Annotated in this window: 110 protein-coding genes (2 of these 110 cut by a window edge); 32 read left to right on the top strand and 78 right to left on the bottom strand. The window is 63.7% G+C overall.

Annotated features, from left to right (window positions below; genetic code table 11):
* Together ACGYLC_RS11210 and ACGYLC_RS11205 are read left to right on the top strand one after the other, a co-directional pair.
* Positions 1-603 carry the 3' portion of a protein-L-isoaspartate(D-aspartate) O-methyltransferase gene (locus tag ACGYLC_RS11210; protein WP_394403434.1) on the top strand. The gene continues 54 nt to the left of window position 1, outside the view, so 603 of the gene's 657 nt are visible here — the last part of the coding sequence; the start codon falls outside the window, past its left edge; its stop codon occupies positions 601-603.
* Between the two features lie 61 nt (positions 604-664).
* A complete protein-coding gene (locus ACGYLC_RS11205) occupies positions 665-1,906 on the top strand; it encodes a peptidoglycan DD-metalloendopeptidase family protein (RefSeq protein ID WP_394423008.1) in 1,242 nt (413 codons plus the stop codon).
* 57 nt (positions 1,907-1,963) lie between these two features.
* On the opposite strand, the gene ACGYLC_RS11200 is transcribed toward ACGYLC_RS11205, so the two are convergent.
* From ACGYLC_RS11200 to ACGYLC_RS11185, 4 genes are read right to left on the bottom strand one after another with little or no spacing between them, the layout of a single operon-like run.
* Positions 1,964-2,812 carry an ATP-binding protein gene (locus ACGYLC_RS11200; RefSeq protein WP_394403432.1) on the bottom strand — a complete coding sequence of 283 codons (849 nt, stop codon included), beginning with the start codon at positions 2,810-2,812 and terminating at the stop codon, positions 1,964-1,966.
* Complete coding sequence (gene tatC / locus ACGYLC_RS11195) at positions 2,809-3,666, bottom strand: twin-arginine translocase subunit TatC (RefSeq protein WP_067267932.1); 858 nt, start codon at positions 3,664-3,666, stop codon at positions 2,809-2,811. Before tatC ends, ACGYLC_RS11200 begins: the two co-directional genes overlap by 4 nt.
* Before the next feature lie 5 nt (positions 3,667-3,671).
* Positions 3,672-4,238, bottom strand: a complete 567-nt coding sequence (gene tatB, locus ACGYLC_RS11190) for a Sec-independent protein translocase protein TatB (RefSeq protein WP_394423007.1) — start codon at positions 4,236-4,238, stop codon at positions 3,672-3,674.
* Between the two features lie 4 nt (positions 4,239-4,242).
* Entirely contained in the window at positions 4,243-4,509 is a 267-nt protein-coding gene (locus tag ACGYLC_RS11185; RefSeq protein WP_067268177.1) for a twin-arginine translocase TatA/TatE family subunit, read from the bottom strand.
* A gap of 192 nt (positions 4,510-4,701) precedes the next feature.
* On the opposite strand from ACGYLC_RS11185, the gene ACGYLC_RS11180 reads away from it, so the two are divergent.
* Entirely contained in the window at positions 4,702-5,364 is a 663-nt protein-coding gene (locus ACGYLC_RS11180) for a helix-turn-helix transcriptional regulator (RefSeq protein ID WP_394423006.1), read from the top strand.
* A gap of 21 nt (positions 5,365-5,385) precedes the next feature.
* On the opposite strand, the gene ACGYLC_RS11175 is transcribed toward ACGYLC_RS11180, so the two are convergent.
* From ACGYLC_RS11175 to ACGYLC_RS11155, 5 genes are all read right to left on the bottom strand, one after another.
* On the bottom strand, positions 5,386-5,742 hold the full coding sequence (locus ACGYLC_RS11175; protein ID WP_394423005.1) for a Lin0512 family protein: 357 nt from the start codon (positions 5,740-5,742) through the stop codon (positions 5,386-5,388).
* Positions 5,735-6,085 (bottom strand): Lin0512 family protein, encoded by a 351-nt coding sequence (locus tag ACGYLC_RS11170; RefSeq protein ID WP_394423004.1) that lies wholly within the window; start codon positions 6,083-6,085, stop codon positions 5,735-5,737. Before ACGYLC_RS11170 ends, ACGYLC_RS11175 begins: the two co-directional genes overlap by 8 nt.
* Positions 6,082-7,170, bottom strand: a complete 1,089-nt coding sequence (locus ACGYLC_RS11165; protein ID WP_394423003.1) for an ABC transporter ATP-binding protein — start codon at positions 7,168-7,170, stop codon at positions 6,082-6,084. Before ACGYLC_RS11165 ends, ACGYLC_RS11170 begins: the two co-directional genes overlap by 4 nt.
* A 42-nt stretch (positions 7,171-7,212) precedes the next feature.
* Complete coding sequence (locus tag ACGYLC_RS11160; RefSeq protein ID WP_394423002.1) at positions 7,213-8,571, bottom strand: sodium:proline symporter; 1,359 nt, start codon at positions 8,569-8,571, stop codon at positions 7,213-7,215.
* A 143-nt stretch (positions 8,572-8,714) separates the two neighbouring features.
* Positions 8,715-9,494, bottom strand: coding sequence for an SDR family oxidoreductase (locus ACGYLC_RS11155; RefSeq protein ID WP_394423001.1), 780 nt, complete (start codon positions 9,492-9,494; stop codon positions 8,715-8,717).
* A gap of 136 nt (positions 9,495-9,630) precedes the next feature.
* On the opposite strand from ACGYLC_RS11155, the gene ACGYLC_RS11150 reads away from it, so the two are divergent.
* Positions 9,631-10,644, top strand: a complete 1,014-nt coding sequence (locus ACGYLC_RS11150; protein ID WP_394423000.1) for a Hint domain-containing protein — start codon at positions 9,631-9,633, stop codon at positions 10,642-10,644.
* Here the strand turns inward: ACGYLC_RS11150 and ACGYLC_RS11145 are convergent.
* On the bottom strand, positions 10,641-11,024 hold the full coding sequence (locus ACGYLC_RS11145; protein WP_394399767.1) for a SnoaL-like domain-containing protein: 384 nt from the start codon (positions 11,022-11,024) through the stop codon (positions 10,641-10,643). The two genes, ACGYLC_RS11150 and ACGYLC_RS11145, sit on opposite strands and share 4 nt — an antisense overlap.
* A gap of 103 nt (positions 11,025-11,127) precedes the next feature.
* On the opposite strand from ACGYLC_RS11145, the gene ACGYLC_RS11140 reads away from it, so the two are divergent.
* The 4 genes from ACGYLC_RS11140 to ACGYLC_RS11125 all read left to right on the top strand — a co-directional run bounded on the left by ACGYLC_RS11140 (position 11,128) and on the right by ACGYLC_RS11125 (position 16,183).
* On the top strand, positions 11,128-12,747 hold the full coding sequence (locus tag ACGYLC_RS11140; RefSeq protein WP_394423028.1) for a peptide chain release factor 3: 1,620 nt from the start codon (positions 11,128-11,130) through the stop codon (positions 12,745-12,747).
* A 79-nt stretch (positions 12,748-12,826) separates the two neighbouring features.
* Complete coding sequence (locus ACGYLC_RS11135; RefSeq protein WP_394422999.1) at positions 12,827-13,762, top strand: glycosyltransferase family 2 protein; 936 nt, start codon at positions 12,827-12,829, stop codon at positions 13,760-13,762.
* A 149-nt stretch (positions 13,763-13,911) separates the two neighbouring features.
* Complete coding sequence (locus ACGYLC_RS11130) at positions 13,912-15,420, top strand: DEAD/DEAH box helicase (protein WP_394422998.1); 1,509 nt, start codon at positions 13,912-13,914, stop codon at positions 15,418-15,420.
* A gap of 100 nt (positions 15,421-15,520) precedes the next feature.
* Positions 15,521-16,183: a hypothetical protein gene (locus ACGYLC_RS11125; RefSeq protein ID WP_394399773.1), complete on the top strand. Its 663-nt coding sequence runs from the start codon at positions 15,521-15,523 to the stop codon at positions 16,181-16,183.
* Here the strand turns inward: ACGYLC_RS11125 and ACGYLC_RS11120 are convergent.
* The 34 genes from ACGYLC_RS11120 to ACGYLC_RS10955 all read right to left on the bottom strand — a co-directional run bounded on the left by ACGYLC_RS11120 (position 16,167) and on the right by ACGYLC_RS10955 (position 48,365).
* On the bottom strand, positions 16,167-17,834 hold the full coding sequence (locus tag ACGYLC_RS11120) for a ribonuclease J (RefSeq protein ID WP_394399775.1): 1,668 nt from the start codon (positions 17,832-17,834) through the stop codon (positions 16,167-16,169). The two genes, ACGYLC_RS11125 and ACGYLC_RS11120, sit on opposite strands and share 17 nt — an antisense overlap.
* Position 17,835: 1 nt before the next feature.
* Entirely contained in the window at positions 17,836-18,612 is a 777-nt protein-coding gene (locus ACGYLC_RS11115; protein ID WP_394422997.1) for a type III pantothenate kinase, read from the bottom strand.
* Positions 18,613-18,633: 21 nt separating this feature from the next.
* Positions 18,634-19,365, bottom strand: coding sequence for a biotin--[acetyl-CoA-carboxylase] ligase (locus ACGYLC_RS11110; RefSeq protein ID WP_394422996.1), 732 nt, complete (start codon positions 19,363-19,365; stop codon positions 18,634-18,636).
* 32 nt (positions 19,366-19,397) lie between these two features.
* Positions 19,398-20,843, bottom strand: a complete 1,446-nt coding sequence (gene nuoN / locus ACGYLC_RS11105) for an NADH-quinone oxidoreductase subunit NuoN (protein ID WP_394422995.1) — start codon at positions 20,841-20,843, stop codon at positions 19,398-19,400.
* A 14-nt stretch (positions 20,844-20,857) separates the two neighbouring features.
* On the bottom strand, positions 20,858-22,420 hold the full coding sequence (locus ACGYLC_RS11100; protein WP_394399784.1) for an NADH-quinone oxidoreductase subunit M: 1,563 nt from the start codon (positions 22,418-22,420) through the stop codon (positions 20,858-20,860).
* Positions 22,420-24,552, bottom strand: a complete 2,133-nt coding sequence (gene nuoL, locus ACGYLC_RS11095) for an NADH-quinone oxidoreductase subunit L (RefSeq protein WP_394422994.1) — start codon at positions 24,550-24,552, stop codon at positions 22,420-22,422. Before nuoL ends, ACGYLC_RS11100 begins: the two co-directional genes overlap by 1 nt.
* Before the next feature lie 4 nt (positions 24,553-24,556).
* Positions 24,557-24,862 (bottom strand): NADH-quinone oxidoreductase subunit NuoK, encoded by a 306-nt coding sequence (gene nuoK / locus ACGYLC_RS11090; protein ID WP_007119508.1) that lies wholly within the window; start codon positions 24,860-24,862, stop codon positions 24,557-24,559.
* Between the two features lie 261 nt (positions 24,863-25,123).
* Positions 25,124-25,726: an NADH-quinone oxidoreductase subunit J gene (locus ACGYLC_RS11085; RefSeq protein WP_394422993.1), complete on the bottom strand. Its 603-nt coding sequence runs from the start codon at positions 25,724-25,726 to the stop codon at positions 25,124-25,126.
* Positions 25,723-26,139 carry a carboxymuconolactone decarboxylase family protein gene (locus ACGYLC_RS11080; RefSeq protein ID WP_394422992.1) on the bottom strand — a complete coding sequence of 139 codons (417 nt, stop codon included), beginning with the start codon at positions 26,137-26,139 and terminating at the stop codon, positions 25,723-25,725. The genes ACGYLC_RS11085 and ACGYLC_RS11080 overlap by 4 nt, the downstream gene beginning before the upstream one ends.
* Positions 26,136-26,630: an NADH-quinone oxidoreductase subunit NuoI gene (nuoI, locus tag ACGYLC_RS11075; RefSeq protein WP_067263454.1), complete on the bottom strand. Its 495-nt coding sequence runs from the start codon at positions 26,628-26,630 to the stop codon at positions 26,136-26,138. Before nuoI ends, ACGYLC_RS11080 begins: the two co-directional genes overlap by 4 nt.
* A gap of 1 nt (position 26,631) precedes the next feature.
* The gene (gene nuoH, locus ACGYLC_RS11070) at positions 26,632-27,672 is read right to left on the bottom strand and encodes an NADH-quinone oxidoreductase subunit NuoH (RefSeq protein ID WP_394399791.1); all 1,041 of its coding nucleotides are present in this window, start codon (positions 27,670-27,672) and stop codon (positions 26,632-26,634) included.
* A gap of 6 nt (positions 27,673-27,678) precedes the next feature.
* Entirely contained in the window at positions 27,679-28,053 is a 375-nt protein-coding gene (locus ACGYLC_RS11065) for a hypothetical protein (protein WP_067263450.1), read from the bottom strand.
* Between the two features lie 5 nt (positions 28,054-28,058).
* A complete protein-coding gene (nuoG, locus tag ACGYLC_RS11060) occupies positions 28,059-30,074 on the bottom strand; it encodes an NADH-quinone oxidoreductase subunit NuoG (protein WP_394422991.1) in 2,016 nt (671 codons plus the stop codon).
* Between the two features lie 4 nt (positions 30,075-30,078).
* Positions 30,079-30,489: a DUF5333 domain-containing protein gene (locus ACGYLC_RS11055; RefSeq protein ID WP_394422990.1), complete on the bottom strand. Its 411-nt coding sequence runs from the start codon at positions 30,487-30,489 to the stop codon at positions 30,079-30,081.
* Positions 30,490-30,609: 120 nt separating this feature from the next.
* Positions 30,610-30,936, bottom strand: a complete 327-nt coding sequence (locus tag ACGYLC_RS11050) for a hypothetical protein (protein WP_394399795.1) — start codon at positions 30,934-30,936, stop codon at positions 30,610-30,612.
* 139 nt (positions 30,937-31,075) lie between these two features.
* Positions 31,076-32,371 carry an NADH-quinone oxidoreductase subunit NuoF gene (gene nuoF / locus ACGYLC_RS11045; RefSeq protein WP_394422989.1) on the bottom strand — a complete coding sequence of 432 codons (1,296 nt, stop codon included), beginning with the start codon at positions 32,369-32,371 and terminating at the stop codon, positions 31,076-31,078.
* 5 nt (positions 32,372-32,376) lie between these two features.
* The gene (locus tag ACGYLC_RS11040) at positions 32,377-32,610 is read right to left on the bottom strand and encodes a DUF5337 domain-containing protein (protein WP_067263425.1); all 234 of its coding nucleotides are present in this window, start codon (positions 32,608-32,610) and stop codon (positions 32,377-32,379) included.
* A gap of 18 nt (positions 32,611-32,628) precedes the next feature.
* Positions 32,629-33,501 (bottom strand): hypothetical protein, encoded by an 873-nt coding sequence (locus ACGYLC_RS11035; protein WP_394422988.1) that lies wholly within the window; start codon positions 33,499-33,501, stop codon positions 32,629-32,631.
* A 92-nt stretch (positions 33,502-33,593) separates the two neighbouring features.
* Positions 33,594-34,745 carry an NADH-quinone oxidoreductase subunit E gene (locus ACGYLC_RS11030; RefSeq protein WP_394422987.1) on the bottom strand — a complete coding sequence of 384 codons (1,152 nt, stop codon included), beginning with the start codon at positions 34,743-34,745 and terminating at the stop codon, positions 33,594-33,596.
* 79 nt (positions 34,746-34,824) lie between these two features.
* The gene (locus ACGYLC_RS11025) at positions 34,825-36,069 is read right to left on the bottom strand and encodes an NADH-quinone oxidoreductase subunit D (protein WP_394399804.1); all 1,245 of its coding nucleotides are present in this window, start codon (positions 36,067-36,069) and stop codon (positions 34,825-34,827) included.
* Entirely contained in the window at positions 36,069-36,242 is a 174-nt protein-coding gene (locus ACGYLC_RS11020) for a hypothetical protein (protein WP_167360195.1), read from the bottom strand. Before ACGYLC_RS11020 ends, ACGYLC_RS11025 begins: the two co-directional genes overlap by 1 nt.
* Positions 36,242-36,871 (bottom strand): NADH-quinone oxidoreductase subunit C, encoded by a 630-nt coding sequence (locus ACGYLC_RS11015; RefSeq protein WP_394399806.1) that lies wholly within the window; start codon positions 36,869-36,871, stop codon positions 36,242-36,244. Before ACGYLC_RS11015 ends, ACGYLC_RS11020 begins: the two co-directional genes overlap by 1 nt.
* Before the next feature lie 101 nt (positions 36,872-36,972).
* On the bottom strand, positions 36,973-37,587 hold the full coding sequence (locus ACGYLC_RS11010; protein ID WP_231886322.1) for an NADH-quinone oxidoreductase subunit B family protein: 615 nt from the start codon (positions 37,585-37,587) through the stop codon (positions 36,973-36,975).
* Entirely contained in the window at positions 37,578-37,943 is a 366-nt protein-coding gene (locus ACGYLC_RS11005) for an NADH-quinone oxidoreductase subunit A (RefSeq protein WP_394399808.1), read from the bottom strand. Before ACGYLC_RS11005 ends, ACGYLC_RS11010 begins: the two co-directional genes overlap by 10 nt.
* 162 nt (positions 37,944-38,105) lie before the next feature.
* Positions 38,106-38,888 (bottom strand): crotonase/enoyl-CoA hydratase family protein, encoded by a 783-nt coding sequence (locus ACGYLC_RS11000; protein WP_394422986.1) that lies wholly within the window; start codon positions 38,886-38,888, stop codon positions 38,106-38,108.
* Between the two features lies 1 nt (position 38,889).
* On the bottom strand, positions 38,890-39,744 hold the full coding sequence (locus tag ACGYLC_RS10995) for a hydroxymethylglutaryl-CoA lyase (RefSeq protein WP_394422985.1): 855 nt from the start codon (positions 39,742-39,744) through the stop codon (positions 38,890-38,892).
* Positions 39,745-39,775: 31 nt separating this feature from the next.
* Complete coding sequence (locus ACGYLC_RS10990) at positions 39,776-40,444, bottom strand: glutathione S-transferase family protein (protein WP_394422984.1); 669 nt, start codon at positions 40,442-40,444, stop codon at positions 39,776-39,778.
* Positions 40,441-42,381: an acetyl/propionyl/methylcrotonyl-CoA carboxylase subunit alpha gene (locus ACGYLC_RS10985; protein ID WP_394422983.1), complete on the bottom strand. Its 1,941-nt coding sequence runs from the start codon at positions 42,379-42,381 to the stop codon at positions 40,441-40,443. Before ACGYLC_RS10985 ends, ACGYLC_RS10990 begins: the two co-directional genes overlap by 4 nt.
* A gap of 77 nt (positions 42,382-42,458) precedes the next feature.
* The gene (locus tag ACGYLC_RS10980; RefSeq protein ID WP_394422982.1) at positions 42,459-44,063 is read right to left on the bottom strand and encodes a carboxyl transferase domain-containing protein; all 1,605 of its coding nucleotides are present in this window, start codon (positions 44,061-44,063) and stop codon (positions 42,459-42,461) included.
* Complete coding sequence (locus ACGYLC_RS10975; RefSeq protein WP_394422981.1) at positions 44,060-45,565, bottom strand: AMP-binding protein; 1,506 nt, start codon at positions 45,563-45,565, stop codon at positions 44,060-44,062. Before ACGYLC_RS10975 ends, ACGYLC_RS10980 begins: the two co-directional genes overlap by 4 nt.
* A 1-nt stretch (position 45,566) precedes the next feature.
* Positions 45,567-46,283: a flavodoxin family protein gene (locus ACGYLC_RS10970; RefSeq protein ID WP_394422980.1), complete on the bottom strand. Its 717-nt coding sequence runs from the start codon at positions 46,281-46,283 to the stop codon at positions 45,567-45,569.
* On the bottom strand, positions 46,276-46,677 hold the full coding sequence (locus tag ACGYLC_RS10965) for a DUF1622 domain-containing protein (protein ID WP_394422979.1): 402 nt from the start codon (positions 46,675-46,677) through the stop codon (positions 46,276-46,278). Before ACGYLC_RS10965 ends, ACGYLC_RS10970 begins: the two co-directional genes overlap by 8 nt.
* Before the next feature lie 42 nt (positions 46,678-46,719).
* A complete protein-coding gene (locus ACGYLC_RS10960) occupies positions 46,720-47,205 on the bottom strand; it encodes a lysozyme inhibitor LprI family protein (RefSeq protein ID WP_394422978.1) in 486 nt (161 codons plus the stop codon).
* Positions 47,205-48,365: an isovaleryl-CoA dehydrogenase gene (locus ACGYLC_RS10955; protein ID WP_394422977.1), complete on the bottom strand. Its 1,161-nt coding sequence runs from the start codon at positions 48,363-48,365 to the stop codon at positions 47,205-47,207. The genes ACGYLC_RS10960 and ACGYLC_RS10955 overlap by 1 nt, the downstream gene beginning before the upstream one ends.
* A 147-nt stretch (positions 48,366-48,512) precedes the next feature.
* Here ACGYLC_RS10955 and ACGYLC_RS10950 point away from each other — a divergent pair, with 147 nt between their 5' ends.
* Positions 48,513-48,989 carry a pyridoxamine 5'-phosphate oxidase family protein gene (locus ACGYLC_RS10950; RefSeq protein ID WP_394422976.1) on the top strand — a complete coding sequence of 159 codons (477 nt, stop codon included), beginning with the start codon at positions 48,513-48,515 and terminating at the stop codon, positions 48,987-48,989.
* A gap of 2 nt (positions 48,990-48,991) precedes the next feature.
* Here ACGYLC_RS10950 and ACGYLC_RS10945 read toward each other — a convergent pair whose 3' ends face one another.
* Positions 48,992-50,185: a DegT/DnrJ/EryC1/StrS family aminotransferase gene (locus tag ACGYLC_RS10945; protein WP_394422975.1), complete on the bottom strand. Its 1,194-nt coding sequence runs from the start codon at positions 50,183-50,185 to the stop codon at positions 48,992-48,994.
* Positions 50,185-50,859 carry an HAD-IIIA family hydrolase gene (locus ACGYLC_RS10940; protein WP_394422974.1) on the bottom strand — a complete coding sequence of 225 codons (675 nt, stop codon included), beginning with the start codon at positions 50,857-50,859 and terminating at the stop codon, positions 50,185-50,187. The genes ACGYLC_RS10945 and ACGYLC_RS10940 overlap by 1 nt, the downstream gene beginning before the upstream one ends.
* Positions 50,860-50,997: 138 nt before the next feature.
* On the opposite strand from ACGYLC_RS10940, the gene glmU reads away from it, so the two are divergent.
* The 3 genes from glmU to ACGYLC_RS10925 are packed head-to-tail and all read left to right on the top strand — an operon-like array spanning position 50,998 to position 54,868.
* Positions 50,998-52,350, top strand: coding sequence for a bifunctional UDP-N-acetylglucosamine diphosphorylase/glucosamine-1-phosphate N-acetyltransferase GlmU (glmU, locus tag ACGYLC_RS10935; RefSeq protein WP_394422973.1), 1,353 nt, complete (start codon positions 50,998-51,000; stop codon positions 52,348-52,350).
* Between the two features lie 2 nt (positions 52,351-52,352).
* Positions 52,353-54,173: a glutamine--fructose-6-phosphate transaminase (isomerizing) gene (gene glmS, locus ACGYLC_RS10930; protein ID WP_394422972.1), complete on the top strand. Its 1,821-nt coding sequence runs from the start codon at positions 52,353-52,355 to the stop codon at positions 54,171-54,173.
* On the top strand, positions 54,170-54,868 hold the full coding sequence (locus ACGYLC_RS10925; protein ID WP_394422971.1) for a DNA alkylation repair protein: 699 nt from the start codon (positions 54,170-54,172) through the stop codon (positions 54,866-54,868). The genes glmS and ACGYLC_RS10925 overlap by 4 nt, the downstream gene beginning before the upstream one ends.
* A gap of 3 nt (positions 54,869-54,871) precedes the next feature.
* Here ACGYLC_RS10925 and ACGYLC_RS10920 read toward each other — a convergent pair whose 3' ends face one another.
* Positions 54,872-55,399: a hypothetical protein gene (locus tag ACGYLC_RS10920; protein WP_394422970.1), complete on the bottom strand. Its 528-nt coding sequence runs from the start codon at positions 55,397-55,399 to the stop codon at positions 54,872-54,874.
* Positions 55,400-55,484: 85 nt separating this feature from the next.
* Between ACGYLC_RS10920 and moaA the strand changes: the two genes are divergently transcribed.
* From moaA to ACGYLC_RS10905, 3 genes are read left to right on the top strand one after another with little or no spacing between them, the layout of a single operon-like run.
* The gene (moaA, locus tag ACGYLC_RS10915) at positions 55,485-56,492 is read left to right on the top strand and encodes a GTP 3',8-cyclase MoaA (RefSeq protein ID WP_394422969.1); all 1,008 of its coding nucleotides are present in this window, start codon (positions 55,485-55,487) and stop codon (positions 56,490-56,492) included.
* 4 nt (positions 56,493-56,496) lie between these two features.
* Entirely contained in the window at positions 56,497-57,789 is a 1,293-nt protein-coding gene (locus ACGYLC_RS10910; protein WP_394422968.1) for a 3-deoxy-D-manno-octulosonic acid transferase, read from the top strand.
* Complete coding sequence (locus ACGYLC_RS10905) at positions 57,782-58,825, top strand: glycosyltransferase family 4 protein (protein WP_394422967.1); 1,044 nt, start codon at positions 57,782-57,784, stop codon at positions 58,823-58,825. The genes ACGYLC_RS10910 and ACGYLC_RS10905 overlap by 8 nt, the downstream gene beginning before the upstream one ends.
* Before the next feature lie 59 nt (positions 58,826-58,884).
* Here ACGYLC_RS10905 and ACGYLC_RS10900 read toward each other — a convergent pair whose 3' ends face one another.
* The 5 genes from ACGYLC_RS10900 to ACGYLC_RS10880 form a co-directional block, all read right to left on the bottom strand.
* Entirely contained in the window at positions 58,885-60,048 is a 1,164-nt protein-coding gene (locus ACGYLC_RS10900) for a M20 aminoacylase family protein (protein WP_394422966.1), read from the bottom strand.
* A 67-nt stretch (positions 60,049-60,115) separates the two neighbouring features.
* Positions 60,116-61,282, bottom strand: coding sequence for a M20 aminoacylase family protein (locus ACGYLC_RS10895; protein ID WP_394422965.1), 1,167 nt, complete (start codon positions 61,280-61,282; stop codon positions 60,116-60,118).
* A gap of 23 nt (positions 61,283-61,305) precedes the next feature.
* A complete protein-coding gene (locus ACGYLC_RS10890; protein ID WP_394422964.1) occupies positions 61,306-62,652 on the bottom strand; it encodes an NAD(P)/FAD-dependent oxidoreductase in 1,347 nt (448 codons plus the stop codon).
* 95 nt (positions 62,653-62,747) lie between these two features.
* Complete coding sequence (gene argE, locus ACGYLC_RS10885) at positions 62,748-63,911, bottom strand: acetylornithine deacetylase (RefSeq protein WP_394422963.1); 1,164 nt, start codon at positions 63,909-63,911, stop codon at positions 62,748-62,750.
* A gap of 10 nt (positions 63,912-63,921) precedes the next feature.
* Positions 63,922-65,754, bottom strand: coding sequence for a dipeptide ABC transporter ATP-binding protein (locus tag ACGYLC_RS10880; protein WP_394422962.1), 1,833 nt, complete (start codon positions 65,752-65,754; stop codon positions 63,922-63,924).
* Positions 65,755-66,066: 312 nt separating this feature from the next.
* Between ACGYLC_RS10880 and ACGYLC_RS10875 the strand changes: the two genes are divergently transcribed.
* The 4 genes from ACGYLC_RS10875 (at position 66,067) to ACGYLC_RS10860 (ending at position 71,217) form a co-directional block, all read left to right on the top strand.
* Positions 66,067-67,788: a peptide ABC transporter substrate-binding protein gene (locus ACGYLC_RS10875; RefSeq protein ID WP_394422961.1), complete on the top strand. Its 1,722-nt coding sequence runs from the start codon at positions 66,067-66,069 to the stop codon at positions 67,786-67,788.
* Positions 67,789-67,907: 119 nt separating this feature from the next.
* Positions 67,908-68,945: an ABC transporter permease gene (locus ACGYLC_RS10870; RefSeq protein ID WP_271687693.1), complete on the top strand. Its 1,038-nt coding sequence runs from the start codon at positions 67,908-67,910 to the stop codon at positions 68,943-68,945.
* Positions 68,938-69,936, top strand: coding sequence for an ABC transporter permease (locus ACGYLC_RS10865; RefSeq protein WP_394399863.1), 999 nt, complete (start codon positions 68,938-68,940; stop codon positions 69,934-69,936). The genes ACGYLC_RS10870 and ACGYLC_RS10865 overlap by 8 nt, the downstream gene beginning before the upstream one ends.
* Positions 69,937-70,143: 207 nt before the next feature.
* Positions 70,144-71,217, top strand: a complete 1,074-nt coding sequence (locus ACGYLC_RS10860) for a YeeE/YedE family protein (RefSeq protein ID WP_394422960.1) — start codon at positions 70,144-70,146, stop codon at positions 71,215-71,217.
* On the opposite strand, the gene ACGYLC_RS10855 is transcribed toward ACGYLC_RS10860, so the two are convergent.
* The 5 genes from ACGYLC_RS10855 to ACGYLC_RS10835 all read right to left on the bottom strand — a co-directional run bounded on the left by ACGYLC_RS10855 (position 71,153) and on the right by ACGYLC_RS10835 (position 76,791).
* The gene (locus tag ACGYLC_RS10855) at positions 71,153-72,421 is read right to left on the bottom strand and encodes a DUF3422 family protein (protein WP_394422959.1); all 1,269 of its coding nucleotides are present in this window, start codon (positions 72,419-72,421) and stop codon (positions 71,153-71,155) included. The genes ACGYLC_RS10860 and ACGYLC_RS10855 overlap by 65 nt on opposite strands.
* Positions 72,422-72,634: 213 nt before the next feature.
* Entirely contained in the window at positions 72,635-74,068 is a 1,434-nt protein-coding gene (locus tag ACGYLC_RS10850; protein WP_394422958.1) for an NAD(P)(+) transhydrogenase (Re/Si-specific) subunit beta, read from the bottom strand.
* Between the two features lie 13 nt (positions 74,069-74,081).
* Positions 74,082-75,656 carry a Re/Si-specific NAD(P)(+) transhydrogenase subunit alpha gene (locus ACGYLC_RS10845; protein WP_394422957.1) on the bottom strand — a complete coding sequence of 525 codons (1,575 nt, stop codon included), beginning with the start codon at positions 75,654-75,656 and terminating at the stop codon, positions 74,082-74,084.
* Between the two features lie 245 nt (positions 75,657-75,901).
* Entirely contained in the window at positions 75,902-76,618 is a 717-nt protein-coding gene (locus tag ACGYLC_RS10840; RefSeq protein WP_394422956.1) for a hypothetical protein, read from the bottom strand.
* Between the two features lie 35 nt (positions 76,619-76,653).
* On the bottom strand, positions 76,654-76,791 hold the full coding sequence (locus tag ACGYLC_RS10835; RefSeq protein WP_394399875.1) for a hypothetical protein: 138 nt from the start codon (positions 76,789-76,791) through the stop codon (positions 76,654-76,656).
* A gap of 62 nt (positions 76,792-76,853) precedes the next feature.
* On the opposite strand from ACGYLC_RS10835, the gene ACGYLC_RS10830 reads away from it, so the two are divergent.
* Both ACGYLC_RS10830 and ACGYLC_RS10825 read left to right on the top strand, forming a co-directional pair.
* Entirely contained in the window at positions 76,854-77,606 is a 753-nt protein-coding gene (locus tag ACGYLC_RS10830; protein ID WP_394422955.1) for an SDR family NAD(P)-dependent oxidoreductase, read from the top strand.
* Positions 77,607-77,650: 44 nt separating this feature from the next.
* Positions 77,651-78,223, top strand: coding sequence for an REP-associated tyrosine transposase (locus ACGYLC_RS10825; protein ID WP_394422954.1), 573 nt, complete (start codon positions 77,651-77,653; stop codon positions 78,221-78,223).
* A 144-nt stretch (positions 78,224-78,367) separates the two neighbouring features.
* Here the strand turns inward: ACGYLC_RS10825 and ACGYLC_RS10820 are convergent, their stop codons facing one another.
* From ACGYLC_RS10820 to ACGYLC_RS10810, 3 genes are all read right to left on the bottom strand, one after another.
* Positions 78,368-79,150, bottom strand: coding sequence for a gamma-glutamyl-gamma-aminobutyrate hydrolase family protein (locus ACGYLC_RS10820; protein WP_168612018.1), 783 nt, complete (start codon positions 79,148-79,150; stop codon positions 78,368-78,370).
* Between the two features lie 52 nt (positions 79,151-79,202).
* Positions 79,203-81,371 (bottom strand): malate synthase G, encoded by a 2,169-nt coding sequence (locus ACGYLC_RS10815; protein WP_394422953.1) that lies wholly within the window; start codon positions 81,369-81,371, stop codon positions 79,203-79,205.
* A 90-nt stretch (positions 81,372-81,461) separates the two neighbouring features.
* The gene (locus tag ACGYLC_RS10810) at positions 81,462-81,686 is read right to left on the bottom strand and encodes a hypothetical protein (RefSeq protein ID WP_394399883.1); all 225 of its coding nucleotides are present in this window, start codon (positions 81,684-81,686) and stop codon (positions 81,462-81,464) included.
* Positions 81,687-81,789: 103 nt separating this feature from the next.
* On the opposite strand from ACGYLC_RS10810, the gene pepN reads away from it, so the two are divergent.
* Together pepN and ACGYLC_RS10800 are read left to right on the top strand one after the other, a co-directional pair.
* On the top strand, positions 81,790-84,348 hold the full coding sequence (gene pepN / locus ACGYLC_RS10805) for an aminopeptidase N (protein WP_394422952.1): 2,559 nt from the start codon (positions 81,790-81,792) through the stop codon (positions 84,346-84,348).
* 22 nt (positions 84,349-84,370) lie between these two features.
* A complete protein-coding gene (locus ACGYLC_RS10800) occupies positions 84,371-84,802 on the top strand; it encodes a hypothetical protein (protein ID WP_394422951.1) in 432 nt (143 codons plus the stop codon).
* 1 nt (position 84,803) lies between these two features.
* Here ACGYLC_RS10800 and ACGYLC_RS10795 read toward each other — a convergent pair whose 3' ends face one another.
* Positions 84,804-85,544, bottom strand: coding sequence for a transglycosylase SLT domain-containing protein (locus ACGYLC_RS10795; RefSeq protein WP_394422950.1), 741 nt, complete (start codon positions 85,542-85,544; stop codon positions 84,804-84,806).
* Between the two features lie 252 nt (positions 85,545-85,796).
* Here ACGYLC_RS10795 and ACGYLC_RS10790 point away from each other — a divergent pair, with 252 nt between their 5' ends.
* The 4 genes from ACGYLC_RS10790 to ACGYLC_RS10775 all read left to right on the top strand — a co-directional run bounded on the left by ACGYLC_RS10790 (position 85,797) and on the right by ACGYLC_RS10775 (position 89,673).
* On the top strand, positions 85,797-87,071 hold the full coding sequence (locus tag ACGYLC_RS10790; RefSeq protein WP_394422949.1) for a hypothetical protein: 1,275 nt from the start codon (positions 85,797-85,799) through the stop codon (positions 87,069-87,071).
* Between the two features lie 71 nt (positions 87,072-87,142).
* Positions 87,143-88,657 carry an Asp-tRNA(Asn)/Glu-tRNA(Gln) amidotransferase subunit GatB gene (gene gatB / locus ACGYLC_RS10785; RefSeq protein WP_394422948.1) on the top strand — a complete coding sequence of 505 codons (1,515 nt, stop codon included), beginning with the start codon at positions 87,143-87,145 and terminating at the stop codon, positions 88,655-88,657.
* Positions 88,654-89,139 carry a thioesterase family protein gene (locus ACGYLC_RS10780; RefSeq protein ID WP_394422947.1) on the top strand — a complete coding sequence of 162 codons (486 nt, stop codon included), beginning with the start codon at positions 88,654-88,656 and terminating at the stop codon, positions 89,137-89,139. The genes gatB and ACGYLC_RS10780 overlap by 4 nt, the downstream gene beginning before the upstream one ends.
* 45 nt (positions 89,140-89,184) lie before the next feature.
* The gene (locus tag ACGYLC_RS10775; RefSeq protein ID WP_394422946.1) at positions 89,185-89,673 is read left to right on the top strand and encodes a DUF4177 domain-containing protein; all 489 of its coding nucleotides are present in this window, start codon (positions 89,185-89,187) and stop codon (positions 89,671-89,673) included.
* A gap of 9 nt (positions 89,674-89,682) precedes the next feature.
* On the opposite strand, the gene ACGYLC_RS10770 is transcribed toward ACGYLC_RS10775, so the two are convergent.
* On the bottom strand, positions 89,683-89,940 hold the full coding sequence (locus tag ACGYLC_RS10770) for a BolA family transcriptional regulator (RefSeq protein ID WP_067263286.1): 258 nt from the start codon (positions 89,938-89,940) through the stop codon (positions 89,683-89,685).
* A gap of 77 nt (positions 89,941-90,017) precedes the next feature.
* On the opposite strand from ACGYLC_RS10770, the gene ACGYLC_RS10765 reads away from it, so the two are divergent.
* Together ACGYLC_RS10765 and cobS are read left to right on the top strand one after the other, a co-directional pair.
* Positions 90,018-90,644, top strand: a complete 627-nt coding sequence (locus ACGYLC_RS10765; RefSeq protein ID WP_168612010.1) for a J domain-containing protein — start codon at positions 90,018-90,020, stop codon at positions 90,642-90,644.
* Between the two features lie 131 nt (positions 90,645-90,775).
* Complete coding sequence (gene cobS, locus ACGYLC_RS10760) at positions 90,776-91,762, top strand: cobaltochelatase subunit CobS (protein WP_394422945.1); 987 nt, start codon at positions 90,776-90,778, stop codon at positions 91,760-91,762.
* 76 nt (positions 91,763-91,838) lie between these two features.
* Here cobS and ACGYLC_RS10755 read toward each other — a convergent pair whose 3' ends face one another.
* Positions 91,839-92,684, bottom strand: coding sequence for a PRC-barrel domain-containing protein (locus ACGYLC_RS10755; protein WP_394422944.1), 846 nt, complete (start codon positions 92,682-92,684; stop codon positions 91,839-91,841).
* 208 nt (positions 92,685-92,892) lie between these two features.
* Between ACGYLC_RS10755 and cobT the strand changes: the two genes are divergently transcribed.
* The 3 genes from cobT to ACGYLC_RS10740 are packed head-to-tail and all read left to right on the top strand — an operon-like array spanning position 92,893 to position 96,975.
* Entirely contained in the window at positions 92,893-94,767 is a 1,875-nt protein-coding gene (gene cobT, locus ACGYLC_RS10750) for a cobaltochelatase subunit CobT (protein WP_394422943.1), read from the top strand.
* Between the two features lie 42 nt (positions 94,768-94,809).
* Complete coding sequence (locus ACGYLC_RS10745; protein ID WP_394422942.1) at positions 94,810-96,600, top strand: aminopeptidase P family protein; 1,791 nt, start codon at positions 94,810-94,812, stop codon at positions 96,598-96,600.
* Between the two features lie 30 nt (positions 96,601-96,630).
* A complete protein-coding gene (locus ACGYLC_RS10740) occupies positions 96,631-96,975 on the top strand; it encodes a DUF427 domain-containing protein (protein WP_394422941.1) in 345 nt (114 codons plus the stop codon).
* A 7-nt stretch (positions 96,976-96,982) separates the two neighbouring features.
* On the opposite strand, the gene ACGYLC_RS10735 is transcribed toward ACGYLC_RS10740, so the two are convergent.
* The 15 genes from ACGYLC_RS10735 to ACGYLC_RS10665 all read right to left on the bottom strand — a co-directional run.
* Positions 96,983-98,668 carry a chloride channel protein gene (locus tag ACGYLC_RS10735; RefSeq protein WP_067263270.1) on the bottom strand — a complete coding sequence of 562 codons (1,686 nt, stop codon included), beginning with the start codon at positions 98,666-98,668 and terminating at the stop codon, positions 96,983-96,985.
* Between the two features lie 62 nt (positions 98,669-98,730).
* Positions 98,731-100,401 carry a DNA repair protein RecN gene (gene recN, locus ACGYLC_RS10730; RefSeq protein WP_394422940.1) on the bottom strand — a complete coding sequence of 557 codons (1,671 nt, stop codon included), beginning with the start codon at positions 100,399-100,401 and terminating at the stop codon, positions 98,731-98,733.
* A gap of 32 nt (positions 100,402-100,433) precedes the next feature.
* Positions 100,434-101,300: an outer membrane protein assembly factor BamD gene (locus ACGYLC_RS10725; protein WP_394422939.1), complete on the bottom strand. Its 867-nt coding sequence runs from the start codon at positions 101,298-101,300 to the stop codon at positions 100,434-100,436.
* Positions 101,301-101,541: 241 nt separating this feature from the next.
* On the bottom strand, positions 101,542-102,465 hold the full coding sequence (lpxC, locus tag ACGYLC_RS10720; RefSeq protein WP_394422938.1) for a UDP-3-O-acyl-N-acetylglucosamine deacetylase: 924 nt from the start codon (positions 102,463-102,465) through the stop codon (positions 101,542-101,544).
* 207 nt (positions 102,466-102,672) lie between these two features.
* Complete coding sequence (ftsZ, locus tag ACGYLC_RS10715; protein ID WP_394422937.1) at positions 102,673-104,283, bottom strand: cell division protein FtsZ; 1,611 nt, start codon at positions 104,281-104,283, stop codon at positions 102,673-102,675.
* Between the two features lie 174 nt (positions 104,284-104,457).
* Positions 104,458-105,792, bottom strand: coding sequence for a cell division protein FtsA (ftsA, locus tag ACGYLC_RS10710; protein WP_067263257.1), 1,335 nt, complete (start codon positions 105,790-105,792; stop codon positions 104,458-104,460).
* Positions 105,793-105,822: 30 nt separating this feature from the next.
* Positions 105,823-106,704: a cell division protein FtsQ/DivIB gene (locus ACGYLC_RS10705; protein ID WP_394399917.1), complete on the bottom strand. Its 882-nt coding sequence runs from the start codon at positions 106,702-106,704 to the stop codon at positions 105,823-105,825.
* Positions 106,692-107,573 carry a D-alanine--D-alanine ligase gene (locus ACGYLC_RS10700; protein WP_394423027.1) on the bottom strand — a complete coding sequence of 294 codons (882 nt, stop codon included), beginning with the start codon at positions 107,571-107,573 and terminating at the stop codon, positions 106,692-106,694. The genes ACGYLC_RS10705 and ACGYLC_RS10700 overlap by 13 nt, the downstream gene beginning before the upstream one ends.
* 127 nt (positions 107,574-107,700) lie before the next feature.
* Entirely contained in the window at positions 107,701-108,648 is a 948-nt protein-coding gene (gene murB, locus ACGYLC_RS10695; RefSeq protein WP_394399919.1) for a UDP-N-acetylmuramate dehydrogenase, read from the bottom strand.
* A 39-nt stretch (positions 108,649-108,687) separates the two neighbouring features.
* On the bottom strand, positions 108,688-108,987 hold the full coding sequence (locus ACGYLC_RS10690; protein ID WP_394422936.1) for a hypothetical protein: 300 nt from the start codon (positions 108,985-108,987) through the stop codon (positions 108,688-108,690).
* Positions 108,984-109,250: a DUF2484 family protein gene (locus ACGYLC_RS10685; protein ID WP_394422935.1), complete on the bottom strand. Its 267-nt coding sequence runs from the start codon at positions 109,248-109,250 to the stop codon at positions 108,984-108,986. Before ACGYLC_RS10685 ends, ACGYLC_RS10690 begins: the two co-directional genes overlap by 4 nt.
* Positions 109,247-109,498 carry a DUF2484 family protein gene (locus ACGYLC_RS10680; RefSeq protein WP_394422934.1) on the bottom strand — a complete coding sequence of 84 codons (252 nt, stop codon included), beginning with the start codon at positions 109,496-109,498 and terminating at the stop codon, positions 109,247-109,249. Before ACGYLC_RS10680 ends, ACGYLC_RS10685 begins: the two co-directional genes overlap by 4 nt.
* Positions 109,495-110,913, bottom strand: a complete 1,419-nt coding sequence (gene murC / locus ACGYLC_RS10675) for a UDP-N-acetylmuramate--L-alanine ligase (RefSeq protein WP_394422933.1) — start codon at positions 110,911-110,913, stop codon at positions 109,495-109,497. The genes ACGYLC_RS10680 and murC overlap by 4 nt, the downstream gene beginning before the upstream one ends.
* Positions 110,910-112,034 carry a UDP-N-acetylglucosamine--N-acetylmuramyl-(pentapeptide) pyrophosphoryl-undecaprenol N-acetylglucosamine transferase gene (locus ACGYLC_RS10670; RefSeq protein ID WP_394422932.1) on the bottom strand — a complete coding sequence of 375 codons (1,125 nt, stop codon included), beginning with the start codon at positions 112,032-112,034 and terminating at the stop codon, positions 110,910-110,912. The genes murC and ACGYLC_RS10670 overlap by 4 nt, the downstream gene beginning before the upstream one ends.
* Positions 112,034-112,504, bottom strand: partial view of a putative peptidoglycan glycosyltransferase FtsW gene (locus tag ACGYLC_RS10665; protein ID WP_394399931.1) — the final stretch only. The gene runs 696 nt beyond the window's last position; the window shows 471 of its 1,167 coding nt (coding positions 697-1,167); its start codon lies beyond the right edge, outside the window — the gene reads right to left on this strand; its stop codon occupies positions 112,034-112,036. The genes ACGYLC_RS10670 and ACGYLC_RS10665 overlap by 1 nt, the downstream gene beginning before the upstream one ends.

Raw genomic sequence — 112,504 nt, 5'->3', positions numbered from 1 at the left:
CTGCGCTCGAAGGGCGTGACCGATGCGCGCGTGCTGACAGCGATGGAAGCGATCGACCGCGGCCCCTTCATCCGCGGCCTCTTTGCCAGCCGCGCCTATGAGGACATGCCCCTGCCCATCGCCTGCGGCCAGACCATCAGCCAGCCTTCTGTGGTGGGATTGATGAGCCAAGCCTTGCAGGTGTCCTCGCGCGATAAGGTGCTCGAAATCGGCACCGGATCGGGCTATCAGGCGGCGATCCTCAGCAAGCTCGCCCGGCGGGTCTATACGATCGACCGGCACCGCCGTCTGGTGCAAGAGGCGCGCGGCGTCTTCGAGGCGATGGACCTGAGCAACATTACCGCGATCACCGCCGATGGCAGCTTTGGCCTTGCCGAACAGGCGCCCTTTGACCGGATCATCGTGACCGCCGCCGCCGAAGACCCCCCCGGCCCCCTGCTTGCGCAGCTAAAGGAGGGCGGCATCATGGTACTGCCCGTTGGCCAATCCGACACGGTGCAACACCTCATCCGCGTGCGAAAGACCGCTGATGGGCTGGAATACGACGAATTGCGGGCCGTGCGCTTTGTCCCCCTGCTGGAAGGCTTGGGCAAGGACGGCTAATAGGTTACAGAGACACGGACAACGCCCCATACCGTCTGGGGGCGAAGATGAGGACTTGCAGATGCGCCAAACACGCTTGCGCCGCCCCATGCGGCTGACCCTAATGGCCGGGACCAGTGCGATACTGCTGGCAGGTTGCGAAAATCAGCCCCTGGATTACGATATGCGCAGCACCTTTGGCGATGGGTTCTCCACCGCCGAAGCCGCGCGCGGGCCTTTGGCGGACCGGCCCAAACCCGACGCCCGGGGCGTGATCTCCTATCCCAATTATCAAGTCGTCGTTGCCCGCCGGGGCGATACGCTGAAAGACGTGGCCGCTCGCGTGGGCGCCGACAGCGGCGAATTGGCCCGCTACAACGGGATCGAACAGGGCGTCCCGCTCCGCCAGGGCGAGATCATCGCCCTGCCCCGCCGTGTCTCTGAGCCTGCGCCGGGCACCAATGGCGCCGTGGACATCACCACCCTTGCCGGCGGCGCCATCGACCGCGCCCCCGCGACCCCCAGCGTGCAAACCCAGAGCCTGCCGCCCGCGGGCACCACAAGCACCCCCGCGCCACAGCCCGCAGCCCCGCAGGCGAAAGAGCCCGTGCGCCACCGGGTCGAGCGGGGGGAGACGGCCTATACCGTGGCGCGTCTTTACAACGTGCCGGTCAAAGCACTGGCCGAATGGAACGGCCTCGGCCCCGATTTCGCGATCCGCGAGGGGCAATTCCTGCTGATCCCGGTCGAGAAACAAGCGCCGCCGCGTCAGGCGACAAATACCGCCTCAAGCGCCGCCGCCTCGCGCCCCGTGCAGCCGGTCACCAGCGCGCCCGGCGCGGGCACCCCCACGCCGACGCCACCCTCTGCCGCCAAACCGCTGCCGCAGGATGAGACCGCACAGCCCCTGCCGCCCAAGGTCGAGCCGAAAGAGCCTGTGGCCGATGTGGGCAAGCCCACCGCCCCGGCAAAGGCCACCAAGATGACACCCCCGGTCCAAGGCTCCATCATCCGGGCCTATTCCAAGGGCAAGAACGAGGGGATCAACATCAAGGGCAGCCCCGGCGGGCCCGTGAAAGCCGCCGACGCGGGCACCGTCGCCGCGATCACCAAAAGTGCGGAGGGCATCCCGATCGTCGTGGTGCGCCATGCCAACAACCTGCTTACGGTCTATGCGAATGTCGACGGCGTGAACGTCGCCAAGGGCGACAGTGTCAGCCGGGGCCAGCAGATCGCCAAACTACGCGGCGGGTCGGAATCGCATGTGCATTTCGAAGTGCGCAAAGGCTTTGAGAGCGTCGATCCGACGCCCTATATTCAGTAACCAAACGACAAAGGGCCCGCAGAAATTGCGGGCCCTTTCACTCACACCGTCCGGCGCTCAACCGCCCGAAACGGGAACGCCTTTCCGGCCAGCCAGATCCACGAAATACTGCCATGCCACCCGGCCCGACCGCGCGCCGCGTGTGGCCTGCCACTCAACGGCTTCGGCGCGCAATGTGTCGTCGTCGATCTCTACGCCGAAGGCATCGCAATAGCCGCGGATCATCGCCAGATATTGGTCCTGATCGCAGGGGTGGAACCCCAGCCACAGCCCGAAGCGGTCAGAGAGAGAGACCTTTTCCTCGACCGCTTCCGAAGGGTTGATTGCACTGCCGCGCTCGTTCTCGATCATGTCACGCGGCATCAGGTGGCGGCGGTTCGATGTGGCATAGAGCACGACATTCTCGGGCCGCCCTTCGATGCCCCCATCCAACACGGCCTTCAGCGATTTGTAATGCGCGTCGTCATGGCCAAAGCTGAGGTCGTCGCAAAACAGGATGAAGCGCTGCGAAGCGCCACGCAGGAGGGACAAAAGCCGCCCGACCGAAGGCAGGTCTTCGCGCTGCAGTTCAACGATGCGCAACGCTTCATGTGATGCTTGAACATCCGCGTGTATCGCTTTGACAAGGCTGGATTTCCCCATGCCCCGCGCCCCCCAGAGCAGCGCGTTGTTCGCCGGCAGCCCCGCCGCGAATTGGCGGGTGTTGGCCAACAGCGTATCCCGCGCCCGATCCACGCCCACCAGAAGCGGCAGGTCGATCCGGGCGACCTGCGGCACCGGCACCAGACGGTCGGGGTCGGTGTGCCAGACGAAGGCCGTGGCCGCATCGAAGTCCGGGGCGGCGAGCGGCGCGGGAGACATACGTTCCAGCGCCGCCGCGATACGGTCCATCGGATCATTGATCACAGCAGGTCTTCCTCGTCTTCGTCGTCAAAGTAGCCCTCTTCGCGCAGCTTTTCGTTGCGCTTCGTCTCGACCCGGCGCACGAGGAAAATCGAGATTTCGTAGAGGCCATAGACCACCACGAAAAGGATCACCTGCGTGATCACATCCGGCGGGGTGACCAGCGCGGCCAGCACAAGGATCGCCACCACGGCGTATTTGCGCACATTGGCCAGCCCTTCGGAACTCACCAGCCCCGCCTTGCCCATCAGCGTCAGCAAAACCGGCAATTGGAAACACAGGCCAAAGGCCACGATGAATTTGATCGTGAGCGAGAGATACTCCTGCGCCGAGCCTTGGAAGGCGATGGCGGCGATGCCGTTTTCGCCATCCGGCCCACCGACCAACGTGCCGGCCTGCTGGAAGCCAAGGAAGAAGTCGAAGGCCAGCGGCGTGACGACATAAAAGGCAAAAGCCGCGCCAAGGAAGAACATCACCGGCGAGGAGATCAGAAAGGGCAGAAACGCCCCCTTCTCGTTCTTGTAAAGCCCCGGCGCCACGAAGCGCCACAGCTGGTAGCTGATGAAGGGAAAGCCCAGCACCAGACCGCCCAGAAGCGAGATCGAGATCGCGACGAAGAAACCCTCCTGCAGCTTGATCAGAATCAGCCCGCAATCCTCTTGGCCCCGTTCGGCCATGGCCGAGCAAAGCGGTTCGGTCAGGAAGTTAAAGATCGGGTTCCAGACGGTAAAGCAGATCACCATCCCGATGATGAAGGCGATGACCGAATGGATGAGCCGCGTGCGCAGCTCGGCCAGATGCTCGATCAACGGGGCGGAACTGTCGTCGATCTCGTCATAATCGTCGGTGGCGCTCATTCAACTCACTCTTTCTTGGCGGCAGCTTTGGGTGCCGTTGAGGTCTTGGCGGCGGCATCGTCCGATGCCGCTTGGGCCTGACCTGCGTCTTTTTCGATCACAGGCCGGGCCGGTGCTTCCTTGGCCGGGGCGGCATCCGAAAGCTTTGCCTCTGCCGCTTCGGCAGCGGCAATGGCTTCCGCCGCTTCGCGTTGCTTGCGCTCGGCGGCGGCCCGCGCGGTGCTGGCTTGGATCTTCTTCACATCCTCCGCCTTTTGGGCAGCCAGTTTGCCGGTCTCGCTCTCGGGGTCGAAATTGGTCAGGGACCGGGTCGCGTCCTTGACCTCATCCATGGCGCTGCCCAGAGGGTTGCTGGCCGTTTTCAGCGATTTGTTCAGAGACGACGACATCTCGCGCATGCCGCTTTCATCGGCGGCATCGTTCATCGCTTGGCTGAATTCACGCGCCATGCCTTTGGCCTTGCCCACGAATTGCCCGACACGCCGAAACAGCACGGGCAAGTCCTTGGGGCCGACCACGATCAGGGCCACCACGCCGATGACTAAAAGTTCCGTCCAACCCAGATCGAACATTGGGTTACACCCGGTCCTTGTCGGCCTTCAGGTCGGTCTTGGGATGGGTGCCCTGATCGGCATGTTCGGGCAGGTCAGCATGGTGCACGTCCTCGACATGTTTGATCTCGTCGCGCTTGTTCTCTTCTTCGCCTTCGCTGATGCCTTTCTTGAAGCTGGTGATGCCCTTGCCGACTTCGCCCATGAGCGAGGAAATCTTGCCACGGCCAAAAAGCACCAGGACGACAACCGCGATCAGCAGCAGGCCCGGCAATCCGATATTGTTCAACATGTCTGTTCTCCCATCATGTTTGGCGCGGTCTGGTCGCGCCGGTCTGCACCGTGATAGCGGGCGGCGCCGGGACCATGAAGGGGCAATGCAACGGATGGGCGGTGCGGCGGGCGAAGGACTGCCGATTTTCGGGCGTGCAATTCGCCTTATGACATGTTTTTGTCAGGAGCGTCAGGAGCGTCAGGAGGCGTGATGGTATCAACGAAGACCGAAGATCGGCTTGTCCGGCTGATCGACAGGCTGCGGGATGGGCAGCTGCACCGGGCCGAGGATTTGGCCCTGCAATTCGGCGTCTCCCCCCGGACGATCTACCGCGATATGGGCAAGCTCGGCGCGGCGGGCCTGTCCATCATCGGCACCCGGGGCGAAGGCTATCGGATCACGCCGGCGATCACCCTGCCCCCGCTGACCCTGACGGCGGCGGAGTTGGAGGCGCTGAACCTCGGTCTTGCCGTGGCGGCGGAGGTGGGTGACCCCGCCCTACAAGCCGCGGCAGAGACATTGGCCGCCAAGTTCGACGCGGTGCTGCCGACCGAGACCATTGCCGAGGGTGCCGCATGGGCGCAGGCGCTGAGGTCGCAGGGCAAGGCCACGCGGGTTTTCACACATCTCCCTGTGCTGCGCGCGGCGGTGCAGGCCCGCCAAAAGCTGCGGATTGCAGTGATCGGCGACGCGCCGCAGGTGATACGTCCGTTGGAGGTGCGCAACTGGGGGCGGTTCTGGCTGCTGACGGCCTGGAGCGAGGGGGCGGCGGGTTTCGTGACCCTACCGCTCGACCAGATCGAAAGCGCTGAGCCGCTACCGGAGTTGTTCGTGGACGAGCCGGGCAGAACGCTCGCGGACCATCGCCCCTAGCCCCAGATCAGGGCCGCCCCCTTAGCCCTTCAATTGCCAGCCGGTTTGCGGAGGCAGAAACGCCTCGACACTGGCCTGCGCGATCACGATGGTATCCTGCCCCGTGGCCACGTTCAGCCCGCCCTTCACCGCGCGAACCTCGGCGCGGCCGCGAGGAAGTTTGGCCACCAGCGCGTCGACATCCACCTTCTCAGGCTCCTGAACCGCGACGGTAACCTGCACGCGCATCTGATCCGGCGTCACCTCCAGCGCGCCGAACAGCGGCAGGGAAGAATGGCGCAGGGCATCCTCGATCGCGCGGGCGGCGGCCTTGGTATAGTCCATCCCGTGCAGATCGTTGCCCATGCCCATTTCGATGATGATCCGCTGCTCAGCCATCGGCACGCTCCATGTCGAAGCCCACGGAAAGCGCCACATTGGCTATGACGGTTGGGTTCCCTTCGCCTTCGGGGCGCGGCACATCAAGGCCGCCGTGATGCAGCGTCACCGTCACCTCACCATAGGGAAAGACCGCGCGCAGCGCTTCGGCATCCACCAGATCGGGACGCTGCACGCCCACGTCGAGGGTGATGCGCATGGCCGACCTGTCGAAACCGAAAAGCTCGGCCAGATTGATCGAATTGTGCCACAGCGCATCCTGCACCGCGCGTTTCGCGGCCTGCGTATAATCACCGCGCCGCAGGGAGGAGCCCATGCCGAATTCCACCAACAGCGGCTTCATGAGGTCACCGGAAAGACAAAGCAACGGTCGCGGCGCACGGTCAGCCACATGACGGCACCGGGCTGCGGCAAAAAGACATTGGGCACCGTGGCCTTGAGCCGCGATCCGTCCTCTTCCAACACGAATTCCACCAGGCTTTCGTTGCCCATGAAGCGCGCGCGTTCCACCAGCGCGCGGGCCGGGGTACCATCGGTCGCCGTGGGGCGCGGCCCTTGTCCGGCGCGGTCAAAGTCGATCCGCAGGTGCTGCGGGCGGAAAACGATATTCACGCGGGTGCCATCCGGCAGACCGGGGGCAAGGAACTCACCGAAGACCGTTTCGGCCAGTGCACCGTTCACAGTGGCATTCAACACATTCGCATCACTGAAGAACGCGACCGAGGCGCGGTCGACGGGCCGGGTGTAGACATTGTAGGGCGCGCCCTGCTGCACGATCTTGCCGTCGCGCATCAGTGCGATCTCATCGGCCATGCGCATCGCTTCGTCCGGCTCATGGGTAACCAGCAAAACGGCGGTGTCTTCCTCTTTCAGGATGCTCAGCGTCTCATCCCGGATGCCATCGCGCAGGCGGTTGTCGAGGCCGGAAAACGGCTCGTCCATCAGCATGATGCGCGGCTGCGGCGCCAGCGCGCGGGCCAGCGCCACGCGCTGCTGCTCTCCGCCTGAGAGCTGGTGCGGGTAGCCGTCGATGTAGCGCAGCAGGTCCACCCGTTCGAGCAGTTCCTCGATCCGGGCGCGCTTCTGCTCGCGCGTGCCTTTCTTGAGGCCAAAGCCCACGTTGTCGGCCACGCTCAAATGTGGGAACAGAGCGAAATCTTGGAACATCAGCCCGATCTCGCGCCGCTCGGGTGGGACGCGGAACATGGTGTCGCAGATCAGTTTGCCATCGACATGGATCGTGCCGCTGTCTTGCATCTCAACCCCCGCGATCATGCGCAGCGTGGTGGATTTGCCGCAGCCCGAAGGGCCAAGCAAGCAAGTCACCTGCCCCGGCAAGATCTGCAAAGATACGTCATCGACCACCTGCCGCCCGCCATAGGCGCGGCGCAGGTTCTTGATTTCCAGTCGGGGGGTGGGGTCACTCATGAAGGCTGCGGTATCCGATCAAATCGCTCGGAAACCCAGCTATCAGCCCCGCCGCGCCCCCGCAAGCACCGCCGCAAACCCGACCAGCAACACAAGGACGCAGATCACCAGCAATTGCTCGTATTTATGCCCCTCGGGCAGCAGCATTGCGACCCATCCCCAGCCCCGCGCGAAATAGGCCGTAGCCCCCAGCATCGCGGCGGCAAAGGCGGCAAGGTAGCTCCAGACCGGGACCGCGCGCCCCGCCACCAGCCCGATGAGCAGCACGGGGGTAAGGAACATCGACGCGGTGCCGCTGACCGCGACGGCATCAAAAAGCGTGGCGTTTCCCCAAAGCGTCAGCAGCGCGCCAAGCGCCATGAACCCCGCCATCACCAGCCGCCCGCCCGCGAGGCTGCGCGGGGCGATGCGCCATTCCTCAACCATCAACCGCGCGGCAGAGGCGAGCGCCGAGTCGAGTGTCGAGAGCGCCGAGACCAGCAGCGACAGCATCAGCGCCACAAATATCCAGCCCGGGAACATTTGCGCCCATGTGCCGATCAACTCGCCCTCATAGGCCGCGCCGGTCAGGCTGGCTTGGATGCCGAAGAAGCCGAAGCCGATGATGCAGAGGGTCGAAATCCAGAAGGCATGGAGAAAGGATGCTCGGGTTGTCGCCTCATCCGCCAGAAAACCGCGGTCCATCATCACCGGGTCATGCGCCGGATAGGAAAAGACCTGCAACAGCGCCACGACCAAAAGCACCCAGCCGTTATACGGCCCCGAGGTGCCCGGCGCGCTCAGCACCGCGCCAAGCTCAAACCCCGGGCTGAGCAGCAGCGCCCCAAGTGCGAGACCGAAGACGACGAGAAAGACCAGCATCTGCACCACATCCGTGCGCAGCGCGGCGGAGAGCCCGCCCCATGCCGAATAGCCAAAGCCGAGGGCGGCGACGATCAGCACCGCCAGCGTGCCCGACCCGGGCCAGACGGCCTCGAAGATCAGCGCCACGACCAACAGATTGGCAAAGACCTCGGACAGCAGCCGCAGCCCGATCACGAGGTTATAGGCCGCCGTGCCCGCGCCCCCGAAACGGCCCGCCAGCCAGTCCTGCACCGACCGCGCGCCGCCGCGCCGCAGGTGGCCGACGATGAAACCGCCCGTCAGGAACGACCCGTAATAGGCCGCATAGGCCAGCGTGCCCGCGATGCCGTAGAAATAGCCCAAGATCGCCGCGTTCATCAGGCTGCGGGCGAAGATCCACGTGGTGACTTGGCTCAGCACCAGCACCCAAAGTCCCGGCGCGCAGCCTGCCGCATTGGCCCCGCCAAAGAAGCCTTCGACCGTCGCGCGGCGCGGTGCCACCAAGAGGCTGGCAAGGATCACGGCAGCGAAAAGAAGGACAAGAACAGTGGTTTGCATGGGCAGCGGACCTTTTGCGAGAAGCTGATCCACAAGGGTTAGCCGCCGCTTGCAATCCGGGCCAGCACTGAAACCGCTGCTGTCAGGAATGTGATCCGCCGCGACGGGTCATGGCCGGGACGCGCGCCCCGGCCATGGAGGGTTTACATGGTCAGATTGGTGCCGCCGCCATCCAGCAACAGGTTCTGCCCCACGATGAAGCCCGCGTGCTGCGAACAAAGGAAGGCACAGGTCGCGCCGAACTCGTCACGCGTGCCATAACGCCCCGCAGGGATGCCCGCCTGCCGCTCGGCGCGGGCCTCGTCCAGCGTGATGCCCTTTTGCTTGACCACATTGGCGTCGAGCGAATCTGCCCGGTCGGTCGCATGGATGCCCGGAAGAAGGTTGTTGATCGTGACCCCCTTGCCCGCCACCTGCCGCGCGGTGCCCGCGACATAGCCGGTAAGCCCGGTGCGGGCGGAGTTGCTCAGCCCCAGAACGGGGATCGGCGCGCGCACCGACTGGCTGGTGATGTTGACGACCCGGCCCCAGCCGCGCTCCATCATGGCGGGCACCAGCGCTTTGATCAGCGCGATGGGGGCCAGCATATTGGCGTCGAGCGCCTTGATGAAATCCTCGCGGTCCCAATCCTGCCACATGCCGGGAGGCGGGCCGCCCGCGTTGTTGACCAGAATGTCACAGCCCTCGGCCGCCTTGATGACCAGCGCCTGCCCCTCTTCCGCGGCCACATCCGCCGCCACGGTGGTGACTTCGACACCGTGTTCCTGACGGATGCGCTCGGCAGACGCCTCAAGCGCCTCTGCGCCACGGGCGTTCATCACAAGGTTCACCCCTGCCGCCGCCAGCGCCTCGGCGCAGCCAAGGCCCAGCCCCTTGGACGAGGCACAGACCAGCGCCTTCTTCCCTTTGATTCCCAAATCCATTTCGATTCCTCCTATGCATTTGCATATGCCTACCACGCCGCGCCGCCAATGCCAGCAAATCACCCGAGCCTTGACCCATCGAGGCCATAATTCTAGCTTAGCTCACTGGCGAAAGCCCCTGAACCAAAGGCCCGTCATGTCCCGCAGCCGCACCGCCCCCGCACAGAACATCGCCGTCTACCGCGCCGGGCAATTCCGCGCGAGCGATGGGGCCAATATGGGCGATGCGCTGTCCTTTGCCGCCGAATTGGTCCTCGATGATGTCTATGAGTTGGACCGCGCGGCAGAGCCGCAGCGCCTGTCGCTGCTAACCCTGCCCGGCGATCAATTCCGCCTCGCCGAAGAGACCGGCGTGGGCCGCCCCGGGGGTGATCTGCATCTCGACAGCCTGCTCACGCTGATGTCACCCGACGGGCAGACCCAAGAGGCGCTGTTGCTGGTGGAGGTCGATCCGCACGGCCACGCGGCAGACGTTTACCTGCTCCCGCTGGGCCCGCTGACACCGCAGACCGGCTACCGGATCGTGGGCATCGACACCCAGACCGCGCGGCAAAAGTTCGGCCAACTCGCCTGCGTCTCTTTCACGCGCGGCACCCATATCTCGCTCAGCACCGGAGAGCTACGGCCCATCGAAGACCTGCGCGTCGGGGACCGTATCCTGACCCGTGACGACGGGATGCAAACCCTGCGCTGGATCGGGCAAAGCACCCTGCGCGCGGTGGGCGAGTTTGCCCCGATCCGCATCCGCGCAGGCACGCTCAACAACGAACACGACCTGATCGTCAGCCCCGATCACCGGCTTTTCATCTATCAACGCAGTGACGAGATGGGAGCGGGCCGGTCCGAACTGCTGGTCAAAGCGCGGCATCTGGTCAATGGCGACAGCGTCACGGTGCAGGACGGCGGCTTTGTCGATTACTTTCAACTGCTCTTTGACGGACATCAGATCATCTACGCCGAGGGCATCGCCGCCGAATCCATGCTGGTCGACAGCCGCACCCGATCGGTCCTGCCGCCAGAGATGGCCGAAGCCTTGGGCGAGGTGATCCCCGGCCATTCCGATCTGCCCCACGCCGGGCTCGATCTGGCAGAGGCACTGCTTGACCGCCCCGACGCGGCGGCGCTGCTGCGCAAAGCCTCAACCCGTTAAGGCGCCTCGACGGCGTAGTGAAACTCCTCCCGGACGATCTTGCCGTCTTTGACGTGGTAAACGCCGATCTCTTCCATCTGGAACCGCTCACCGCTTTGCTTATCGGTGGCATCGACCTTGAACATCGCGCTGAACTGACTGTTGCCAAAGTAGAACGGGCCGATCACCTCGGTGCTATGTTCCTCCATCGCGTTTTCCCACCAGTCATGTTTACCGTGGATCGCCTTGACGCCCTGGGTCTCTCGCCCTTGCCCGCCCATATCTGCAGCCTCGACCGAGACGGCATCGTCGGCATAGAGCCGATCAAGGTTCGCACGCACTGCAGCATTCCCCGCACGGCAGCCCGCCACCAATTCGCGGGCGATCTCTTTCAGTTCCATCGCATTCCCTCCATGTACCCCTTATGTTCTCACCCTATGCCAGCCTGCGATTCGCATCAATGGCCAGATTGCGCCCGGTCGCGGCGCGTCCTATATGGGTCGGATGTTGGACACGCCGCAAAACCGCCCCGCCCTGCCGCCCGAGATCGCGCGCCGTCGCACCTTTGCGATCATCAGCCACCCTGACGCGGGCAAAACCACGCTGACTGAAAAGTTCCTGCTGTTCGGCGGGGCCATTCAGATGGCCGGCCAGGTGCGCGCCAAGGGCGAGGCCCGGCGCACGCGCTCGGACTTCATGGCGATGGAAAAGGACCGGGGCATTTCCGTCTCGGCCTCGGCCATGTCCTTTGATTTTCATAGCGGTGACACTAACTACCGGTTCAACCTTGTCGACACGCCCGGCCACTCTGACTTTTCCGAAGACACCTACCGCACCCTGACGGCGGTGGATGCCGCCGTGATGGTGATCGACGGCGCGAAAGGCGTGGAAAGCCAGACGCAGAAACTTTTCGAAGTCTGCCGGATGCGCGACCTGCCGATCCTGACCTTCTGTAACAAGATGGACCGGGAAAGCCGCGATACCTTTGAAATCATTGACGAGATTCAGGAGAACCTCGCCATCGACGTGACACCCGCAAGCTGGCCCATCGGCGTGGGCCGCGATTTCGTGGGCTGCTACGACATGCTGCGCGACCGGCTGGAACTGATGGACCGCGCCGACCGGAACCGCGTCGCCGACAGCATCAAGATTGAAGGGTTGGACGACCCCAAACTTGCCGCACATGTCCCCGCCGCGCTGCTGGAGAAACTGCGCGAAGACCTTGAAATGGCGCGCGAACTGCTGCCGCCGCTGGACCTCAAGGCGATGCACGAAGGCACGCTGACGCCGATCTGGTTCGGCTCGGCGATCAACTCCTTCGGGGTGCGCGAATTGATGGAAGGCATCGCCAAATACGGGCCTGAGCCGCAAATCCAAGCCGCCACCCCGCGCCAAATCCTGCCCGAAGAGAACAAGGTCGCGGGCTTTGTCTTTAAGGTGCAGGCCAATATGGACCCCAAGCACCGCGACCGTGTGGCCTTTGTCCGCCTCGCTTCGGGGCATTTCGAGCGCGGCATGAAAATGACCCATGTGCGCACGAAAAAGCCGATGACCGTCTCCAACCCGGTGATGTTCCTCGCCTCCGACCGCGAGTTGGCCGAGGAGGCTTGGGCCGGTGACATCATCGGCATTCCCAACCACGGACAGCTGCGCATCGGCGACACGCTGACCCAAGGCGAAGCGCTCCGCGTAAGCGGCATCCCCTCCTTCGCGCCCGAATTGCTGCAATCGGTCCGCGCGGGCGATCCGCTGAAGGCGAAACACCTTGAAAAAGCGCTGATGCAATTTGCCGAAGAAGGTGCTGCAAAAGTGTTCAAACCCTCGATCGGGTCAGGGTTTGTCGTGGGCGTTGTCGGCCAGTTGCAATTCGAAGTGCTCGCCAGCCGGATCGAGTTGGAATACGGCCTGCCGGTTCGGTTTGAGCCGTCTCAGTTCACCTCGGCCCGCTGGGTGAACGGCACAAAGCAAGCCGTTGATAAGTTTACCGAAAGCAACAAACAGCACATCGCGCATGATCATGATGGCGACATCGTTTACCTGACCCGCCTGCAATGGGACATCGACCGGGTCGAGCGCGATTACCCGGATGTGAAGCTGACCGCGACCAAGGAAATGATGGTGTAAAACGGCCCGCGCCCCCGGGGCCGGAAAGCCTTGATTTCGTGGCCAATCATGGCATTCTAACCCCAACTGGGGAGACGCAATGACAACGCCGACGAAATGGGGGCTGGTTGCCACGATCTTGGCCCCCGCAGAGGAGATACGACGCTTTGCCGCCTACCATCTGGAGGCGGGCGCGCATCGCCTCTACCTATACCTCGATGCTGAAAACCCAGAGGCTTTCGAAAGCCTGAAGGCCCATCCGAAAATCCGTGTCACCACCTGCGATGAGGCTTATTGGCAAAAGCTCTGCGGTAAACGTCCGCAAAAGCACCAAGTCCGTCAAAGCCAGAACGCGACCCGCGCCTATAACCGGGCGGATGATGTGGATTGGCTGATCCATATGGATGTGGACGAATTCCTCGTCTCTGAGCGCCCCGTGGAAGAGGTGCTTGCCACCCTGCCCCCGACGCAGAAAATCGCCCGTATCCGCCCGATGGAGGCTTTGGCGGGAGAGACCACTGCCTTCAAAGCCTTCATTCCGAACGGCCCCGAGCGCGCCCGGATCGTCTCGGCGCTTTATCCGACCTATGGCGACTACGTCAAAGGTGGCTTTCTGAGCCATCTGGCCGGGAAAGTTTTCGTTCGCACCGGGATGGCAGAAGTGCGTCTTCAAATCCACAACGCCTTTCAGAAAGAGACGTTGATCGACGGGCCAGAGCAGCAGCCCGGCATCGATCTGGCGCATCTTCACGCGAAAAGCTGGCCGGAGTGGCTCGCCGCCTATCGCTACCGGCTTGAAAAAGGCTCTTACCGCGCCGATCTGGCCCCGAACCGTCCCCGCGACCGTGGCGGATTGTCGATGCATGAACTCTTTTCCATGATCGAATCCGAAGGGGGTGAGCCGGGATTGCGCGCCTTTTTCGATGAGGTCTGCGCCGATACGCCCGAGCTGCGCGCAGCGTTGAACTCCCATGGTCTGCTGCGCCTCGCCGAACTCGGCCTTGATGCAAAGGTGTCGCGCCACCTCCCCAGATAAGCGCCTGAGAGGGCAAGTGTTTGACGGCTGGGCCGCAACTTGCTATGCGCTTTCGCAACATGCCGCGGCAAATGCCGCCCCTTGGGCCATTCGGGCCGGCTTGTATTGCTGCCGCGGGCCAAGTCAGTGTCCGCTCAACTCGGACGCACATGACAAAATTTACCGATCTGAACCTGAATGCCAAGGTCCTCAAAGCTATTGAAGAGGCAGGCTACGAATCGCCCACACCTATTCAGGCGGGCGCCATTCCCCCCGCTCTCGAAGGCCGTGACGTCTTGGGCATCGCCCAGACCGGCACCGGCAAGACAGCCAGCTTCACGCTGCCGATGCTGTCACTTCTCGCCCGTGGCCGGGCACGCGCGCGGATGCCGCGGAGCCTTGTGCTCTGCCCCACGCGGGAGCTGGCCGCGCAGGTGGCTGAGAACTTTGACACCTATTCCAAGCATCTGAAGCTGACCAAGGCGCTGCTCATCGGCGGCGTGTCCTTCAAAGAACAGGACAAGCTGATCGACAAGGGTGTCGACGTGCTGATCGCCACGCCGGGCCGTCTTTTGGACCATTTCGAGCGTGGCAAGCTGATCCTGTCGGACGTCAAGGTCATGGTCGTGGACGAGGCCGACCGGATGCTCGACATGGGCTTCATTCCGGACATCGAGCGGATCTTCGGCCTCACGCCTTTCACCCGGCAGACGCTCTTCTTCTCGGCCACCATGGCGCCCGAGATCGAGCGGATCACCAACACCTTTCTCAGCAACCCCGAGCGGATCGAAGTGGCACGTCAGGCGACCACGAGCGAGAATATCGAACAGGGCGTCGTCATGTTCAAAGGCTCGCGCAAGGACCGCGAGGCGAGCGAGAAGCGCAAGCTGCTGCGCCTGCTGATCGACGCCGAAGGCGAGAAATGCACCAATGCGATCATCTTCTGCAACCGCAAGATGGACGTGGATATCGTGGCAAAATCGCTGAAGAAATACGGCTATGACGCGGCCCCGATCCATGGCGATCTGGACCAAAGCCAGCGGACCAAAACGCTGGAAGGGTTCCGCGCTGGCGAGTTGCGTTTCCTCGTGGCATCGGACGTGGCCGCGCGCGGCCTCGATGTGCCGAGCGTGAGCCATGTCTTCAACTTCGATGTGCCCAGCCATGCCGAAGACTACGTTCACCGCATTGGCCGCACCGGCCGCGCGGGCCGCGATGGCAAGGCGATCATGATCTGCCAGCCGCGCGACGAGAAGAACTTCGAAGATGTCGAGCGTCTGGTGCAAAAGGAAATTCCGCGCATCGAAAACCCGCTTGGGCAAGCGAAACCCGCCGAGGAGGCATCCGACATCCCGGCCAAGTCCGATGACAAGCCCAAGCGGACCCGCTCGCGCAGCCGCAAGGCCGACAAACCTGCCGAGGCACCCGTCGAGGACAAGCAACCGCAGGCCGAAAAGGCCGAGGCCAAGGCTGACGCCAAAACCGACGACAAAGCGCAGCCCGAAAAGGCAGAGGCCTTGCAGGACGAGCGCAAATCGGGCCGCGGCAACAAGGACGAGAAGAAATCGCGCGGCGGACGGGGCCGGGGCGACAAACGCGGCGGTAACGACAACCGCGTGGTCGGACTGGGCGATCACACGCCCGACTTCATCGGTCTGAGCTTTCGCGAACGCATCTAATCCCCGCCACCGCGGGCATGAATACGCCGCCGATCCCTGCCGGGATTGGCGGCTTTTTCGTCTGTGCTATGTGAAGGGAAACCCACCAGATAGGACCATCATGCTGCGCCCCGCCCTCTTCGCCCTCGCCCTTACCCTGACCGCCCTTACCGCCGCCCCCGCCAGCGCCGAACGCTGCCGGGCCGAGGTCAATGGCGCCGAAGTTGTGGTGGAGGCGGAAAATTTCGCCAATTTCGCCGAAGAGGTCGGCACCCGCGAGCGGCTCATGAATTGGCCGGCGCGGAAGTGGAGCAAGCTTTGGGGCACGCCGCCCGCCTGCGATAGCGGGGTGCTGTTCGACTACCTCGCCACCACCGTGCCGCTGGATCAGATCGACGGCTATTGCCTGACCGCCACCCCCGAAGACGGGCATTTCCTGATCCCCGGCGCGCGGAACTATCGCGGCTATTGCAAGAAGACCTTCTGCGAGCGGGTGAACACCACCAAGGAAGAGACCGTCGAGATCAGTAAGAACATCGCACGCTCCGCTGTGGACACGCTGAGCCAGCCAGACAACCTCCGCGCCGTGGCGCATAAATCGGGGGCGTTCATTTTGACGGGAGGGGCATCTGCCCTCAGCGCCAATCTGGCGACAACAGGCAGCACGCTGGCCACTGCACTGTCGACCCCCGCCGCCCTTGCGGCCACGGGGGTGAGCGTGGTCGCGGTGGGCGGCGCGGTCTATATGTGCAGCGGTGACGCGGAGGTCAGCTCAGACGGCTGACCACCACGGTGACTTCGGGCTTCTTGCCGATTTCGTCATAGGACGACTGGCGCGCGACCTTTTTCAGACCGTCATTCAGCTTGTCGTCATCCCGCAGGGTGGCGGCTTTCTGACGGTTCAGCCATTGGCTGAGGTCTTGTTCCAGCACGTCCACGAGCGGCGCGTTGGAGCGGCCCGTTTCCGGCAGGCCCATCAGATCGACCCAAGGCTCGCCCAAAGGCTCGTCATCGGTATCTAGGATCAGCGTCACAGTGGCATGGCCGTTCAGCGCCATGCGGATACGGTCGCGGATCACACCATCGAGCGCGCCGACCTGAACCGAACCGTCCAGATACATGCGGCCTGTGTCGACATGCTCAACCACCTTGGGCTGGTTGCCCGACAGGTCCACCATCATGCCGTTCACCGCCAGAACGCCGGTGATGCCCTTGGCATCGGCGATCTTGACGTGTTCGCGCAGGTGGCGGTGCTCCCCGTGCATGGGGATCAGAACCTGCGGTTTCACGATGGCATGGAGCGTTTCCAGATCGGGGCGGTTGGCATGGCCCGACACATGGTAGAGGCCCGAGGAGTCGTCGACAACATCGACGCCCTTTTCCGAGAACTGGTTGATGATCGAGATCACGCCACGCTCATTGCCTGGAATGGTTTTCGACGAAAAGAGGAAGAGATCGCCCTCTTTCAACTCGATCCCCTGATACTTGCCCCGCGCCAGTTGCGCAGAGGCCGCGCGGCGCTCCCCTTGACTGCCGGTGACCAGCAACATCAGGTTCTCGCGCGGGATCGCGCGGGCGTTTTCGGGCGAGATGACGGGCGGGAAATCTTTCATCACACCGGTCTGGATCGAGGCTTCGACCATCCGGTTCATCGCACGGCCCAAGAGTACGATCGACCGCCCTGCCCGCGCACCGGCTTCGGCCAGCGTTTTGACCCGCGCCACGTTGGAGGCAAAGGTGGTGGCGACGACCATGCCCTCGGCGCTGCTGACGAGCTTCTCGATCTCCGGGCCTACAGTGGCTTCGGAGCGACCGGGATGGGCCGAGAAGACATTGGTGCTGTCGCAGATCAGCGCCTTGACGCCATCTTTGCAAACATCGGCCCAAAGCGCGTCGTCAAAGGCTTCGCCGACGCCCGGCGTCCGGTCGATCTTGAAGTCGCCGGAGTGGATCGTGCGCCCTTCGGGCGTGTCGATCACCATGGCCGAGGATTCGGGGATCGAATGCGAGATCGGCAGGAAGCCCACTTTGAACGGACCTGCGGTGATCTGCTCGGGCCATGCGCTGACGGTGGTGACCGCATCCTCGGGGTGGCCGTGTTCGGACATCTTCCGGCGGGCGATATTGGCGGTAAAGGCGCGCGCATAGATCGGCGCCTTCAGCACCTCATAGGAATGCGCGATGGCGCCGATGTGGTCTTCGTGGGCATGGGTGATAAAGATCGCCTCGATCTGGTCGCGGCGCTCTTTCAGCCAAGTGATGTCGGGCAGGATCAGGTCGACGCCCGGGGTGCTGTCCATGTCCGGGAAGGCGACACCGATGTCGACGACGATCAGCCGTTCTTTCCCGGGCTTGCCGTAGCCATAGACATAGGCGTTCATGCCAATTTCACCCGCCCCACCGAGGGGCAGATAGATAAATCGTTCGCTGCTCATATTATTCAGCTTTGTCCTTATTATAATCGTGGATCATGGTCAGCCCGTGCATCGTGAGTTCATCTTGATAATCATCGAACAGGTCGACTGCCTGCTGAAACAGCGGTGCCAGACCCCCCGTGGCGATAACCCGCATGGGTCTTGCACGTTCCGCCCTTATCCGCTCACATATCTCACGAACCAGCCCGACATAACCCCAAAAGACACCGGACTGCATACAGGCCACCGTATTGGTGCCGATCACCGACTGCGGTTTCGAGATATCGACATGCGGCAGGGCGGCGGCGGCATTGTGCAGCGCCTCTAGGCTGAGGTTCACCCCCGGCGCGATCACGCCGCCGATATAAGCCCCATCTTCGGCCACCACGTCAAAGGTCGTGGCCGTGCCGAAATCCACCACGATCAGATCACCGCCATAGAGGTCAAAGCCTGCCACGGTGTTCACCAACCGGTCCGGACCAACCTGCGTTCCTTCGTCGACCCGCACGTCGATCGGCAGCGCGCAGCCCGGTTTCCCGACAACAAAGGGCCGCGTGTTAAAGTAGCGGTCCGCGAGAACGCGCAGGTTGAACACCACCCGCGGCACCGTCGAGCTGATGATCATATCGGTGATGTCGGCGTCGATATTCTGAAGCCGCATCAAGGTGTTGAGCCAAACGTAATATTGGTCGGCGGTGCGTTTCCATTCGGTTGACGTGCGCCATGTGGCGATGAACGCATCCTTGTCCCAGATAGAGAACACGGTGTTGGTGTTGCCACAGTCGATTGCCAGAAGCATGGTGCCTCCCCTCCCCCGATTTTAGAAAAACACGTCCGCCGCGGTGATGGGCACCGCGCCGTCGCGGGTGCGCAGGATCAGATTGCCCGCGCTGTCTACATCTTCAAAAACGCCGGTCATCTCATCGCGCATGGTGCGCGCGGTGATGACCTCTCCGAGCCGCGCGGCATGGGCCAGCCACGCGCTGCGGATCGTGCTGAACCCATAGGTCGTGAACTGCTCTTCCAGACCGGCGTATTCCCGCGCAAGCATGTCAAGGAACTCTTCCGCGCTCACGTTCGCCCCCGCTTCGCGCAGGGTCACCGCAGGCAACGCGCGGGGCTCAAGGCTGCTTGCCTCCGGCCCATGGGCAAGGTTCACGCCGATGCCGATCGCCAGATGCTCACCTACGCTCTCCAACAAGATGCCAGCGACCTTGCCGCCGCGCAGCAAAACGTCATTCGGCCACTTGAGGGCAAAAGCATCCTCTCGCCCCGTCACTGCGACGAACGCGCGGTAGAGCGCAAGCGAGGCAACGAAGGAACGCAGCGCGGCAACGCCCGGAGGCTCTTTGCGCGGCATCATCAGGGTGGCTGCGAAATTGCCGCGAGGTGTGGCCCAGCTCCGGCCCCGACGTCCGCGCGCCGCCGTCTGCTCCAGCGCCAAGATCCAAGTCGGCGCGGTCAGCTCTTGCTGTAACCGCGCCGCCTCTGAGAGGGTGGAATCGAGCGTGTCATAGACGCGCCGGCCATAGCCTTCCGGCCAAGGGGTCATGCGCGGGACTGGCCGATCTCGTGCCGCACCGCTCAGTTCACCAGCGATGCCGCTGCCGATGCAGCCACGCCCTCGACCCCGAACATATTGGCGATACCGACGATCATGATCACGGCAGAGGCCATCAGCACCACGGTCAGCACGCCACCGTTCTGATGGTCGAGCGTGTCCGAACGCTCTTCACCAAAGTACATGTAAAAGACGATGCGCAGGTAGTAATAGGCACCGATCACGCTGGCGATCACGCCCGCGATGGCCAGCCATGTCATATTGGCGTCATAGGCCGCGCGCAGCACATAGAACTTGCCGAAGAAGCCCAGCATCGGCGGCACGCCCGCAAGGCTGAACAGCAGCACCAGCATCGCCAGAGCGCGGCCTGGGTTGGTCTTGGCATACATGTTGAGCAGGGTGATATCGGTCACCGGCGCGCCGTCTTTCTGCATCAGCAGGATAAAGGCGAAGGTGCCGAGGTTCATGGTCACATAGATCGCCATATAGACCAGCATCGCCTGCACGCCAAAAGCGGTGCCTGCGGCCAGACCCATCAGTGCATAGCCAATATGCGCGATGGAGGAGAAGGCCATCAGACGTTTGATATTCGTCTGACCGATCGCCGCGACCGAGCCAAAGAACATCGACAGGACCGAAAGCAGCGCGACGATCTGGCTCCAATCGCTGACGATCTGACCAAAGGCGTCATGCATCACGCGGGCAAAGAGACCCATCGCCGCGACCTTGGGTGCCGTGGCAAAGAAGGCCGCGATCGGCGTGGGCGCGCCTTCGTAAACGTCCGGTGTCCACATGTGGAAGGGCACGGCGGAAACCTTGAAGGCAAGGCCCGAGATCAGGAAGACCAGACCAAAGAGCAGGCCAAGCGAAGTGCCGCCCGTCTGAGCCGTGGTGATGATGCCCGCAAACAGCGTGGTCCCGGCGTAGCCGTAGACCAGCGATGCGCCATAGAGCAGCAGGCCCGAGCTGAGCGCGCCAAGCACGAAATACTTCAAGCCCGCTTCCGTGGATTTGACCGAGTCGCGGCGTAGGGAGGCGACGACGTAAAGCGCCAGAGACTGCAGTTCCAACCCCATGTAAAGCGCCATCAGGTCGCCCGCGCTGACCATCATCATCATGCCGACAACAGCCAAGGCCACAAGCATCGGATACTCGAACCGCAGCAATCCGCGCAGTTTCATATAGTTCTCCGACATGACCAAGACGGCAGCAGCCGAAAGCAGGATCGTCACCTTGGCAAAACGCGCGAAAGTGTCGTCGATAAACATGCCGTGGAAGGCGATATTGGTGGTGCCGTCCCCGGACATGGCCACCCAACCGGCCAGCAGCACCATCACCACCGCGGTCACCCAGACGAGCACCCCGGCGGCCTTGTCTTTCGACGTATAGACCGCGCCCAGAAGGCCAAGCAGGGCAAAGCCAGCAAGGACGATCTCAGGCAGAATGATGTTCAGATCAGCGGATATCATGCGCCAAGTCCTTCTTAATGCGAGGCATCGGCGGTCTGCACAGCGGTATCAGCCGCCTCCAGCGCCATGTCGTAATTTTCAATCAGGGCAGCCACGGAGGGCCCGATCATGTCCAGCACCAGCGCCGGATAGACGCCGAGGATCAGGGTCATCGCCACCAGCGGGGCAATGATCCATTTCTCACGCGGGGTCATGTCGGTGATCGCCTTGAGGCTTTCCTTGATCAGATCGCCCATCACCACGCGGCGGTAGAGCCACAGCGCATAGGCGGCGGAGAAGATCACCCCGGTCGTCGCCACTGCCGCAACCCAAGTGTTCACTTGGAAGGTCGCCATCAGCGTCAGGAATTCCCCCACGAAGCCCGATGTGCCCGGCAGGCCCACGTTGGCCATGGTAAAGAACATGAAGACCAGCGCATAGGCGGGCATCCGATTCACCAGACCGCCATAGGCGTCGATCTCACGGGTGTGCATCCGGTCATAGATCACGCCGACGCTGAGAAAGAGCGCGCCGGAGATGAAACCGTGGCTGATCATCTGGAAGATCGCCCCATCGACACCCTGCTGGTTGGCGGCAAAGATGCCCATGGTCACGAAACCCATATGCGCGACCGAGGAATAGGCGATCAGCTTTTTCATGTCCTGCTGCACCAGCGCCACCAGTGAGGTATAGACGATGGCGATGGCCGACATCCACAGGATCAGCGGCGTCATGACCTCGGCCCCCACTGGGAACATCGGCAAAGAGAAACGCAGGAAGCCGTAGCCGCCCATCTTCAGCAGGATCGCCGCCAGCACCACGGAGCCTGCTGTCGGCGCCTGAACGTGGGCATCGGGCAGCCAGGTGTGCACCGGCCACATCGGCATCTTGACCGCGAAGCTTGCGAAGAAGGCGAGGAACATCAGCGTCTGCATGCCGCCGACGATCTGGATGCCCAGAAGCTCGAAGCTTTCGGAGCCGAAGTTATGCGTGAGCAGGCTGATCTCACAGCCGCCGATGCAGGTGGTGCCCGCTTCGGTAAACATCGCCACCATGGCCACGAGCATCAGCACCGAGCCGAGGAAGGTGTAGAGGAAGAATTTGAAGCTCGCGTAGATACGCTCTTTCCCGCCCCAGATACCGATGATCAGGAACATCGGGATCAGGCCGGCCTCAAAGAAGAGGTAGAAGAGCACCAGATCCAGCGCCATGAAGACGCCCAGCATCAAGGTCTCCAAGAGCAGGAAGGCGATCATATACTCTTTGACGCGATGCTCCACGTTCCAGCTGGCCGCGATGACCAGCGGCATCATGAAGGTCGTGAGCATCACGAAAAGGATCGAGATGCCGTCGACGCCGAGGCGATACTTCAGGCCCAAAAGCCAGTCGGCCTCATCCACGAATTGGAAATCGGTGTTCGACGGGTCGAAGTCGAACAGCACGAAAAGCGAGATCAGGAAGGTGACCGTCGTGGTGATGAAGGCCAGCCATTTCGCATTGCGCCCGGCGGCGGCATCATCGCCCCGCAGGAAGACCGCAAGTATCAGCGCTGCGAATGCCGGGATGAATGTGATGATTGAAAGCAGATGCGTATCCATCAGTTCGCTCCTCCGCTCATCGTCATCCATGTCACCAGAACGGCGATGCCGATTACCATGGCGAAGGCATAGGTGAAGATATAGCCCGTCTGCGCCTTACCCGCGAGGCGGGTGAAGAAGGGGATGATCCCCATGGCGACGCCATTGAGCGTGCCGTCGATCACAGTGCCATCGCCGCGTTTCCACAGGAACCGGCCGATCGTTTTGGCAGGACGCACGAAAATCACGTCGTAAACCTCATCAAAGTACCATTTGTTTTTCAGGAACAGGTAAAGCGGGCGTTGGTTTGCCGCCAGCCGTCCCGGGACGGTCGGGCTCCAGATATAGAACCACAGCGCCATGATCAGACCGGCCAGCATCGCGATGAAGGGCGAGACCTTAACCCATTTCGGCGCGGCATGGGCATCTTCCAGCACATGGTTGTCGGGTGCGAAGTAAAGCGCCCCCTCGCCCGGCGCACCGCCGAAGGCTTCGTGATGCGCGCCCGCGTCTTGATGGCCTTCGACCAGCGCATCGGCGCCATGGTCGCCATCGACCGGCCCGGTCGCACCGTGATCCTCCTCGGCCCCTTCGACATGCGCGTCGCCGCCTTCGGCCATTTCCGCCATCGGGATGCCGTAGAACTTGCCAACTTGATCCACGTGACCAAAGAAGCTGCCGTACCAGATCATCCCGGCACAGACCGAACCGAGCGCCAGAACGCCAAGCGGGATCAGCATGACCATCGGGCTTTCATGCGCATGTTCATGCGTGTGCTTGTTGCCACGCGGCGCGCCAAAGAAGGTCAGGAAGATCAGGCGCCAGCTGTAGAAGCTCGTCATCGCGGCGGCGATCACAAGAAGCCAGAAGCCATACATCGACCCACCGCCCCAAGCGCTCTCGATAATCGCGTCCTTCGACAGGAACCCTGCGAAACCGATATGCGTGAGCGGAATGCCGACGCCGGTGATCGCCAGCGTGCCGATCATCATAGCCCAGAAGGTATAGGGGATCTTTTTGCGCAGACCGCCGTAGTTGGTCATGTCCTGCTCATGGTGCATCGCATGGATGACCGAGCCCGCGCCCAAGAAGAGCATCGCCTTGAAGAAGGCGTGCGTGAAGAGGTGGAACATCGCCGCCGAATACATGCCCACGCCTGCGGCCACGAACATATAGCCAAGCTGCGACATGGTCGAATAGGCGATGACGCGTTTGATATCGGTCTGCACGAGGCCGATGGTCGCCGCGACAAAGGCGGTGGTGGCGCCGATCACGGTCACGAAAGCCATCGCCTCGGGCGCGAATTCCATCACGGGCGACATGCGGCAGACAAGAAAGACACCCGCGGTCACCATGGTCGCGGCGTGGATCAGCGCCGACACGGGCGTCGGACCTTCCATAGCGTCGGGCAGCCATGTGTGCAGGAAGAGCTGTGCCGATTTACCCATCGCGCCGAGGAACAGCAGGAAGGCGATCAGGTTCGCCGCGTTCCAGTCGTTCCACAGGAAGGTAACGGACTGTTCGGCCAGATCGGGTGCGGCGGCAAAGATATCGTCAAAGCGGATCGAGTCCGTCAGCATGTAAAGGCCAAAGATGCCAAGCAGGAACGCAAAGTCCCCCACCCGGTTGACCACAAAGGCTTTCATCGCCGCGGCATTGGCCGACGGCTTGCGGAAGTAGAAGCCGATCAGCAGGTAGGAGGCCACGCCCACGCCCTCCCAGCCAAAGAACATCTGCACGAGGTTATCGGCGGTCACCAGCATCAACATCGCGAAGGTGAAGAAAGACAGATAAGCGAAGAACCGAGGCCGATAGCTTTCGTTATCGCGGAAGTTCTCGTCATGGGCCATGTAGCCGAAGGAATAAAGGTGCACGAGGCTCGACACCGTGGTGATGACGATCAACATGATCGCGGTCAGACGGTCGAGACGGATCGCCCAGTCGGTGCTCAGCGTGCCGCTTTCGATAAAGCGCAAAATCTGGATTTGCTCGGCCGGGCCGTCCAGCGTCAGGAAGACCACCCAAGACAGGAAGGCGGCAAGGAACAGCAGCCCGGTGGCGACCCACTGGGCGGCCTTCTCACCGATGATCTTCCAGCCGAAACCGCAGAGGATGGCACCCACCAGCGGGGCGAATAGGATCGTGGTTTCCATTGCCTCAGCCCTTCATCACGTTGACATCTTCCACCGCGATCGAGCCACGGTTGCGGAAGAAACAGACAAGAATGGCGAGGCCGATGGCAGCCTCAGCCGCGGCGACGGTGAGCACGAAAAGGGTAAAGACCTGCCCCGTCAGGTCACCAAGGAAGCTGGAAAAGGCGACGAGGTTGATGTTCACCGCGAGCAGCATCAATTCGATGCTCATCAGCAGAATGATCACGTTCTTGCGGTTCAGGAATAGCCCGAAGATGCCGATGACAAACAGCGTCGCCGCCACTGTCAGGTAATGCTCAAGTCCGATCATGTCGTCCCTTACGTTCCCGCCCCTTGATGGGCTTTGGTCGCGCCCCATTTGATGGGGCTTTTAGTATCACTTTGCCCCGGCTGCCACCGGGATTGCCGAAGCTTTAGCCGATAAAGCTGTAGCCGCCGAAAAATACGACGATCAACACCACGACCAGTACCACGATTGTTGTTCTCGACATTTCGACGTCCCTTTTCTCTCTTGGTTTGGCCGTTTTCTTTCAAAGAAAACGGCCCCGGAATTTTTGAAAAATTCCGTTTGTTAAAGGCCCTGCCCCGACTTCACGTCGCGCAGCTCCATCGCCTTGGCCGGGTCGCGCATCATCTGGGCCACCACGTCTTGGCGCTTCACATCCTTACGGTGACGCAGTGTCAGCACGATCGCCCCGATCATCGCCACCAGCAGGATCAGACCCGCCAATTGGAACAGCAGGAAGTAACGATCATAGAGCAGCAGGCCGAGAGCTTCGGTGTTGAACCGCGCGGGATCAATCGCATTGGCCCGCAGGCTTTCCGCCGCCGAACTCTGCTCCCATGCGCCAAAAGCCATGACGAATTGCATCAAGATCACCAACCCGATCAGCAGGGCCAGCGGCATGTAGCGCGCCATCTCGGCCTTGAGTTCGGCGAAGTCCACGTCGAGCATCATGACGACGAAGAGGAAAAGCACCGCCACCGCGCCGACATAGACGATGACCAGCAGCATCGCCACGAACTCCGCGCCAAGCAGAACGAAGAGCCCCGCCGCCGAGAGGAAGGACAGGATCAGCCAGAGCACCGAATGCACCGGGTTGCGGCTGATCACCGTGAACAGCCCGCCGGTGATGACGCTGATCGCGAAGAGGTAAAATGAAAAGACCGTCATGCGCCGTCTTCCTTCTTGGTATCTTTGTCTTCGTCGAGAACCGATTGCGCCAGCTCCAAGGCCCGGGTCATGGCGGGAAGCCCGGCAAAGACCGACATCTGGCTGATCGTCTCGACGATATGTTGTTTCGTGGCCCCCGCCTCGCGCGCGTGGCGCACGGTTTGACGAAGGGCCATGTCATTCTGCGCGCCCTGCATGGTCAGCCCGGCAAGGGTCAAAAGCAGCCGCGTTCGCGCGTCCAGCCCGCCCTTGTTGACCGTGTCGCCGAACCAGAAATCCATCATTTCCTTCGGCATGGTGCCCATCATCGCCTCGAACCCTTTTGGCGAAAAAGCATCCATCGCTGGAAAGGCTTTCGCCATTTCCTGCGCCTGCTTCATCATCGCGTCAAAAGGGTTCTTGGGGTCGCTCATCTGTAAGGCGCGTCCATTTCGAGGTTGCGGGCAATCTCGGCTTCCCAACGTTCGCCGTTGTCCAAAAGCTTGGCCTTGTCGTAGTAAAGCTCTTCGCGGGTCTCGGTCGAGAATTCGAAGTTCGGCCCTTCGACAATCGCATCAACCGGACAGGCTTCCTGACAGAAACCGCAGTAGATGCATTTCGTCATGTCGATGTCATAGCGCGTGGTGCGGCGGCTGCCGTCTTCGCGCGCTTCGGCGTCGATGGTGATCGCCTGCGCGGGGCAGATCGCTTCGCAGAGCTTACAGGCAATGCAGCGTTCCTCCCCATTGGGATACCGGCGCAGCGCGTGTTCGCCACGGAAACGGGGGCTGAGCGGCCCCTTCTCATGCGGGTAGTTCAGCGTGGTTTTTGGCGCAAAGAAATAGCGCATCCCCAGCATGAACGCCTTGGCGTAATCCGCCAGCAGGAAATATTTCGCGGCGCGGGTGTAATCAGTCGCAGCCATATCAGCCCCCTACGGTCCAGCGGGCGTAGATGCCCCAGAACCAATCGAATTTTGCAGCGAATGCCACGAAGACCACCCAGAAGAGCGAGAAGGGAAGGAAGACTTTCCACCCCAGCCGCATCAGCTGGTCATAGCGGTAGCGCGGCGTGATTGCCTTCACCATGGCGAACATGAAGAAGACCATCAGCATCTTGATGAACATCCAGAAGAAGCCATCGGGCAGGAACGGCACCGGCGACAGCCAGCCACCGAAGAACATCAGCGACACCAGCGCGCACATCAGCACCACGGCCACCAGCTCGCCAATCATGAAGAGCAGGAAGGGCGTCGAGGAATATTCCACCTGATACCCTGCGACGAGTTCCGATTCCGCTTCCGGCAGGTCGAAGGGCGGGCGGTTGGTCTCCGCCAGCGCCGAGATGAAGAACAGGACCAGCATCGGGAAATGCGGCAGGAAGTACCAGTTCAGCAGCCCCCAGTCGCCGTCTTGCGCCGCCACGATGGACGAGAAGTTCATCGACCCGGTCGAGAGGATCACGCCGATGATGATCAGACCGATCGAGACCTCGTAAGAGATCATCTGCGCGGCGGAGCGCAAAGAGCCCAGAAACGGGTATTTCGAGTTCGAGGCCCAGCCCCCCATGATCACGCCGTATACCTCAAGCGAGGAGACGGCGAAGACATAGAGGATCGCCACGTTGATGTCCGACAGGATCCACCCCTCGTTAAACGGGATCACCGCCCAAGCGATCATCGCCATGACGAAGGAAATCATCGGCGCGAGGAAGAAGACCCCCTTGTCAGCACCCGCCGGGACCACCACTTCCTTAACGATATATTTGAGGAAGTCGGCAAAGCTTTGCAGCAGGCCGAAAACGCCCACGACGTTGGGGCCGCGGCGCATCATCACGGCGGCCCAGATCTTGCGGTCGGCATACATGAGGAAGGCCAGCGCCAGCAGCAGCGGCACGACCAGCAGCAACACCTGCCCGACCGTCAGCAGGCCGATGCCCAGATAGGTGTTGTAAAAGAAATCAGCCATAAGTCCTCACACCGTCGGAATGCCGCGTTCCGCGCATTGAAACGCGGTCACTTCGGCATCAATTGTCTTCAAGCCTTTGGGCAGGCTCGGCGAGATTGTGTAAACAGCATCTGCCCGCCATATGCCACCCTCTTCGCTCACATTTGTCCGCACATGACGCGCAAAACCGTAGCCCCGGATCAGCGTGTATTGCGCGGCGGCGCATTCGGCGTAGTCCGACACGTCCTGCGCCGAAAGCGCCTTGGTCATCGCCACGTTGAATTGCACCAAATCACCGTCCAAAAGCTGGGTTTCGACCCCCTTGTAATCGGGGATAAAGTCCTCGGCCACCGGCACCTGCGGTTCGCAGGCGGCCAGTAGCATCAAGGGGGCCAGCGCCATTGTTCTCACTCCGCCGCCATCGGCTCGGCCCGGCGCGCGGCGGCCAGTGCCGACAGTTCCGCCATCAACTGGCTGGCCCGCGCGATCGGGTTGGAGAGATAGAAGTCACGCACCGCAGGCGCGAAAGACGCATCGCCTAGCTTGCCCGCAGGCAGCGCGTTCCATTCGTTTTCCGGCACCTCATCGACATTCGCCAGATGGGGCACGGCCTCGGTCAGCTTGCGGCGCAGCGCGGCGATGGAATCATAGCTCAGTTGTGCGCCCATCTCAGCCGAAAGCGCCCGAAGAATCGCCCAGTTTTCTTTCGCCTGCCCCGGCGCGAAACCGGCGCGCAATGCAAGCTGGGGACGGCCCTCGGTGTTGACGAACAGCCCCGGCTCCTCGGTATAGGCCGCGCCCGGCAGGATGATGTCGGCGCGGTGCGCACCGCGGTCGCCGTGGCTGCCTTGGTAGATCACGAAGGGGCCTTGGCCGATCTCGATCTCATCGGCGCCGAGGTTGTAGATCACCTCGGCCGCGTTCACGTCATCCATGCCGTTTTCGGCCACGGCACCGATGTCCATCGCACCCACGCGCGAGGCGGCGGTGTGCAGAACCATGAGCTTGCTCTTGGTCTTCTCGGCCAGTTCCATCGCCTTGGCCAGCACCGCCGAACCATCAGCCTCGCGCAGCGCGCCTTGGCCCACAACGATCACCGAAGGCTGCTCCAGCACTTCGTCGAAGTCGCTGTTCATCAGTTTGTCGAGCGTGGCGCGGTCATTGCCCAGATGGTGATGCGGATAGGTCAGGTCAGCCGCTTCGCCGATCAGCCCGATCTCGGCGCCATTGGTCCAAGCCTTGCGGATACGCGCGTTCAGCACCGGCGCCTCGACGGCGGGGTTGGTGCCGATGAGCTGGATCATCTTGGCATCGTCCAAATCCTCGATCCGCGCGTTGCCGACATAGCCGAAACGGTTGCCCGCGGGCAGTTTCGCACCATCGGTGCGGCATTCGACGACACCGCCCTGCCCTTCGATCAGCTCTTTCAGTGCAAAGGCGGCTTCGACCGGGGCCAGATCGCCGATCAAACCGGCCAATTTCTTGCCCTTCATCGCGGCGGCGGCGGCATTGAGCGCCTCGGGCCAGCTGGCTTTGCGCAGCTTGCCGTTCTCGCGGATGTAAGGCGTGTCGAGACGCTGGCGGCGCAGACCGTCCCAGACGAAGCGGGTCTTGTCCGAAATCCACTCCTCGTTCACGCCGTCATGGTTGCGCGGCAAAAAGCGCATGACTTCGCGGCCCTTGGTGTCGACGCGGATGTTGGAGCCGAGCGCATCCATCACGTCGATGCTCTCGGTCTTGCTCAGTTCCCACGGGCGCGCGGTGAAGGCATAGGGCTTGGAAACCAGCGCGCCCACCGGGCAAAGGTCGATGATATTGCCCGACAGGTTGCTGTCGATCAGCGCGCCGAGATAGGTGGTGATCTCCGCATCCTCGCCGCGGCCGGTCTGGCCCATGACGTGCTGGCCTGCGACTTCGGTCGTGAAGCGCACGCAGCGGGTGCAGGAAATGCAGCGGGTCATATGCGTCTCGACCAGCGGGCCGAGATCGAGATCCTCGGTCGCGCGCTTGGGCTCGCGGTAGCGCGAGAAGTCGACGCCGTAAGCCATCGCCTGATCTTGCAAATCGCACTCACCGCCCTGGTCGCAGATTGGGCAATCCAGCGGGTGGTTGATGAGCAGGAATTCCATCACGCCCTCGCGGGCCTTCTTGACCATGGGCGAGTTGGTTTTCACGACCGGCGGCTGGCCCTCGGGGCCGGGGCGCAGGTCGCGCACCTGCATGGCGCAGGAGGCGGCGGGCTTGGGCGGCCCGCCGACGACTTCCACAAGACACATCCGGCAGTTACCGGCGATCGACAGACGCTCGTGGTAACAGAAGCGCGGCACTTCGATGCCGACCTGCTCGCAGGCCTGAATGAGCGTCATCGCCCCTTCGACTTCGACTTCCTTACCGTCGATGATGATCTTGCGGATATCGCTCATAAGCTCACTTTGCCTTCAGTAACGAACCGATCCGGCTCGATTTTTGAATCTCTTCGCGTCCGAGCGCACAATAGCCTTGCGGGTCCGAAGTATCGACCCCCTTCGCCTTGAAAAACGCGGCGCCCCGCGCTCTCATGCGCGCTTTTTCAGCGTCACTATCAATATAGGCGTCGATCTCGGCGTCGGAGTAGCCCAGATCGGTCGCCTTACCTTTCAAGTCCCAAGCCATCTTGACCGCGCGCAGCATCCGCGCGCTGATGTCGGGGCAGTTCTTGCGGATGATGTCGGCCACGCCCATGTCCAAAAGCGCGTCGTCAATGGCGGCCACCTCGCGCAGCGGCGGTTTTGCGGCGACCGGTGTCACGGTGGCGGCGGTCAGGCTCAGGCCCATCACGGCGATCATCAGGGTGCGCATATCAATTCTCCTTCATGCAGCGGGCCGGAACGGCCCGTCTGACAGATGGAGATTGCAGGCCGTGATATTCAATATCACCGCCCCCAAGGCCCGCAGGCCCGCGATATGTCGCCGATGCGATCACTGGGGGCAGCGCCCCTGAAAGGTCAGCGCCCCGCCATCGAACCGCAGCGCGCTTGCCGGGGCATCGGGGCCAAAGGTCCAGTCGATCTTGGAGTTGCCGTAGTTGCCGACACAGTATTTCACGGCCTCATAGCGCGCTGCCGCGCGGGCGCCATCGATGGATTTGCCGGCATCCTTGACCGTCACCTGAAAGACATCCCGCTGACCGTCAATCTTGCGCAGCTTGGTGTTGAAATACTGCCCGTCAAAGGCAATCCGCTCACCATCATTGGCGCAGCCCGCCAGCAGGGCGCTGAGCGTCAGAACCGTCAAAGCATATTTCATAGACCTACTCCGCTGCGCCTTGGGCCCGGCCTTGCCACTCGCCCCGCGCCTGTTGTGGACGGACGCGCCTGACGCGCGCCCGCTATCGCCGCTCCTGCGCCAAGCGTCAAGCCGGTGAGGCCCGCCGCCGCGCAGGGTTTCACTCTGCCGCGACCGCGCTGACGCGGCCCGTGCGCTTGTGTTTGATCCGATCCTGGATCTCATCCCGGAAGTGGCGGATCAGACCCTGGATCGGCCAAGCCGCCGCATCGCCAAGCGCGCAGATCGTGTGGCCCTCGACCTGTTTGGTCACGTCGAGCAGCATGTCGATCTCTTCAGGCTCCGCATCGCCCGAAACCAGACGGTCCATCACCCGCATCATCCAGCCGGTGCCCTCGCGGCAGGGCGTGCACTGGCCGCAGCTTTCGTGCTTGTAGAACTTCGACAGCCGCCAGATCGCCTTGATGACATCGGTCGAGTTGTCCATCACGATCACCGCCGCCGTGCCGAGGCCCGAGCGTTGTTCGCGCAGGTAGTCGAAATCCATGATCGCGTCGCGCATGTCTTTGCCGGGGATCAGCGGCACCGAGGAGCCGCCGGGGATCACCGCCTTGAGATTGTCCCAGCCGCCGCGGATGCCACCGCAATGTTTCTCGATCAGCTCTTCAAAGGAGATCGACATCGCCTCTTCGACGACGCAGGGGTTGTTCACGTGACCCGAGATCGCAAAGAGCTTGGTGCCCGCATTGTTGGCGCGGCCAAAGCCCGCGAACCACTCAGGCCCACGGCGCAGAATGGTCGGCACCACGGCGATGGATTCGACGTTGTTCACCGTGGTCGGGCAGCCATAGAGGCCCGCGCCCGCCGGGAACGGCGGTTTCATCCGGGGCATGCCCTTCTTGCCCTCAAGGCTTTCCAGCAGCGCGGTCTCTTCGCCGCAGATGTAAGCCCCTGCCCCGTGGTGCAGGAAGATATCGAAATCCCAGCCCGATTTGCTGGCGTTCTTGCCCACCAGACCAGCCTCATAGGCCTCGTCGATCGCCGTCTGAAGCGCCTCGCGCTCACGGATATATTCGCCGCGCAGGTAGATGTAACAGGTATGCGCGTTCATCGCGAAGGAGGCGATCAGGCAGCCTTCGATGAGCGTATGCGGATCGTGACGCATGATCTCGCGGTCTTTGCAGGTGCCCGGCTCGGATTCGTCGGCATTGACCACAAGATAGGCAGGGCGGCCATCACTCTCTTTCGGCATGAAGGACCACTTGAGCCCGGTGGGGAAGCCCGCGCCACCCCGGCCCCGCAGGCCAGAGGCTTTCATCTGGTCGACGATCCAATCGCGGCCCTTTTGAATGATCCCGGCGGTGCCATCCCAATGGCCGCGCGCCTGCGCGCCTTTCAGGGTGCGGTCATGCATGCCGTAGATGTTGGTAAAAATGCGGTCTTTGTCCTGAAGCATGATGCCTACCTTTGGTTCTCACGGCTGGCCCGGCGGGCCTGCCACATTTGATATATCACGACCATCGCCCAGAAAAGCGCGGCCAGTGCAGCAAAGTCGAAGAGCAGCGCATAACGCCCCGGCAGGCCAAGCGCCGGGCCGGCCCATTGCATGGCCAGCCACAAGCACATGGTCACGGCAATGACCAGCCCTGCGGTGCGGCCCTTACGGGCAAGCGCTCTGTCTTCGGCTTCGCTCATGTCTCTCTCTTACCCCGATCAGCCCTCGGCTTTGCCGTCACTGGCAAGCGCCTTGGCCTGACCGATCCAATCGTCGCGCCGAATACGGCCCTTGAAACGCAGGCGGGAATCGACCCAGTCGATCTCCTCCCCCTCAAGGGCTGCGATCTGGTCGAAATGAAAAATGCCCAGTTCATTCAGCGTCTGTTCCAGTTTTGGCCCAATGCCGCCAATGCGCTTGAGGTCATCCGCCCCGCCCGCACGCGGCGCGTCGAGCAGCGCGGGTTTGCCATCGGTCGATGTGCCACCTGTCGCCCCCTTGGGCGCGGTTTCGACGGTCTCTTCCGCGGTGGTCACCACTGCGGGCGCTTCTTCGGCTTCGACAACCTGTTCCGGCGCGGCTTCGACGGCAGCCGTATCGGCCACGGGCGCTGTTGGCGTTGTTCCCTCGGGGGCTCCGGCGGGCACTTCCTCGCCCGCCACCTCAGCCTTGGCACCCTGGTCCGGGGCGGTCTCAACGGCAGCCGTATCGGCCAGAGGCGCCGCTGGCGCTGGCTCTTCCACAGGCTCAATCGGCGCGCTGGCCTTTCGCGCGGCCCCGATGCCTGCGTCACCGGCGGGGACCGTGCCGACAGCCGAGGAAACGCTGCCCGATGCCGTCGGCGCCGCTGCAACCGATGCTGCCGCCGCGCTGCGCGTGTTGTCTTGCGGTGCGGCGGCTGGCACCTCTTTGCACAGCAAGGTCATCGCGAGATAGCCCACGATCACCGCCACCAGCACACCGGCCAGAATGGACATCAAAAGACCCCAGATGCCAAAGGCCAGCAACAGGAATGCCACCAGCAAACCGACACCGGCACCCAGCCACCAGCAGCGCTTGGTGCAGGCTTCTCGTTCCGAAATATCCGTCATGACTGTCCTTCTCTCCCTTAATGCGGGCGATGCGGCTTATGGCTCTGCGGGGTGGTGTGGGTGCCGTCCTTGGCCCGTGGTTAATCTCCGTCTTATTCTTCTGCGAGGCGCGCGGCCTGCTCTACCCAATTGTCGCGGCTGACGCGGCCTTTGAACCCTTCGAGATTCTGATCGACCCAAGCGACCTCCTCGGGGCCCCATTGGGCGATCTGGTCAAAGTGATAGAAGCCCATGCCGTTAAGCATCTGCTCAAGCTTCGGACCGACGCCTTTGATCTTTTTGAGATCATCCGCCCCGTCCTCGCGCGGGCCGTCCAACTGCGCAGGCTTTTGACCGGGCGTTGCAGGGGCGCTGGTTTCGGCCTTTGCCGCATCGGCACTCTCGCCCTCGGGGTCACGTTTGGAGCGCGGTTTGCTCTTTGACGTGGCTTCGGCTTCCTGCTCGGTCACGCCGGTCTTATCGGCGCTTTCGCCCTCGGCGGGACGCGGCTCTTCGGCTTCGACCTCTTCCACGGTTTCGGGCTGCGGCGCATCCGGCTTGCGCTGCCATGGGGTCAGCAGCGGCACCTCGGTGCCATCAATACGCTTGACCGTATCGCCGATATCGACCGCTGCCTGCGCGCTGGCGTTATACTGCGTGCGCCCGCTTTCGTGATCCGTAAGGCTGGTCAACCCGCCCAGAGGCTCGGAGGCATAGCGCCCGTTCTGCGGCCCGGGCACGGGCACGCGCCCGGCGCTCAACTCATCGAGGATTTCGTTCAGCCGCGCGGTTGTCAGGTCTTCGTAATAGTCCTTGCCGATCTGCGCCATGGGGGCGTTGGAACAGGCACCGAGGCATTCGACCTCTTCCCATGAAAAACGCCCATCCGCCGACAACTCATGCGGCTTGGCGGCGATACGCTCTTTACAGACGGCGACCAGATCCTCGGCCCCGCAAATCATGCAGGACGTGGTGCCGCAAACTTGGATATGTGCCACGGAACCAACGGGTTGCAGCTGGAACATGAAGTAGAAAGTCGCCACTTCGAGGCCCCGAATATAGGCCATGCCCAGCATTTCCGAGACATGTTCGATCGCCGGGCGGGTCAACCAGCCTTCTTGCTCCTGCGCGCGCCACAGCAGTGGGATGATCGCGCTGGCCTGACGGCCTTCGGGGTATTTGGTGATCTGCGCTTCGGCCCATTCTTGGTTGGCGGGCGTGAAGGCAAAACTGTCGGGCTGGTCAGGGTGTAGACGGCGGAGCATTAGTTCGAACCTATGGTCAGGCGGAGGCCAATGATGCCCCCGGCGTAAATTTCTTCAAAACGGGGTGACGCCAGCGGCATCACCGGTCAATCTCTCCAAAGACGACGTCCATGGTGCCGATGATCGCGGCCACATCGGCAAGCTGGTGGCCGCTGGCCACATGGTCCATCGCCTGCAAATGCAAGAAGCCCGGCGCGCGGATTTTGGAGCGATAGGGTTTGTTGGAACCATCGGCCACGAGGTAGACGCCAAACTCGCCCTTGGGCGCTTCGACGGCGCAGTAAACCTCGCCCTTGGGAACGTGGAACCCTTCGGTATAGAGCTTGAAGTGGTGAATCAGGCTTTCCATGTCGGTCTTCATCGCGGTGCGCGAAGGCGGGGTGATCTTACCCCGGGCCAACACATCGCCCTGCCCTTCGGGGGCGCGCAGCTTCTCGATCGCCTGCTGGATGATGTAGGTCGACTGGCGCATCTCTTCCATCCGGCAGAGGTAGCGGTCAAAGCAGTCGCCGTTCTTGCCCACGGGGATCTGAAAGTCGAATTCGTCGTAGCACTCATAGGGCTGCGCGCGGCGCAGGTCCCAAGCAAAGCCCGACCCGCGCACCATCACACCGCTGAAGCCGTAGTTGAGGATGTCCTCCTCGGTGACGACGCCGATGTCGACGTTACGCTGTTTGAAGATGCGGTTCTCGGTCAGCAGCTCATCAATGTCGACCATGAACTTCTTGAGGAACTGATCGCACCATGCTTCGATATCGTCCAGCAGCGCGGGCGGCAGGTCTTGGTGCACGCCGCCGGGGCGGAAGTACGCCGCGTGCAGACGCGCGCCACAGGCCCGCTCATAAAAGATCATCAGGCTCTCACGCTCTTCAAAGCCCCAGAGCGGCGGCGTCAGCGCACCCACGTCCAGCGCCTGCGTGGTGATGTTAAGAAGGTGGTTCAGAATGCGCCCGATTTCCGAGAACAGCACCCGGATCAGCGAGGCGCGGCGCGGCACCACCGTGTCGGTCAGCTTTTCGATGGCCAAGCACCAAGCGTGTTCTTGGTTCATCGGGGCCACATAATCCAGCCGGTCGAAATACGGCAGGTTTTGCAGATAGGTGCGGCTTTCCATCAGCTTTTCGGTGCCACGGTGCAGCAGACCGATATGAGGGTCGCACCGCTCTACCACTTCGCCGTCAAGCTCAAGCACCAGACGCAAAACCCCGTGTGCGGCAGGGTGTTGCGGGCCGAAGTTGATGTTGAAGTTGCGAATCTTCTGCTCGCCGGACTCAAAGTCGGTCGACCCGTCGTCAAAGGCTTTTGTGCGAATGTCGCCGTCCATTACCGTTTCTCCAGTTCTTGCAGCTTCATGCCCATCCACCACAGCAGGGCAATCGTGCCCAGCGGGATCAGACAGGCCGCCGCCCAGTATTTGTTGATGCCGAAGAACGGCAGCAGTTTGACCATCGGAATGGCGGTCAGCGCCGAGAGGATCAGCCAGCCGAACCCGCCCATTACTTCGCGTCCTTGCTCACATGACCGTCGGGTGCCGACTTGTCGTCGCCGGGCAGGATGTAATCGGCCCCTTCCCACGGCGACATGAAGTCGAACTGGCGGTATTCCTGAACGAGGCTGACGGGCTCATAGACCACGCGTTTGGCGCCTTCGTCATAGCGCACTTCGGTATAGCCCGTGGTCGGGAAATCCTTGCGCAGCGGGTGCCCGCGGAAACCATAGTCCGTCAGGATGCGGCGCAGGTCCGGGTGGCCGGAGAAGATGATGCCGAACATGTCAAAGACTTCGCGCTCGAACCAATCGGCACTGGGATGCACGCCGGTGATCGAGGGCACCATGTCCTTCTCCCGCGCGGCGGCGCGCAGGCGGATGCGGTGGTTCTGGTACATCGACAGGAAATGGTAAACCACGTCGAACCGCTTGGCCCGGCCCGGATAATCCACCGCCGTAATGTCCACCAAAGTCGAGAAGCGGCAGGTCGGATCACCTTTGAGGAACTCGACAAGCCCGGCGACATTGGCCAGCGCCACATCCATGTTCAACTCACCCTTGGTGACATCCCATCCGAGCACGCAATCGGGGCGTTTGGCTTCGATATAGGCCCCAAGTTCCTGCAGTTGTTCGCTCATCGCAAATCTTCCTTCCACGCGCCGATCAACGCCATCTCACTGTCCCGCGCCTTTGGCGCTTTGTCCTTCTGCCTGCCCCGCTTGCGGCGCAGGCGGTTGCCTTAGCGCACGATCGTCCCGGTGCGGCGAATTTTGCGCTGCAACTGGAGGATACCGTAAAGCAATGCTTCCGCCGTCGGCGGGCAGCCGGGCACATAGACATCGACCGGCACGATGCGGTCACAGCCGCGCACGACCGAATAGCTGTAGTGATAGTAACCGCCGCCATTGGCGCAGGAGCCCATCGAGATCACATAGCGCGGCTCTGGCATCTGGTCATAGACCTTGCGCAGCGCCGGGGCCATCTTGTTGGTCAGCGTGCCCGCGACGATCATCAGGTCCGACTGGCGCGGAGAGGCGCGTGGTGCTGTGCCGAAACGCTCAAGGTCATAGCGCGGCATGGAGCTGTGCATCATCTCAACCGCGCAGCAGGCCAGACCGAAGGTCATCCAGTGCAAGCTGCCTGTGCGCGCCCAGTTGATGATGTCTTCGGTCGAGGTCAGCAGGAAACCCTTGTCCTGCAACTCGGCATTCAGGCTTTGGGTGGCAAATTCAGGGTCAGGCCCCGCGCCATATTGACCGTAGGCCGCGGGGGCGGAGGCGCCGGATTTCACCCGCGGGCTTTGGTGGCCATCGCCCATCACCGGGGTGACGAGTGCGTCATCTTTTACTGCCATTCCAGCGCTCCCTTCTTCCATTCATAGGCGAAGCCCGCCGTCAGCACGCCCAGGAACACCATCATCGACCAAAAGCCCGCCATGCTCACCTCTTTGAAGGCCACGGCCCATGGGAAGAGGAAGGCGATTTCAAGGTCGAAGATGATGAAGAGGATCGAGACCAGATAGAAACGCACGTCAAACTTCATCCGCGCATCGTCGAATGCGTTGAACCCGCATTCATAGGCCGAGACCTTTTCCGGGTCAGGATTGCGCACGGCCACGACCACGGCGGCGAGGATCAGCACAAGGCCAAGGCCAATCGCCACGGCCAGAAAAACGAGGATGGGCAGGTATTCCCGCAGCATGTCGTCCAAGGGGATGCTCCTTTCGCGGTGCGCGGCATGAGGCAAAGGCCAAAAGCCCGCGCAGACAAACTTGGAACGGGTTTAACTCTGCCCGTGGGTAGGGTCAACGGGCCAAGCCCGGTTAATGCCGCCCACGGGCCCGCAATAGAGCCATTTCGCCAAAGCCTTGCGCTAGACCACCCAAGCGGCTTTGCGCTTGTCGAAGAAGGCACCGATTCCCTCGGCGGCCTCATCGGTTTCCCAACGCGCCGCCAGCGCGTCGATGGACATTTCCACCGCCTCGGGCGTGGCGATTCCACCCAAGTCTTGTGCCAGTTTCTTGGCCGCGGCGACCGCGCCCGGCGCGCAGGAAAGATAGGGCACGACCTCGGCCTCGACCGCCGCGTCCAGCTCCTCGGCCGGCACCGCGCGGGCCAGCAACCCCAGATTGACCGCCTCCGCCGCATCGAACAGGCGCGCCGACATGAAGACCCGCCGCGCGCGCCCCTCGCCCATCCGCGCCAGAACGTAAGGCCCGATGGTCGCCGGGATGATCCCCAGCCGGGTTTCGGTGAAGCCCATCTTCAGCGTGTCGACCCCCACGGCCACATCGCAGACCGAGGCCATGCCGACGCCGCCGCCGAAGGCATTGCCCTGCAGCTTGCCGATCACCGGCTTGGGCAGCGCGTTGAGCGCGCCCAGCATCGTCGCCAGTTTGCCCGCCTCCGCGGAGCGAGTATCGGCGTCCATATCGCGCTGGTCGCGCATCCAGCCCAGATCGCCGCCCGCACAGAAGGATTTCCCCGCGCCGGTCAGGACCACGACGCGCACCGCGTCATCCTCGGCCAGCCGGCCCGCGGCCGAGGTCAGATCGGCCAGCATCTGCGCCGACATGGCGTTGTGTTTCTGCGGCCGGTTCAGGGTGAGCGTCGCCACCCCGCGCGCGTCGGTTTCGATCGTCAGTGTCTCGTACATGTCAGCCTCGCATTGCCCGTGCCATTTCGGCGGCCTCTTCGACCACCGCCTGATCGACAACGGTGTCATAGCCCAGTGCCGTCAGGTGTTTGTTCACCGCCTCGGTCGCGACATTGCCCGCCGCGCCGGGTGCATAGGGGCAGCCACCCAACCCACCAACGGCGGCGTCGAAGACCCGCAGCCCCATGGAGAGCGACGCGTCGATATTGGCGATCGCCCGGCCATGGGTGTCGTGGTAATGCCCCGCGAGCCGCCCCGCCGGCACCACGTCGCGCACCGACAGCAGCATCCGCGCGATACTGTCGGGCGTGCCCGCGCCGATGGTGTCGCCAAGGGAAATTTCGTAACAGCCCATGGCAAAGAGCTTGTCGGCCACGCGGGCCACTTCGCCGGGATCGACCTTGCCGTCATAGGGGCATTCCACCACGCAGGAGACATAGCCGCGCACCGGAATATCCACGTGTCGGGCCTCTTCAAGGATCGGGGCAAACCGCTCGAAAGCCTCGTCGATGCTGGCGTTGATGTTCTTCCGACTGAACCCTTCGGAGGCAGAGGCGAAGATCGCCACCTCGTCGGCGCGGGCCGCCACGGCATCCTCGTAGCCCCGCATGTTCGGCGTTAGTGCGGCATAGCGCAGGCCCTCGGCCCGGCGGATGCCCGCAAGCACCTCGCCCGAACCGGCCATCTGCGGCACCCATTTGGGGCTGACGAAACTGGCGCATTCGATGCGGGCAAAGCCCGCTTGGCTCAGCTTGTCCACCAGCGCCACCTTCTCGGCCACGGGGATCTCGCGTTTCTCGTTCTGTAGCCCGTCGCGCGGGCCGACCTCGAAAATCTCACATGGTCCAAGGCTCATTGGCCGCTTTCCTTCCCTGACTGGGCCATGGTCACTCGACCGGCCATGGCGCGTAGAAATCCTTTTCGTAGAGCTTGGCGCCCTCGGGCAGCGCCTGCGCGAAGCTCTCGCGCTCGGTGATCCGCTCGTACCATGCCGCGACCGAGGGGTGGTCGTCCAGCGTCACGAAATGCCGCGCCATGTAGACCGCCTGCCCGACCGAGATATCGGCGGCGGAAAAGCCGGAGGTCAGCAGGTAGTCGCGGTTCTCCAATGGCGTCGAAAGCCGCGCCTCGAGCGCGTCGTAGCATTTGCCGATCCGCGCCGCCTCGAGCTTCATCACGATGGGGCTGCGCATATGGTCCTCGCGCAGGGCGATATGCTGCTGGGTCAGCGCCGCGGTGTGCTGGCTGATGGTCTCGGCGAAATGCACCCAGACCAGCCAGGCCATGCGGTCGGGGCTGCCGACCGAGCGGCCCATGCGGTCCGGGCTGTAACGCTCGCAGAGGTACTGGGTGATGGCCCCGGTCTCGAACATGCGCTCGCCGTCAATCTCCAGCGCCGGGACCCGGCCCGCGGGCGAGAGCACGAGGTATTCCGGGTCGCGCAGGCTGCGGTCGAAGGCGTGCATTTTGACCTGAAACTCGACGTCGTCCAGCTCATGCAGCAGCCAGAGCGTGCGCATCGAGCGGGTCTGCGGACAGTGGTGCAGCGTAATCATGCGCCCTCCTCAGCTTCCAGTCGCACCAGCGCCGCGCCGGCCTCGACCTGATCACCGGCCTGTGCCAGCACCTCGGCCACCACGCCGTCGCGCGCCGCGAGCAGCGAATGCTCCATCTTCATCGCCTCCAGCACCGCCAGACGGTCGCCCTTGGCGACGCTCTGGCCGACCTCGGCGTCGATGGCGCGCACCAGTCCCGGCATCGGCGCTTCGACGATATTGCCGTCGCCATGGGCGGCGGCAGCGCGGGCAAGTGGGTCGATTACGTCAAAGGCGATGCCATAGGCGTCAAAAACCGTGACCACGTCGCCCGCGACCGAGACCGGGGGCGCTATATGACCATCAATCTTCCAGCGGCCCGCAATGCGCTCGGCGCGCACCTCATGGTCGCCCACGGTCCAAAGCTGCACGTCCTCCGAGAGCACCCGCACCTTCAGCAGATGTTCCTCGCCGTCGCGGGCCAGCATCACCTGCCGCCGCAGCGGCCGCCATAGGTTGAACCCCGCCTCGGCCAGCGGCTCATCGAGCCCAAGCGCCGCCATCCCGGCCAGTGCGAAATGCCGCCCCGGCACCTCGGGCTGGGCCGTCAGCGCCTCGATGTCCCGCGCGATCAGGCCGGTATCCACGTCGCCCTTGGCAAACCCCTCGTGTTCCGCCAGCGCGCCGAGGAAGGCGAGGTTGGTGACCGTGCCGCCGACTTCACACCCCTTGAGCGCCGCGCGCAGGCGCGAGAGCGCCACGTCCCGCGTGGGCCCATGCACGATGACCTTGGCAATCATCGGGTCGTAGAAGGGGCTGATCGTGTCGCCCGCCCGCACACCGCTGTCGGCGCGGGTCTGGGGCGTGAAGGACAGATGCGTGAGCGTGCCGGTGGCGGGCAGGAAGCCCTTCGGCACGTCCTCGGCATAAAGCCGTGCCTCGAAGGCTTGGCCGTTGATCGTCAGCGCCTCCTGGCGCTTCGGCAGGGCCTCGCCCGCCGCGACACGCAGCTGCCATTCCACCAGATCGACCCCGGTGACCAGTTCGGTCACGGGATGCTCCACCTGAAGCCGCGTGTTCATCTCCATGAAGAAGAACCCGTCGGTCGACAGCCCGCCCGAGCCGTCGACGATGAATTCCACCGTCCCCGCCCCGGCATAGCCGATGGCTTCGGCGGCGCGCACCGCCGCCTGCCCCATGGCCTCGCGCATCTCCGCCGTCATGCCCGGCGCGGGTGCCTCTTCGATCACCTTCTGGTGGCGGCGCTGGAGCGAGCAGTCGCGCTCGAACAGATGCACCGCATGGGTGCCGTCGCCAAAGACCTGCACCTCGATGTGACGCGGCTTGGTGACGAATTTCTCGACCAGCACGTCCGGGTTGCCGAAGGCGGTCTTGGCCTCGGAGCGCGCAGAGTCCAGTGCCGCCTGAAACCCCTTCGCCTCCTCAACGAGCCGCATGCCCTTGCCGCCACCGCCGGCGACCGCCTTGATCAGCACCGGGTAGCCGATCTTTTCGGCCTCGCGGGCCAGCAGCGCATCGTCCTGATCCGCGCCGTGATAGCCCGGGACCACGGGCACGCCCGCCTCGACCATCAGCGCCTTGGCGGCATCCTTCAGGCCCATTGCCCGAATGGCATTGGCCGAGGGTCCGATGAAAGTCAGCCCGGCGGCCTCGACCGCCTCCACGAAATCGGGGTTCTCGCTCAGGAACCCGTAGCCCGGATGGATCGCCTGAGCGCCGGTATCGCGCGCCGCCTGGATGATCACATCGCCCTTGAGATAACTCTCCGCCGGCGCCGAGCCGCCGATATGCACCGCGGCATCCGCCATGGCCACGTGTTTCGCGCCCGCATCGGCGTCCGAATACACCGCCACGCAGCGCACCCCCATGGCCTGCGCCGTTTCCATTACCCGGCAGGCGATCTCACCCCGGTTCGCAATCAGGATCGTGTCAAACATGCCCTACCCTTTTCATCTCTTTCTGGCTCCAAATATGGCGAGCGTTCCGGGGGTGTCCCCCCGGAGCCGCGCGTCGATCACATCCGGAACAATCCAAATTTCGTCGGCTCGATCGGCGCGTTCAGGCTGGCCGAGAGGCTCAGGTAGAGCACGTCGCGGCTCTTGCGCGGATCAATGATCCCGTCGTCCCACAGCCGTGCCGAGGCATAGAGCGGGTGGCTCTGCTCCTCGAACATGTCGATCGTGGGTTGCTTGAAGGCGGTCTCTTCCTCTTCGGTCCATGTCTCGCCCGCGCGTTCCATCGCGTCGCGCTTGACGGTGGCGAGAACGCCTGCCGCCTGCGCGCCGCCCATGACAGAAATGCGGCTGTTGGGCCATGTCCAGAGGAACCGCGGCCGGTAGGCGCGGCCCGACATGCCGTAGTTGCCAGCGCCAAAGGAGCCGCCCACCAGCACGGTGATCTTGGGCACATTGGTGGTGGCCACCGCCGTCACCATCTTGGCGCCGTGGCGGGCGATGCCCTCGTTCTCGTATTTGCGGCCGACCATGAAGCCGGTGATGTTCTGCAAAAACACCAGCGGGATGTTGCGCTGGCTGCAAAGCTCCACGAAATGCGCGCCCTTCTGGGCGGCTTCGGAGAACAGCACCCCGTTGTTGGCGATGATGCCGATGGGGCAGCCCTTCACATGGGCGAAACCGCAGACCAGCGTTTCGCCGAAGCGCGCCTTGAATTCATCAAAACGGCTGCCGTCCACGAGCCGCATGATGACCTCGCGGATGTCATAGGGCGTGCGCAGGTCGGCGGGCACGACGCCCAGCATTTCGGCGGGGTCATAGGCCGGCTCCTCGGGGCTGGCCCAATCCACCGTCTTGGGCTTGCTCTTGTTGAGTTGCCCCACCGCGCGACGCGCCAGTGCCAGCGCATGGGCGTCGTCCTCGGCAAGGTAATCGGCCACGCCCGACAGACGGGTGTGCACGTCTCCGCCGCCGAGGTCTTCGGCCGAGACAACTTCTCCGGTCGCGGCCTTCACCAGCGGCGGGCCGGCGAGGAAGATCGTGCCCTGTTCCTTCACGATGATGGTCACGTCCGACATCGCGGGCACGTAGGCGCCACCGGCGGTGCAAGAGCCCATCACCACGGCGATCTGGGCGATGCCCTTGGCGCTCATCCGCGCCTGATTATAGAAGATCGCGCCGAAATGGTCGCGGTCGGGGAAAACCTCGTCCTGATTGGGCAGGTTCGCGCCGCCGGAGTCCACCAGATAGATGCAGGGCAGATGGTTCGCCTCGGCAATCTCCTGCGCGCGGAGGTGTTTCTTCACGGTCATCGGGTAATAGGTGCCGCCCTTCACGGTGGCGTCGTTGCAGACCACCATGACCTCATGCCCCTGCACCCGTCCGATGCCCGCGATCACGCCCGCACAGGGCGCGGCCCCGTCGTAGAGCCCATGCGCCGCGGTGGCGCCGATCTCCAGAAACGGGCTGCCGGGGTCGAGAAGGTTCGCCACCCGCTCGCGGGGCAGCATCTTGCCGCGGCTCTCATGCCGCGCGCGGGACTTCTCGCCGCCCCCGAGGGCGGCGGCCTCGGCGGCCTCGCGGACCTCGCTCAGGGCTTTCAGATGCGCCAACTCATTGGCCTTATAGGCATCCGAGGAAGGCAGGGCTTGGGATGTCAGTTTCATGTTACGTCCTCATTCTCTCGCGCCGCCACACGCTTTAATTCCTTGCGGATCACCTTGCCGGTGACGGTCATCGGCAGGTCTTCCACGAATGCGATCTCGCGCGGGTAGGAATAGCTGGCGAGCCTTTCCTTCACCCACTCCTGCAGTTCCCTTGCCTCGACCTCGGCACCCGGTTTCAGCACCACATAGGCCTTCACGATCTCGGTGCGGAGCGCGTCGGGCTTGCCGACCACGCCGCAGGTGGCCACCGCGTCATGGGTCAGCAGGCAATCCTCGATTTCCGCCGGGCCGATGCGGTAGCCGGCGGAGGTGATCACGTCATCCTCGCGCCCCACGAAACGCAGGTAGTCGCCCTCCCATATGCCGCGGTCGCCGGTTAGCAGCCAGTCGCCATGGAACTTGGCCGCCGTCTCCTCGGGCCGGTTCCAGTAGCGCAGCATCATCGAAGGGGCGCCTTTGCGCACCGCCACATCGCCCTCGGCATCGGTAGGCTTGCCGTCCGCGTCCAGCACGGCGATCTCGAAGCCCGGTACTGGCTTGCCGATACAGCCCGGCTGCGCGGGGAAATCCACGCCGCAGCTGGAAGCCACCATGTTGCATTCGGTCTGGCCGTAGAACTCGTTGATCTCTAGCCCGAAGGCTTTCCGCCCCCAGGCCAGCATCTCCGCCCCCAAAGGCTCGCCGCCGCTGGCGACCGAGCGCAGGCCGGGCAAGGATACAACAGCGGCCTTCAGCATCCGCAGCGCCGTGGGCGGGAAGAACACGTTGCGCACGCCGCCTTGCGAAATCACCTCGGCGCAGCCTTCGACGGTAAACTTCGGCATCCGTGCCGCCACCACCGGCACGCCAAGCGCGAGCGCCGGCATCGCCACGTCGAAAAGACCGCCGATCCAAGCCCAATCCGCCGGGGTCCAGAGGCAATCGCCCGCCTGCCCCAGATGGTCATGGCTGACCGACACGCCCGGCAGATGGCCCGAGAGCACCCGGTGCCCGTGTAGCGCGCCCTTCGGCGTGCCGGTGGTGCCGGAGGTGTAGATCAGCACGGCGGGGTCTTCTGGGCCAACCTCGGCGAAGTCCACCGCCTCGCCCTCCACGCCTGCCTCCGCCGCAATCCACGGGGTTGCGAGATCGCCCAGACGGTCCGCGCCCTCGGCGTCGGTCAGCACGATTTCGCAACCCGCGTCGCCCACCCGGCTGGCCAGCGCATCGCGTTTGAACAGTTTGAACAGCGGCACCGAGATCGCGCCGATCTTCCAGATCGCCAGATGCGCCGCCGCACACCATGGCGATTGGCTGAGCAGCACGCCGACGCGGTCACCGAGCGCGACCTGTGTTTTCAGCGCGCGGGCCAGACCGTCGACCATCTCGTGCAGCGCGCCGTAACTCACGTCGCGCCGTTCTGTAGCGGTCAGGTCGATGATTGCCAGTGCATCATCGGGCTGGGCGAGGCATTGCGCCGCCATATTGCCCTGCCAGAGGGGCCAGTCGCCTTCGTTCTTCATATCAGCTTCGATACTCCGGATTTTCGAAATCGAACCGCGCGCCCGCGTCCCAGGCCTCGCGGTCGTTGCCTTGGCGCGGATAGCCGCCCGCGCCCTTCAGCATCCGCGCCAGATGCAGGGCGTTCCATGTCATGATGGTGGTGTTGCGCTGCGTGAATTCGTTGTCGAAACCCGCGCGCTTGCCGTCCACTTCGTCCCCGTAAGACGGCCCCGGCCCGGCCTCGCCGATCCATCCGCAATCGGCCTGCGGCGGGATCGTGTAGCCAAGGTGGTTCATCGCGAAGCCGGTGGTCATGGCGACGTGCTTGATGCCGTCCTCGTTGCCGGTGATGATGGTCCCGCCGACCTTGCCGTAGAACACCGACTGGCCCTTGTCGTTGAGCTCGCCCGACATCGCATAGAGCCGTTCGATCAAGACCCGGCAGACACTACTCTCCTCGCCCAGCCACAGCGGCGTGCCGATGATGAGGATGTCGGCGGCCAGCACCTTTTTCCAGATCGCGGGCCAATCATCGCGGTCCCAGCCGTGCTCGGTCATGTCCGGGTAAACGCCGGGCGGCACTTGGTGGTCGAGCAGGTAGAGATGTTCGACACCCACGCCCTGCGCCTCCATGATGCCGGCGCTGGCGTTCATCAGAAGCTGGGTGTGGCTGTCGCCCGGGGTCTTCTTGAGCGAGCAGTTGACGTAGAGCGCTTTCAGGTCGGCAAAGTCAGTCATCGCCAAGCTCCTTCTTCAGTTGCTCCAACTCCCGGTCGAGAAAGAAGGAGGTGATGGAGCGGATGATGACCAGCATCAGCAGGAAGAGCAGATCCGCAAACCGCAGGCTGATCGCGGTGTGGATCACATCCGAGACGATGAACAGTTCCAGCCCGGCAAGGATGTAGCGCCCCAATTCGATCCGCTCGCGGTTGGTGCGGCGCACACGCTCCGGCCCCTTCTGGGCGATCTCCGCGATCGTCACCCCGGTCAGGAAACGGGCCGCCCCTATCAGCAGCAGAATGATGGCGGCGATGTCGATGACCGCGGCGAGGATCTCGAACCCCTCGATCAGCCAGGGCAGAAAATGGTGCATCACACCGCCTTCTGTCTCCAGTTCTATCAGGTTTTCCATCCCGATCCCTCCGTCCTGTTTGGCCGCCACAGCGAGACGCGGTTAATAGGCCGCCCCCAAACGCAGCGCCTGTTCCCCCGTCATATGCATCAGACAGGCCAAGGTTGCAGGCCCGCCGCCCGTGCCACCGCCCCATTGACTGCGTTCATAATCGCAGGCGGCATCGCGGAAGGTAATCCAAGCGCGCTGCATGTCACGCAGCGCCTCGGCCTGCGACGGCAGTTGCGGCTGGTAGAGGGCATTCTCCTCATCGGCGGATTTCGCCTGCACCATGCGTGCGCGGTAATTCTCGTTCAGCAGACCGTCCCAAAAGGTCAACTCAGCATCGAGACAGCCACCCATGCCAACGGTCGAATAGCCGCCCGGCCCTTCCATGCAGAGGTTGGCGGAAAGGCCGATGCAGGCGCGCTGGTCGGTGAACTCTTCGGCCCCGGCCAGACAGTCCGCCGTGGCGGCATCGGAATAGGTGATATCCTGCGCAGCCACCGGCCCCGCCAAAAGCGTGCAGCCCAGCAGGAGGGCGCGCATCACATCGCCCCCATCATCTCGCGGCCCACCAGCATGCGGCGGATCTCGGAGGTGCCGGCGCCGATCTCCATCAGCTTGGCGTCGCGGAAGATGCGGCCCACCGGGTTGTCCGACAGATAGCCCGCGCCGCCCATGGCCTGAACCGCCTGATGCGCCTGCACCATGGCTTGCTCAGAGGCATAGAGACAGCAGGCCGCCGCATCCTGACGGGTCACGTCGCCGCGGTCACAGGCCTGCGCCACGCTGTAGACATAGGCCCGCGCGGAATTCATCGCGGTGTACATATCCGCCATTTTGCCCTGCATCAGCTGGAAGTCCCCGATGCGCTGGCCGAACTGCTTGCGCTCGGCCATGTAGGGCATGATCTCATCGAGGCAGGCGGCCATGATGCCAAGGCCAATGCCCGCCAGCACGACGCGCTCGTAGTCGAGGCCCGACATCAGCACGCGCACGCCCTTGCCCTCTTCGCCGAGGATGTTCTCAAAGGGGACTTCGCAATCCTCGAAGATCAACTCGGCGGTGTTCGAGCCGCGCATCCCAAGCTTGTCGAAATGCTTGGAGGTCGAGAAACCCTTCATCGACTTCTCGATCAGGAAGGCGGTGATGCCCTTTGAGCCGGCCTCGAGGTCGGTCTTGGCATAGACCACCAGCGTCTCGGCGTCGGGTCCGTTGGTGATCCAATACTTGTTGCCATTGAGGCGGAAGTGGTCGTTGCGCTTCTCGGCATGCAGTTTCATGCTGACCACGTCGCTGCCTGCGCCCGCCTCGGACATGGCCAGCGCGCCGACATGTTCGCCCGAGCAGAGCTTGGGCAGGAACTGCGCCTTTTGCTCCGGGGTGCCGTTCAGCTTGATCTGGTTCACGCAAAGATTGGAATGCGCACCGTAGGAAAGCGAGACCGAGGCCGAGGCCCGGGCGATCTCTTCCACCGCGACGGTATGAGCGACATAGCCCAGCCCCGAGCCGCCGAACTCCTCCTCGACGGTCATGCCGAGAAGACCCAACTCGCCCATCTCGCCCCATAGCTCGGCGGGAAACTCGTTCTTGGTGTCGATCTCGGCGGCCATCGGCTTGACGCGCTCCTGCGCCCAGCGGTGCACCATCTCGCGCAGCGCGCCTACGTCTTCGCCCAGATCGAACTGCATACTTGCGTTGAACACGGCTTCTCCCCCCCCCGATTTATTGAACGCTTGTTCATTACCTACCGCCCCGCCCGCTTTGCGTCAAGCAGCGCGATGTGGAACCGCCCCGCGCCGCGGCGGGTTGGCCCTGCGACCAAGCGAACACTACAACAAAGCGAGATGCAAATGAGCGATGATCTGAAAAAAGAGTTCTGGGACCGTCTGGACGACACCCGTGCTGGGATGCTGATGACCAAGACCGCCCGCGCGATCCCGATGACCCATTACATCGACGAAGACGACCGCGCCGCCGTGCTGTGGTTCATCACCGCCAAGGGCACCGATCTGGCAAAGTCTGCCGAGGGGCGCGCCGCCGCCGAATACATGATTGCCAGCAAGGACGAATCCCTCTGGGCGCGGATCGACGGCCATGTTTCCGCCGTGACCAACCCGACCGAGCTGGACAAGATTTGGAACGCCATCGCGGGGGCATGGTTTGAAGACGGCAAGCAAGACCCGGACGTGCAGCTGATCCGCTTTGACCTCACCGAAGCCGAGGTTTGGGCCACCGATGGCGGGTTCAAGTTCCTCTATGAGATCGGCAAAGCACAGATAACAGGCCAGAAGCCCGACATGGGCAAACACGGCACCATCCGTTTCTAAGCCTATCTGCTCTGAAAAACGGCGCTGACCTCGGCCCGGATGATCCGCGCGATCAAGGCGCAATCCTCAAGCGAAAAGGTCAGCGGCACGCGCATGTCGATCAACCCCGCCAGCACCACATCGCTGGCGGGCATTTTTTCGGCCCGCGCATAGCGCCATGTGTCGTAGCGGCTGGTGAAACCCATAGGCTCGGCCCTGCCGAACCATTTCAACTCTACCCCGCGCGCAGCACAGCGCGCCAGCACCGCCTCGACATCCGCCGCCGACCAGTCTTTCAACAGGAATTGGATCGACGAGCCGACGATGCTCTCGGCCTCGGGCCGGTCGATGACCGTGAGCCCCGGCGTGTCGCGTAGCCCCGCCTCAATCCTCCGATAGCGCTCATTCCAGCGCGCCACCTGTTCCGGCAGCCGCCGCAACTGCGGGCGCAGCACCGCGGCGCGCAGGTTGTCCATCCGGCCCGAGATATTGGGCGTCTCATAGCGGATCGTCTCAAAGGCCTCCGGCCCCGGCGCGGCGGCGTGGCGGTCATAGAGCATGTAAGACCCCGACAGCATGATCGCCCGCGCGGCGACCTCGGCGTCATCGGTGATCAGCAACCCGCCCTCGCCCGCGTTCACATGTTTATAGGTCTGGCAGGAAAAACACCCGATCTTTCCCTGCGAGCCCGATGGCTTGCCGTTCCACGCCGCCCCCATCGTATGGGCGCAATCTTCGATCACCGTGATGCCGCGCGCATCGCAAAGCGCCATCAGAGCGTCCATGTCCACCAGATGGCCGCGCATATGGCTAAGCAGCAGCACATCGGCCTGATCCGCCTTGGCGGCGAGATCGTCGAGGTCGATCACCAGCTGCTCCGTCACGCCGACAAAGACCGGCACCGCGCCGAGCGACGCAATCGCCCCCGGCACCGGGGCGAGCGTGAAGGCATTGGTCAGCACCCGGTCCCCCGGTTTCACCCCCACCGCGCGCAGCGCCGTGGCCATGGCATAGCCGCCCGAGGCCACGGCAAGGCAGTATTTTGCCCCCGTCATCGCGGCGAATTCCTGCTCCAGCAGGGCAACCTCGGCCACCTCCCCCGGGGCGGTGTTATAGCGGTGCAACCGGCCGTGACGCATCACCGCCACCGCCGCCTCGATCGCGTCTTCGGGGATCGGCTCTTGCTGCGTGAAACTGCCGGTGAACCGCTCGGCCATCAGGCGGCTTTGCCGAGCAGACGTTCGATGACCTCCGGCAGATCGGCAAAATCGTCCAGCAGCGCTTCGGGCTCCAGCGCGGCCATATCTTCGCCCGAGGGGCCAAAGGTCACCAGCACGCAAGGAACCCCTGCGGCTTTGGCGGTCTTGCGGTCGGTGTCGCTGTCGCCGATCAACACGCATTGCGCCGGATCGCCCCCGGCGCGGCGGGCGGTTTCGAACAGGTGTTCGGGGTCGGGTTTGCGCACGGCCAGGCTGTCGGCCCCCAGCATCGCGCCAAATGCGTCGCGCACGCCGAGACGGGTCAACAAAAGCTCCGCCAAAGCCTCGGGTTTGTTGGTGCAGATCGCGACGCGGTAGCCTGCGGCTTTGAGGGCGGCCACAGCCTCCATCGCGCCGGGGTACATGATGGTATGGGTGTCGATGTCGCGCCCATAGGCCTCAAGCAGCATCGGGTAATAGCGGTCGATCGTCGCCCTGTCATCGGCACGGCCCAGCTTTTGCATCCCCAAGCTGAGCATCGCCCGCCCGCCGCGCAGCGCGGTGCCTGCATCCTCGGCATGGACCAGCACATCGCCCTCGCCCATGTCACGGAAACAGGCATTGGCGGCGGCGATCAAATCACCCGAGGTATCGGCCAAAGTGCCGTCGAGATCGAAAACGACTGTCTTCACTGGGTACTCCTTGGGCGGAACCCCGCCTTGCAAAATGGCATCGTGTTGCAGACCGCAATCTAGTTTGATGGGCCGCAACCTTGCGCCTTTGTGCGAAGCGCGTAAAGAGAATGCAAGCTGAAGGACAAAGAGATTTACATGGAAACTGCATTGATCATCCTCGCCGCGGGCAAGGGGACACGGATGAACTCGGACCTGCCAAAGGTGCTGCACCGCGTGGCCTCCGCCCCGATGCTGGAGCACGCCATGGCCGCGGGCGCCATGCTCGGCCCCCGCCATACGGTCGTGGTGGCAGGCCACGGGGCCGATCAGGTCCGCGCTGCCGCCACCCTCTTTGACGAAGACGCGCAGGTCGTCGAACAGACCAAGCAATTGGGCACCGCCCATGCGGTGGCACAGGCGCGCCCGGCGCTGGACGGGTTCGACGGCATGGCGCTGGTGCTCTACGGGGACACGCCCTTCGTCCAGCCCGAGACGCTTGAGAAGATGCAAGAGGCGCTGACGACGCATGATGTCGCGGTTCTGGGGTTCGAGGCTGCCGATCCCGCCCGCTATGGCCGCCTGGTGATGCAGGGCGAGGCCTTGGAGCGGATCGTCGAGTTCAAAGACGCCTCCGCCGAAGAACGCGCCATCACCCTGTGCAACTCGGGCGTGGTGGCCTGCAAATCCGAACTGCTCTTCGATCTAATCGACAAGGTCGGCAACGACAACGCTTCGGAAGAATACTACCTCACCGATATCATCGGCATCGCCCGCGCCGAGGGCCGCAGCGCCACGGTCGTTACCTGCGACGAGGCCGAGACCATGGGCGTGAATTCCCGCGCCGATCTGGCGAGGGCCGAAGCCGCGTTCCAATCCCGCGCCCGCGCGCTGTTGATGGAAGATGGCGTGACCTTGGTCGCCCCCGAAACCGTCTTCCTGTCGCGCGACACTTTCATCGGGCGCGATACAGTGGTGGAGCCGAATGTCGTCTTCGGCCCGAATGTCACCGTGGAATCCGGCAGCACCATCCGTGCCTTCTCGCATCTCGAAGGGTGCCATGTCTCACGCGGCGGGGTCGTCGGCCCCTACGCCCGGTTGCGCCCCGGCGCGGAACTGGCCGAAGACGTGCGCATCGGGAATTTCGTCGAGGTGAAGAACGCGCAGATCGCCGAAGGGGCCAAGGTCAACCACCTGAGCTACATCGGCGACGCCACCGTGGGCGCGCGCAGCAACATCGGCGCGGGCACGATCACCTGCAATTACGACGGGGTGATGAAACATCGCACCACCATCGGCGCGGGGGCGTTCATCGGGTCGAACACCATGCTCGTGGCCCCGGTGACCATCGGCGAGGGCGCGATGACCGGCTCGGGCTCGGTCATCACCTCGGACGTGGAGCCAGAGGCGCTGGCCCTGTCACGCGCCCCGCAGGTTGAGAAACCCGGCATGGCGCGCAAGATGTTCGAAATTTTAAAGGCCAAGAAGGCCAAACTGCAGAGGGGCAGCTAATTATGTGTGGAATTGTGGGGGTGCTGGGCACCCATGAAGTCGCGCCGATCTTGGTGGAAGCGCTGAAGCGGCTGGAATATCGCGGCTATGATAGCGCGGGAATCGCGACCCTCGACGAAGGCAAGCTTGAGCGCCGTCGCGCCTTGGGCAAGCTGGTGAACCTCTCGGACGCGCTGGTGCATGAGCCGCTGGCAGGCAAGTCGGGCATCGGTCACACCCGCTGGGCCACCCATGGCGCACCGAGCGTCACCAACGCCCACCCGCATCAGGCCGGGCCGGTGGCCGTGGTGCATAACGGGATCATCGAAAACTTCCGCGAATTGCGGGCCGAACTGGCCGAACATGGCGCGCAATTCGTGACCGAGACCGATACCGAGACCGTGGCCCTTTTAACCCAGCATCACATGGCGCAGGGCGCAGACCCGGTGGCGGCCGCCAAACAGACGCTTGCCCGCCTTGAAGGCGCTTTCGCGCTGGCTTTCCTTTTTGACGGTCACGACGACCTGATGATCGCCGCGCGCAAGGGCTCGCCCCTGGCCATCGGCTATGGCGAGGGTGAGATGTATGTGGGCAGTGACGCCATCGCGCTTGCCCCACTCACCCATCAGATCGCCTACCTGGAAGAAGGCGATTGCGCCGTCATCACCCGGACCTCGGTGGAGATCACCGACCGCAACGGGGCGCTTGCCAACCGCGCGATTAAATCCGTGCAGATCGACAATACCCGCATCGATAAGGCGGGGCACAAACACTTCATGGCCAAGGAAATCGCCGAGCAACCCGGCGTGATCGGCGCGGCCATCGGCCACTACCTCACCCCCGATGGCGAGATCAACATCAGCGCGCAGGACATTGATTTTACGCAGTTTGACCGGATCCTCATGGTCGCCTGCGGGACCGCCTCCTATGCCTGTTTCACCGCGAAATACTGGTTTGAACAGATCGCCCGCCTGCCGGTTGAGATCGATGTCGCCTCGGAATTCCGCTACCGCGAGCCGCCGATCCCGCCCCGCACACTGGCGGTTTTCGTCAGCCAATCGGGTGAGACCGCCGACACGCTGGCTGCTCTGCGCTATTGCGAGGGCAAGGCCGCGCGCATCCTGTCGGTCATCAACGTGCCCGAAAGCTCCATCGCCCGCGAAAGCGATCTGGCGCTGCCGATCTACGCCGGTGTCGAGGTTGGCGTCGCCTCGACCAAAGCCTTCACCTGCCAGTTGGTCGTGCTCTTCGCGCTGGTGCTCAAAGCCGCGCGGGACCGCGAGGTGATCAGCACCGACACCTTCGCCGATCACATCTCAGCCCTGCGGGGGCTGCCCGCAATCATCAGCACCGCGCTGGAGCAAAACGACACGATGCAGGAGGCTGCGCTCAAGCTGTCCCACGCCCGCGACGTGTTGTTCCTTGGCCGGGGCCAGATGTACCCCCTCGCCCTTGAAGGCGCGTTGAAACTCAAAGAAATCAGCTACATCCACGCCGAAGCTTATGCATCGGGTGAACTTAAACACGGCCCCATCGCGCTGGTGGATGAGCATGTGCCGGTGGTGGTCATGGCGCCGCGCGACGCGCTTTTCGACAAGACCGTCAGCAACATGCAAGAGGTCATGGCCCGCAAGGGCAAGGTGATCTTGATCTCCGACGCCAAAGGTCAGGCCGAGGCCAATGAGGGCGTCTGGTTCAGCATAGAGATGCCCCCGGTGCCGGATGCGCTGGCCCCGATCCTTTATGCGGTTCCGGCGCAGCTGCTGGCCTATCACACCGCCGTGGCGAAGGGCACGGATGTGGACCAGCCGCGCAATCTGGCGAAATCGGTGACGGTGGAATGACCCCTGAGACTGCATTGGAAGAACTCGAAGCGCAGGCCCACCCGGTCCGCGCGGAAGAGATGCGCGCCTATCATAAGACCGATCGGCGCTATCTCGGCCTGACCAACCCAGAGATCGCGGCGCTTGCGCAAACGTGGCGGGCGGCGCTGGATGTCGAAGGCCGTGTCGCCCTCGCCGATGGGCTGTGGCAGTCCGACATTTTCGAGGCGCGTGTGGCCGCGGCCAAATTGCTGACCCAAGCGCGGCTGCGCCCCGATGATCAGGCCGCCTGGGCGTTGATCGCAAGCTGGACCGCGGATTTCGACAGTTGGGCGATTGCCGATCATGCCAGCATGGCGGCGCAGAAACGTCTGGTGGCCGATCCCACCCGCTTGGACGAGGTGGAAGCTTGGGTCGCCTCGGATCACCTTTGGACACGGCGCGCGGCGCTCGTCTCTACCCTGCCATGGACCAAGCAGAACAATCCCAAGCCGGAGGAACTGGCCGCGCGGGACCGCATCCTTGGCTGGGCCGCGACGATGGTGCCGGATCACCGCTGGTTCATTCAAAAAGCAATCGGCTGGTGGCTGCGCGACCTGTCGAAACACGACTCCGAGCGGACCCGTGGCTTTATCGCCGCCCATGGGGAGGCGATGAAACCGTTCGCAGTGAAAGAAGCCCTGCGCCTGCTGAAAAAGGCAGAAGGCGCAGGTTGACCCTTAGCCTTCGGTCGAGACCTCGACCGTGGTGAGGTCGGTCAGCGATGCCCCGATCAAACGCAAGGCGGGCAACGACATGCGGCTGCCTGCGGTTGCGGGCCCCTCCAGTGGGATCAGCGTCACTGCGGCGGATTTGCCCGTGGCAGGGTTGGTCACCCGGCCCGGCTGTTCGGCATCGACAAGGGGTGTTTTCAACCACAGGCCCGGCTCCGTTGCGCTGCCAAGGCTGACCACGGTCGACCCCAAGGCGGCACCGGCGCTGGCGGGCGCGCGGGTGGCCGCTTCGCGCTCTGCCGCCGTGGTGGTATCCAGCGCCTCGGCACTGCTGCCCGCGGTGGCGATGGGAGAGGCGGCGGGCGGCGTTGCAGGGGCTGCTGCGCTCGGGGTTGCGACCTCAGCCTTGGCGTCGACCGATGCGGTTGCAGGTGCAGGTTCGGACTGGCTGGCATCCATCCCGAGGCGTTCCGACAGGTTGCTGCAACCGGCGGTCGCGGCGGCGATGAAAAGCGGTAAGATTATACGTGTCATCCGCGCAGCCTATCTGCGCCCTGCCCCCTTATCAATCGCCCAAATGGCGCTTGCCCCGGGTTGGGCGGGGCATTACCTATAAAGCATGACAGCACCCCTCATCGACCCCTTCATGCGCGCGATCACCTATCTGCGCGTCTCCGTCACCGACCGCTGCGATTTCCGCTGCGTCTATTGCATGTCGGAGAACATGACCTTTCTGCCCAAGAAGGAATTGCTGACGCTCGAGGAGCTCGACCGCCTGTGCAGCAACTTCATCGACCTCGGCGTCGAGAAGCTGCGCATCACCGGGGGCGAGCCGCTGGTCCGCCGCGGCATCATGACCTTCTTTGACGGCATGAAACGGCATCTCGACAGCGGCAAGCTGAAGGAACTGACGCTGACCACTAACGGCAGCCAGCTTGAACGCTTCGCCGATTATCTCTACGCCGCCGGTGTGCGCCGGGTGAATGTCTCGCTCGACACGCTGGACGAGCAAAAATTCGCGGATATCACCCGCTGGGGCCGCCTGCCGCAGGTGCTGCGCGGGATCGACGCGGCGCAGCGCGCGGGGCTGAAAATCAAGATCAACGCGGTGGCACTTAAGGGCTTTAACGAGCCGGAACTGCTGCATATCACAGAATGGTGCGCCGAGCGCGGCATTGACCTGACGTGGATCGAGGTCATGCCGATGGGCGATCTGGGCAACGAGGACCGCTTCGGCCAATACTGGTCGCTGCGCGACGTGCGCGCGCGTTACGCCGAACATTACACCGTCACCGATCTGGCCGAGCGCACAGGCGGCCCCGCGCGCTACGTCCGGCTGGAGGAGACCGGGCAGAAAATCGGCTTCATCACTCCGCTGAGCCATAACTTCTGCGAAAGCTGCAACCGTGTGCGGGTCACCTGCACAGGCGAGATTTTCATGTGTCTGGGTCAAGAGGACGTGGCCGACCTGCGCAAACCCCTGCGCGATCACCCGGACACGGATGTGCCGCTGCAAGAGGCGATCCGCGCGGCCATCGACCGCAAGCCCAAGGGGCATGCTTTCGACTATTCGCGGCAACGTGTCGACGGGCAGATGCCCCGCCACATGAGCCACACGGGCGGCTGAGCCCTTGGCGGTGCCGTTTCTCTACCGGGCATGGGTCGCGGCGAGCCGGGTGATCTTGCCCGTGGCCGGGCGGCGCTCCATGGCCAAACTGCGCCGCGCCGAGGTCACGCCGGAACGCGCGCGCGAAAAGCTGGGCCATGCCAGTCAGCCGCGCCCCGAGGGGCAGTTGATCTGGTTTCACGCAGCCTCGGTCGGCGAGAGCCTGTCGGTTCTCGCACTGATTGACCGGATGGGGCACGCCCTGCCGCAGGCGCATTTCCTCATCACTTCCGGCACCGCCACCTCGGCCCGTTTGGTAGGGAGCCGCCTGCCCCCGCGCACAGGTCATCAGTTCGCCCCGCTCGACGCCCCCGGCCCGCTGAAACGGTTCCTTGACCATTGGCGCCCCGATGCGGCGCTCTTCGTGGAAAGCGAGCTTTGGCCGCAGATGCTGCGGCGGACCCATGCGCGGGGCACGGCGATGGCGCTGATCAACGCCCGCCTCTCGCAACGCTCGATCGAAAGCTGGCAGAAACGGCCCGCGCTGGCGGGGTTCCTCTTTGGCGTGTTCGACCTGATCCTGACGCAGAATGACGCGATGGCCCGGGCGATGAGGACGATCAACGCCCCCGCCGACCGGGTCACGCCCGGGATCAACCTCAAGTCCATGGCAGGCCCCCTGCCGCAGGATGAGGGGACCATCGCCGAGGCGCGAGAGGCCTTGCAGGGCCGCCCTGTCTGGATCGCCTCCTCCACCCACCCGGGCGAGGAGAAAGCGGTCTTGGAGACGCATCGCCAACTGCTGGAGCGCATCCCCGAGCTGTGCCTGATCCTTGCCCCCCGCCACCCCGAGCGCGGTGACGAGGTGGCAGGTCTCATCGCTAGCTACGGACTAACCCATGGGCGCCGAACACGCGGCGACATGCCGCGCGAACAGGTCTATTTGGCCGACACTCTGGGCGAGTTGGGCACATGGTACGCCCTATCCGACATCGTCTTTCTGGGCGGGTCGCTGCACCCGATCGGAGGGCACAACCCCTATGAGGTCGCGCAGGCCGGGGCGATGGTGCTCTCGGGCACCCATGTCGCCAATTTTGCCGAGACCTATGCCGAGATGGAAGCCGAGGGCGCCGCGCGTCTGGTGGCGGGCACGCAGGATTTGGCGGAGCGTGTGGGGGATCTGCTGCGCAATGATATCGCCCGCGCCTCTGGCGTGGCGGCGGCCAAGACCTATGCCGCGGGGCAGACCGACAAACTCGACAGTATTGCCGAACGGCTGATCACGGCCCTGCGCCTGCGAGGGGACAGCGATGCCTGAGCTTTTCGTCACCAACTACAACCGTAATTTCACCGGGGTGTCGGCCACGGCGGCCAATGTGGTCCGGCAACAGGTCGACCGGCATGACCTAGCGCTGGTGGGCCAGCCCCTGCCCGGCTGCCCGCTGCCGCTGACCCGAGTCGCCGCAGGGCGGATCACCCGCAAACATCCCCCCCAAGACCGCCCCTTCGCCATTTGGCACGTGCGCCGCAACACGGAAATGCGCAGCGCGCTTTGGCTGCGCGATGTACGCGGCGCGAATATCCGGATCGTCTTTACCTCTGCCGCGCAGCGGCTGCATTCGGCCTATCCCCGCTGGCTGATCCGGCAGATGGACGCGGTGATTGCCACGACCGAACGCGCAGCGGAATTCGTGCCCCATGTTCGCGCCGTGGTGCCGCATGGGGTGGACACCGATGTCTTCTCCCCCGCCACCAACCACGCGAACGCTTGGGAGCAGTTGGGCTTTGGCGGCACCCATGGCATCGCCACCGTGGGGCGCATCCGGCCCGAGAAAGGCACCGACCTTTTCGTGGAGGCCATGCTGCGCCTGCTGCCCCAACGCCCCGGCGCGGTGGCGCTGGTGATTGGACGGGCGGGCGGCAAACATGAGGCGTTTCTGAACAGGCTCAAGGCACAGGTCGAGGCCGCGGGCCTTGCCAATCGGCTCCTTTTCATCGGCGAATACCCCGCCGCCGACCTGCCGAAACTGATGCGCGCGCTGTCGCTGGTGGTGCAACTGCCACGCTACGAGGGCTATGGCATGGTCCCCCTCGAAGCGCTGGCCTCGGGCGTGCCTTTCGTCGGCAGCGATGCGGGCTATTACGGCGCTTTCTCGAATGGCGGACGGGTCGGTAAGATCGTGCCACTGGGCGCGGCGGAAGCTGCGGCGCAAGCTGCGCTGTCCCTGCTCGAGCGCGAGGATCAAGCCGCCCTTTCCGAGGCCGCGCGCCATTGGGCCGAACAGCGTTTCAGCGCCCGAGCCGAGGCCGATGGGATCGAAGCCGTCTACAACGCGCTTTGGGAGCGCGGCTAGCCCGCAAAGAAAAACGCGCCCCCGAGGGAGGCGCGCTCTAAGCACTACCGATGGCCGGATCAGGCCGCGGGCATCCGCTGCTCGACGATGCCGGCCCACCAGCTACAGCCTGCCGGAATGGCTTCGTCGTTGAAGTTATATTCCGGGTGGTGCACCGCTGCCGTGTCGCCGTTGCCGACGAGGATATAGGCGCCCGGGCGTTCCTCGAGCATGAAGGCGAAATCCTCGCCGCCCATCACCAGCGGCGCTTCCTCGCACTGGCCCGAGATCGAGCGCGCCACGTCGGCGGCAAACTCGGTCTGCTCCTCGTGGTTCACCATCACCGGGTAGCCGCGGTGGTAGGTCACATCGGCCTTGCCGCCGAAGGTGCCCGCGATGCCAGCACAGATCTCCTTGATCCGCTTCTCGGCCAGGGCGCGCGTCTCGGGGGACATGGTCCGCACGGTGCCCTTGATCTGCACCCTCTGCGGGATGACGTTGAAGGCTTTCGAGGAGGTCTCGAAAGAGGTGACCGAGACCACGATCTGCTCCACCGGGTCGGCATTGCGCGCGGTGATGGTCTGCAGCGCCAGCACCGCCTGCGCGGACATCACGGTGGTGTCGACGGTCTCATGCGGCTTGGCGGCATGGCCGCCGCGGCCTTCGAAGGTGATGTCGAACTGGTCGGTCGCGGCAAAGAACGAGCCTGCGCGGATGCCGAAGGAGCCCGTGGGCATGCCCGGCCAGTTGTGCATGCCATAGACTTCCTGGATGCCCCAACGGTCCATCATGCCGTCTTCGCACATCTCGCGACCGCCGCCGCCGCCCTCTTCGGCGGGCTGGAAGATCACCACGACGGTGCCGTCGAAGTTGCGGGTCTCGGCGAGGTATTGCGCGGCACCGAGCAGCATGGCGGTGTGGCCGTCATGGCCACAGGCATGCATCGCGCCATCGGTCTTGGAGGCGTAGTCCAGCCCGGTCTGTTCGTGGATCGGCAGCGCGTCCATGTCGGCGCGCAGACCGATGACCTTGCCCGAGCCGGTCTCCTTGCCCTTGATCACGCCGACGACACCGGTGCGGCCGATGCCCTCGACAACCTCGTCGCAGCCAAAGCTGCGCAGCTTCTCGGCCACGGTGGCCGAGGTGCGGTGTGTCTCAAACAGGATTTCGGGGTTCTCATGCAGGTCGCGGCGCCATGCGGTGATGTCGGCGTGCAGCTCGGCAAATCGGTTCTTAACGGGCATTTAGGAAGTATCCTCCGGAGTTGGGTTAGGCGCTGTTTTCATGCAGTCGCATTTATCTGCCACATGCTTACGCCCTTGCCAGCCGGTCCTCAACCACCTGCGCGAACCATGAGCAGCCTGCCGGGATCGCGGCATCGTCAAAGTCGTATTCGGGGTGGTGGACCGTCGCCCCCTCGCCATTGCCGATCATAATATAGGCACCCGGTCGCGCATTGAGCATATAGGAAAAATCCTCACCCGCCATGATCGGCGGCGTGTCGCGGTCGGTGCCGGGGGTGACCTTGTCAGCGGCCTCCGTGGCATAGCGGGTTTGCTCTGCGTGGTTGCGGGTGACCGGATAGCCACGGCGGTAGTCGATCTCGGCCCGGCACTGATGCGCCTCTGCCGTCAGGCGGGTGATGTCGTGCAGACGACGCTCGGCCAAATCCTGAACCGCCGGATCCAGCGTCCGTACCGTGCCGCGCAGAAGCACCTGATGTGGCAGGACGTTGTGGCTGTCGGTGTCGCTGCGCAGGGTGCAGACCGAGACGACGACCTGCTTCAACGGATCGGTGTTGCGGCTGGCGATGGATTGCAGCGCGATCATCACATGCGCAGCGGCGAGGTTCGTGTCCACCGCCTCATGCGGGGCCGCGGCATGGCCGCCCTGGCCCGTCAGCGTGATGTTGAACTCATCCGCCGCGGCCAGCAGAGCGCCCTCGCGGATCGCGAAATGCCCGGTGGGGTGCCCGGGCATGTTGTGCATTCCGTAGACCTCGTCGATGCCCCAGCGGTCCATCAGCCCTTCCTGCACCATGACATTGCCGCCACCGCCGCCCTCCTCGGCCGGTTGGAAGATCAGCACCACGCGGCCATCGAAATTGCGTGTCTCGGAAAGGTATTGCGCCGCCCCCAGCAACATCGCCGTATGGCCGTCATGGCCGCAGGCATGCATCTTGCCGGGAGTCTTCGAGGCATGCGGCAGCCCCGTCGCCTCGGTGATCGGCAGGGCATCCATGTCGGCGCGCAGGCCGATGGTGCGGCCCGAGGTATTGCTCTGCCCTTCGATCACCGCGACCACGCCGGTCTGGGCGATACCGGTGGTAATGTCGGTGATGCCGAAGCTGCGCAGCTTCTCTTCTACGAAGCGCGAAGTCTCGGGCAGGTCGAACATCAACTCGGGGTGCTGGTGCAGGTGGCGGCGCCAAGCGGTGATCTCGGCATGGGTCTCGGCGAAGCGGTTCTTGATCGGCATGGAATGTCCTTTTGCAAATGATCTCAAAGCGTCGGGCCGAGACGGATGGCATTGCCATCGCTGAAACGGTCGGCGCGGAATCTGCGCAGATCATGGCCCGGCGCATCGCCCATGACCAGTGCCGCCAGCACCCGCCCCATCGCCGGGCCGATGCCAAAGCCATGGCCCGACATGCCGGTGCCGATGATGAGGCCGGGGATCTGTGCGCATGCATCCACCACCGGCACGATATCGGGCATCACGTCGATCATCCCTGCCCATGAGGCGCGGGCGGTGATCGGCGGCAACCCCGGATAAAGCGCGGCAAAGCGTTTGCGCGCCCGGCGCAGCGCGCGGTGGTCCGGCATGGGATCAAGGATGCGCATGGCCTCGAAGGGGCTGTGCGCGTCGGCGGCCCAATTGCGCGGCGTGTGCCACGCATCGGGAAAGCCGCGCGGGGCCGCGGCGCGCAGGCGTTGGCCGAAGGGGCTTTGGCGCAGTTGCGGCAGGTAGTGGCGTAGGGCGCGGAAGGCGTCGGGGCCGACGAAAAGATCAGGCCGCCCGCCGGGGGCCAGCGTGTAGCCGCCATCGGCGCGGCGGCGGAAGGCCAGCCCCGCCTCGGCGGCGGCACCGGCGTGGACCTCGGGCAGCACATTGGTGGCCAGCACGCTCTCGCGCACCGAAAGCTGCGGCAGGCTGACACCATGGGCGCGCAGGAACAGCGCCGACCACGCCCCGCCCGCCAGAACGACCGAGGCGCAGCGCACCGCGCCCGCCTCTGTCACCACGCCCGCCACGCGCCCGGCGGCAAGGTCGAGGCGGCGCACCGCGCAATTCTCGATGATCTTCACCCCCTCGCGGGCCGCCAGCGCCGCCAAAGCGGGCACGGCGACCCAAGGCTCGGCCCGCATGTCCGAGGGGGTGGTGAGCGCCCCGGCATAGGTTCCGGCCAGCCCCGGGAACGCCTTGGCGACATCGTTCGCGTCCATCAACCGGCTGTCGACGCCGTGGGTCTTGGCATGGGGCAGCCAGTCGGCATAGCCCTGCATCTTGGCCTCGGTTCCCGCCAGATAGGTGACGCCGGTCTGCTGCAGGCCGATGTCGCGGTCGAGTTCTGGCGCAAGCTCACGCCAAAGCCGCGCGGCTTCCACCATGATCGGCAATTCGTCCGGGTCGCGCCCCTGTTGCCTGATCCAGCCCCAGTTGCGGCTGGATTGCTCCGCGGCGATGCGGCCCTTTTCCAAAAGCGTGACCTGCCGCCCGGCGCGGGCCAGAAACAAGGCGGTGCAGACGCCGATCACCCCGCCGCCGATGACCACGACCTCGCTCTCGCGGGGCGGGGTGCGCGGATAGCTGGCGGGGGTGGCGAGGGTGATAGGAAAAGCGGACATGCGGACCCCGAGGGCTGATGCCGCGCGGCTGCACCGGGCGGCCGTGGAAAGGACCGGCCCCGCACGGGGCCAGCCTCAGGTCTGTCAGGGAAAGCTCAGCCCTGCAAGCGGGTCAACAGACGGCGCATGAAATCGTGACCGGCCTCGAATTGCGCCACTTCGATGAACTCGTTGGGCTGATGCGCCTGCGCGATGTCGCCCGGGCCACAGATCACGGCGGAATAGCCCACCTCCTGGAACTGCCCGGCCTCGGTGCCGTAGCTGACCTTATGGCTAGCGTTGTCGCCGGTGATCTGGCGCACGATCTGCTCGGCCTCGCCGTCCTTCTCGGGCTGCAGGGCGGGGACGTCGAAACGGGTCGAGGTCTCGATATAGGTTTCGGGCACCACGTCCTGCATCTGCTTTTCGACCTCGCGCACCTTCTTGAGGTAGGCGGTGCCCCATTTGTCTTTGTCCTCGCCCGGGACGACGCGGAAATCCATCGCGAACTTGCAGTCCTTGGCGGTGATGTTATGCGCCGTGCCGCCCTCGATCACGCCGACATGGGCGGTGGTGAAGGGCGGGTCGAACATCGCCGCGATCTCGGTCGGGCGCGCGGCCATGTTGTCGCTGTTCACGTCATTGGCCCATTCGATGAGCTTTGCGCCCGCCATGATCGCATTGACCCCGGTGTGCAGAAGCGAGGAATGCACCTCGAAACCCACCAGATGCGTGTTGAAGCCGATGCCGCCCTTATGGCCGGTCACCGCCTGCATGGTCGAGGGCTCGCCCACGATCACCGCAGCCCCCTTGGGCAGCACGTCCTGCATCGCTTGGATCATCGGCGGGGCACCGGTGCAGCCGATCTCCTCGTCGAAGCTGAGCGCGATCTGCAGGGGCCGTTTCACTTGCGCATAATGCGCCTCGACCAAAGCCCAGATCGCCAGCGCGTCGAAGCCCTTCATGTCGCAGGTGCCGCGCCCGTAATAGCGGCCGCCCTTCTCGGTCACGGTGAAGGGATCGGTGTCCCAGGCCTGCCCGTCGACCGGCACCACGTCGGTGTGACCGGACAGGACCACGGCCCCCTCCTCCCATGGGCCCGCATGGGCAAAGAGCGCGTGTTTCGGCTGCTCGGGGTCGATGTAGCGGTGGCTCTCGATCCCGTGGGAGGCGAGGTAGTCCGCCACCCAGTCGATCAGCGGGATGTTGGTGTCGCGCGACACGGTGGGAAAGCTAATGAGCTTGGTCATCAACTCAAGCGGGGTCAGGCGTTCGGTCATGGGTGTTCTTTCAATAGCCGCTGTCGGTGATCAGCACATGGTGCCCCGGCTCCACCTCGCGATAGGCCGAAGGCTCGGGCCGGTAACTGACCGGATGGATTGGCGAGGGGATCGGCTTGAAGTTCAAATCCTTCTCGGACTTGCGGCGGCGCGGATCGGCGATCGGCACGGCCTTCATCAGCGCCTGCGTATAGGGGTGCTGCGGGTTCTCGAAAACCCGCTGGCGCGAGCCCATCTCGACGATGCGGCCCAGATACATGACGCCGACGTAATGGCTGACGCGCTCGACCACGGCCATGTCGTGGCTGATGAAGAGAAACGACAGTTCCATCTCTGCCTGCAGCTCCATCATCAGGTTCAGCACCTGCGCCTGAACGCTCACGTCCAGCGCCGAGACCGCCTCGTCCGCGATGATCAGCTTGGGGTTCAGCGCAAGCGCGCGGGCGATGGCGACACGCTGGCGCTGGCCGCCCGACAGCTCATGCGGGAAGCGGCGCATGAAGCTGCGCGGCAGTTCCACGCGGTCGAAGAGCATCTCGATTCGCTTGGTGACGTCCCCGCCCTTGAGGGTCGCGAAATTATGGATCGGCTCGGCCACCTGATCGGCCAGCTGCATCTGCGGGTTGAGCGAGGCGAAGGGGTCTTGGAAGATCATCTGCATGTCGAGCCGCGCAGTGCGCAGCGCCGATTGGTCGAGCGACATGATGTCGACGCCGTCGAGCTTCACCTCCCCCGACATCGGCTCCACCAGCCGCAGGATCGAGCGCCCGGCGGTGGATTTGCCGCAGCCCGATTCGCCGACGAGGCTGAGCGTCTGGCCCTTGTTGAGCGAGAACGACAAGTCCTCGACCGCATGGACATTGGCCACGGTGCGGCGCAGGAAACCGCCCTGCACCGGGAAGCGCGTGGTCAGGTTCTTGACCGACAAGAGCACCTCCTCGCGGCCCTTGATCGGCACGATCTCCTTGTCGGGCGTGCCCAAGAGTTTCATCGGCTCGGGGTACGGCTTGCCGGTCATCTCGCCGAGCTTCGGCACCGCGGCCAGCAGCGCCTTGGTATAGGGGTGCTGCGGGTTCTCGAAGATCTCCTCGACGGTGCCTTCCTCGACCTTCTTGCCGCGGAACATCACGACCACGCGGTCGGCCATCTGCGCCACCACGGCCATGTCGTGGGTGATGAACATCACCGCCGTCCCGGTCTCGCGCTTGAGACGGTCCATCAGGGCGAGGATCTCGGCCTGGATGGTCACGTCGAGCGCGGTGGTGGGCTCGTCGGCGATCAGCAAGCGCGGTTCGCAGGCCAGCGCCATGGCGATCACCACGCGCTGGCGCATGCCGCCCGATAGCTCATGCGGATATTGCTTGAGCCGGCGCTCGGGCTCGGGGATGCGGACCTGTTTCATCAGTTCCAGCGCGCGGGCCTCGGCCTCTTTGCGGGTCATGTTCAGATGCAGCCGCAGGCCTTCGGTCATCTGCTTGCCGATGGTAAAGACCGGGTTCAGCGCGGTCATCGGCTCCTGAAAGATCATCCCGATCTCGTTGCCGCGAATCTTGCGCATCAGATTGCCACCGCTGGCCGCAAGATCGACCTGGCCTTCTTCACCGCGCTCAAAAAGCAGGCGACCGCCTGCAATTTCACCGCCGCCATACTCAACCAGCCGCATCAGCGACAGCGAGGACACCGATTTGCCCGATCCTGATTCTCCGACCACGCAAACCGTTTCACCGGGATTAATGTCGAAACTGACATCCTCGACACCGACAACGGGGCCATCTTTGGTTTGAAATTCGACGCGCAGGCCCTGAATTTGGGCGATCGGCGCCCCGTTTGTGTGATCCAGCATCTGTTTCCCTGTTGTTTTTATTGGCGCAGATTTGCCTGACGCTACGGCGAATGTCACGAGACTGTCAAACCTGACGCGCAGACTTCGGGCTTTGCCATAATTGCGCCACGTCCGCCCTTGCAATTTTTTGCAAACCTGTTTCGATATAGCCCATGCGGTTTGGAAAGAGCGCTTCGATCACAGGTTGAATATTACTTGTTTTGTTATGTTTAGCTGGCGAAGCTCATCTTCTTTCCGGGGCGATAACAACAAGGCGGGGCACATCCCGTTGACAAAATGCGGCACGCCCACGTGTCCAACATGGAGTAAGATATGAAATTGAAGACCCTATTGATGGGGGCTGTCGCATCGACTGCGTTTGCCCCCATGGCCTTTGCCGAAGCCCATGAGGGCGAGCGGGGCCGCGACGGCGAAGTCAAAATCATCTATTGGCAGGCGCCTTCGATCCTGAACCCCTATTTGTCGAGCGGCACGAAGGACGTCGAAGCCTCCTCGCTGATCCTCGAACCGCTGGGCCGCTATGACGAAACCGGCGCGCTGGTCCCCTATCTGGCAACCGAGATTCCGACGCTGGAAAACGGCGGCGTGAGCGAAGACCTCAAGACCATCACATGGAAGCTGAAAGACGGGCTGATGTGGTCCGACGGCACCCCCGTCACCGCCAATGACGTCAAATTCACCGCCGATTACTGCATGAACCCCGAAGGCGGCTGCGCGCAGTTGGCTAAGTTCGAAGGTGTCTCCTCGGTCGATGTGGTCGATGACCAGACGGTAAAGGTCACCTTCTCCGAACCGATGCCAAACCCCTACGGCCCCTTCATGGGCGGCCAATCCCCGATCATTCAGGCGGCACAGTTTGCCGATTGCACCGGCGCCAAAGCGCCTGAGTGCACCGAGGCCAACTTCAACCCCATTGGCACCGGCCCCTTCACCGTCACCGAGTTCCGCCCGAACGACGTGATCACCATGGCCGCGAACGAGAACTACCGCGATCCGAGCAAGCCTGCTTTCGCCACGCTGACCTTCAAAGGCGGCGGTGACGCGACAGCGGCGGGCCGTGCCGTGATGGAAACGGGTGAGTTCGACTACGCCTGGAACCTGCAACTGGCCCCCGATGTCATCGCCAAGATGGCCGAAGGCGGCAAGGGCAAGCCGATGTCGGCTTTCGGCACGCTGGTTGAGCGTCTGGAACTGAACATGACCGACCCCTCCCCCGATCTGCCGGAGGGTGAGCGCGCCACGGCCAAACACCCGCACCCGATCCTGGGCGATGAAAAAGTGCGCCGCGCGCTTTCCATGGCGATCGACCGCGAATTGCTGGTCGAAGTGGGCTACGGCCAGGCGGGCCGCGCGACCTGCAACATCGTGCCCGCGCCCGAGCTTTACGCCTCGGACAACACCGACTGTCTGACCCAAGACATCGAAGGCGCCAAGGCGCTGTTGGACGAAGCGGGCTGGGTCGACAGCGATGGCGACGGTGTGCGTGAGAAGGACGGCGAGAAACTATCCCTGCTCTACCAGACCTCGACCAACGCCGTGCGTCAGGACTTCCAAGCGCTGATCAAAGATTGGTGGAGCCAGATCGGCGTTGAAACCGAGCTGCGCAACATCGACGCTTCGGTCTTCTTCGGCGGTGACCCCGGTTCGACCGACACGTTCCAGCGTTTCTATGCAGACGTTGAAATGTACGCCAACAACTTCGACGGCACCGACCCGCAAAGCTACCTTGCCCAGCGGACTTGCGCCAAGTTCCCCAGCCCCGAGACACAGTGGCAGGGCGAAAACATCAACCGCTTCTGCAACGAAGAGTATGATGCGATGGTGGCCGAACTGGGCCGCACCGGCGAGATGGAAAAGCGTGGCGAACTGGCCAAAAAGCTGAACGACATGCTGACCAAAGACAGCTACTCGATCCTGCCGCTCGTGGACCGGGGCCGCGTCTCGGCTGCCTCCAACACCCTTGGTGGCGTCGTGCTGAACACATGGGACTCCGAACTGTGGAATGCCGCCGATTGGTACCGCATGGAAGAGTGATCTAGGACGGAGGCGCGGCGGGCCCGCGCCTCCTTTCACCGACCTTCGGGGGTGTGCGTCATCCGCGCGCCCCGTCTCGCCCCCACCCCCTCACAGACTGACCTACAAAGGCGACGCCCATGTTGACCTTCACCATCCGACGACTTCTTTTGTCGATCCCGACGCTTTTGTTTATCAGCCTGGTGATTTTCCTGCTGCTGCAACTCGCCCCCGGCGACCCCATGGCCCAGGTGCCGCTGACGGTCCCGCCCGAGGTGAAAGAGAAGATGCGCGAGGCGCTTGGCCTCGGCCAGCCGATCTATATCCAATATTGGAAATGGCTCGTGCAGGTCTTTTGGATCGAGCCGCAGGTCTTCATCGACTATCTGACCAACCGCTCCGCCCTGTTTAGCTGGCTGCCCGACACCAACCTGTCGGACGGCAAGCTGCGGGTGATCTCCTGGCAGACCCGTTCGCCGGTGATGGACATCGTGATCCAGCGCATGCCGCAGACCCTCTGGGTCGTGGGGCTGGCCTATATCGTGGGCATTGTCATCGCGATCCCCATCGGCATCTACTCGGCCTACCGGCATTACTCGGTCTTCGATCAGGCCGGGACGTTCATCACCATGATCGGCTTTTCGATCCCGCCCTTCTTTACCGGACCGCTGCTCATCGTGATCTTCTCGGTCTCTTTGGGGTGGCTGCCCTCGATCTATGACACGACCCATGTCGTGAACGATTGGGAGAGCTTCAAGGTGCAGTTCTTCCAGATGATCATGCCGGTGATGGTGCTGGCGCTGCAAACCACGGCGCAGATCAGCCGCTACATGCGCGGTGCCATGCTCGACAACCTCAACCAAGACTACGTGCGCACCGCCCGCGCCAAGGGGCTGAAGGAAAGCGTCGTGGTCATGGTCCACGTGCTGCGCAACTCGATGATCCCGGTGGTCACCGTTATCGCGCTCGGCATGCCCGCGATCTTCGGCGGGGCGATCATCACCGAGAACGTCTTCAAGGTGAACGGCATCGGCCAGCTGCTGCTGACCGCGCTGCGCGCCAACGACCTGCCGATGGTGATGACCCTGACCTTCATCTTCGCGGTGCTGATCGTGCTGTTCAACCTGATCGCAGATATCCTCTACGGCCTGCTTGACCCAAGGATCCGTTATGACTGAGCAACCCATTCCCGCAAGCCCGGTCGAAGCCGACCTCGAATTCATGAAGGCCCTGCAAGACAAGGGCCCGCAAAAACCGCCGCGCAGCCAATGGCGCGACGTTTGGGACCAGTTCCGCAAGCACAAGGGCGCGCTTTTTGGCGGCGGCTTCCTGATCTTCATCACGCTGGCCGTGATCTTTGGCCCCTATCTGTGGGACATCGACGCCAAGAAGCTGGACATCCGCAACAAGAACTGGCGGCCGATCTACAACCTGCTGTGGGACGGCGATGCCAAGGCGGGCTGGGCGCATCCCTTCGGCACCGACCAATTGGGGCGCGACATCCTTGCGCAGATGCTCTTTGGCGGTCGCGTGTCAATGGCCGTGGGCTGGATGGCGATGGCGCTGGCGCTGATCATCGGCACCGCCGTGGGCGTGCTCTCGGGCTTTTTCAAACGTATGGATTTCTGGCTGATGCGCTTCACGGACCTGATCCTCAGCCTGCCGATCCTGCCGCTGGTCCTGCTCGCGGTGACCCTCTTCGGCCAACCGCTGCGGGCGCAGTTCGGGCCGGAGGGCGGCATGTTTATCCTCATCGTCTCGGTCATCAGCCTAACCTCGTGGATGCAAACCGCGCGGATCGTGCGCGGCGACATTCTGGCGCTGAAAGAGCGTGAGTTCATCCTCGCCGCCCGTTCCATCGGCACCACGCCGGGCAAGATCATTCGTCGGCACCTACTGCCCAACGTGATCTCGCCGATCATGGTCTCGGCCACCCTGGGCCTCGCGACCGCGATCATCACCGAGAGCGCGCTAAGCTTCCTCGGCGTCGGTTTCCCCTCGGACTTCCCGACATGGGGCAAGCAATTGGCCGATGCCGTGGACCGGATGCAGGAGTTCCCCGAGCGGGTGATGCTGCCGGGCATCGCGATCTCGCTGACGGTGCTGGCGGTGAACTACCTCGGCGACGGTCTGCGCGACGCGCTGGACCCGCGCATTCGCGGGCGCTGAGCAAAATAAGGACCGACCGGCCCCCGCCCCCTGTGGCAGGGGCCGATTGTTTCGCGCCCTTTGACGCAGGGTGAACAGCGTCGCCGCTTTCGCCATCGAAACGGAATTTATTTCACCCCTCCGGGGGTCGGCCCTGTACGCTTTCACTTGATTGTGACCCGCGCCCGCTCCAAATGGGAAATAATTCCGTTTTTGAGGGTTTTCGCGATGTTTGAGTCTTTCGGCTTTGAAGAGACGACAGCAAAAGAGGCGTCCGTTCTGCTGGCGGCCCTCATCGGGCTGGCGTTTGGCGTGCTGGCGCAGCGCACGCGGTTTTGCTTTCGCCGGAGCCTTGTGGGTGAAGACCGACGCCAAGCGCTTGGCATCTGGCTGACCGCCCTGGCGCTCGCGGTGATCGGCACGCAGGCCGCCGTGGCCGCCGGGTGGATCAGTTTTGACGCGCATCGTTTCATGGCTTCTGAAGTGCCGTTTCTGGCGATTGGCATCGGCGGGCTGCTGTTTGGCGCGGGCATGGTGCTGACACGCGGTTGCATCTCGCGCCTTACGGTGCTGACCGGCGGCGGCAACCTGCGCGCGGCGCTGGTGGTGCTGGTCTTTGCCGTGGTGGCCCATGCGACGCTGAAGGGCGTCTTGGCACCGCTGCGCGTGGCGCTCGGCTCTGTCACCGTGGATATGGGAGAGAACGTGAGCCTCGCCGCCCTGCCCGGCGGTGCGCTGCTCTGGGCCGGTGTGATCGCCGTGGCGGCGCTGGCCTATGCGCTGCGCTCGGGCAACCGTGCGGGGCAACTGGCGATGGCGGCGCTGATCGGTCTCTTGGTCCCCGCCGCATGGGTGGGCACCGGGTTCATCCTGCTTGATGAATTCGACCCGATTGCGATGGAAAGCCTTAGTTTCACCTCCCCCTCTGCCGATACGCTGTTCTGGACCATCGCCAGCAGTTCGATCCCCGCGGGCTTTGGCACTGGGCTCTTGGGCGGTGTCTTTGTCGGCGCGTTGACCGCCAGCCTCGTCGCGCGGGAGTTTCAGTGGCAGAGCTTTGACGCCCCCCGCCAGACCGGGCGCTACCTGACCGGGGCCGCCATGATGGGCGTGGGCGGCGTCTTGGCCGGTGGCTGCACCTTGGGCGCAGGGCTCTCCGGGGTGCCGACCCTTTCGGTCGCGGCCATCGAAGCCACTGTGATGATCGCTTTGGGCGGCATGGCCATGCAGGCGCTGCTCAGCCGATCTTCCGCCGCAGACGGCGCAGCATCCACCACACGCCAAACACAACCGGCAGCGTAACGGCGGCCGTCAGCAGCCCCTTGCTGACCCCCAGCGACGCGGCCAGCGGGTAGAGCAGATAGCCCGCCAGCGACACCGCGTAATAGCTGATTGCCACGACCGACAGCCCCTCTACGGTATGTTGCAGGCGCAGTTGCAGGTCGGCGCGGCGGTCCATACTGGCAAGGATCGCTTGGTTCTGGGCCGAGCGTTCGACATCCACCCGCGTCCGCAGAAGATCCGCGGCCCGCAGTGCCCGCGCGGCGAGGGTTTGCAGGCGTGTCTCGGTCGATTTGACCGTGCGCATCGCGGGCGCATAGCGGCGCATCATGAACTCGCCAAAGCCCTGCCGCCCCAGAAAACGCGCCTCACGCAGGGCGGAGATACGTTCATAGACGATGGCCTCATATGCCCCCGTGGCGGCGAAACGATAGGCGGTTTCCGCCGTCAGCGCCTCCAGCGCGACCGAGACATCCAGGAGCGCGTGCAGCGTTTCCTCAGCCGCCGTGCCCGCCCCGCTGCGCATCGCCCCCATGAGGGTCGAGAGCTGCCCATCCAGATCGTTCAACGCCGCGGCCATGTCGCGCGCCTGCATGAACCCCAGCATCGCCATCGCCTTATAGGTCTCGATCTCGCAGAGCCGCTGCACGATCCGCCCAATCCGCCGCTGGCCGGTCGTCGCATCGGTGAAAAGCGCAAGGCGCAGATGGCCTGCGGGGTCGATCCGAAAGTCGCTGGCCACCACCGCCGCCCCATCCAGCACCTCCGCCACCGCAAGGCTTTCGGGCACGAACCAGTCCTGCAAATGCGCCGCGATCTCATCGTCGGCTTCCGGCTTCGGCAGCACCGTAAGCAGGGCGGAGGTGATCCGCTCCCCCTGCACCTCGGCCAGCCAATCCTCTGGAAAAGCGTCGAAATCCGTGGCGGCAAAGGGCAGGCTTCGGCCCGAGGGGGCAATGACCGTATAGGTAACGAACTCGGTATGCTGCTCCCATTTCAGGGTGAAGCGGCCCATCTCTCCGTAATAATGCGTGGCCGCCGCATCGGCGCGTGGGGCGCCGTAATGGGCCAACAGCGCGTTCAACTCGGCCTGTGGCGTGGCATCCGCCGATAGTTTCACCGCCAGAAAGGCCACCCGCGAGGGCGCGGCGAGTTGCGGAAAAGGGCGCGCGTGCATTTCGCCGGTAAGGGCAAGCCGCTGGGGGTGGTCTTTGATCGGGGCCATGACGGGGTCCGCAGTTGGGGAGTGTATTCCGCCGAGAATAGCGTCATTGCCGTCGAATAACAGAGAAAAGTGAAGCCATTTCAATCACTTGATGCATACCGAAGTATACCGCTGGCCAAAACGGCAAACGCCCCACCGTTTCCGGCGGGGCGCTTTGAGGGCTGTGCAGGGAATTTTTCAAAAATTCCCTGCCGTTTTCTTTGAAAGAAAACGTCAGTCGATCAGCGGCAGCAGCTTGTCGAGGCTCGCCTTCGCGTCACCGTAGAACATGCGCGTGTTCTCCTTAAAGAACAGCGGGTTCTCGATGCCGGAATAGCCCGTGCCCTGCCCGCGTTTGGAGACGATCACGGTCTTCGCTTTCCAGCATTCCAGCACCGGCATGCCGGCGATGGGGCTGTTGGGATCGTCCTGTGCGGCGGGGTTCACGATGTCGTTGGAGCCGATGACGATGGCAACGTCGGTATCGGGGAAGTCGTCGTTGATCTCCTCCATCTCCATCACGATGTCATAGGGCACCTTTGCCTCGGCCAGCAGAACGTTCATGTGCCCGGGCAGACGGCCCGCCACCGGGTGGATGGCGAAACGGACGTTCTTGCCCTTGGCGCGCAGTTTCTTGACCAGATCGCTGACCGCACCTTGCGCCTGTGCCACCGCCATGCCGTAGCCGGGGATGATGATGACGCTGTCGGCCTCGTTGAGCGCCTGCGCCACACCGTCGGCCTCGATCGCCACCTGCTCGCCCTCGACTTCCATCGCGGGGCCAGAGGTACCGCCGAAGCCGCCGAGGATCACGCTGATGAAGGAGCGGTTCATCGCCTTGCACATGATGTAGCTGAGGATCGCACCCGAGGAGCCAACCAGCGCGCCGACCACGATCAGAAGATCGTTGCCAAGCGAGAAGCCGATCGCCGCCGCGGCCCAGCCCGAGTAGCTGTTCAGCATCGAGACAACCACCGGCATGTCCGCACCGCCGATGCCCATGATCAGGTGATAGCCGATGAAGAGCGCTGCCAGCGTCATGACAAACAGCGGCAGGAAGCCCCCGGTGTTGAAGTACCAGATCAGGCAGAGCAGCGAGATCACCGCCGCAACTGCATTGAGCAGGTGACCGCCCGGCAGTTTCGTCGCCGCAGAGCTGACGCGACCCGCGAGCTTGCCATAGGCGATAACCGAGCCGGTGAAGGTCACGGCACCGATGAAGACGCCGAGGAACAGCTCGACCCGCAGGATGGCGATCTCGACGCTGTCCTTCTTGGCCAGCAGCGCCGCGAAGCCTTCGGTCGCCTTGCGCGCCACGTCGTCCATCGCCAGCACGTTGCCCAGTTCGATATGGGCGTTGTAGCCCACGAAAACGGCGGCAAGGCCTACGAGGCTGTGCATCGCCGCGACAAGCTCGGGCATCTGCGTCATCTGCACGCGGGTGGCCAGCTGGTAGCCGATGGCACCACCGGCGGCGATCAGGATCAGCGAGAGGAGCCACAGCCCCGCCCCCGGCCCGATCAGCGTGGCGATGACCGCCAGCGCCATGCCGGCGATACCATACCACACCGCACGTTTCGCGCTCTCCTGCCCCGACAGACCGCCGAGCGACAGGATGAAGAGAACCGCTGCGACCACATAGGCCGCTGTCGTGAATCCGTATTCCATGTTGCGCGCTCCTTCAGGATTTCTGGAACATGGCGAGCATGCGCCGTGTCACGAGGAAGCCGCCGAAAATGTTGATCCCGCACATGAAGACCGACAGGGCAGCAAGGAGGATCACCAGCCAGGAGCCTGAGCCGATCTGCATCAGCGCGCCCAGAATGATGATCGAAGAGATCGCGTTGGTCACCGCCATCAGCGGCGTATGCAGGCTGTGCGCCACGCCCCAGATGACCTGAAAACCGACGAAGACCGCCAGAACGAAGACAATAAAGTGCTGCATGAAGCTGGCCGGAGCGACAAGCCCCACCCCCAGCAGCAGCGCCGCGCCTACGGCCAGCAGCGTGACTTGGCTCTTGGTCTGCTGCTTGAAGGCCGCCAGTTCCTCGGCACGCTTTTCTTCCGGCGTCTTCTCCTTGACCTTTTCCTTCTTCGGCGCCGCCGCGATGGCCGCGACCTTGGGCGGTGGCGGCGGGAAGGTCACTTCCTTCTCATGGGTGATAGTGGCGCCGCGGATGACGTCATCTTCCATGTCGTGGTTGATGACCCCGTCCTTCTCGGGCGTGAGATCCGCCATCAGGTGGCGGATGTTGGTGGCGTAGAGCGTCGAGGCCTGCGTCGCCATGCGCGAGGGGAAATCGGTGTAGCCGATGATGGTGACGCCGTTGTCGGTAACGACCTTCTCGTCCATCTTGGTGAGCTTGCAGTTGCCGCCCTTCTCGGCGGCGAGGTCGACGATCACCGAGCCCGGCTTCATCGCCTGCACCATATCCTCGGTCCAAAGCTCCGGCGCTTCGCGGTTGGGGATCAGCGCCGTGGTGATGACGATGTCCACATCGGGCGCCAACTCGCGGAACTTCGCGAGCTGTGCTTCACGGAATTCGGGGCTGGAGACGGAGGCATAGCCGCCCGAGGCGGAGCCATCTTGCTGCTCTTCCTCGAAGTCGAGATAGACGAACTCGGCGCCCATGCTCTCGACCTGTTCGGCCACTTCGGGGCGCACGTCGAAGGCCAGCGTGATCGCACCGAGCGAGGTTGACGTGCCGATGGCGGCAAGGCCCGCAACCCCCGCGCCGACGACCAGCACCTTGGCCGGGGGCACCTTGCCCGCCGCGGTGATCTGCCCGGTGAAGAAACGGCCGAAGTTGTTGCCTGCCTCAATCACGGCACGGTAGCCCGCGATGTTCGCCATCGACGACAGCGCGTCCATCTTCTGCGCGCGGCTGATACGCGGCACCATGTCCATCGCCATGACGGTCGCACCTTTGGCGGCGGCGGCCTCCATCAACTCGGTGTTGCCGGCGGGGTTGAACATGGAGATCAGCGTCTGGCCTTCGCGCAGGCGTGAGACCTCGTCGTCGGAAGGCGGGCGCACCTTGGCGACCACATCGGCGGCCTCATAGAGCGCGGCGGCGGATTGCACCACCTCGACGCCCGCGGCCTCATAGGCGGCATCGTCAAAGCCCGCAGCAGCACCGGCGCCCGTCTCGATGACGCAGCTATGACCGAGCTTTTGCAGTTGCAGTGCGCTTTCCGGGGTCATCGCGACCCGGTTTTCGCCCTCAAATATTTCTTTTGGTGTCCCGATCTTCAAATCAAGAGTCCCCCTTTGCTGGCCCGTCGCGCCGCTCTGGCGCAACTTTGTTAGTCAGAGCGATAGCGCGCGCGCAGCAATAGTACAAGCAAACCGCGGGGTGAAACGCTGCAAAATTGCTGCACCGCGACAAGGAGAGAACGGTTTGCTGAATTCGGCGCAGAGATAGAACAGCCGTTCTACCCCGCGCCGATGGCACGGCCCCAAAGGCCATCCCGAAGCGTCAAACGACGGATATATAACGCTCAAAGACCGGGGATCAGACGCGCCAAGCCGCGCTGGTCAAAGGTAGTGCCCCGATCCGCGCCAAAGTTGATCTCACCGCCCAGACCGACGAAGGGCTCAGACTCGCTAACGCTGCCCACGTCCACCTTGGCAGACCCGACTTCCAAGAACAGATTGGTGGTCGGGGAAACCTCACGATCGAGCCGCATGGCAAAGCGCGACAGATCGTCGCCATCGCTGCCCAGCCGATCATAGGAGCCGCTGATGCCAAAGCCTTGGGCCAGCGCATAACGCGCCTTGATACCGCCAAGCGTGCCGTCGCCTGCATCGGTATCAACATGGGCCAGATAGCCTTCGAAGTCCCAATCCAGCATTTCATAGCCTGCTTCGAGACCCAAGATATCCGCATCTCCGCCCAAGGCTTCCTCGCGGGTGTAGAAGGCCCCGAAAGAGGTTGCTTCGTCCCAGTGGTAAATGCCGTGCAGGCCCAGCAAATGGCTGTCTTCGTCGACAAAGTCGAAATCGCTGTAACCGGCGTCGAACTGCAGGCTGAGGTTGCGGTTAAAGCCAAGCTCTACCGACCCATCAAGGCCAAGCCGGCTGAAATCGGTGTCGTCCGCGAATGCGGAATAGGAAAGCCCGACCGATCCGCCCGTCACTTCGACCGCCTGCGCGGTGCTTGCCCCAAAAGCGAGGGCTGCGGAAAGGGCGAGAATGGAAAATTCTATATGTTTCATTTTACTGCTCCAATGGTTCTGGCATGGCCCTGTCATCAGGTTACCCATCCGACCAGTGCGCCAAGGCGGCCCGCGCTGCAATAGTCGGGCGCAAGGCTGCCGCAAATGTGATCGCGGGCGGCAAGATTTGGCCTATCGCCATGCCAGCCGCCCCGCACGTAACGCCCCGTCATCAAAAGCTGCCTATTGTACTGCCGCCCCCGCCGCGCCACCCTGCCCGCAAAGGGGAGGTTTTATGACACTGAAAGACAAACACGCATTCATCACCGGCGGCGGCACTGGCATCGGGCTGGCCATCGCGCAGGATTTGGCTGCCAAGGGCGCGAAGGTCACCATCACCGGGCGGCGGCAGGAGGTGCTCGACGCCGTGTCAGGCAATGGCATCAGCGGCATGGCGATGGACGTGCGCGACGAGGCGCAGGTCACCGAGACCATCGCCCGCGCGGTCGAGGCCCATGGCCCGGTGCAAATCTGCGTGGCCAATGCGGGCGTGGCCGAGGGCCGGTCCCTGCATAAAACCGACCTCGATTTTTGGCGCGACATGATGGCGACCAATCTCGACGGAGCCTTTCTCACCATCCGCGAGAGCCTGAAATCCATGCGCCAGACCGATTGGGGCCGGGTCATTGCCATCTCCTCCATGGCCGGGCTGCGCGGCCTGCCGGGGGCGGCCTGCTACTCGGCCTCGAAACACGGGATGATCGGGCTGATCCGCTCGCTCAGCGAAGATTACATGGGCCAGCCCTTTACCTTCAACGCGCTCTGCCCCGGTTACGTCGACACCGAGATCATCGCACGCAACACGCAGGCGATCTCTAAACGCGCCGGGCTGTCCGAGGAAAAGGCCCGCGATGTCATGGTCAACGCCAACCGCCACAAACGCCTGATCGCGCCTTCGGAAGTGGCCGCCGCGGCGGCATGGCTGGTTGGCGACGGCTCCGAGAGCATCAACGGCCAGTCGATCGAGATCGCCGGCGGGCAAATGTAGCGGCGTTAAGGTTGCTTTAACCAAGCTGCGCCAAGCTCAGGGCCATGAAAGACAGCCCTTCATCCCATGGCCCGAACAGCTATTTCTTTACCCTGCGCCTCGCGCGGCGCGATGATGATGCGCTGCTGCGGCATATCACGGCCCTGCGCCAAGCCATGCGTGAGACTATGGCGCGCAAACCCTTCCGGATCGACGCCATCGCCATCTTGCCGGATGTGCTTCATACGGTCTGGACCCTGCCGCCGAACGACAACGATTACGGCAATCGGATCGGCATGTGGAAGGGGCGGTTTTCCCGCCATCTCCCCCCGGCCCCGCATCGCAGTCTGCGGCAGATCAAACGCGGCGAGAAAGGGATCTGGCAGCGCCGTTTCTGGGAGCATCGGATCCGCGACCCCGCAGATTTCGACCGGCATTGCAGCTTGGTGCACCTCAGCCCTGTCCATGCAGGCTATTGCGACCGTCCAGAGGCTTGGCCCTACAGTTCCTACAGCCGCGCCTGCTCGGATCGTACAGCGCCACGGCGCGCGGACGAGGACTCGGTCTTGAACCACGATGTAACGCCGCTGAACCATGCAATCTCGCCCGTTGCGCCTTTGCGCAGGCTGCACAGTTGAGCGGCGTTAAGGTAAGCCCCCGTTGGCGGCTTCATTGCGGGGATCGGCGGGGCAGCTGCGCCGCGATGCAGACGGTCGCAACCCGAAAAGCGGGCGACCGGCCATCAGAGCGCGACAAGCGCCCCCGGCCCGCTACGCCCGGCCCTATTGTGCGGCGGTCATCACCGGCATGGCCGACCCATCCGCCGCCCAAGCCCGCACGGCTGCGCCGAAATGTTCGAACAGCGGGCGCGAAACGGGGTCATTGGCCGCGTTCCACTCGGGATGCCACTGCACGGCGAGAGTAAAGCCCGGGGCGTCTTTGATATAGATCGCCTCGGGGGTGCCGTCATCCGCGTGGCCGTCGATCACCACGCGCGGGCCGGGTTCCTTGATCCCCTGCCCGTGTAGCGTGTTGGTCAGCACTTTGGACGCGCCCATCACACGGTGGAACACGCCGCCTTCGGTAAAGCTTACGTCATGGCGTAGTTCGAATTTCTCTTCGATGGTGCCGTCGGGTGGCATCCGGTGGTTCATCCGCCCCGGCAGATCGCGAATTTCGGGGTAGAGCGACCCGCCCATCGCAACGTTCACCTCCTGAAACCCGCGGCAAAGGCCGAGGAAGGGTTGGCCCCGCGCGACACAGGCCCGCACCAGCGCCAGCGCCACGGCGTCGCGCGCGCGGTCAAAGGCACCATGTGCTTCCGTCTCGGGCTCACCATATTCTTCGGGATGCACATTGGGCCGCCCGCCCGTCAGCAGGAAACCGTCGCAAACTTCCAGCAATTCCTCGACCGAGACAAAGCGCGGATCGCTCGGCACGATGAGCGGCAGACAGCCCGAGACCTCGGCAATCGCTTCGGTGTTCATCTGCCCGCCCGCGTGGACGGGATATTGATCGTTCAGCAGGTAGGAATTGCCGATGATACCTACGACGGGTCGGGCCATGAGTTACCTCTTTTTCACCATGGCCCGAACATAGGCGCTTCGCGCCGCGGCCTCAACCTCGGCTCTGTGCCTTCAGCTCCAACCGCCGCGCGTGCAGCACCGGTTCGGTATAGCCCGAAGGCTGTTCGCGCCCCTTCAGCACCAGATCGCAGGCGGCCTGAAAGGCCACCCCGTCAAAGCCCGGCGCCATGGGGCGATAGCTGGGATCGTCGGCGTTCTGACGGTCCACCACGGCTGCCATCTTTTTCAGCGCGGCCTCGACTTCCGCGCGGCTGATGACGCCATGATGCAGCCAATTCGCCAGCGCTTGGGCCGAGATGCGGCAGGTGGCGCGGTCTTCCATCAGGCCCACATCGTTGATGTCCGGCACTTTGGAGCAGCCGACCCCCTGATCAATCCAGCGGACGACATAGCCCAGAATGCCCTGCGCGTTGTTCTCGATCTCGCGGGTGATTTCCTCGGTGCTGAGGTTGCGGCCCTCCATCACCGGGATGGTCAGCAGCGCGTCGAGCGAGGCGCGCGCGCCGCCCTCTTTGATCTCTTCCTGCCGCGCCAAGACGTTAACCTTATGGTAATGTGTAGCGTGCAGGGTGGCCGCTGTGGGCGATGGCACCCATGCGCAATTGGCGCCGGACTGCGGGTGGCCGATCTTGGCCTCGAGCATCTCGGCCATACGGTCGGGCATGGCCCACATGCCCTTGCCGATCTGCGCGCGGCCCTGCAAACCGCACGCGAGGCCGATATCGACGTTGCGATCCTCATAGGCGGCGATCCAAGCGCTGTTCTTCATCTCGCCCTTGGGCACCATCGGACCGGCTTCCATACTGGTGTGGATCTCGTCCCCCGTACGGTCGAGGAAGCCGGTATTGATAAAGGCCACACGGTGTTTCGCGGCGCGGATACATTCCATGAGGTTGGCGCTCGTGCGGCGCTCTTCGTCCATGATGCCGAGCTTCACGGTATATTGCGGCAGGCCGAGTGTCTTTTCCACATGGGTGAAAATCTCGTCCGCAAAGGCAACTTCCTCGGGCCCGTGCATCTTGGGCTTCACCACATAGACGCTGCCGGTGACCGAGTTGCCGCCCGCGCGTTTGAGGTCATGAATGGCGATCAGCGTGGTGACCATCGCATCCATCAGCCCTTCGCCAATCTCACGCCCCTCGCGGTCGAGCACGGCGGGGTTGGTCATCAGATGGCCGACATTGCGCACCAGCATCAGAGAGCGGCCCTTCAGCGTGACCTCCCCCTCCCCATCGGGCGCGGTATAGCGACGGTCCTCGGCCATGCGGCGGGTGACGGTCTGGCCGCCTTTTTCAAAGGTTTCGGCAAGATCCCCTTTCATCAGCCCCAGCCAGTTGCCATAGGCCAGCACCTTGTCTTCGGCATCCACCGCCGCGACGCTGTCTTCGCAATCCATGATGGTCGAGAGGGCAGATTCGATGATCACATCCGCAACGCTGGCGGGGTCGTCCTTGCCAATCGCGTGGTCGGGGTCGATCTTGATCTCGATATGCAGCCCGTTGTTGCGCAAGAGGATCGCATCCGGCGCTTCCGCCGCGCCCCGGTAGCCCGCAAACTGTGCTGAATCAGCCAAGCCGCAAGGGGCCGCATCCTGTGCCATCACACCTTCGAGGTGCCCATCCACCACGCGATACCCGGCCAAATCCGCATGGCTGCCCGCCGAAAGCGGCACGGCCTCGTCCAAAAAGGCTTTTGCCTGTGTCACCACCCGCGCACCCCGTTCGGCGTCATATCCCTTGCCCATCGGCAAATCGCCCAGCGCATCGGTGCCGTAGAATGCGTCATAAAGGCTCCCCCAGCGCGCATTGGCGGCGTTGAGCGCGAAGCGGGCGTTGGTGATCGGGACCACAAGCTGCGGCCCAGGCACCTGCGCAATTTCGGGGTCCACGTTTTGCGTTTCAATCTGGAACGCCGGTCCTCCCGGCAAAAGATAGCCGATCTCGCGCAGGAATGCGGTGTAGCTATCCGCGTCATGGGGTTTGCCTGCGCGGGTGCGGTGCCAATCGTCGATCTTGGCCTGAATTTCGGCCCGTTTCTCAAGCAGCGCACGGTTCTTTGGCCCAAGGTCATGCACGAGGTCCGACAGCCCCGCCCAGAAGCCTTCCGCCTCTACACCGGTGCCCGGCAGCGCCGATCCTTCAATGAAATCAACTAGTGCGGGCTCTACCTGCAAACCGTTCTTGTTAATTCTAGCCGTCATTCTCCGCCCTCTCCCGCGCTGGATACCTTTGTGAAAGGTCTAGCAGAAAGGCAAAGGGGCGCAAGCAGCGGCTGGCAGGCGGTCGCGGCGCTAGTTCGCCACCGGCTCCGGGGTGGCGATCACGGGTTCGGCCTCCACCGGGCCGTCCACGGGCTGCACATCCCCGTCCGGCGAGGGGTCGGTGGCTTGCAAAACTGCATAAACGACGCCGGCGATCATCAAGAGCGCCCCTGCGATGATCGCGGTTTTGATACCGATCAAAGCAGGACGATGACGTTTCTTCTGCGTTTCGGTATCGGTGTCGGGGGCGGACATTGATACACCTCATTGGTCGAAGTTGGGGCAGCTCGGCTTGCAGGCGGCCTTCTGGAGACATAACATTTCCCGGACCAATTACGTTCCCGCGACTGGAGGCCCAATGCGCGACGCCACCCCCCAAACGATCTATCTCAGTGATTACCAGCCCTTCGGCTTTCTGGTGGATGAGGTGGCCCTGACCTTTGACCTTGATCCCCATAAGACGCGGGTTAAAAGCCGCATCGCCTTTCGTCCCAACCCGGCGGCGCAGAATGCTGACTTTTTCCTGCATGGTGAACAACTCAAGCTTATCTCCGCGCAGATCGACGGCAAGCCGGTCACCCCGCAGGTCACAGAGCGCGGTCTGACCTGCGATGTGCCCGACGGCCCCTTCGTCTGGGAGGCCGAGGTCCAGATCGACCCCAAGGGCAACACCGCCCTCGAAGGGCTGTATATGTCGGGCGGCATGTATTGCACCCAATGCGAGGCCGAAGGCTTTCGCAAGATCACCTATTACCCCGACCGTCCCGATGTGATGAGCGTCTTCACCGTGACCATCAACGGCCCGCATCCCGTTCTGTTGTCCAACGGCAACCCGGTGGCACAGGGGCAGAACCATGCCCAGTGGCACGACCCATGGCCCAAGCCTGCCTATCTTTTCGCGCTGGTGGCGGGCGATCTGGTCGCACATTCCGACCGTTTCACCACCATGTCGGGCCGTGAGGTCGATTTGAACCTCTATGTACGCCCCGGAGATGAGGGCAAATGCGCCTTTGGGATGGAGGCGCTGAAGGCGTCGATGAAATGGGACGAAGAGGTTTATGGCCGCGAATACGACCTCGACATCTTCAACATCGTCGCGGTGGATGATTTCAACATGGGGGCAATGGAGAACAAGGGGCTGAACATCTTCAACTCCGCCGCCGTTCTCGCCTCGCCCGAAACCTCGACGGATGATAATTTCGAGCGGATCGAAGCGATCATCGCTCATGAGTATTTCCACAATTGGACCGGCAACCGCATCACCTGCCGGGATTGGTTCCAGCTTTGCCTCAAGGAAGGGCTGACCGTCTACCGCGACGCGCAGTTCACCTCCGATATGCGCTCTCCGGCCGTGAAACGCATCGGCGATGTGATCGACCTGCGCGCACGTCAGTTCGCCGAGGATCAAGGCCCGTTGGCCCATCCGGTGCGGCCCGAAAGCTTTCAGGAGATCAACAACTTCTACACCGCCACCGTCTATGAGAAAGGCGCCGAGGTGATCGGCATGCTCAAGACCTTGGTGGGCGATGACGCCTATGCCAAGGCGCTGGACCTCTATTTCCAGCGTCACGATGGCGACGCGGCGACGATCGAAGATTGGCTGAAGGTGTTCGAAGACACTACGGGCCGCGATCTCAGCCAGTTCAAGCGCTGGTATTCGCAGGCGGGCACGCCGCGTCTTTCGGTGGCAGAGGCTTGGGATGCGGGCAAGGGCATCTTTACGTTGACCTTTACCCAGCACACCCCGCCCAGCATCGCCACGCCCGAGCCCAAACCGCAGGTTCTGCCCATCACCGTGGGTCTGATCGGCGCGGATGGGGCCGAAGTCGCCCCCTCCCGCGTGTTGGAGATGACCGAGGCCGAACAGAGCTTCACCTTCGACGGGTTGGATGCGCGCCCCGTGGCCTCGGTGCTGCGTGGCTTCTCCGCCCCGGTGGTGCTGGATCAAGACCTCTCGAAAGAAGAGCGGCTGCTGCTGCTTGCGCATGACAGCGATCCCTTCAACCGGTGGGAGGCCGGGCGCACCTTGGCGCGGCAATCCTTGCAGGCCGCGATCACCGAAGACCGCGCGCCCGATGACGCTTGGCTCGCCGCCCTGCGGGCCGTGTTGGAGGATGAGACCCTTGAGCCTGCCTACCGCGCGCTGATGCTGGGGCTGCCCAGCCATGCCGATCTGGCCAGCACCCTTCATGACGCTGGCAAAACGCCGGATCCGGCGGCGATCCATCAGGCGGTGGAGGCCACCCGCGACGCCATGGCCGAACGGTTCGCCGCGCTGTTGAGCGATCTTTTTGACCGTCATAGGGTCGATGCCCCCTACCAGCCCAATGCGGCGCAATCGGGCAAACGCGCCTTGACCCACGCGGCCCTTGCCCTGCTGACCCGCGTCGAAGGACCGGCCCGTGCACAGGCGCAGTTCGACGAGGCCGACAACATGACCCAACAGCTCAGCGCGCTCGCCGCCCTGCTGCGTGCGGGTCAGGGCGACAAGGCATTGGCGGCCTTCGAGGCGCAGTGGCGGGAGGACCGTCTGGTGATGGACAAATGGTTCGGGCTGCAAGTCAGCCAAGCTGCACCGGAAGAGGCTGCCGAAGTGGCGCGCAGGCTTACCGAACACGCCGATTTCAACTGGAAGAACCCCAACCGCTTCCGCGCGGTCTTTGGCAGCCTTGCCATGCATCACGCCGGGTTCCACCATGAGAGCGGCAAGGGCTACGCGCTGCTGGCCGACTGGCTGATCAAACTCGACCCGGTAAACCCGCAGACCACGGCGCGGATGTGTTCGGCCTTCCAGACATGGCGGCGCTACGACATGGCGCGGCAAGAGATGATCGAGACCCAACTCGACCGCATCCTCGCCAGCCCCGATCTCAGCCGGGACACCTCCGAGATGCTCAGCCGCATTCGCGGTGCCTGACACGCCTATTCAGACAGTGGGCATGGCGGCCTATACCTATCGCCGCCATGCCCGCAGCCGGACGGCCCTGATGCTGTTGCCGCTAATCTGGCTGGCCCTCGGCGCGGCGTGGCACTGGCTCGACGCTTCGGGGTGGCTTGTGGGGCTGCTGGGGCTTTTTACCCTGCCCGCGCTATGGGAGGTCTTCAGCAATCCAGCGAGCGGACTGACGCTCGACCAGCACAGCCTGTCGTGGTTCACCGGCAAACGGGATGCGAAAATCGCGCTGGCGCAGGTCGACCGGGTTCGGCTCGATACGCGCCTTGATATGTCCGTGCGCGCGACGGTTATTCTTCACACGGGCCGCAAGATCAAACTGCCCTTTGAGGCCACCCCACCGCACCGCGCATTGGAAGCCGCGCTTCAGGCCCGCGGCGTTGCGACGGAGCGGCATCACTTCACGCTGATCCAGTGATCTACGGACGGCTCCGGGGCCGGGTCGCCTTCAACGGTTTGCAATAGGACTGCTGCCGCAGCCAGCGGGACATATCCGCCCGTTTGGAGGCGCTGCGCATCGGCCCCCAATCGGCCCCGACGCCGCGCCTGCCGTTTCCGGCGATCACCCCATCGCGCGGCACGGTCGTCGCCATGATCCGCACGGCACAACTGAGGTTCGCGGCCCCGTTCTTGAGCGCGTCACCGCTGCCGACATTGCATTTATAGCCCCGCGCGGTGCCCGGCAGGATTTGCAACAACCCATACCAGCGGCCACCGCCGCCCACGGCCCAAGACCGATAGGTGCTTTCATGTTTGGCCAGCGCCGACATGAAGCCGACCCAAAAGGCGCGGCGCTGGCTGTCGGATGCCGTGGGATAGGCCGGGCACCACTCCGCCACATCGGCGGGCACCATATCCACCAGGGGCTTGCCATGGGATTTCAGCGCCGAGATTGCCGCACGGGTCCACAGCGAATGCCCCCGCATATGCTGCCAACGGGTGCGCGGCAGATTGCCCGGGCGCGCGGGCGGGCGCAGCGTTGTGGTGAAGGGCGCAGTCTCAAGCGCGGGCGGTGCGTCCTCGGGCTCGACCGTATCGGGGAAGGACAAAGATGTGGCAGCGGCCTGCACCACGTTATCCACCTCTACCACCGGGGCGGGCTGTTTGGGCAATTCGGCCCAAATCATGGTGGGGCTGGCGCAGAGCATTAGGGCAATCATGGCAGGTTTCATGGCGCGCATAAGACCGCCCCGAAACGCGCTTGGCAAGCGCGGCGGGGGCGCGGGATCGGCAGATTTCCTCTGATCGGGAAACAGCGCCCGCCGCGCCGCCGGATTGTCGCGAAGGATCGCCCCCGCCTGCCCGACTGCGCTGCAGAATTTTCCCGAAAGCTCCGCACGCCGGACACGGTTCCGCCCCATTGCCCGGTCAAACCTAAATCACCGACAAACAGCAGGCAGGACCGGCCCCAGATGAAGAAACTCTCGCATATGATCCCGTCCGCCTTGCAAGGGTTCTTTGCCAAGCCGGCGCCCCAAGCCTGCGAGTTCGAGCCGCTTGAAATGCCGCTCCTGCGCCGCCGCGCGCCACGTGACGCGCTGCTGCGCATTTCCTGCCCCGACCCCACCGCCGAAGAGATGCAGCGCGACCGTCACCAATACCGCGCGCAATGGCTGGTGCGCCAAGAACGTTGGGAGGAGATGGCGGAGCTTTTGCACGACGCCGACAAGAACCGCGAGATGACACCGGGCGCCATGCCGGTGGCCGAGCTGATGGCCTTTGGCGCGCGAGCGGATGTGATTCTCGCCGCGGAACACGCGCTTTACGACGGCAAACCGGCCAGTGACGCGCCGCTGATGGCCGGGATCGAAGCGCTGGAACATGTGCTGGAAGATCACGCTGGCAACGCCATGATTGCCGCCATCGTGGCGCAGGCCCATATGGACATCGGCTGGGCCTGGCGCGGCACGGGCTGGGACAGCGACGTGCCCGCCCGCAACCATGCGGCCTTCGCCGCGCATTTTGAACGCGCCGAGCAAATCCTCGCGCCATTCGACAAGGACACAGCCGCCTCGCCTCTGCTCGCGGCGACGCACTGTGGCCTGCTTGGGGGAACCGGCGGTGACGCCCGCGCCGTGGCGGACCGCTACGCGCGGCTCATCGACCTGAACCCCGCAAACCCGCGCCCCATGCGGGCCATGGGCAACCACCTTCTGCCAAGGTGGCATGGCTCATATGACCAGTTGGAACTCGAGGCCCGCCGCACCGCCGCGCGGACCGAAAAGACTTGGGGCGCGGGCGGCTACACTTGGGTGCAATTTGACGCGATTAGTTGCGATGCGCAAGCCTGTGCCAACCTTGATGTGCCCTTTTTCATCGAAGGGCTGCACGACATCCTTGCCCGCCGCCCCGATCCGCATACCGCCAACCTGCTGGCCGCCTATTGCGCCAGCGCCATCGGTCAGGCGGCAGAGACAGGGGATGCCGCCGGGGCCGTGCGGGCCGAGATCGCCGATTGCGCGCGCTGGATCGTGCGGGATCACATGACCGAACTGCACCCGATGCTCTGGGCCCATGCCGCCCGCGGCTTTGACAACAACCTGCGCGTCCGCTCCGCCCGGCGTTTTGCCGCCTCGGGCCGGGATGAGGCCATGCGCATCATCACCGGCCTGTTCCAACGTGAGATCGAAGCGGGCAAACGGGTCATTTTCACCGAAGGCCGCCGCCAGATTGCCATGCCGGGCTAAGCCTGCCTCTTGAAGCGCGTGGTGCGCTCCAGTATGACCGGCCAAGTTCCAATTGACCGAAGGCGGCCGCGATGCTTGATCTGAGTTACGACACCCCGAAACCGCGCGTGATTGCCGGTGCCAAACATGACTGGGAACTGGTCATCGGGATGGAGGTGCACGCGCAGGTCGCGTCGAACGCCAAGCTCTTTTCGGGTGCCTCGACCAAGTTCGGCGCCGAGCCCAACAGCAACGTGGCCTTTGTCGATGCCGCGATGCCGGGCATGCTGCCGGTGATCAACGAATATTGCGTCGAACAGGCGGTGCGCACGGGTCTTGGCCTGAAGGCGCAGATCAACCTCAAATCCGCTTTCGACCGCAAGAACTACTTCTACCCCGACCTGCCGCAGGGCTACCAGATCAGCCAGCTTTACGAGCCCATCGTGGGCGAAGGCGAAGTATTGGTGGAACTGGGCGACGGCACTGCGCGGCTGGTCCGGATCGAGCGCATCCACATGGAACAGGACGCGGGCAAGTCGATCCACGACATGGACCCGAACATGTCCTTCGTGGATCTCAACCGCACCGGCGTCTGCCTGATGGAGATCGTCTCGCGCCCCGACATTCGCGGGCCCGAGGAAGCCGCCGCCTATCTCGCCAAACTGCGCCAGATCATGCGCTATCTGGGCACCTGCAACGGCGACATGCAATCGGGCGCAATGCGCGCGGACGTCAACGTCTCGGTCTGCCGTGTTGGGCAATACGAGAAGTATCAGGAAACGCAGGATTTCTCGCATCTCGGCACCCGCTGCGAGATCAAGAACATGAACTCCATGCGCTTCATACAGCAGGCCATCGAAGTCGAAGCGAAACGCCAGATCGCGATTGTCGAAGCCGGTGGCGAGGTTGTGCAGGAAACGCGCCTTTTCGACCCCGACAAACAGGAAACACGCTCCATGCGCTCAAAGGAAGAGGCGCATGACTACCGCTATTTCCCCGACCCCGACCTGCTGCCGCTGGAAATCGAACAGGCATGGGTGGACGAGATCAAGGCCAACCTGCCCGAACTGCCGGACGAAAAGAAGTCCCGTTTCATCAATGACTTCGGCCTGTCGGACTACGATGCCTCCGTGCTGACCGCCGATCTCGACAGCGCCGGTTATTTCGAGGCCGTGGCGCAGGGCCGCGATGGCAAGATGGCCGCGAACTGGGTCATCAACGAGCTGTTTGGCCGCCTGAAGAAAGACGATAAGGGCATCACCGAAAGCCCGGTCACCCCGGCGCAATTGGGTAGCATTGTCGATCTGATCGCCTCCGATGCAATCTCGGGCAAGATCGCCAAGGAAGTCTTTGAAATCACGTATACAACCGGGCGCGAACCGGATGAGATCGTTGAGACTGAGGGCCTCAAGCAGGTCACCGACACCGGCGCGATCGAGACGGCGGTGGACGAAATCATCGCCGCCAACCCCGCGCAGGTCGAAAAGGCCCAGCAGAACCCCAAGCTGGCGGGCTGGTTCGTCGGTCAGGTGATGAAGGCCACGGGCGGCAAGGCCAACCCCAAGGCGGTCAACGAAATCGTGTCGCGCAAGCTCGCCCAGCAATGAGCGGCGCACCGGTCCCCTTCCGTTCGGACGAGATGACGGTTCTCCCCGAATGGATCGATTTCAACGGTCATTTGAACATGGCCTATTACAACGTCCTGTTTGATCAGGGCGTTGACCAAGCCTATGGCGAAATCGGTCTGGGGCCGGCGTATCAGCGCACGGGTTGCACCACCTATGTGGCTGAATTCCACGTCTGCTACCTGCGCGAACTGCATGAGGGTGACCGCGTCTATACCACCTTCCAACTGCTCGACCATGACGAGAAGCGGTTTCACAGTTTTCAGGAACTATGGCACGTTGACGGTTGGCTCGCCGCCACAGCCGAAGGGCTGACGCTGCATGTGGACCAGTCCGGCCCGCGTGTGGCCCCCATGCCGGACCATATCCTGACCCGTCTTGACGCGATGCGGCAAAACCATGCCAAACTGCCCAAACCGGCGCGGGCCGGTCGCAGCATTGGCATCCGCCGCAAATCCGCCTGAAACTCACCTGATGCGGCTTATGTCGCCAACCCAGCCGAGGCCCCTATGCGCTACGAATACAAGATCCTTCCCGCCCCCAGCAAAGGGCAGAAAGCCAAAGGTCTGAAGGCCCCCGAAGCGCGTTTCGCCAAGACCTTGGAAGAATGCCTTAACGAACAGGCCGCCGAGGGCTGGGAATACCAGCGGGCCGAGACGTTGCCCTCGCAAGAGCGGTCGGGCCTGACTTCGACCACCACGGAATGGCGCAATGTTCTGGTGTTCCGCCGCTTGGCGACTGCTGCGGGCCAGCAAGAGGATGGCGATCTGCTGCCACCCGCCACGGCTGCCGCAACGCCCGCCTTGGCCGCCACGATCGAAGGCGAAGACACCGCGCTACAGGCCGATGCGCCCGCCTCCATCACGCCCGAGGATGACGCGCCCGCGAAAGAGGAGCCCGCCAAAGCGGCGACGCCGCCCGCGTTTCTGTCCGGCCCCTCAGCGGATGAAGCTTCGCCGCAAGAGGGCGACGAAAACGACGATAAAACAAAGCCCTAAACGCGAGCCTTATTCGTCTAGGTCAAGCGCCAGCGCGTGAATGCGCCCCATCAGATCCGGCCCCAACGCGCTGTGCACCGCCCGGTGCCGCGCCAGCCTGTTCTGACCCTTGAAACGCTCTGACCGGATGCGCACGTTAAAGTGGCTTTCGCCCCCCTCCTGAAATCCGGCATGACCGCGATGGCTTTCGCTGTCATCCACCACCTCCAGTTCACGCGGCGCAAAAGCGGCTTCCAGCCGATCCGAAATCTCTTGTGTTGTGGACATGTTTTTACCCCCGGCCCCCTTCAATCCTGCGACGCAGGGTATATGGTGACCGGCCTGAGTCGGAAAGGTCTATCCACATGCCAAAACCTGATCCCTTCGGATTCGACATGTCCGTGTCGTCCTCCAAAAAGAAAAACCCCCGCGGCCGCCGCGGCATGTCCGGTGCGTCGGAAACCTCGACCCGGATCTGCGACCACGAAGGCTGCGACGAGCCGGGCAAGTTCCGCGCCCCCAAGGCGCCCGATGTGCTGGATGACTACTTCTGGTTCTGCCAAAAACATGTGCGCGAATATAACGCGAAGTGGAGCTTCTTCGACGGCACCACCGAGGCCGAGATGAACGCGCAGATGTCCAAGGACAAGGTCTGGGAGCGCACGACCAAACCGCTGGGCGACCCCGAGCAGCGGGCATGGGCGCGTCTTGGCATCGAAGACCCGCATCAGGTCTTGGGCAAGAACGCGACCCAGAACCCCGGCAAGGGCCAGCAGGCGGGCCGCCGCCTGCCGCCCACCGAACGCCGCGCGATCGAGATTCTCGAAGCCAAAGACACTTGGACAAAGCCCGAAGTCCGCAAAGCCTACAAGGCGCTGATCAAGGTGCTGCACCCCGATATGAACGGCGGTGACCGCAGTCAGGAAGAGCAGTTGCAACTGGTCGTCTGGGCATGGGACCAGATCAAAGGCAGCCGCAATTTCAAGGACTGATCCCGCGACCGGACCAGCGGCCGGTTGCGGATAATGCCAGTTGCCCCCTTCCCCTTGCGGATATGCACGATATGTTGCACCAGATACGCGCGCGGCCCCGACCGCGCGCCTAAGGAAAAGGATGACGAGCGATGGCCGACGGTGCACTGGAACATGACATGAAACCCACCGAAGAGGTCTCGGTGCGCGATGTCTTTGGCATCGACACCGATATGGTCGTCAAGGGCTTCCCGCAGCGCACCGGCCGCGTGCCGGACATCGACAGCACCTATAAGTTCGACCCTGACACCACGCTGGCGATCCTTGCAGGCTTTAGCCACAACCGCCGCGTCATGATTCAAGGCTACCACGGCACGGGCAAATCGACCCATATCGAACAGGTCGCCGCCCTGCTGAACTGGCCCACCGTGCGCGTCAACCTCGACAGCCACATCAGCCGGATCGACCTCATCGGTAAAGACGCGATCAAGCTGCGCGACGGCAAACAGGTCACCGAATTCCACGAAGGCATCCTGCCTTGGGCGCTGCGCAACCCGACCGCGATTGTCTTTGACGAATACGACGCGGGCCGCGCCGATGTGATGTTCGTGATCCAGCGCGTATTGGAGCATGACGGCAAGCTGACGCTGATGGATCAGAACGAGATCATCACCCCGCACCCCTATTTCCGCCTCTTCGCCACCGCGAACACCGTGGGCTTGGGCGACACCACCGGGCTTTACCACGGCACCCAGCAGATCAACCAAGCGCAGATGGACCGTTGGAGCCTTGTCGCCACGCTGAACTACCTAAGCATCGACGCCGAGACCGCGATCGTGCTGGCCAAGAACCCGCATTACAACACCGAGAAGGGCCGCAAGACCCTCAAGCAGATGGTCACCGTGGCCGACCTCACCCGCACCGCCTTTATGAATGGTGAACTCTCAACCGTGATGAGCCCGCGCACCGTGATCGCATGGGCCCAGAACGCCGAGATTTTCCGCAACGTGGGCTATGCCTTCCGGCTGTCCTTCCTAAACAAATGCGACGAGCTTGAGCGCCAGACCGTGGCCGAGTTCTATCAGCGTCTGTTCGATGAGGAACTCCCCGAAAGCGCGGCCAGCCTGAGCCTGGGCTAAGACACTCAGACCACCGACCAAAGAAAAGGGGCGCTGATATCAGCGCCCCTTTGTCGTTCAGGCTATGGCCCTCTGCTTAGTTGACCGGCGCGGGCTCGGTCGTGACCGCGTTGGGGTCTTGCGGGGCTGCGTTCTCAAGCGCTTGCTGCTCGGCTTCCATATCCTGCGCGGTTTTGAAGGCTTCTGCAGCCTCAAGGTCAGCCTTCGTGGCCGAGGATACCAAACGCAGCGTGCCGCTTTCGTCGGTCATGGTCGACAGGCTGTCCATTTTCACGGCAACCCATTTTTCACCCATGCCGAGGAAACCACCAACACCGATCACAACGCCTTCGACGGTGCCATCTAGGTTGACGATCAGGTCATCCACATCACCGATCTTCTCGCCTGCGTCGGAATAGACGTTGCTGCCAATCAGATCATCCGCGAGGATCGTATTCTCGCTCTGCATGGTGATCTGTCCTTCAACCGGCTTTGCAGGCTCTTCCGCGGGGGCTTCGGCGGTTGTTTCAGCGGGGGCAACGGTATCGCCCAAGGGTTCTGTCGCCGGGGCCTCTGCCGTGTCTTCGGTCATCGGCTCTGTCGTGGCCCGTGCTTCGGCACTCTCGGTGGCAGCCTCCGGATCGTCTGTCTCTGCGGTGTCGTTCCCCATCTCTGCGTCGGCATCAGGGGCTTCGGCGGTATCGGCTTCCATTTCCGCATCGCCTTCGGAGGCTTCGGCAGTGTCTGTCTCGGTCTCGGCCTCTACCGCATCGTCGCTTGCACCCGCCTCACCGTTCTGCGTTGCCTCATCGGTCTGCGGTGCCTCGGCAGTGGCTTCGTCCGTTGCGGGCTTGGTGGCATCCTGTGCGGTGGCGGCCAAGGGCGCGGCACCCAAAACGGCGATCATGGCCAGACGGCTCGCATGTTGCATGAACTTGGTCATTTTCTTACTCCTACTTGCTGGGACGCGTTGCTGCCAGGGTTCAGAGAGGCACCGGTGCGTCGACTGCTGGGGAAATGCCGATCCGAGGCTGGGGGTTCCCGCTTGACATGGGCGGAAACTGGCGCATACCGTGCAGGGGTCCTGCCCCTTTGACCCTCCTGCGAAAACCTGCCAAACCTCATGTCAAAGCTGACAGAGGCATGGGCTCATGAAGAAATCCGACAACCCCGCTGACGCGTTCAAAAAGGCCCTCGCTGAGGCGACCAAGGTGATGGCCGATGACGCCGAGCTGAATGTCAGCTACTCCGTTGATCCCTCGGGGCTTTCCGGTGACGCGATGCGCCTGCCGCAGGTGAGCCGGAGGATGACCCGCGAAGAGGTTTTGCTGGCCCGCGGCACCGCCGACGCGCTGGCGCTGAACCGCCGCTACCACGATGCCGCGACCCACGCCCGCTATGCGCCGCAGGGCGACATGGCGCGCGAACTTTACGAGGCGATGGAGACCGCCCGTTGCGAGGCCATGGGCGCGCGCGATATGCCCGGCACCGCCGGCAACATCGACGTCAAGATCAAGCACGAGGCGCTGCGCCGCGGCTATGATCAGGCCAAACAGGCCAGCGACGTGCCGCTCTCGGTCGCGGCGGGCTATATGGTCCGTCATATGGCCACCGGGCGCCCCCTGCCCGCAGGGGCCGAGAACGCCATGGAACTCTGGCGCGGCTTTATCGAGGATCAGGCGGGTGGCACGCTTGAGGGGATCGACGGCAGCCTTGCCAATCAGGCAGATTTCGCGCGGCTGGCGCGCAAGATGATCTCGGACCTCGGCTATGGCGATCAGTTGGGCGATGATCCCGACAGCCAAGACGAGGATCAAGAGGATCAGGCCGAAGAGGGCAGCGAAGAGGAGCAGGATCCCGACAGCACCGGCCAAGACGACCAGGACGAGGAAGAGGCCGAGGGTACCCCCGAAAACAGCCAAGAGCAGCAGCAGGACGAAAGTCAGGCGCAGGTCTCGATGGATGACGAGGCCGATCAGGAGTTGGGCGATGAGGCGGAGATGCCCGAGGGCGACGCGCCGATGGACCCGCCGCCGCCGCCGCCCGTCTCAGACGCCGACCCGGAATACCGTGTCTATCAGAGCGCGCATGACGAGGTGATCGGGGCCGAGGAATTGGCCGAGCCGATCGAATTGGAGCGCCTGCGCGCTTATCTGGACCAGCAGCTGGAGCCGCTGAAAGGCGCTGTCGGCCGTCTGGCGAATAAGTTGCAGCGCCGCTTGCAGGCGCAGCAAAACCGCTCCTGGGAATTCGACCTCGAAGAGGGCACGCTCGACGCGGGCCGTCTGGCGCGGGTGGTGGCCAACCCGACAACGCCGCTCAGCTTCAAGATCGAAAAGGACACCGAGTTCCGCGACACCGTGGTGACGCTGCTGTTGGACAACTCCGGCTCGATGCGGGGCCGCCCGATCTCCATCGCCGCGATCTGCGCCGATGTGCTGGCCCGCACGCTGGAGCGTTGCAACGTCAAGGTCGAGATCCTCGGCTTTACCACCCGCGCCTGGAAGGGCGGACAGGCGCGCGAGGCGTGGCTCAACGACGGCCGCCCCGCGCAGCCCGGCCGGCTGAACGACCTGCGCCACATCATCTACAAAAGCGCCGACGCCCCCTGGCGCCGGACGCGGGACCATTTGGGTCTGATGATGAAAGAGGGTCTGCTGAAAGAGAACATCGACGGTGAGGCGCTGGAATGGGCGCACCGGCGGATGCTGGCCCGCCATGAGGCGCGCAAGATCCTCATGGTGATTTCCGACGGCGCGCCCGTGGACGACAGCACCCTGTCGGTAAACCCGGCCAACTATCTGGAAAAACACCTGCGCGATGTGATCGCCATGGTCGAGAAACGCCGCGCGGTGGAGTTGTTGGCGATTGGCATCGGCCATGACGTGACGCGTTATTACGACCGCGCCGTCACGATCACGGATGTGGATCAGCTTGCCGGGGCGATGACGGAACAGCTTGCAGCGCTGTTTGACAGCGATCCGCGGAAACGGGCGCGTGTCATGGGCATGCGCCGCGTGGGCTGAACCGTCGGGTCGGTATTTGAAAAAGGATGAAGGAGGGGCCGCGTGTTCCAGAGTTTCGAGGTCACCGCGCGTCCGGAACAGGGTCCCCCGCGTTTGGCGGCGCTGCGGGCGGAGTTGCAGGCGGCGGGGTTGGACGGATTCCTCGTGCCGCGCGCCGATGCGCATCAGGGTGAATATGTCGCCCCGCGGGATGATCGGCTGGCTTGGCTGACGGGGTTCACCGGCTCTGCCGGGTTCTGTGCGGCGCTGCGCGATGTGGCGGGGGTTTTCATCGACGGGCGCTATCGCACGCAGGTCAAAGCGCAGGTGGCGGAAGTGTTTACGCCCGTGCCCTGGCCCGAGGTGTCTTTGGCCGATTGGCTGAAGGACCAATTGCCCGAGGGCGGCGTGGTTGGATTCGATCCGATGTTGCATACGCCCGCGCAGATGGATCTTTTGTTCGAGGCCTTGGCGGGGTCCGGGATCGAGATGCGGCGCGTCTCGAATATTGTCGACCGTATTTGGGAAAACCAGCCCGGGGCCCCGATGGGCAAGGTGGCGGCGCATCCTGAGCATTTTGCCGGGGAAAGCCATGAGGCCAAGCGCCGGCGTTTGGCCGCGGATTTGCGCGCGGCGGGGCAGAAGGCGGCATTGATCACCCTGCCCGACAGCCACAATTGGCTGCTGAACATTCGCGGGCAGGACATTCCGCGCAACCCGGTGGCGCATGGTTTTGCCGTGTTGCGCGACGATGCGCGGGTCGATCTGTTCATGGCGGCTGAGAAGCTTGTGGATGTGGAGCACCATCTGGGGCCAGAGGTGGTGCAGCGGGAACCTGAGGGGCTGCCCGATTACCTGCGCGTGCTCGCGGGGCCGGTGCGGCTTGATCGGCAGTCGGCCCCGCTGTTGTTCGCGGATTTGCTGGGGGATCGGGCGCAGGCTGGTGAAGACCCTTGTGCCTTGCCCAAGGCCTGTAAGAATGACGCCGAGGTTGCCGGGGCAGCAGAGGCGCATTTGCGCGATGGTGCCGCGATGGTCGAGCTGCTCGCCTGGCTGGATGCGCAGGCGCCCGGCACGGTCACCGAGACCCAGGTGGTGCGGCAGCTCGAAGCGCTGCGCCGCCGGGACCCTGCCCTGCGCGACATCAGTTTCGAGACGATCTCGGGCACCGGGGCGAATGGGGCGATCATCCATTACCGGGTGAATGAAGAGACCGATACTGTCTTGCAGGAGGGGCATCTTCTGGTGCTCGACAGCGGGGGGCAGTATCTGGACGGCACCACCGATATCACCCGCACCATCGCCATCGGCAGCCCCGATCAGGAGGCGCGCGCGGCTTTCACGCGGGTGCTTTCGGGGATGATCGCCATGAGCCGTCTGCGCTGGCCGCGCGGGCTTGCGGGGCGGGATATCGAAATGCTGGGCCGTTTGCCGCTTTGGATGGCGGGGCAGGATTTCGATCACGGTCTGGGCCATGGGGTTGGCGCCTATCTGTCGGTCCATGAGGGGCCGCAGCGGCTGAGCCGGATGAGCCATGTGCCGCTGGCGCCGGGCATGATCCTGAGCAATGAGCCGGGTTATTACCGCGAGGGGGCTTTTGGCATTCGGATCGAGAACCTGTTGGTGGTGCAAGAAGCCCCCGCCCTGCCCGGCGGAGACGCGCATCGCAAGATGCTCGATTGGCGCACCCTGACGCTGGTGCCGATTGATCGGCGTCTGATTGATGTGGCGGCGCTCAGCCCCGAGGCGCGGGACTGGCTCAACGCCTATCACCGCGACGTGGCGGAAAAGATCGGGCCGCGGGTATCACCTGTTACAAAACTGTGGTTGGATGCGGCAACGGCGCCCCTGTGAGCGTCCGATTTAACTAAAGGGGGGTACGGCATGGCCGACCATATCAAGATTACTCCGGCGGAGGGCACATGGGTTGTTCGCGCTGGCGGGGCCGTATTGGGCGAATCCACGGGCGCGTTGGAACTGCGCGAGGGGGACTATCCGCCGGTGATCTACTTTCCGCGTGGCGACATCGCCATGGCCTTCCTCGATGGCACCGACAAGACCACCCACTGCCCGCATAAGGGCGATGCGCGCTATTTCTCGGTGGTGACCAAGAGCCGGACCTTGCAAGACGCCGTCTGGTCTTATGAAGAACCGAAAGCCGATATGGCCGAGATCAAGGGCTATCTGGCTTTCACCCCGATGGAAGAAATCGCCATCGAGCGGATCTGAGCGCGGCTTAGGAATGCTCCTCTGCCGCCGTGGCGGCGAGGGCGCGGTTATAGGCCTTCAGTGCATCGACGTGGAACAGCGCGCCCAGCAATTCGGGCGGCGCATCCGCGCTGAGGGTGACCACCGGGATGAAATTGGAATGGGTCTGATCGAACAGCGGCAGCGCGGCCTCTAGCGTGGCGCTGCCGTCGATATAGGTGCCCTTGTCGATCAAATCCCAACAGGCGTCTTCCGAGGCCGCGTCTTCATCATCGGGGCGGCGCATGATGCGGCCCACCATGAACATCGAGAGCAGATAGGCCTGCGGCCCTGCGGCCAGATGGATGCCGCGCCGCTCCATCTGAGTGAGGAAGAAAGACCGGTCGACCAGCCGGGAGGCCAGCGCGGTCGACATGCTGACGGCGACCATCACGGCCAGACCGGTCTGCCAGTCGCCTGTCATCTCAAACACGATGAGCGTGGTCGAGATCGGCGCGCCCAGCACGGCGGCGGCCACCGCACCCATCCCCGCCAGAGCGTAGAGCGAGGAAGAGCCCGAAATCTCGGGGAAGACACCGGTGGCAATGATCCCGAAGCCAAGGCCGGTCAAGGCGCCCAGCATCAGCGAGGGCGAGAACACCCCGCCGCCCATCCGCCCGCCAAGGGTGATCGCGACGGCGGCGACCTTGAGCACGGCAAAGATGATGGCCTCATGCAGCACCAGTTCGCCGACCAGCGCGCGGGAGGTCGTCTCATAGCCCACGCCGATGATATGCGGGAACCAGAGGGCGATGACGCCAAGGATCGCCCCCGCCACCGCCGGGCGCAGCCAGCGGGCAAGGCCGGTGCGCGCTTGCAAGTAGTTGCCGAAATCCTCGGCCCAGAAGATCGCGCGCATCAGCACGACCGACACCAGACCGCAGGTCAGCCCCAAAAGCAGGAAGGCGGGCAGTTCGACGTAGAATTGCACATCGCCAAGGCCGGGCAGGACGAATTCCGTCAGCCCGCCGAACTCAAGCCGGTTGATGACCGTGCCCGCGGCGGAGGCGATGACGATGGGGGCAAAAGCATGGACCGCGAAATGGCGCAGCACCACTTCGAGGGCAAAAAGCGCGCCAGCGATGGGCGCATTGAAGCTGGCCGAGACCGCCGCCGCCACGGCGCAGCCCAGCAGATCCCGCCCGGTGATCCCATCGGCCTTGATGAAGCGGCTGACCTTGGTCGAGATCACGGCGGCCAGATGCACCACCGGCCCTTCGCGGCCCGATGAGCCGCCCGTGGACAGGGTGATGAGCGAAGCCAGCGCCGAGGCGACCCCGGCACGGGTCTCGACCCTGCCGTCGTGCATGGCGGCGCCGAGGATCACGTCGCCCACGCTGCGTGCGCGCCCGTCGCGGGTGAAGCGGTGCAGGATCAACCCCACAAGCAGCCCGCCCAGGGTCGGGATCAGCACCACCCAATACCACGGCAGCCCGGCAAGGAAACTGTGCAGGAATTGCACATCGTCCGTGCCGTAAAGCGTGGCCTGCAACCAGTTGATACCCTTACGGAAAAACAGGGCGGCAAAGCCCGCGGCGATGCCCACCAGCAGCGCGATAAACCAAAATGTCACTTTGCCCGGACCGCGGGTGCGCAGCACCGTCCAGCCCTGTTTGCAGCCGCCAAGCGCCTGCTGAAGTTGTTGCGAAAAGAAAGCGTTATCTTGCGAAGGCATGGGACTAAGACCAGTTGAACCCTTTCTGTCTAGGGCAAGCTGACCTTGGGTAAAACCGCCATTTAAGAAGTCGTCGCGCCCTGTTGCCCGTTGAGCAATGCCTCCGCCGCCGCCCGGGCCGCATCTGTTATGGTATCGCCTGCAAGCATTCGGGCGACCTCATCGACCCGCTCTTCGGCGGCAAGGGGCGTGACGGTGGAGGTGGTCATGCCCTTTGTCACCGATTTCGCCACGCGCCAGTGATGCGTACCGAGGGCGGCGACCTGCGGCGAATGGGTGACGACCAAGACCTGCCCCTCGGCGGCCAGCACCTTCAGGCGGCGGCCCACGGCATCGGCGGTGGCGCCCCCTACCCCACGGTCGATCTCGTCAAAGATCAGGGTGAGGCCGGATTGCGTCTGGGTCAGACAAACCTTCAGCGCCAAAAGGAACCGGCTGAGCTCCCCGCCCGAGGCGATCTTGCCCAAGGGTCCGGCAGGCGCGCCGGGGTTCGTGGCGACGGTGAAAGAGACCGCATCGCGCCCCTCGGGGCCGGCGGGTTCTTCGGTCAATTGCGTCTGGAACACTGCGCGTTCCATCTTGAGCGGGGCAAGCTCGGCCGCCACGGATTTGTCGAGCTTGGCCGCGGCCTTACGGCGCGCCTCGGTCAGCGCTCTGGCCCGTTCGTCGTAAAGCGCCTGCGCGTCGCGAACGGCCTTCTCCAGCCCCTCCTGCGCTGCTTCGCCCGCATCGAGCGCGTCGAGCTTGGCGCGCAGCGTGTCGGCGAAACCGGCCAGGTCATCGGGCTGCACGTCATGTTTGCGCGCGAGGCCGCGGATTGCAAAAAGCCGCTCTTCGCAGGCTTCCAACTCATAGGGGTCGAACGACATGCCGTCGATCGCATCGGCCACACCGGACATCGCCTCGTCCAACTCCACCATGGCGCGGTTGAGCGCGGCAAGCGGGCCCTCCAGCGCGCCTTCGGCCTTGTCGGCCACCCCGTCCAGCCAGCGCAGCGCATCGCCCATGGCTGTCTCTGCCCCGCCTTGGCCCAACAGCTCATAGGCGTTGACCACATCACGGCGGATTTTCTCGGCGCCTTGCATCTGGCGGCGGCGGGTGTCGAGGGCGGCTTCCTCGCCCGCTTCGGGGTCGAGCTTGTCCAACTCGGCCACCGCGTGGCGCAGGAACTCTTCCTCGGCGGCGATGGCCTCGCGTTCGGCGGCAGCGGCGGCGGCGGCTTTGCGCGCGGCCCCGAGCGCGTGCCACGCCGCGCGCAGATTGGCAATCGCAGGGGCATTTCCGGCATAGTCGTCAAGGATGGCACGGTGGCCGCGTGGGTTCAGCAGGCCGCGGTCATCATGCTGGCCGTGCAATTCCACCAATGTCTCGGACAGGCGGCGCAGCACCTCACCCGAACAGCGGCGGTCATTGACCCAAGCGGTTTTGCGCCCGTCGGAGGTGTTGATGCGGCGCAGGACCAACTCATCCCCGGCAGGCAGTCCCGCCTCTTCCAGCACCACATGGGCCGGGTGGCCGGGCGGCAGATCGAACCAAGCGGTAACCTCGCCCTGTTCGGCCCCTTGGCGCACCAGATCGGCACGCCCGCGCCAGCCCAGAACGAAACCGAGCGAATCCAATAGGATCGACTTGCCCGCGCCCGTTTCACCGGTCAGCACGTTCAGCCCCGGCTGGAAGCCAAGCTCCAGCCGGTCGATGATCAGCATGTCTGAAATATCAAGTCCGCGCAGCATCTAAAACCGTCGGATGGGCGACCCCACCCCCCTTAAAGCCACTCGCCCTTGATGGTCTGGCGATAGGCCGCACCCAGCCAATTGTCTTTGTAGAAGGCAGGCGCAAGGCCGCGCCCGGTCAGCAGTTTGTAGCTGTCCTTATACCAGTCGGAGCCCCGGTAGTTGTGGCCAAGGATGGCCCCCGCCGTCTGCGCCTCATGGTTCAGGCCGAGCGACAGGTAGGCTTCGACCAGACGGTGCAGCGCTTCGGCGGTGTGGGTGGTGGTCTGAAAATCCTCGACCACGACACGGAAGCGATTGATCGCGGCGGTATAGTGATCGCGGCGCAGGTAGTAGCGGCCGATCTCCATCTCCTTGCCCGCCAGATGATCAAAGGCGAGGTCGAATTTCAGGATCGCGGAGCGGGCATATTCACTGTCCGGGTAGCCTTCGATCACGGCGCGCAGGGATTGCAACGCTTGGAAGGTCAGCCCCTGATCGCGGCCCACCTCGTCGATCTGATCGTAATAGCTCAGCGCCAAGAGATACTGCGCATAGGCGGCGTCGTCATCGGCGGGGTAGAAATCAATGAAGCGCTGCGCGGCGGAGCGGCTGTTGGGATAGTCCTGATCTTTGTGATAGGCGAACGCCTGCATGATCAGGGCGCGTTTGGCCCATTCGGAATAGGGATAGAGACGCTCGATTTCAGCAAAATAGAACGCGGCCTCACCGGGGTTGCTGTTGGTTAGCTCATATTCGCCGCGCTCGAAAATCTGCTCGGCCGAATAGGTTTCAAGCGGGATTTCCTGCGGGTTGAAGAAGTTCCCGTCAGAGCGCCCGTCACCACCGCCGCAGGCTGCCAATGTCGCGACCAGAAGCACCGCACTGATCGTCCGCTTGCGCGATCCCGCTACCGTCATGCCCGCACCCCTTGCATCGTCCAACCCATGGTCTTTGACCCTCTTGCGCATGTGACTAGCACAATAAACTGCGTTGCAAAACGCCCATTCCGCCCCCGTCCGCAACCGGCTGCGCGGCGGCGCATCGCTGGGTGAGGCTTGTCACTTCGGCTTAGTGAATACAAGGCATTGGCAGGGCGTTCAATGGCACTTCGCCGCCTAAGCGCCCTGCGCGTCGCGGTGCCGCTGGCCTGCCGCGGGATCAGGCAACCTGCGGGATTTCGTCCCAGATCAGACCAGAGCCGGGCAGCCGCGCCGTTTGCGCCGCATCGCAGGCCACCAGACGCACGGCATCAGGTGTCGCAAAGAGCGCGCGCAGCAGCGTGTTGGTCAGCGAATGACCCGCACGCTTGCCTTCGTAATGGCCCAAGAGCGGCGCCCCTGCCAGTGCCAGATCGCCAAGCGCGTCGAGCATCTTGTGACGCACCGGCTCATCCGCGTGGCGCAGACCGCCGGGGCTGACGACGGCATCGCCGTCGAAAACCACCGCATTCTCACCCGCTTCGCCGCCGAGGGCCAGACCATTGGCCTGCATCGCCTCCACATCCGCCTGACGGCAGAAGGTGCGGCTGTCGCAAAGTTCGCGTGCGAAAGAGCCGTTGTTCATCACCAACGACTTGCGCTGCTGCCCGATGGCGGCATCGGCAAAGTCGATCTCGAAGTCGATGCGCAGCGTATTGGCGGGCGAGATCGTCGCGACCGCGTCGCCATCCTGCACGGTGACGGTTTTCAGCACTTCGAAGGCCATCACGGGGGCGGCAAGCTGCCGCAGGCCGCGCTGCATGATGCCGCGCACGAAAGGCAGCGAGGAGCCATCGAGGATCGGCACTTCGGGGCCGTCGATCTCGATCAAAAGGTTGTGGATGCCACAGCCCGCCACGGCGGCCATCAAATGCTCGACGGTCGAGACCGACAGGCCGGTAGGGTTTTCCAGCTTGGTGCAGAGCGGCGAACGGTTCACCGCGTCCCAACGAGCGGGGATCAGACGGTCACCAACCGCCACATCGCTGCGCGAGAACCAAATGCCGTGATGGGCCGACGCCGGGCGCAGTGTCACCGTCGCAGGCAGACCGGAGTGCAGGCCTGTGCCAGTAAAACTTACCGCTGATTTGATCGTTGTCTGCACCGGGTCATCCTCAAGCTTCGAACATCTTCTTGTGTGTTGAACTCTGGATTAAGGGGCGGGTTCATTTTGCTCAACTCAATCTTTGCAACGGTCTGAAACATGCCCGTAACATTTGGGCGCCCGCGTGCCGACCTTGTTGCAAGCGCTTGTTCCAAAAAGAAAAAGGGCCGCCCCAAGGCAGCCCTTTCGTCATCTATTGTGATCAGTTCAGTTGGCCTGACGGCGCAGGAACGCGGGAATTTCGATGCGCTCTTGATCGGGATCGTTGTTTTCCTGCGGCTGCGGCGCGGCGGCAGAGGCGCGGGTTTGCACCGGCGGCTGCTGACGCGCCGGGCGGGCTTGCGCTTCACCTTCGGCGTGGCCGGTCATCCGGTTGATCAGGGAGTTGATGCCGAAACGGCTCTTGTCGCCCTGTTCACCCTGCTGCTGCTGCGCCTGACGGTGCTGCTCGGGCGCGGCCTTCTGCGCGGCGGCGCGCAGACGGGCCAGCGCTTCGGGGGACGGTGTGCCGGGGGTCGGTGCACGCGGTGCGACGAAGGCTTCGGGCTCAGCTTCGATGTTCTCTTCCTGACGCGGCTCGAATGCGGCGACCTCGGGCTGGTAGGCCGGTGCGGGCAGACCGTCGTCGTCTTCGACAACGTTCTCGTCCTCATACTGATCCTGCTCGCGCTGTGTCGACTGGAGGTCTTGGAACAGGGCGGCCTGCTCGACTTCCTGCGGCGCTTCGGCAGCGATGGAAGCGGCGACGGGCGCCTGCGCGGCAGACACCTGCGCCACATCGTCAACCGATACGTTCTGACGCAAAGGCTGGCTCATGGAGCGGCGCGGGACCGGGATTTCGGTGTTCACATCGGTGGCGTCGATGCCGGTGGCGACAACGCTGACGCGCATCAGGCCGCCAAGGCTTTCGTCCAGCGTGGAGCCAACGATGATGTTCGCCTCGGGGTCCACTTCCTCGCGGATGCGGTTGGCCGCTTCGTCGAGTTCGAACAGGGTAAGGTCCTGACCGCCGGTGATGTTGATGAGCACGCCCTTGGCGCCGCGCAGGCTGATTTCGTCCAGCAGCGGGTTGGCAATGGCTTTCTCGGCGGCTTGGATGGCGCGATCTTCGCCCTCGGCCTCGCCCGTTCCCATCATCGCCTTGCCCATCTCGTCCATCACGGCGCGGACATCGGCGAAGTCGAGGTTGATGAGTCCCGGACGGACCATCAGATCGGTCACGCCCTTCACACCTTGGTACAGCACGTCATCGGCAAGCGAGAAGGCTTCGGTGAAGGTGGTCTTTTCGTTCGCCAGACGGAAGAGGTTCTGGTTGGGAATGATGATCAGCGTGTCGACGACCTTTTGCAGCGTCTCAACGCCGTCTTCGGCCTGACGCATGCGCTTGGCGCCTTCGAATTGGAAGGGCTTGGTCACGACGCCGACAGTCAGCACGCCCAGTTCACGCGCGGCCTGCGCGATGATCGGGGCCGCCCCGGTGCCGGTGCCGCCGCCCATGCCAGCGGTGATAAAACACATATGCGCGCCCGCAAGGTGGTCGACGATCTGCTCGATGCTCTCTTCGGCAGCGGCGGCGCCGACAGAGGCGCGCGCGCCCGCACCCAGACCTTCGGTCACTTTGATGCCCAGTTGCACGCGGTTCTCGGCCTGCGCCTGTTGCAGCGCCTGCGCGTCGGTGTTGGCCACGACGAAATCAACACCGTCAAGTTGCTTTTCGATCATGTTATTGACCGCGTTGCCGCCTGCCCCGCCAACACCGAAGACGGTGATACGGGGTTTCAGATCATCATGTCCTGGCATTGAAAGGTTGAGTGTCATGTGCTGTCCGCCTGTCCAGTTGCCCGCGTCCCGCGGGGGTTTTTTCGACCAAATTTCCACAACCCTATCGGCCTAGGCGGAAAAGGTCACCTAAAAAACATCGTTTTGACGCTAAATATGGGCAGAAACTTGCCAGTTTCCGCCTTATCTCGGGCTTCTCACCCGATATTGGGGTCACCAGTTGTCTCTGAACCATTTCACCGCGCGTTTGAGCGAGCGGGAGGGGTAGCGATCGGCGGGAATGTCGAAATCCCACCATTCGTCCTGCGGATGCGCCGCGAAAAGCGCCAGCCCCACGGCAGAGGCGAAACCCGGCCCGGTCGCGGCCTGCGGCAGCCCATGCACGCGCAGCGGACGCCCCAGACGGACCTGCTGGCCAAGGATTTTGCTGGCCAGCCCATCCAACCCCGGTATCTGACTGCCCGCCCCGGTAAGCACAATCTGTTGGCTTGGCAAGTGGTCGAAACCGGCGGCATCCAGCCGAACGCGGACCTCTTCGAGAATCTCTTCGACGCGCGGGCGCATGATGCCGATCAACTCGGCCCGGCTGGCGGTGCGGCGGTCGTGTTCGTAATCCCCCGTCTCGCCGCCGATCTCGATCATGTCGCGGTCGTCCATGCCGGTGGCATGCACACCGCCGTAGAAGGTCTTGATCCGCTCGGCATTGGCCATCGGCACTTGCAGGCCCATGGAGATGTCGGAGGTGACGTGATCCCCGCCCATCCGCACCGTATCGGCATAGATCATATGTTTCTTGATAAAGATCGACAGGCCGGTGGTGCCACCGCCAAAGTCGATACAGGCGGCACCGAGCTCCTGCTCATCCTCGACCAACGCCGAGATGCCCGAGGCATAGGAGGAGGAGGCGATCCCCGCAAGTTCCAGATCACAGCGCTTGATGCAATGGGCCAGATGCTGCACCGTATCGGCGTCAACGGTCAGCATATGCATGTCCACCGACAGGCTGTTGCCCAACTGGCCGCGCGGGTCGGCCAGACCGGAGCGGTGATCCAGCGCGAAGTTCACCGGCTGAGCGTGCAGCACCTCGCGGCCCTCGCCATATTCCGGCACATCGCAGCCCGCCAGCACCCGCGCCACGTCTTGCTCCGAGACCGATTGCCCCTCAAGCTCGACCGAGGCGTCGAGCCCATAGCTGCGCGGCTCCCCGCCCGAGAAACATGCAATCACGTGATCGACGCGGATGCCGGCCATTTTCTGCGCAGCCTGAAGCGCGGTGCGGATCGCGCGCTCGGTCTCGCCCATGGCGCAAATCTCACCAAAGCGGACCCCGCGCGAGCGGGTGGTCGCCGCCCCGATGACCCGGAACCCAGACTGCCCGGCCAAAGACCCGATGTCGCCGCTGTCGCTATCAAGCCCCGCACCGTCAAAGCGCAGCACCAGACAGGCGATCTTGGAGCTGCCCACATCCAAAATGGCAACCACCCCGCGTTGGATCGCCAATTTGCGCATGTGCCGCATCGAACGCTGACTGTCGTATAGGTCCATCATTTCGTTACTGTCCCGAGTCCAATGGCCATCTTACTGGCCGGAAAGCTGCCTGATGTGCCACCATTCGCGGGTGGCATCTTCGTTCATTCTAAGGGTCGGTCTTGCCGCCAACCGCATGTCCACACGCGCCACGTCCCGCGTAAGAACCTCTTGCGCGCCTTCCAGCGCGATCACCCGTTCCAGCGCTTGCAGCGCGTTTTCTTCGGGCAACATGATCGTTTGATCGCGGTCCAGCACCACGTCCCAGCGGCGCTGACCGACGCGCACCAAACCGCGCAGACGGTCGCCCAAGACATTCGCGGCCCCGATCAGCTTGAGCGCCTCCGGCACCGCTTTGTCGGCCCCTGCCCCGGCGATCAGCGGCAGATTGGCGTGATCGCGCCGCGCTTCGATCCGTGCCACATGGGCACCGGTATTGTCCACCAGCGCCAGCCCCGTTTCACTGCGCCAGACGGCCACGGGCACGCGCGGGGTCACGTCGATTTGCAGCACGCCGCCGGGGCGGATGCGCACATTGGCCTGTTTCACCCCGTCGATATCGGTGATCTTCTCGCGGATCTGCGGCAGGTCGAGATCGAAGGAGGACAGCGGAAATTCCAGCGGCAGCGCGGTGCGGATTTCGGTCGAGAGCATGTCGCTCGCCCCGTCGATGGCCATAAGCTTGACCATGAACTCGGGCCGCTCTTCGATGCTGGCGCGGACATCGGCGATGGCCTGCACCACGGTGCCGCGCCGCTCTTCGTCCGCCATATAGATCGTGCCGGCCAGCAGGCTCAGCGTGAAGGGCAGCCCCACGCGCAGGGCAAAGCGGAACCCCGGTGTCAGCATCAACCGCTGCATCCGCCATGACCACCGCGAGGGGGCGGGATCGGCTTTGCCAGTTTCCGGGCGGCGGCGGATCAGCGATCGCATGAGGCATCCTCCACCATCCAGGCGCAAAGCTCAGGAAAAGAAATGCCGCAGGCGGCGGCCTGCTCGGGCGAGAGCGAAGTGGCGGTCATGCCGGGCTGGGTGTTGGTCTCCAACAGGATCAGCCCCTCGGCCCCCCGCGCCTCGTCCCAGCGGAAATCGGTGCGGCTGATGCCCTTGCAGCCAAGCGCCGCATGGGCGCGGCGGGCATAGTCGAAGCACAGATCGGTGATCTCTTGCGGCAGATCGGCGGGCACCACATGGCGCGAACCGCCGGGCTTGTATTTCGCGTCATAGTCATACCAGCCGGTGGTGATGATATCCGTCACCGCCAACGCCCGGTCGCCCATCACGGTGGTGGTCAGCTCACGCCCCGGCGCGAAAGTCTCGACCATCACCTCGGCGGGCATGTCTTCGGACAGTTGCGGCGGGCCGTTGTTTTCCTCGGCCACGAGGTAGACCCCAACCGAAGAGCCTTCGTTATTGGGCTTCACCACATAGGGCGGCGCCATGACATGGGCGGCCATCACATCGGCCTTGGGCGCGATGACGCTTTCCAACACCGGCAGCCCCGCGTGGCGGAACACATCCTTGGAGCGCTGTTTGTCCATCGCGAGAGCGGAGGCGAGCACGCCGGAATGGGTGTAGGGCAGCTTGAGCCATTCCAGCAGCCCCTGCACGCAGCCATCCTCGCCCCAACGGCCATGCAGGCAATTCAGAACGGCATAGGGGTTGAGATCGGCCAGAACGGCTGGAAGATCGCGGTCGGCTTCGACCTCGATCACATTATATCCGCCATGTTCCCGCAAGGCAGCGGCGCATGCACGCCCACTGGACAGGGACACCTCACGCTCGGCCGAGGGGCCACCCATCAATACCGCCACTGTCGGGGTCTGTCCGCTCGACTTACCCACCAAAGTGCCTCTTCGCCTCGGACCGTTTGCGGCCCCTATCATTGTTTTCTTTGCTTCTGCCGTGGCTTAGCTGCTGCGCCGCGGCTTAGCTTTGCGGCGCCGGATCACCCAATTTTTCACCGACGCGCTTAATTTCCCACTCTAGCCTTATACCGCTTGAAGCGTAAACCTTTTTTCGCACCTCTTCGCCCAATGTCTCAAGATCATGGGCCGTGGCGTCGCCGGTGTTGATCAGAAAGTTCGAGTGTTTCGGGCTCATCTGCGCGCCGCCTACGGTCGCTCCGCGCATCCCGGCATCGTCGATCACTTTCCACGCCTTCAGATCATGCACATCATCCGCCTTCCCGGTCGAGGAGAAGCCCGCCGGATTGCGGAAAGTGGACCCGGCGCTGCGGTCTTTCGTGGGCTGGCTCTCATCCCGTTTGGCAAGTTGCTCCTCCATCCGGGCGTGCAACTCCTCTGGCACGCCTCTGGGCGGCGCAAAGGTCGCCCCGATCAGCACCGCGCCGGGGGACAGGTCGCTTTGCCGGTAGCGGAAATTAAGATCATCTGCCGTGAGGGTCACCACCTCCCCCGCGCGGGTCACGGCCCGGGCCGAGACGAAATGATCCGCCGTGTAGCTGCCATAACAGCCCGCATTCATGCGCAACGCGCCGCCGATGCTGCCGGGAATGGTCCGCAGAAAGGTCAGATCCAGCCCCGCATCCGCCGCCTTGCGCGCCACATGAGCATCGAGCGCCGCCGCCCCCGCGGTCACCTGATCCCCGTCGATCTCGATCCCGTTGAAACCGCGGCCCAGCCGGATCACCACCGCCCGCAGCCCGCCGTCACGCACGATGAGGTTGCTGCCCACGCCCATGGGGAAAACCGTGACCCCCTGCGGCAGGCGGCGCATGAAGAGGCACAGGTCCTCCACATCGGCGGGTTGGAACAGGTAATCCGCAGGGCCGCCGACGCGGAGCCATGTCAGGTCGCTCAGGGCGCGATTTGGGGTCAGCCTGCCGCGCAGGTCGGGGATATTCAGCTTAATCATGGCGCCGGACTTAGCGCATTTGCACGGCAGGGCAAACCATCAAGAAGACGGCGGATCGACACGGCTCTCGCGCCAGCGTTTGGCCACCCGTCCCGCAAGCCAGCCCAGACCAAACCCGCCCACGGCATAGAGCAAGACCGAAAGCTGCGCCAAAAGCGCATGCGGCTCGAACACCCGCGCATCCAGCCCGAAAACCATCCATGTCGCATTGAGCGCAAAGCCGGTCGCCAGCACGAGAAAGAACCACAGCACACGGGCGCGAAAACCGGTCCAGATACAGGCGATCATCCAGACCGCAAAGACCGACAGCAGCGCCGCGAGGGTCGGGGTCAGGGTCATTCCGCCGGGCCTTTGACCCGGCCCGCGCTGCGGCGCAGCCAACGCGCGAGATAAACGACGGGCCAGCGCAGCACCGAACAGCCCCCCGCCAGCACCAGCAGGCCCAGCCACGGGCCGTGCTGCGCGGTAACGAAACCGACGATCGGGATGCCCAGGGCGATCAGCAGATAGGCGCTGCGCCAATGGGAATCTTTGCTCGGCGTCATGGCAAGGATATTGGCAATCACGAACCAGAAACAGGCAAGGATGAGAGACAGGCTCATTTCGGCAGCTCCGGCTTATGGCCCCGCAGCCGCGCCCAAAGATAGCGCAGCGGATTGCGGGACATCGACAGGACCGCCAGCAGCGCCAGAAGCGCATAGGCCCAAGACTGCGTCACACCGATGGCGACGATCAGCACGGGCGCGGCAATCAGCAGGACCGCCCCCGGCAGGTATTGAGAGCGCATTGGCAACATGGCCACGGTCACGGCGGCGAAGACCCAGAGGATCGACAGCCAGACGAGGGTCACGCGGCCGCCCCCTTGGCCGCGCGGAGCGCATCGGGCAGATCATTGGCCCAGCCGCTGATCGTGCCTGCCCCAAGGCAGACCACCATATCGCCCGGACGCGCCTCGCGCCGGACCAGCTGCGTCAGCGCCTCTGCATCCTCGACCGCATAGGCGTGGCGATGGCCGTGCTGGATCAACCCGGTGACCAGACCGTCACGGTCGGCACCGGGGATGGGCTCTTCCCCCGCGGCATAGACATCGGCGATGCCCACCACATCTGCATCGTTGAAACAGGCGCAGAATTCGTCAAAGTGATGGCTCAGGCGCGAGTAGCGGTGCGGCTGGTGCACGGCGATCACGCGCCCCTTGCTGGCCTGCCGGGCAGCTTTCAACACGGCGGCGATCTCGACCGGGTGGTGACCGTAGTCGTCGATGATGGTCACGCCGTCCACCTCGCCCACGCGGGTAAAGCGGCGATTCACCCCGCCGAAGCTGCCCAAAGCGTCGCGGATTTGCTCAAGCTTCATCCCAAGGTGCCGCGCCACGGTCACCGCCGCCAGCGCGTTCGAGACGTTGTGATCGCCGGGCATCGGCAGGGCGCAGTCTTCGATGACCATGTCTTCGGATTGTAGATGCACGTCGAAATGCGCCACCCCGTCTTTGTAGTGCAGCCCCACCGCGCGCACATCGGCCTGCGCATTGAACCCATAGGTCATCACACGGCGGTCCGTGAGTTTGCCCACCAGCGACTGCACCTCCGGGTGATCGGTGCAGCAGACCGCCAGCCCGTAGAAGGGGATGTTCGAGACGAAGTTCAAAAACCCCTGCCGCAGCGTATCGAAGTTGCCCCAATGCTCCATATGCTCGGGGTCGATATTGGTGACGATGGCGATGGTGGCGGGCAAGCGGTTGAAACTGCCGTCGCTCTCATCCGCCTCGACCACCATCCAGTCGCCCTGCCCCATGCGCGCGTTGGAGCCATAGGCGTGGATGATACCGCCGTTGACCACCGTGGGGTCGATGCCTCCGGCGACGAGCAATTCGGCCACCAAGGTGGTGGTCGTCGTCTTGCCATGGGTCCCCGCCACGGCGATGTTGGACTTGAGCCGCATCAGCTCGGCCAGCATCTCGGCCCGGCGGACGACCGGCAGGCCACGGCGGCGCGCTTCGTCCAATTCGGCATTGCCCGGCTTGATCGCCGAAGAGATCACGATCACCGCCGCGCCCTCGATATTCTCGGCCGCCTGCCCTTCGAAAATGCGCCCGCCCAACTCGGCCAGCCGCACGGTGATCTTGGTGGTTTTGAGGTCCGACCCCTGCACCTTGTAGCCGTGGTTCAAGAGCACTTCGGCGATGCCGGACATGCCGATGCCGCCGATGCCGACGAAATGGATCGGGCCGACATCGGTCGGCAGTTTGGTGGCGGCGGCGTTCATTGCGGGTGTTCCTCTTCTGCGGGGGTGAGCGTGCCTTGGGCGGCAAGCTGCTCGACCATATCGGCCAATGTCTCGGCCGCGTCGGGTTTGCCGACCGAAAGCGCGGCGCGCGCCATCTGCATCGCCCCTTCCGGCATCTCAAGCACGGCGAGGATCTGATCGGTCATGATATCTGGGTTGGCTTTGCGTTCGGGCACCATGATCGCGGCCCCGGCTTCGACCAAGCCGCGGGCATTGGCGCTTTGATGATCCCCCGCCGCGGCGGCAAAGGGGATCAGGATCGACGGACGCCCGATCACCGACAGGTCGGCCACGCTGGAGGCACCGGAGCGGCTGATCACCAGCTGCGCCTCGGACATGCGGCGGGGCACATCGTCAAAGAAGGGGCGCACATCGGCGGTGATGCCGGATTCAGCATAGTAGTCCGCCACCCTCTGGCCGTCTTCGTCGCGGGCTTGATGGCTGACACGGATGTTGCGGATCATGTTCATCGGCAGGGCTGCAAGTGCGGGCGGCACCACGTCCGAGAGGATGCGCGCGCCTTGGCTGCCGCCCATCACCAGTATCTCCATCGGGTAGTCGCCCGGCGGGATATAGGCCGATCCGGCACGGTCGAGCACGGCGGCGCGCACCGGATTGCCCACATGCCAGCCCTGCACGCCCTCGGGCAGTTTCGTGGGCCAGATGCCGCAGGCCACGGCGTGGACCCGTTTGGCAAAAATCTCATTCACGCGGCCCAGAATGCCGTTCTGTTCATGGATCATCCGCGGCAGGCGCAGCGCCCAAGCGGCGCCGAGTGCGGGGATCGACGGGTAGCCCCCAAAACCCACCACAGCCGAAGGCCGGTCGCGCAGCATGTTGAGGCCCGAGCGGACCACACCGGCGGCGATGCGGAAGGGCACCAAAGCCTTGGCCACCACCCCGCCTCGGGCAAAGGTGGCGCTGCTGATCTGGCTGATCTCGACCGCTTCGGGAAAGCCGCCGGTATAGCGCGCGCCGCGCGCATCGGTGCTGAGCTTCACCCGCCAGCCGCGTTTCAGCATCACCTCCGCCAGAGCCTGCGCGGGAAACATATGCCCACCGGTCCCCCCGGCGGCGATGATCAGCAGTGGGGCGGCCATCAGCGGCGGCCCCGGCCCAAAATATCGCTGATCTCACCCTGCGGGCGGGTCCGGGTAAAGGCCAACAGCATGCCCACGGCGATGCCACTGGCGATCACCGAAGAGCCGCCGTAGCTCACGAAAGGCAGGGTCATGCCCTTGGCGGGCAAAAGCCGCACTGCCACACCCATGTTGATCATTGCCTGTACTCCGAATGTGCAGGCCAGCCCGGTTCCGGCCAGCCGGATGAAGGGGTCACGCTCGCGCACCAGACGCAGCAGCGACCGGACGACCACGACAGTATATAGGGCAATAATGCAGACGACCATGATCAGGCCATATTCTTCGGCCGCGACGGCGATGATGAAGTCGGTATGCGCGTCAGGCAGCGACCATTTCACCTCGCCCTCGCCGACGCCAACGCCGAAAAGCCCGCCCTCGCGGATGGCGTTTGTGGCATAGCCAAGCTGGGTGGTCGGATCGACATCGAC

It is taken from the genome of Sulfitobacter sp. 1A12157 (genome assembly GCF_043557345.1).
In the GTDB taxonomy this organism is placed as follows: domain Bacteria; phylum Pseudomonadota; class Alphaproteobacteria; order Rhodobacterales; family Rhodobacteraceae; genus Sulfitobacter.
Note: the sequence above shows the minus strand (reverse complement) of the source record. Positions and strands in the feature narration are given on the sequence as shown.

Coding starts and splice junctions, on each gene's coding strand:
- ACGYLC_RS11110 (WP_394422996.1), bottom strand. CDS start 19,365: ATGACCCCTTGGCCGGAAGGCTATGGCCGGCGCGTCTATGACACGCTC.
- ACGYLC_RS11065 (WP_067263450.1), bottom strand. CDS start 28,053: ATGGCGCTGGCCCCCTTGATGCTACTGGCCGCCTGCGAACCGCAGGTG.
- ACGYLC_RS10850 (WP_394422958.1), bottom strand. CDS start 74,068: ATGGAATACGGATTCACGACAGCGGCCTATGTGGTCGCAGCGGTTCTC.
- ACGYLC_RS11035 (WP_394422988.1), bottom strand. CDS start 33,501: ATGACGGATATTTCGGAACGAGAAGCCTGCACCAAGCGCTGCTGGTGG.
- ACGYLC_RS10925 (WP_394422971.1), top strand. CDS start 54,170: ATGACCCCTGAGACTGCATTGGAAGAACTCGAAGCGCAGGCCCACCCG.
- ACGYLC_RS10875 (WP_394422961.1), top strand. CDS start 66,067: ATGAAATTGAAGACCCTATTGATGGGGGCTGTCGCATCGACTGCGTTT.
- ACGYLC_RS11155 (WP_394423001.1), bottom strand. CDS start 9,494: ATGGATTTGGGAATCAAAGGGAAGAAGGCGCTGGTCTGTGCCTCGTCC.
- ACGYLC_RS10830 (WP_394422955.1), top strand. CDS start 76,854: ATGACACTGAAAGACAAACACGCATTCATCACCGGCGGCGGCACTGGC.
- murC (WP_394422933.1), bottom strand. CDS start 110,913: ATGAACGCCGCCGCCACCAAACTGCCGACCGATGTCGGCCCGATCCAT.
- ACGYLC_RS10825 (WP_394422954.1), top strand. CDS start 77,651: ATGAAAGACAGCCCTTCATCCCATGGCCCGAACAGCTATTTCTTTACC.
- ACGYLC_RS10740 (WP_394422941.1), top strand. CDS start 96,631: ATGGCCGACCATATCAAGATTACTCCGGCGGAGGGCACATGGGTTGTT.
- ACGYLC_RS10855 (WP_394422959.1), bottom strand. CDS start 72,421: ATGGCCCCGATCAAAGACCACCCCCAGCGGCTTGCCCTTACCGGCGAA.
- ACGYLC_RS10765 (WP_168612010.1), top strand. CDS start 90,018: ATGCCAAAACCTGATCCCTTCGGATTCGACATGTCCGTGTCGTCCTCC.
- ACGYLC_RS10770 (WP_067263286.1), bottom strand. CDS start 89,940: ATGTCCACAACACAAGAGATTTCGGATCGGCTGGAAGCCGCTTTTGCG.
- ACGYLC_RS11170 (WP_394423004.1), bottom strand. CDS start 6,085: ATGAAGCCGCTGTTGGTGGAATTCGGCATGGGCTCCTCCCTGCGGCGC.
- ACGYLC_RS10950 (WP_394422976.1), top strand. CDS start 48,513: ATGAGCGATGATCTGAAAAAAGAGTTCTGGGACCGTCTGGACGACACC.
- ACGYLC_RS11160 (WP_394423002.1), bottom strand. CDS start 8,571: ATGCAAACCACTGTTCTTGTCCTTCTTTTCGCTGCCGTGATCCTTGCC.
- ACGYLC_RS10670 (WP_394422932.1), bottom strand. CDS start 112,034: ATGGCCGCCCCACTGCTGATCATCGCCGCCGGGGGGACCGGTGGGCAT.
- ftsA (WP_067263257.1), bottom strand. CDS start 105,792: ATGATGGACCTATACGACAGTCAGCGTTCGATGCGGCACATGCGCAAA.
- ACGYLC_RS10725 (WP_394422939.1), bottom strand. CDS start 101,300: ATGACGGTAGCGGGATCGCGCAAGCGGACGATCAGTGCGGTGCTTCTG.
- pepN (WP_394422952.1), top strand. CDS start 81,790: ATGCGCGACGCCACCCCCCAAACGATCTATCTCAGTGATTACCAGCCC.
- nuoI (WP_067263454.1), bottom strand. CDS start 26,630: ATGGCTGCGACTGATTACACCCGCGCCGCGAAATATTTCCTGCTGGCG.
- ACGYLC_RS10980 (WP_394422982.1), bottom strand. CDS start 44,063: ATGAAACTGACATCCCAAGCCCTGCCTTCCTCGGATGCCTATAAGGCC.
- ACGYLC_RS11000 (WP_394422986.1), bottom strand. CDS start 38,888: ATGTACGAGACACTGACGATCGAAACCGACGCGCGCGGGGTGGCGACG.
- ACGYLC_RS11145 (WP_394399767.1), bottom strand. CDS start 11,024: ATGGAACTGAAAGAGATCGCCCGCGAATTGGTGGCGGGCTGCCGTGCG.
- ACGYLC_RS10965 (WP_394422979.1), bottom strand. CDS start 46,677: ATGGAAAACCTGATAGAACTGGAGACAGAAGGCGGTGTGATGCACCAT.
- ACGYLC_RS10800 (WP_394422951.1), top strand. CDS start 84,371: ATGGCGGCCTATACCTATCGCCGCCATGCCCGCAGCCGGACGGCCCTG.
- ACGYLC_RS11205 (WP_394423008.1), top strand. CDS start 665: ATGCGCCAAACACGCTTGCGCCGCCCCATGCGGCTGACCCTAATGGCC.
- ACGYLC_RS10705 (WP_394399917.1), bottom strand. CDS start 106,704: ATGCGATCGCTGATCCGCCGCCGCCCGGAAACTGGCAAAGCCGATCCC.
- ACGYLC_RS11165 (WP_394423003.1), bottom strand. CDS start 7,170: ATGAGTGACCCCACCCCCCGACTGGAAATCAAGAACCTGCGCCGCGCC.
- ACGYLC_RS11030 (WP_394422987.1), bottom strand. CDS start 34,745: ATGCTCCGCCGTCTACACCCTGACCAGCCCGACAGTTTTGCCTTCACG.
- nuoK (WP_007119508.1), bottom strand. CDS start 24,862: ATGATCGGACTTGAGCATTACCTGACAGTGGCGGCGACGCTGTTTGTC.
- moaA (WP_394422969.1), top strand. CDS start 55,485: ATGACAGCACCCCTCATCGACCCCTTCATGCGCGCGATCACCTATCTG.
- nuoG (WP_394422991.1), bottom strand. CDS start 30,074: ATGAGCGATATCCGCAAGATCATCATCGACGGTAAGGAAGTCGAAGTC.
- ACGYLC_RS10755 (WP_394422944.1), bottom strand. CDS start 92,684: ATGACCAAGTTCATGCAACATGCGAGCCGTCTGGCCATGATCGCCGTT.
- ACGYLC_RS11120 (WP_394399775.1), bottom strand. CDS start 17,834: ATGAGCAGCGAACGATTTATCTATCTGCCCCTCGGTGGGGCGGGTGAA.
- ACGYLC_RS11025 (WP_394399804.1), bottom strand. CDS start 36,069: ATGGACGGCGACATTCGCACAAAAGCCTTTGACGACGGGTCGACCGAC.
- ACGYLC_RS11135 (WP_394422999.1), top strand. CDS start 12,827: ATGACAACGCCGACGAAATGGGGGCTGGTTGCCACGATCTTGGCCCCC.
- ACGYLC_RS11125 (WP_394399773.1), top strand. CDS start 15,521: ATGCTGCGCCCCGCCCTCTTCGCCCTCGCCCTTACCCTGACCGCCCTT.
- cobT (WP_394422943.1), top strand. CDS start 92,893: ATGAAGAAATCCGACAACCCCGCTGACGCGTTCAAAAAGGCCCTCGCT.
- nuoH (WP_394399791.1), bottom strand. CDS start 27,672: ATGGCTGATTTCTTTTACAACACCTATCTGGGCATCGGCCTGCTGACG.
- ACGYLC_RS10880 (WP_394422962.1), bottom strand. CDS start 65,754: ATGCTGGATCACACAAACGGGGCGCCGATCGCCCAAATTCAGGGCCTG.
- tatB (WP_394423007.1), bottom strand. CDS start 4,238: ATGTTCGATCTGGGTTGGACGGAACTTTTAGTCATCGGCGTGGTGGCC.
- ACGYLC_RS11115 (WP_394422997.1), bottom strand. CDS start 18,612: ATGCTTCTGGCAATCGACTGTGGCAACACCAACACCGTGTTCTCTATC.
- ACGYLC_RS11020 (WP_167360195.1), bottom strand. CDS start 36,242: ATGGGCGGGTTCGGCTGGCTGATCCTCTCGGCGCTGACCGCCATTCCG.
- ACGYLC_RS11010 (WP_231886322.1), bottom strand. CDS start 37,587: ATGGCAGTAAAAGATGACGCACTCGTCACCCCGGTGATGGGCGATGGC.
- ACGYLC_RS11040 (WP_067263425.1), bottom strand. CDS start 32,610: ATGAGCGAAGCCGAAGACAGAGCGCTTGCCCGTAAGGGCCGCACCGCA.
- nuoF (WP_394422989.1), bottom strand. CDS start 32,371: ATGCTTCAGGACAAAGACCGCATTTTTACCAACATCTACGGCATGCAT.
- nuoL (WP_394422994.1), bottom strand. CDS start 24,552: ATGGAAACCACGATCCTATTCGCCCCGCTGGTGGGTGCCATCCTCTGC.
- ACGYLC_RS10905 (WP_394422967.1), top strand. CDS start 57,782: ATGCCTGAGCTTTTCGTCACCAACTACAACCGTAATTTCACCGGGGTG.
- ACGYLC_RS11130 (WP_394422998.1), top strand. CDS start 13,912: ATGACAAAATTTACCGATCTGAACCTGAATGCCAAGGTCCTCAAAGCT.
- ACGYLC_RS10835 (WP_394399875.1), bottom strand. CDS start 76,791: ATGACGGGGCGTTACGTGCGGGGCGGCTGGCATGGCGATAGGCCAAAT.
- ACGYLC_RS10735 (WP_067263270.1), bottom strand. CDS start 98,668: ATGCCTTCGCAAGATAACGCTTTCTTTTCGCAACAACTTCAGCAGGCG.
- ACGYLC_RS10690 (WP_394422936.1), bottom strand. CDS start 108,987: ATGACCCTGACCCCGACCCTCGCGGCGCTGCTGTCGGTCTTTGCGGTC.
- ACGYLC_RS11015 (WP_394399806.1), bottom strand. CDS start 36,871: ATGAGCGAACAACTGCAGGAACTTGGGGCCTATATCGAAGCCAAACGC.
- glmU (WP_394422973.1), top strand. CDS start 50,998: ATGGAAACTGCATTGATCATCCTCGCCGCGGGCAAGGGGACACGGATG.
- argE (WP_394422963.1), bottom strand. CDS start 63,911: ATGACCGAACGCCTGACCCCGCTTGAGTTGATGACCAAGCTCATTAGC.
- ACGYLC_RS10960 (WP_394422978.1), bottom strand. CDS start 47,205: ATGCGCGCCCTCCTGCTGGGCTGCACGCTTTTGGCGGGGCCGGTGGCT.
- ACGYLC_RS11150 (WP_394423000.1), top strand. CDS start 9,631: ATGTCCCGCAGCCGCACCGCCCCCGCACAGAACATCGCCGTCTACCGC.
- ACGYLC_RS10820 (WP_168612018.1), bottom strand. CDS start 79,150: ATGGCCCGACCCGTCGTAGGTATCATCGGCAATTCCTACCTGCTGAAC.
- cobS (WP_394422945.1), top strand. CDS start 90,776: ATGGCCGACGGTGCACTGGAACATGACATGAAACCCACCGAAGAGGTC.
- ACGYLC_RS10685 (WP_394422935.1), bottom strand. CDS start 109,250: ATGAGCCTGTCTCTCATCCTTGCCTGTTTCTGGTTCGTGATTGCCAAT.
- murB (WP_394399919.1), bottom strand. CDS start 108,648: ATGATTAAGCTGAATATCCCCGACCTGCGCGGCAGGCTGACCCCAAAT.
- recN (WP_394422940.1), bottom strand. CDS start 100,401: ATGCTGCGCGGACTTGATATTTCAGACATGCTGATCATCGACCGGCTG.
- glmS (WP_394422972.1), top strand. CDS start 52,353: ATGTGTGGAATTGTGGGGGTGCTGGGCACCCATGAAGTCGCGCCGATC.
- ACGYLC_RS10895 (WP_394422965.1), bottom strand. CDS start 61,282: ATGCCGATCAAGAACCGCTTCGCCGAGACCCATGCCGAGATCACCGCT.
- ACGYLC_RS10700 (WP_394423027.1), bottom strand. CDS start 107,573: ATGGGTGGCCCCTCGGCCGAGCGTGAGGTGTCCCTGTCCAGTGGGCGT.
- ACGYLC_RS11080 (WP_394422992.1), bottom strand. CDS start 26,139: ATGAGCGACCCCAAGAACCCTTTTGACGCGATGATGAAGCAGGCGCAG.
- ACGYLC_RS10790 (WP_394422949.1), top strand. CDS start 85,797: ATGAAGAAACTCTCGCATATGATCCCGTCCGCCTTGCAAGGGTTCTTT.
- ACGYLC_RS10985 (WP_394422983.1), bottom strand. CDS start 42,381: ATGTTTGACACGATCCTGATTGCGAACCGGGGTGAGATCGCCTGCCGG.
- ACGYLC_RS10900 (WP_394422966.1), bottom strand. CDS start 60,048: ATGCCCGTTAAGAACCGATTTGCCGAGCTGCACGCCGACATCACCGCA.
- tatC (WP_067267932.1), bottom strand. CDS start 3,666: ATGAGCGCCACCGACGATTATGACGAGATCGACGACAGTTCCGCCCCG.
- ACGYLC_RS10865 (WP_394399863.1), top strand. CDS start 68,938: ATGACTGAGCAACCCATTCCCGCAAGCCCGGTCGAAGCCGACCTCGAA.
- ACGYLC_RS11050 (WP_394399795.1), bottom strand. CDS start 30,936: ATGAAATATGCTTTGACGGTTCTGACGCTCAGCGCCCTGCTGGCGGGC.
- ACGYLC_RS11175 (WP_394423005.1), bottom strand. CDS start 5,742: ATGGCTGAGCAGCGGATCATCATCGAAATGGGCATGGGCAACGATCTG.
- ACGYLC_RS10945 (WP_394422975.1), bottom strand. CDS start 50,185: ATGGCCGAGCGGTTCACCGGCAGTTTCACGCAGCAAGAGCCGATCCCC.
- ACGYLC_RS11140 (WP_394423028.1), top strand. CDS start 11,128: ATGTTGGACACGCCGCAAAACCGCCCCGCCCTGCCGCCCGAGATCGCG.
- ACGYLC_RS10840 (WP_394422956.1), bottom strand. CDS start 76,618: ATGAAACATATAGAATTTTCCATTCTCGCCCTTTCCGCAGCCCTCGCT.
- ACGYLC_RS11185 (WP_067268177.1), bottom strand. CDS start 4,509: ATGTTGAACAATATCGGATTGCCGGGCCTGCTGCTGATCGCGGTTGTC.
- ACGYLC_RS10780 (WP_394422947.1), top strand. CDS start 88,654: ATGAGCGGCGCACCGGTCCCCTTCCGTTCGGACGAGATGACGGTTCTC.
- ACGYLC_RS11055 (WP_394422990.1), bottom strand. CDS start 30,489: ATGCGCACCCTGATGATCGCCGTGATGGGCCTGAGCCTGACCGCCGCC.
- ACGYLC_RS10970 (WP_394422980.1), bottom strand. CDS start 46,283: ATGACTGACTTTGCCGACCTGAAAGCGCTCTACGTCAACTGCTCGCTC.
- ACGYLC_RS10890 (WP_394422964.1), bottom strand. CDS start 62,652: ATGTCCGCTTTTCCTATCACCCTCGCCACCCCCGCCAGCTATCCGCGC.
- ACGYLC_RS10870 (WP_271687693.1), top strand. CDS start 67,908: ATGTTGACCTTCACCATCCGACGACTTCTTTTGTCGATCCCGACGCTT.
- ACGYLC_RS10860 (WP_394422960.1), top strand. CDS start 70,144: ATGTTTGAGTCTTTCGGCTTTGAAGAGACGACAGCAAAAGAGGCGTCC.
- ACGYLC_RS10975 (WP_394422981.1), bottom strand. CDS start 45,565: ATGAAGAACGAAGGCGACTGGCCCCTCTGGCAGGGCAATATGGCGGCG.
- ACGYLC_RS10990 (WP_394422984.1), bottom strand. CDS start 40,444: ATGATTACGCTGCACCACTGTCCGCAGACCCGCTCGATGCGCACGCTC.
- ftsZ (WP_394422937.1), bottom strand. CDS start 104,283: ATGACACTCAACCTTTCAATGCCAGGACATGATGATCTGAAACCCCGT.
- ACGYLC_RS11100 (WP_394399784.1), bottom strand. CDS start 22,420: ATGGATACGCATCTGCTTTCAATCATCACATTCATCCCGGCATTCGCA.
- ACGYLC_RS10795 (WP_394422950.1), bottom strand. CDS start 85,544: ATGATTGCCCTAATGCTCTGCGCCAGCCCCACCATGATTTGGGCCGAA.
- ACGYLC_RS10920 (WP_394422970.1), bottom strand. CDS start 55,399: ATGACACGTATAATCTTACCGCTTTTCATCGCCGCCGCGACCGCCGGT.
- ACGYLC_RS10775 (WP_394422946.1), top strand. CDS start 89,185: ATGCGCTACGAATACAAGATCCTTCCCGCCCCCAGCAAAGGGCAGAAA.
- gatB (WP_394422948.1), top strand. CDS start 87,143: ATGCTTGATCTGAGTTACGACACCCCGAAACCGCGCGTGATTGCCGGT.
- nuoN (WP_394422995.1), bottom strand. CDS start 20,843: ATGATATCCGCTGATCTGAACATCATTCTGCCTGAGATCGTCCTTGCT.
- ACGYLC_RS10995 (WP_394422985.1), bottom strand. CDS start 39,744: ATGAGCCTTGGACCATGTGAGATTTTCGAGGTCGGCCCGCGCGACGGG.
- ACGYLC_RS11085 (WP_394422993.1), bottom strand. CDS start 25,726: ATGACGGTCTTTTCATTTTACCTCTTCGCGATCAGCGTCATCACCGGC.
- ACGYLC_RS10815 (WP_394422953.1), bottom strand. CDS start 81,371: ATGACGGCTAGAATTAACAAGAACGGTTTGCAGGTAGAGCCCGCACTA.
- ACGYLC_RS10810 (WP_394399883.1), bottom strand. CDS start 81,686: ATGTCCGCCCCCGACACCGATACCGAAACGCAGAAGAAACGTCATCGT.
- ACGYLC_RS11180 (WP_394423006.1), top strand. CDS start 4,702: ATGGTATCAACGAAGACCGAAGATCGGCTTGTCCGGCTGATCGACAGG.